Source organism: Nocardiopsis terrae (assembly GCF_014651695.1).
GTDB lineage: Bacteria > Actinomycetota > Actinomycetes > Streptosporangiales > Streptosporangiaceae > Nocardiopsis > Nocardiopsis terrae.
Window position 1 is genome coordinate 230,687 of sequence record NZ_BMXJ01000008.1, and the last position, 90,082, is coordinate 320,768.

The 90,082-nt window shown below is 69.8% G+C and carries 69 protein-coding genes, 1 tRNA gene, 3 pseudogenes and 1 riboswitch (1 of these 74 only partly in view); of the genes and pseudogenes, 28 read left to right on the forward strand and 45 right to left on the reverse strand.

The window, feature by feature from the left end; all coding sequences use genetic code 11:
• Positions 1–633 carry the 3' portion of an ABC transporter ATP-binding protein gene (locus IE195_RS22905; protein ID WP_191275088.1) on the forward strand. It extends 120 nt beyond the left edge of the window, so the window shows 633 of its 753 coding nt (coding positions 121–753); its start codon lies off the left edge, out of view; it ends in the stop codon at positions 631–633.
• Positions 627–3,068, forward strand: a complete 2,442-nt coding sequence (locus IE195_RS22910; protein ID WP_191275090.1) for an FtsX-like permease family protein — start codon at positions 627–629, stop codon at positions 3,066–3,068. Before IE195_RS22905 ends, IE195_RS22910 begins: the two co-directional genes overlap by 7 nt.
• Before the next feature lie 128 nt (positions 3,069–3,196).
• Here IE195_RS22910 and IE195_RS22915 read toward each other — a convergent pair whose 3' ends face one another.
• The 4 genes from IE195_RS22915 to IE195_RS22930 form a co-directional block, all read right to left on the reverse strand.
• Positions 3,197–3,868: a response regulator gene (locus tag IE195_RS22915; protein WP_191275093.1), complete on the reverse strand. Its 672-nt coding sequence runs from the start codon at positions 3,866–3,868 to the stop codon at positions 3,197–3,199.
• Between the two features lie 13 nt (positions 3,869–3,881).
• Positions 3,882–5,327: a sensor histidine kinase gene (locus tag IE195_RS22920; RefSeq protein WP_191275094.1), complete on the reverse strand. Its 1,446-nt coding sequence runs from the start codon at positions 5,325–5,327 to the stop codon at positions 3,882–3,884.
• 10 nt (positions 5,328–5,337) lie between these two features.
• Complete coding sequence (locus tag IE195_RS22925) at positions 5,338–8,418, reverse strand: NB-ARC domain-containing protein (protein ID WP_229826400.1); 3,081 nt, start codon at positions 8,416–8,418, stop codon at positions 5,338–5,340.
• A gap of 214 nt (positions 8,419–8,632) precedes the next feature.
• Positions 8,633–9,715, reverse strand: coding sequence for a serine hydrolase domain-containing protein (locus IE195_RS22930; RefSeq protein ID WP_191275098.1), 1,083 nt, complete (start codon positions 9,713–9,715; stop codon positions 8,633–8,635).
• Between the two features lie 100 nt (positions 9,716–9,815).
• Between IE195_RS22930 and IE195_RS22935 the strand changes: the two genes are divergently transcribed.
• Both IE195_RS22935 and IE195_RS22940 read left to right on the forward strand, forming a co-directional pair.
• Complete coding sequence (locus IE195_RS22935; RefSeq protein ID WP_191275100.1) at positions 9,816–10,391, forward strand: PadR family transcriptional regulator; 576 nt, start codon at positions 9,816–9,818, stop codon at positions 10,389–10,391.
• Between the two features lie 34 nt (positions 10,392–10,425).
• Entirely contained in the window at positions 10,426–10,725 is a 300-nt protein-coding gene (locus IE195_RS22940; protein WP_191275102.1) for a putative quinol monooxygenase, read from the forward strand.
• Between the two features lie 39 nt (positions 10,726–10,764).
• Here IE195_RS22940 and IE195_RS22945 read toward each other — a convergent pair whose 3' ends face one another.
• Together IE195_RS22945 and IE195_RS22950 are read right to left on the reverse strand one after the other, a co-directional pair.
• Positions 10,765–11,181: a MerR family transcriptional regulator gene (locus IE195_RS22945; RefSeq protein ID WP_229826402.1), complete on the reverse strand. Its 417-nt coding sequence runs from the start codon at positions 11,179–11,181 to the stop codon at positions 10,765–10,767.
• A gap of 241 nt (positions 11,182–11,422) precedes the next feature.
• Positions 11,423–12,778, reverse strand: a complete 1,356-nt coding sequence (locus IE195_RS22950) for a choice-of-anchor A family protein (RefSeq protein ID WP_191275106.1) — start codon at positions 12,776–12,778, stop codon at positions 11,423–11,425.
• Between the two features lie 1,040 nt (positions 12,779–13,818).
• Here IE195_RS22950 and IE195_RS22955 point away from each other — a divergent pair.
• Positions 13,819–14,925, forward strand: coding sequence for a DNRLRE domain-containing protein (locus IE195_RS22955; protein ID WP_191275108.1), 1,107 nt, complete (start codon positions 13,819–13,821; stop codon positions 14,923–14,925).
• Between the two features lie 548 nt (positions 14,926–15,473).
• On the opposite strand, the gene IE195_RS22960 is transcribed toward IE195_RS22955, so the two are convergent.
• The 5 genes and pseudogenes from IE195_RS22960 to IE195_RS22975 all read right to left on the reverse strand — a co-directional run bounded on the left by IE195_RS22960 (position 15,474) and on the right by IE195_RS22975 (position 20,141).
• On the reverse strand, positions 15,474–17,453 hold the full coding sequence (locus tag IE195_RS22960) for a hypothetical protein (protein WP_191275110.1): 1,980 nt from the start codon (positions 17,451–17,453) through the stop codon (positions 15,474–15,476).
• Complete coding sequence (locus IE195_RS26340; RefSeq protein WP_229826409.1) at positions 17,450–17,737, reverse strand: hypothetical protein; 288 nt, start codon at positions 17,735–17,737, stop codon at positions 17,450–17,452. The genes IE195_RS22960 and IE195_RS26340 overlap by 4 nt, the downstream gene beginning before the upstream one ends.
• Before the next feature lie 196 nt (positions 17,738–17,933).
• Positions 17,934–18,596: pseudogene (locus IE195_RS26345) on the reverse strand (5'-methylthioadenosine/S-adenosylhomocysteine nucleosidase family protein); the annotation flags it as partial.
• Complete coding sequence (locus tag IE195_RS22970) at positions 18,593–19,336, reverse strand: NUDIX hydrolase (protein ID WP_191275112.1); 744 nt, start codon at positions 19,334–19,336, stop codon at positions 18,593–18,595. The pseudogene IE195_RS26345 and the gene IE195_RS22970, both read right to left, overlap by 4 nt.
• Before the next feature lie 157 nt (positions 19,337–19,493).
• Positions 19,494–20,141: a mycothiol-dependent nitroreductase Rv2466c family protein gene (locus tag IE195_RS22975; protein ID WP_191275114.1), complete on the reverse strand. Its 648-nt coding sequence runs from the start codon at positions 20,139–20,141 to the stop codon at positions 19,494–19,496.
• 186 nt (positions 20,142–20,327) lie between these two features.
• Here IE195_RS22975 and IE195_RS22980 point away from each other — a divergent pair, with 186 nt between their 5' ends.
• On the forward strand, positions 20,328–20,996 hold the full coding sequence (locus IE195_RS22980; RefSeq protein WP_191275117.1) for a YdcF family protein: 669 nt from the start codon (positions 20,328–20,330) through the stop codon (positions 20,994–20,996).
• Between the two features lie 331 nt (positions 20,997–21,327).
• Here the strand turns inward: IE195_RS22980 and IE195_RS22985 are convergent, their stop codons facing one another.
• From IE195_RS22985 to IE195_RS23035, 12 genes and pseudogenes are all read right to left on the reverse strand, one after another.
• Positions 21,328–21,798, reverse strand: a complete 471-nt coding sequence (locus IE195_RS22985) for a hypothetical protein (RefSeq protein WP_225942509.1) — start codon at positions 21,796–21,798, stop codon at positions 21,328–21,330.
• A 394-nt stretch (positions 21,799–22,192) separates the two neighbouring features.
• Positions 22,193–22,588, reverse strand: a pseudogene (locus IE195_RS26350) (site-specific integrase); the annotation flags it as partial.
• Positions 22,589–22,620: 32 nt separating this feature from the next.
• Positions 22,621–23,310: a hypothetical protein gene (locus IE195_RS26355; RefSeq protein ID WP_225942508.1), complete on the reverse strand. Its 690-nt coding sequence runs from the start codon at positions 23,308–23,310 to the stop codon at positions 22,621–22,623.
• Between the two features lie 162 nt (positions 23,311–23,472).
• Positions 23,473–24,360 carry a nucleotidyl transferase AbiEii/AbiGii toxin family protein gene (locus IE195_RS22995; RefSeq protein ID WP_191275121.1) on the reverse strand — a complete coding sequence of 296 codons (888 nt, stop codon included), beginning with the start codon at positions 24,358–24,360 and terminating at the stop codon, positions 23,473–23,475.
• A complete protein-coding gene (locus tag IE195_RS23000) occupies positions 24,357–24,905 on the reverse strand; it encodes a type IV toxin-antitoxin system AbiEi family antitoxin domain-containing protein (RefSeq protein ID WP_268249193.1) in 549 nt (182 codons plus the stop codon). The genes IE195_RS22995 and IE195_RS23000 overlap by 4 nt, the downstream gene beginning before the upstream one ends.
• A gap of 654 nt (positions 24,906–25,559) precedes the next feature.
• Entirely contained in the window at positions 25,560–26,282 is a 723-nt protein-coding gene (locus IE195_RS23005) for a M48 family metallopeptidase (RefSeq protein ID WP_191275123.1), read from the reverse strand.
• A complete protein-coding gene (locus IE195_RS23010; RefSeq protein WP_191275125.1) occupies positions 26,269–29,355 on the reverse strand; it encodes a type I restriction endonuclease subunit R in 3,087 nt (1,028 codons plus the stop codon). The genes IE195_RS23005 and IE195_RS23010 overlap by 14 nt, the downstream gene beginning before the upstream one ends.
• Positions 29,352–30,566, reverse strand: a complete 1,215-nt coding sequence (locus IE195_RS23015) for a restriction endonuclease subunit S (protein ID WP_191275127.1) — start codon at positions 30,564–30,566, stop codon at positions 29,352–29,354. Before IE195_RS23015 ends, IE195_RS23010 begins: the two co-directional genes overlap by 4 nt.
• Positions 30,567–30,568: 2 nt before the next feature.
• Positions 30,569–33,001: a type I restriction-modification system subunit M gene (locus IE195_RS23020; RefSeq protein WP_191275129.1), complete on the reverse strand. Its 2,433-nt coding sequence runs from the start codon at positions 32,999–33,001 to the stop codon at positions 30,569–30,571.
• Positions 33,002–33,259: 258 nt separating this feature from the next.
• Positions 33,260–33,838 (reverse strand): hypothetical protein, encoded by a 579-nt coding sequence (locus tag IE195_RS23025; protein ID WP_191275131.1) that lies wholly within the window; start codon positions 33,836–33,838, stop codon positions 33,260–33,262.
• Positions 33,839–33,948: 110 nt separating this feature from the next.
• A complete protein-coding gene (locus IE195_RS23030; RefSeq protein WP_191275133.1) occupies positions 33,949–34,413 on the reverse strand; it encodes a hypothetical protein in 465 nt (154 codons plus the stop codon).
• Positions 34,410–34,826 (reverse strand): NUDIX hydrolase, encoded by a 417-nt coding sequence (locus tag IE195_RS23035; protein WP_191275136.1) that lies wholly within the window; start codon positions 34,824–34,826, stop codon positions 34,410–34,412. Before IE195_RS23035 ends, IE195_RS23030 begins: the two co-directional genes overlap by 4 nt.
• Before the next feature lie 167 nt (positions 34,827–34,993).
• On the opposite strand from IE195_RS23035, the gene gltX reads away from it, so the two are divergent.
• Entirely contained in the window at positions 34,994–36,409 is a 1,416-nt protein-coding gene (gene gltX, locus IE195_RS23040) for a glutamate--tRNA ligase (RefSeq protein ID WP_191275137.1), read from the forward strand.
• 1,270 nt (positions 36,410–37,679) lie between these two features.
• Here gltX and IE195_RS23045 read toward each other — a convergent pair.
• Complete coding sequence (locus tag IE195_RS23045) at positions 37,680–38,582, reverse strand: sulfatase-like hydrolase/transferase (RefSeq protein ID WP_191275139.1); 903 nt, start codon at positions 38,580–38,582, stop codon at positions 37,680–37,682.
• Positions 38,583–38,586: 4 nt separating this feature from the next.
• Complete coding sequence (locus tag IE195_RS23050) at positions 38,587–39,813, reverse strand: methionine adenosyltransferase (RefSeq protein ID WP_229826406.1); 1,227 nt, start codon at positions 39,811–39,813, stop codon at positions 38,587–38,589.
• A 183-nt stretch (positions 39,814–39,996) separates the two neighbouring features.
• On the opposite strand from IE195_RS23050, the gene IE195_RS23055 reads away from it, so the two are divergent.
• Both IE195_RS23055 and IE195_RS23060 read left to right on the forward strand, forming a co-directional pair.
• Positions 39,997–41,226, forward strand: a complete 1,230-nt coding sequence (locus tag IE195_RS23055) for a helix-turn-helix domain-containing protein (RefSeq protein ID WP_191275143.1) — start codon at positions 39,997–39,999, stop codon at positions 41,224–41,226.
• A 24-nt stretch (positions 41,227–41,250) separates the two neighbouring features.
• Positions 41,251–41,721 (forward strand): NUDIX domain-containing protein, encoded by a 471-nt coding sequence (locus IE195_RS23060; protein WP_191275145.1) that lies wholly within the window; start codon positions 41,251–41,253, stop codon positions 41,719–41,721.
• Between the two features lie 3 nt (positions 41,722–41,724).
• Here the strand turns inward: IE195_RS23060 and IE195_RS23065 are convergent, their stop codons facing one another.
• Together IE195_RS23065 and IE195_RS23070 are read right to left on the reverse strand one after the other, a co-directional pair.
• A complete protein-coding gene (locus IE195_RS23065; protein ID WP_191275147.1) occupies positions 41,725–41,901 on the reverse strand; it encodes a DUF397 domain-containing protein in 177 nt (58 codons plus the stop codon).
• Positions 41,894–42,721 (reverse strand): helix-turn-helix domain-containing protein, encoded by an 828-nt coding sequence (locus IE195_RS23070; RefSeq protein WP_191275150.1) that lies wholly within the window; start codon positions 42,719–42,721, stop codon positions 41,894–41,896. The genes IE195_RS23065 and IE195_RS23070 overlap by 8 nt, the downstream gene beginning before the upstream one ends.
• Before the next feature lie 167 nt (positions 42,722–42,888).
• Between IE195_RS23070 and IE195_RS23075 the strand changes: the two genes are divergently transcribed.
• Both IE195_RS23075 and IE195_RS23080 read left to right on the forward strand, forming a co-directional pair.
• A complete protein-coding gene (locus tag IE195_RS23075) occupies positions 42,889–43,395 on the forward strand; it encodes an ATP-binding protein (RefSeq protein ID WP_191275152.1) in 507 nt (168 codons plus the stop codon).
• Positions 43,396–43,681: 286 nt separating this feature from the next.
• Positions 43,682–44,167, forward strand: a complete 486-nt coding sequence (locus IE195_RS23080) for a hypothetical protein (protein WP_191275252.1) — start codon at positions 43,682–43,684, stop codon at positions 44,165–44,167.
• A gap of 66 nt (positions 44,168–44,233) precedes the next feature.
• Here IE195_RS23080 and IE195_RS23085 read toward each other — a convergent pair.
• From IE195_RS23085 to IE195_RS23110, 6 genes are all read right to left on the reverse strand, one after another.
• Positions 44,234–44,309 (reverse strand) — tRNA-His (locus tag IE195_RS23085).
• A 67-nt stretch (positions 44,310–44,376) separates the two neighbouring features.
• Positions 44,377–45,027: an oligoribonuclease gene (gene orn / locus IE195_RS23090; RefSeq protein WP_191275154.1), complete on the reverse strand. Its 651-nt coding sequence runs from the start codon at positions 45,025–45,027 to the stop codon at positions 44,377–44,379.
• Between the two features lie 95 nt (positions 45,028–45,122).
• Positions 45,123–46,958, reverse strand: a complete 1,836-nt coding sequence (locus IE195_RS26360; RefSeq protein WP_225942505.1) for a DUF2510 domain-containing protein — start codon at positions 46,956–46,958, stop codon at positions 45,123–45,125.
• 99 nt (positions 46,959–47,057) lie between these two features.
• Complete coding sequence (locus tag IE195_RS23100) at positions 47,058–47,708, reverse strand: hypothetical protein (RefSeq protein WP_191275156.1); 651 nt, start codon at positions 47,706–47,708, stop codon at positions 47,058–47,060.
• 349 nt (positions 47,709–48,057) lie between these two features.
• Positions 48,058–49,821, reverse strand: a complete 1,764-nt coding sequence (locus tag IE195_RS23105) for a substrate-binding and VWA domain-containing protein (RefSeq protein ID WP_191275158.1) — start codon at positions 49,819–49,821, stop codon at positions 48,058–48,060.
• A gap of 365 nt (positions 49,822–50,186) precedes the next feature.
• A complete protein-coding gene (locus tag IE195_RS23110; RefSeq protein WP_191275161.1) occupies positions 50,187–51,920 on the reverse strand; it encodes a substrate-binding domain-containing protein in 1,734 nt (577 codons plus the stop codon).
• Between the two features lie 434 nt (positions 51,921–52,354).
• Here IE195_RS23110 and IE195_RS23115 point away from each other — a divergent pair, with 434 nt between their 5' ends.
• From IE195_RS23115 to IE195_RS23135, 5 genes are all read left to right on the forward strand, one after another.
• Positions 52,355–52,939 carry a hypothetical protein gene (locus IE195_RS23115; protein ID WP_191275163.1) on the forward strand — a complete coding sequence of 195 codons (585 nt, stop codon included), beginning with the start codon at positions 52,355–52,357 and terminating at the stop codon, positions 52,937–52,939.
• A 96-nt stretch (positions 52,940–53,035) separates the two neighbouring features.
• Positions 53,036–53,851: a TrmH family RNA methyltransferase gene (locus tag IE195_RS23120; RefSeq protein ID WP_191275165.1), complete on the forward strand. Its 816-nt coding sequence runs from the start codon at positions 53,036–53,038 to the stop codon at positions 53,849–53,851.
• 94 nt (positions 53,852–53,945) lie between these two features.
• On the forward strand, positions 53,946–54,866 hold the full coding sequence (locus tag IE195_RS23125) for a 2-hydroxyacid dehydrogenase (RefSeq protein WP_191275168.1): 921 nt from the start codon (positions 53,946–53,948) through the stop codon (positions 54,864–54,866).
• Between the two features lie 118 nt (positions 54,867–54,984).
• Complete coding sequence (locus tag IE195_RS23130) at positions 54,985–56,670, forward strand: bifunctional 3'-5' exonuclease/DNA polymerase (RefSeq protein ID WP_191275170.1); 1,686 nt, start codon at positions 54,985–54,987, stop codon at positions 56,668–56,670.
• 207 nt (positions 56,671–56,877) lie between these two features.
• Positions 56,878–58,071 carry a C40 family peptidase gene (locus IE195_RS23135; RefSeq protein ID WP_191275172.1) on the forward strand — a complete coding sequence of 398 codons (1,194 nt, stop codon included), beginning with the start codon at positions 56,878–56,880 and terminating at the stop codon, positions 58,069–58,071.
• Positions 58,072–58,429: 358 nt separating this feature from the next.
• Here the strand turns inward: IE195_RS23135 and IE195_RS23140 are convergent, their stop codons facing one another.
• Both IE195_RS23140 and IE195_RS23145 read right to left on the reverse strand, forming a co-directional pair.
• Positions 58,430–60,232, reverse strand: coding sequence for a gamma-glutamyltransferase family protein (locus tag IE195_RS23140; RefSeq protein ID WP_191275174.1), 1,803 nt, complete (start codon positions 60,230–60,232; stop codon positions 58,430–58,432).
• Between the two features lie 298 nt (positions 60,233–60,530).
• On the reverse strand, positions 60,531–62,111 hold the full coding sequence (locus IE195_RS23145) for a hypothetical protein (protein WP_191275176.1): 1,581 nt from the start codon (positions 62,109–62,111) through the stop codon (positions 60,531–60,533).
• 251 nt (positions 62,112–62,362) lie between these two features.
• On the opposite strand from IE195_RS23145, the gene IE195_RS23150 reads away from it, so the two are divergent.
• Together IE195_RS23150 and IE195_RS23155 are read left to right on the forward strand one after the other, a co-directional pair.
• Complete coding sequence (locus IE195_RS23150; RefSeq protein WP_191275177.1) at positions 62,363–63,364, forward strand: glycerophosphodiester phosphodiesterase; 1,002 nt, start codon at positions 62,363–62,365, stop codon at positions 63,362–63,364.
• 141 nt (positions 63,365–63,505) lie between these two features.
• The gene (locus IE195_RS23155) at positions 63,506–64,744 is read left to right on the forward strand and encodes an alanine racemase (RefSeq protein ID WP_191275179.1); all 1,239 of its coding nucleotides are present in this window, start codon (positions 63,506–63,508) and stop codon (positions 64,742–64,744) included.
• Between the two features lie 1,051 nt (positions 64,745–65,795).
• Here IE195_RS23155 and IE195_RS23160 read toward each other — a convergent pair.
• Entirely contained in the window at positions 65,796–67,565 is a 1,770-nt protein-coding gene (locus tag IE195_RS23160; protein ID WP_191275181.1) for a beta-N-acetylhexosaminidase, read from the reverse strand.
• Positions 67,566–67,717: 152 nt separating this feature from the next.
• Between IE195_RS23160 and IE195_RS23165 the strand changes: the two are divergent.
• A pseudogene (locus IE195_RS23165) lies at positions 67,718–68,207 on the forward strand (glycosyltransferase); the annotation flags it as partial.
• A gap of 228 nt (positions 68,208–68,435) precedes the next feature.
• Positions 68,436–68,765, forward strand: coding sequence for a hypothetical protein (locus IE195_RS23170; RefSeq protein WP_191275183.1), 330 nt, complete (start codon positions 68,436–68,438; stop codon positions 68,763–68,765).
• A 207-nt stretch (positions 68,766–68,972) separates the two neighbouring features.
• On the opposite strand, the gene IE195_RS23175 is transcribed toward IE195_RS23170, so the two are convergent.
• On the reverse strand, positions 68,973–69,926 hold the full coding sequence (locus IE195_RS23175) for a LysR family transcriptional regulator (protein WP_191275185.1): 954 nt from the start codon (positions 69,924–69,926) through the stop codon (positions 68,973–68,975).
• A 146-nt stretch (positions 69,927–70,072) separates the two neighbouring features.
• Between IE195_RS23175 and IE195_RS23180 the strand changes: the two genes are divergently transcribed.
• On the forward strand, positions 70,073–71,398 hold the full coding sequence (locus IE195_RS23180; RefSeq protein ID WP_191275188.1) for a pyridoxal phosphate-dependent aminotransferase: 1,326 nt from the start codon (positions 70,073–70,075) through the stop codon (positions 71,396–71,398).
• Between the two features lie 212 nt (positions 71,399–71,610).
• Here the strand turns inward: IE195_RS23180 and IE195_RS23185 are convergent, their stop codons facing one another.
• A complete protein-coding gene (locus tag IE195_RS23185; RefSeq protein ID WP_191275190.1) occupies positions 71,611–72,792 on the reverse strand; it encodes a glycosyltransferase family 4 protein in 1,182 nt (393 codons plus the stop codon).
• A gap of 213 nt (positions 72,793–73,005) precedes the next feature.
• Between IE195_RS23185 and IE195_RS23190 the strand changes: the two genes are divergently transcribed.
• Positions 73,006–73,269 carry a DUF6457 domain-containing protein gene (locus IE195_RS23190; RefSeq protein ID WP_191275192.1) on the forward strand — a complete coding sequence of 88 codons (264 nt, stop codon included), beginning with the start codon at positions 73,006–73,008 and terminating at the stop codon, positions 73,267–73,269.
• Positions 73,270–73,473: 204 nt separating this feature from the next.
• On the forward strand, positions 73,474–74,892 hold the full coding sequence (locus IE195_RS23195) for an alanine/glycine:cation symporter family protein (RefSeq protein WP_191275194.1): 1,419 nt from the start codon (positions 73,474–73,476) through the stop codon (positions 74,890–74,892).
• Positions 74,893–75,088: 196 nt separating this feature from the next.
• Here IE195_RS23195 and thiD read toward each other — a convergent pair whose 3' ends face one another.
• The 3 genes from thiD to IE195_RS23210 all read right to left on the reverse strand — a co-directional run bounded on the left by thiD (position 75,089) and on the right by IE195_RS23210 (position 79,132).
• Complete coding sequence (gene thiD, locus IE195_RS23200) at positions 75,089–75,892, reverse strand: bifunctional hydroxymethylpyrimidine kinase/phosphomethylpyrimidine kinase (protein ID WP_191275196.1); 804 nt, start codon at positions 75,890–75,892, stop codon at positions 75,089–75,091.
• A riboswitch (TPP riboswitch) is annotated at positions 75,881–75,981 on the reverse strand. (Overlaps the previous gene by 12 nt.)
• Positions 75,982–76,083: 102 nt before the next feature.
• Complete coding sequence (locus IE195_RS23205) at positions 76,084–77,013, reverse strand: DUF368 domain-containing protein (RefSeq protein WP_191275199.1); 930 nt, start codon at positions 77,011–77,013, stop codon at positions 76,084–76,086.
• A gap of 421 nt (positions 77,014–77,434) precedes the next feature.
• A complete protein-coding gene (locus IE195_RS23210; protein ID WP_191275201.1) occupies positions 77,435–79,132 on the reverse strand; it encodes an acyl-CoA synthetase in 1,698 nt (565 codons plus the stop codon).
• Between the two features lie 372 nt (positions 79,133–79,504).
• Here IE195_RS23210 and rocD point away from each other — a divergent pair, with 372 nt between their 5' ends.
• Positions 79,505–80,779 (forward strand): ornithine--oxo-acid transaminase, encoded by a 1,275-nt coding sequence (gene rocD, locus IE195_RS23215; protein WP_191275203.1) that lies wholly within the window; start codon positions 79,505–79,507, stop codon positions 80,777–80,779.
• A 103-nt stretch (positions 80,780–80,882) separates the two neighbouring features.
• Here the strand turns inward: rocD and IE195_RS23220 are convergent, their stop codons facing one another.
• The 3 genes from IE195_RS23220 to IE195_RS23230 form a co-directional block, all read right to left on the reverse strand.
• Positions 80,883–81,527, reverse strand: coding sequence for a dihydrofolate reductase family protein (locus IE195_RS23220; protein ID WP_191275205.1), 645 nt, complete (start codon positions 81,525–81,527; stop codon positions 80,883–80,885).
• 84 nt (positions 81,528–81,611) lie between these two features.
• On the reverse strand, positions 81,612–82,913 hold the full coding sequence (locus IE195_RS23225) for an SGNH/GDSL hydrolase family protein (RefSeq protein WP_191275207.1): 1,302 nt from the start codon (positions 82,911–82,913) through the stop codon (positions 81,612–81,614).
• Between the two features lie 68 nt (positions 82,914–82,981).
• Positions 82,982–84,208 (reverse strand): 8-amino-7-oxononanoate synthase, encoded by a 1,227-nt coding sequence (locus IE195_RS23230; RefSeq protein ID WP_191275209.1) that lies wholly within the window; start codon positions 84,206–84,208, stop codon positions 82,982–82,984.
• A 245-nt stretch (positions 84,209–84,453) separates the two neighbouring features.
• Here IE195_RS23230 and IE195_RS23235 point away from each other — a divergent pair, with 245 nt between their 5' ends.
• From IE195_RS23235 to fabI, 3 genes are all read left to right on the forward strand, one after another.
• Entirely contained in the window at positions 84,454–85,800 is a 1,347-nt protein-coding gene (locus tag IE195_RS23235; protein WP_191275211.1) for an adenosylmethionine--8-amino-7-oxononanoate transaminase, read from the forward strand.
• Positions 85,797–86,516 carry a dethiobiotin synthase gene (gene bioD, locus IE195_RS23240; protein WP_191275213.1) on the forward strand — a complete coding sequence of 240 codons (720 nt, stop codon included), beginning with the start codon at positions 85,797–85,799 and terminating at the stop codon, positions 86,514–86,516. The genes IE195_RS23235 and bioD overlap by 4 nt, the downstream gene beginning before the upstream one ends.
• A 136-nt stretch (positions 86,517–86,652) precedes the next feature.
• Positions 86,653–87,456, forward strand: coding sequence for an enoyl-ACP reductase FabI (gene fabI / locus IE195_RS23245; protein WP_191275215.1), 804 nt, complete (start codon positions 86,653–86,655; stop codon positions 87,454–87,456).
• Positions 87,457–87,856: 400 nt separating this feature from the next.
• Here the strand turns inward: fabI and IE195_RS23250 are convergent, their stop codons facing one another.
• Positions 87,857–88,345: a DUF3291 domain-containing protein gene (locus IE195_RS23250; RefSeq protein ID WP_191275217.1), complete on the reverse strand. Its 489-nt coding sequence runs from the start codon at positions 88,343–88,345 to the stop codon at positions 87,857–87,859.
• A gap of 120 nt (positions 88,346–88,465) precedes the next feature.
• Between IE195_RS23250 and IE195_RS23255 the strand changes: the two genes are divergently transcribed.
• Positions 88,466–89,941 (forward strand): aminotransferase-like domain-containing protein, encoded by a 1,476-nt coding sequence (locus IE195_RS23255; protein ID WP_191275219.1) that lies wholly within the window; start codon positions 88,466–88,468, stop codon positions 89,939–89,941.
• The last annotated feature ends 141 nt before the right edge of the window (positions 89,942–90,082 follow it).

The following is a 90,082-nucleotide window of genomic DNA, read 5'->3' on the forward strand; positions in this document are numbered from 1 at the left end:
GCGCAGTTCACCGCGATCATGGGTCCCTCCGGCTCCGGCAAGTCCACGCTCATGAACCTGCTGGCCGGGCTGGACACCCCCACCTCGGGGAGCGTGCTGGTCGAGGGGCAGGACCTGGCCCGGCTCGACGACCGGGGACTGACCCGGCTCAGGCGCGAGCGGATCGGTTTCGTCTTCCAGGCCTTCAACCTGCTGCCCGCCCTCACCGCGGAACAGAACATCCTGCTCCCGCTCAGGCTCGCCGGACAGCGCCCGGACCGCGACCGCCTCGACGAGGTCGTGCGCTCCCTGAGGCTCGGCGACCGGCTGGGGCACCGGCCCACGGAACTGTCCGGCGGCCAGCAGCAGCGCGTCGCGCTCGCCCGGGCCCTGCTCACCCGGCCCGCGGTGCTCCTCGCCGACGAACCCACCGGGGCCCTCGACGTCACCAACGGCCGTGAACTGCTCGAACGCCTGCGTACGGCCAGCAGCGAACTCGGTCGGACCATCGTCATGGTCACCCACGACCCGGTCGCCGCGACCTACGCCGACCGCGTCCTGCTGATGTCCGACGGCGCCCTGCACGGCACCCTCGAACACCCCACGGCCGAGCAGGTCCTGGCGGCCGTGGCCCGGGCGGAGAGCCGATGCTGAGCCTCGCCTGGGCACAGACCCGCGCCCACCCCGCCCGGCTGGCCGCCGTACTGCTGGCCATCGTCCTGGGCACGCTCTTCCTGGCCGCGACCGCCGTGTTCTCCGCGACCTCCGACGCCGGGATGCGCGCCGTGGCCGCGGCACCGCTGGCCGCCGCCGACGTGGTCGTCGACCGCGACCCCGAGTCGACCGACCCCGGTCCGGACTGGACCGACATGGTCGCCGACCACCCCGACATCGGCGCCGTCACCGCCTACCACGCACGTACCGTCCGACTCGCCACCGGGGAACGGCGGGGCGAGGCCAACGTCTACAGCTTCGCCGACGAGCCCGAACTGCGCTGGTTCGACCTGGCGGAGGGCGTCTGGCCCACCGCCCCCGACGAGGTCGTCGCCGACACCGCGACCCTGGACGCCCTGGGGCTCTCGGTGGGCGACACCGTGCGGATCCTGCCCCGGGAGGGGGAGGGCACCCGGGCCACCGTGGTGGGCGCGACGGCCCCGGGCTTCCAGCCGCTGACCGGGGTCCAGTACACGCTCTACGCCACCGAGGCGCACTTCGAGGGCGACAGCGCGTTCAGCGTCCTGGCCGACACGGCCGACGGCGTTTCCGCACCGGAGGCCGTCGCGAACCTCGGGGCCGCCCTGCCCGAGATCCTTCACCCGGTGACCGCGGAGGAACAGGCCCGGCTCGCCGCAGACCGGTTCGCGGGAGGCTCACAGCAGCTCGGCATGATTCTGCTGGTCTTCGCGCTCATCGCCCTGCTCGCGGCCTCCGCGGTCATCGCCAACACCTTCACGATCCTGCTCTCCCAGCGCCGCCGCGACACCGCCCTGCTGCGCCTGGTGGGTGCGGACCGGGCCCGGGTACGGAACCTGGTCGTCGCCGAGGCGCTGATCGTCGGTACCGTCGGCTCCCTGATCGGCGTGTGCGCGGGCGTGGGCGTCGGCTACGCGGGAGCCTCCCTGGCCGGGCTGGACGGCGGCGGCCCCGAGGTCCGGTTGGCCGCCCTGTTCGGAGCCTTCCTGGTGGGTGTGGTCACCACCGTGGGCGCCGCCTGGTTCCCCGCGCGGCGGGCGGCGGTGACCGCCCCGGTCGAGGCCCTGCGCTCGGTCCCCCTCCAGGGCGGGGTGCGCCTGCGCCCGGTGCACGTCCTCGGTACCGCGGCCGCGCTGCTCGGGGCGGCCGCCATGGCCGCCGGGGTCGCGGAGCAGACCCTGCCCCTGGCGGTCGGCGGCGGTTCCGTCGGCGCGCTCGGCCTGCTCCTGACCCTGCGCTACCTGATCGCCCGTCTCCTCGGGGCGGTCGAACCCCTGTTGCGCCGGATGGGCGGCGCCCCCGAGCTGGCCGGGGCCAACCTGCGGCGGGACCCGGGCCGGGCGGCCACGGCCACGCTCGCCCTCGTCCTGGGGCTCGGCCTGATCTGTGCGCTCACCACGGCCGCCGCGACCGGCCGCGCCACCATCGACAGCGACCTGCGCGACCGCTACCCGGTGGAGGTCAGCGCACGCGTGGACGAGGGTTCGGTGGCACCGGAGACCGTTGCCGCGGTTCGCGCCGTCAACGGGCTCGAACTGGTCGAGGTGCCCCGCACCGAACGGGTGACCGTGGCCGGACTGGACGAGGTCACCCTGGTCGGGGTCTCCGCCGAGCTGGTCGCCGCGACGGGTGCCGGAGAGCTGGCGGAGGCGGTGAACACCCCGGTCATGCTGGTCTCCGGTGCACAGTTGAAGGAGCTCGGGGCCGAGGCGGGGGAGACCGTCGAACTCACCGTGGACGGCTCCCGGCGGTCCTTCACCGTGTACCCGTCCCACCTGGCCACCGCCTCCGGCACCCCGGCCCCGGTGGTGCGCGCCGACGTCCTGGACACCGTGGCCGAGGGCGGGGAGCACGGCATGGTGTGGGGGGTGGCCGCCCCGGAGGCCGACACCGACGACCTCGCCGCCCAGATGAGCCTGGTCGCCGGGGCCGACCCGGACATCGCTCTCAGTGGGGCCCTCAGTGAACGCGCCGACATCACCGAGGTCCTCGACGTCATGGTCGACCTGGCCCTGATGATGCTGCTCGTCACCGTGGTCATCTCCAGCGTCGGGGTCGCGAACACGTTGGGCCTGTCGGTCCTGGAACGGACCAGGGAGTTGGCGCTGCTGCGGGCGCTGGGCCTGACCAGGGGCGGGCTCCGGGGCACGCTGGCGGTCGAGGCGGTGGTGATCGCCCTGCTCGGCGCCGTCCTGGGGGTCCTGGTCGGGGTGCCCTACGGGGTGGTCGGGGTGGACGCGATCGTCGGCGGGACGGCACCCCTGGTGGTGGCGGTGCCGTGGGGACGGTTGGGGCTGGTGCTGGTCGCGGCCCTGGTGATCGGGGCGGTCGCCACCCTGCTCCCCGCCCGCCGCGCCGCCCGGATCGCTCCGGCGGAAGGGCTCAGCGGTGACTGACCGCGGCCGGCTCTGACCCGCGGTGATCTTGCTACCAGGGGCGATTTCGGCGCCGAAGTTGCCCCTGGTAGCAAGATCACCGGGGAGGGGACCCCTGGCGCACACCGGCGGTGTATCCGGTCAGCCCCTCAGGCGTCCCGCCCCCGCCCCTCGCCGACCAGGCCCGCCTCGTACGCCAGGACGGCGGCCTCCACCCGGTTGCGCACCCCCAGGCGTTTGAGGATCGTGCTGACGTGGCCCTTCACCGTGCCCTCCACGAGGAAGAGCCGCGCGCCGATCTCCTGGTTGGACAGGCCCGAACCCAGCAGGGCCAGTACCTCGCGCTCGCGGTCGGTCAGCCCGGCCAACCGCTCCCGGGCGTCCAGACGGCCGGTCGAACGGGCGTGGTCGAGGCTGTTGAGGACACGCCGGGCCACCCTGGGGGAGAGGAACGCGCCGCCCTCCGCCACCGCCCGCACGCCCAGCAGCAGCTCCCTGGGGTCACCGGTCTTGAGGAGGAACCCGTCGGCGCCCCCGTCGAGGGCGCGGACCACGTACTCCTCCTCGCCGAAGGTGGTCAGGATGACCACGGCGGTCCCGGGGGCCGACCGACGCATCTCGGCGGCCGCGTCCAGACCGTTCATCCCGGGCATCCGGATGTCGACGAGGGCCACGTCGGGGCGGTGGGACCCGGCCAGCCGGACGCCCTCCCGGCCGCCGGAGGCCTCGGCGACGACCTCGATCTCCGGTTCGTTGGCCAGGATCGCCCGCACACCCGCACGGACCATCGCCTCGTCGTCCACCAGCAGAACCCTGATCACGCCCGGTCTCCCGTCACCTCACCAGCACCTCGGCCGAAACCAGTCTCTCCGGGCCGAAGCACAGACGGTACCGGTCGTGCCCGCCCGCGAAGACGTCGGCGCTGGACCGGTAGTAGCGGCACTCCAGCCCCTCCCGGGCTTTGGGAGGGGCGCCCTCCCCGGCGGGCTCCAGGTAGAGCTCCCCCTCGGGGAGCAACGCCTCCGCCCCGGCCCGGTCCTGCCCCGGCCGCAACCGCTCGAAGACATCAGGGGCGAGGGTGGCGGTGGCCGCCTGGTGTGCCGTGAGCATCAGCATCAGCACGTACCCCGACACCGCAGCCAGGGCCGGGACCCCCACGACCACACCGATCGCCCACAGGGCCCGGCGGCGGGCCCGGCGGTAGCCGAGCAGGCGCGCGTGGACCGGGGGAGCCCCCTCGGCCCGGCGCGTTCCGGGATCCTCCCGATGGTCCTGCCCGGTGAACGTTCGGGAACCGGGTCCGCGCACCGGCATTCGGGCCGAGACCACCCACAGGCCGCCCTCCGGTCCGGCGGACAGCTCACCGCCCACCAGGCGCACCCGTTCACGCAGACCCACGAGCCCGCTCCCGGTGCCGGGAGCACGGTCCGGGGGCCGGGAGACCGCCGCCACGGTGTTGGCCACCCGCACGGAGACCGCGCCCGACGACCCCGTCAGCACCACCCGCGGCGCCGACCCCGGCGCGTGCTTCGCGGCGTTGGTCAGGGCCTCCTGGACCACCCGGTGGAGAGCCCGGTCCACCAGCACGGGGAGTTCGCGGAACTCGCCCTCCCGCTCCAGGGACACGTCCATGCCGGCTTCGACCGAACGCCGCACCAGCGCGGCGACACCGTCGCCCGCCGGGTCGAGCGGGGCGGCCCCAGCGTCGGCGCGCAGGACCCCGACCGCGTCCATGAGCTGATCGGCCGCCCGTCCGGCGACCTCCCGGAGCCGACCGGCCTGGGACCGGCGCTCCCCGGGGAGGTTCTCCGCCATCTCCAGGGCACCCGCGCCCAGGGCGAGCAGGCTCAGCTCGTGCCCCACGGCGTCGTGCAGGTCCTGGGCGATGCGCGAGCGCTCCCGCATCCGGGCCCGTTCGGCCATGAGCTCACTCTCGCGCTCCAGGATCCGGGCCTGCTCCCACCCCGCCCGCTCCAGCGCGGAGGTGCTGCGCAGGTACAACCCCACCAGCCACGGCAACAGCACGGTGAACACCGCCAGGATCCCGGCGGTGACCCACATGCCCACGGGCTGACCGCCGAGGGCCAGGGCCGCCGCCCCCACGGCGGCCGCCGCCAGCCAGGTCCACCCCGCCGTCCGCGGGTCCCCGGACAGGCGACCGGTGAGCAGGGCGGGCAGGGGTACGACCAGGAGCAGCGGCGGCCAGGACACGGCCGGGGCCAGCAGGACGAGCACGGCGGCCGGGGCGAGGCGGCCCCACGGGACGCGGAAAGGACGCATACCCCGGAAACTAACCCGGCCGGCCCCGCCGCGTCGCCCGTCGAAAGTCAGGGGGTGCCTCAAGGGCCCTTCCCCACCGCCCCGTCGAGCTCGCGCCCAGCGCCGAGTCGGAGCCGTGCTCGACGACCCGGAGCATGTCCTTCACCTCCACGAGCAGCGACTCCGGCACGATCCCCAGCCGGACGCCCTCCCGCGCCAGCTCCTCGGCCCGGTTGAGGATCCGCCACGCCTCCAACAGGTCGCGGCGGGCCACGATCCCGGCCAGCAGCCGCATCGCACGCAGCTGGCCCGAGCGGTGCTGCAACCCGCGGTACCCCTCGATCGCCACCCGCGCCAGCTCCTCGGCCTCGGTCAGCCGACCCGCCCGCTGCAACGACTCGGCCGCCATCCGGTGGGCCCTGGCGTGCCACCACTTGTCACCCAGCTCCCGGAACCCCCGGGCGGCCCGCAGGAACTCCTCCTTGCCCCGGCTGCGGTCGTGCGCCAGCAACACCTGACCCAGCACCAGACAGGTACGCCACCGCCCCCATTCATCACCGATCTCCTCGAACGCCTGCTCCGCCTCCCGCAGCCGTTCGAGCTGCCGTTCGCCCTGCCATGCGTCCCTGAGCGCCCTCCGGCCGCGCAGCGGTCCCCGCCCCGGCCCCGGTTCGGCACACCGCTGCGCGTACTCGGCGGAACCGTCGACGAACAGCCCGGCCACCCTGGCGCGCTGCCGCTCCGGCCATCCCGGGTCCCGGGCGGTCAGCCGACGGCGGTCCCGTTCCCGCCCGGGGCTCAGCAACAGCTCACACGCCCAGGCCTCCCGGTTGAGCTCGTTGGTGGACAGCTGGCCCAGCGAACGCAGGTAGCGCGCCCGGTACCAGTTCTCCTTCGGGGCCTGGGAGAGCTGCTCCAGGCCGTCGGCGAGCACGAACCAGGCGTTCAGCGTGTACCCGCGCAACCGCAGCACCTCGCCCCGCTGCAGTTGGACCCTCGCCCGCTGCTCGGGCACGTCCCGGGAGCCCACGAGCAGCTCCTCGGCCCGGGAGAGCAGGGAGTAGGCGCGCTCCAGGTGCCCCTGGAACCGGTCGACCTCGGCCAGGTTGCACAGTGTCCGCGCCCACCACCAGCGGTCCTCGTGCTCCTCGAAGATCCGCGCCGCCCGCTCGATCTCGGCCCGGCCGTCGTCCAGGTCACCGCGGCGGTACAGGTTCACCCCGATGGCCCGGTGCGCCCGCGCCGACCAGCGCGGGTCCACCGCGGGGTCCAGTTGCTCCAGCACGTACAGGGCGGTCAGGGCGCGCTCGTAGCCGGTGTCGTGGTCGCCGTGGCCGCTGGCCACCTCGGCCCGGTCGAGCAGGGCCACCCCGTAGGCGAACGGGTCCGCCATCTCCAGGGCCAGACCGGTGGCCTGACGGGTGGCTCCGCGCACGGCGTCCCAGTGCGTGCGCCCGGTCCGACACAGGACCGCGAAGGCCCGCCGCAACCGCCATCCGTGCGCGGGCAACCGCAGACCGTCCCCGCCGGGGGCGGTCCACCGGAAACAGACCTCGAAACCCCGGCGCTCGGACTCCAACCAGGCGAGGGGGTCCGCGGGGCCGGGCACGGACGCCGAAGGCGCCACGCGCTCCCCGCCCCGGCCGGGCACCGGGGCGCCGAAGTTCCACTCGTGCGGGGCCGCACGGCGGGCGGCCGCCTCACCGATGAGTTCGAAGGCGCCGAGCAGCCGCTCCACCGCCGGAGCGAGCGCCTCCGCGGACCAGTCCGCCCGCTCCTCCTCCGGGACGCCCAGGACGTGCGGGCCCGCGGTCAGCAGGGTGTCCCGGACCCGGTCGTGCAGCTGGAAGCGGTCGAACCCGCCCGTCCTGTACAGGTACGTCACCAGGTAGCGGTGGCTCATCCGCAACAGCATCCCCCTGGCCTCGTCCTCGGAGGTGTCCAGCAGGGCGGCGGCCGCCCATGCGGCGAAGGTGGTCAGCCCGGTGGCGGCCAGCCTGTTCAGGAGCAGCCGCTCCGCTGGTTCGCACTGCTGCAGGCTGAAGGCGAGCGATCGTGCGACGGCCCGGGGGCCGGGGACGTCCAGTCCCTTCATGTGGTCCAGCAGGTCCGCGGCGCCCGGTCCGTCCTGCCTGGTGATCTGGGTCCCCGCCAGGCACAGGGCCAGAGGCAGCCCGTGGCAGGCCCCGACCAGTTCGGGCAGGGCGTCCCGGTCCGCGGCGGCCAGTTTCCGCCCCGATGCCTCGACCAGCCGGTTGACCAGTTCCAGGCTCTCCCGGGGGGACAGCGGGGCGAGTCCGCGCTGCAGCATGGGCTGTTCGGCGTCGGGGAAACCGTTGCGGCCGGTGATCAGCACGGCGCATCCCCGACCGCTGGGGAGCAGCGGCTCCACCTGCGTGTAGTCCTTGGCGTTGTCGAGGACGACGAGCAGCCTGCGGTCCTGTGTGGCGGTCTTCCACAGTCCGGAGAGTTCGTCCAGGGAAGCGCCGTCCGGTGGCCGCCCGCCGAGTTCGGCGACCATCTGCGCGAGTACGTCCTCGGGCCTGCGCGGCTCCCGACGCCCCGAGGAGCCCCGGTCCGCGCCGCCGTAGAGCTCGAACTCGATCTTGCCGTCGGGGAAGCGGTCGGCGACCCGGTCCACGACCTGGGCTGTCAGCTGGCTCTTCCCGGTGCCGCCCTCCCCGGTGACCGCGATGACCAGCGGACCGCGGGAGCGGTGCCCCGGAACCCGCCGGAACGGGCGGTGCAGGAGGCCGCGCGCGCCGGCGCGGGGGAAGCGCTCGAACTGTTCCAGCAGCTCCGCGATGAGTGCATCGTGCCCGGTGAAGTGGTCCACCGGCGGGGGCAGGCGGCGCCTCAGCGCCGGGGCGTCATCGGAGCCGGGCGCCCGGTCGAGGCGTTCCAGGAGCAGTTGGGCGGTGACCGCGGTCCCGGTGCCGAGCAGGCCGACCGCCGCGAGCAGCAGCCCGCCGTCCCCGGGTAACAGCTCGGGTACCCCCTGGGCCGCCGTGCCCAGGCCGACCAGTGTCGCCAGCCCGCCGAACAGTCCGGTGTGGACCGGTCGCCACTGCCGACGCGGGGGAGCGCCCGAACCGTCGGACCGTCGGTTCACCGTCACCCTCCCGCATGCCTGGATTCTCCTTGTGTGCCGGGCTTGTGGGCTTTCGGTGGTCCGGCAGGGAACCGATCCTGCTGCGGCCGGGCCGCCGGTGTCCACACGTGCGGGGGCCGACCGTGGGACGTTCACCCGATCGGCGGCCCTCGGACACCCGCGGTGCACCCCGGGGACAGGAGAGCGGGGGCGGTCCGGCCCCAGCCGGGACCGGTCAGTGGTCGAGTCCGGTCAGCAGCCGGGCGATGCGGGCGTGCGCCATGAAGCTCGGGTTCACCTGGCGGGTGGAGTGGAAGTTGAGCACCACGTGGGCGTCCTGCTCCGGGTAGTGGTACAGGTGCGTGGCCCAGACACCGTTGTGTCCCACCGGCTCGGGGAGGCCGCGCATCAGCGGGGGGAGGAACTCGCCGAACCTCAGTGTCATGGCGCCGGCGCCGTAGCGGATGCCGCGGCGGAACCGGCGGCGGGGCCGGAGGAGGTGTTCCAGGCTCTCCCGGGAGACGAGCCGTCCCCCGTGCAGGGCCCGCTGGAAGCGCAGGAAGTCCTCGGCGGTACCGACGACGCCGCCGCAGGCCCAGTCGATGCTCACGGAACGGGCGCGGCTGAGCTCGTGGCCGTCGAGCCAGAACGGCGCGACGTCGAGTTCGGCGAGGTCCTCGGGGGCGTCGTCGGGGTCGTAGGGCGTTGAGGCGCCCGCCATGCCGCAGGGGTCGAGGACCCGTTCGCGCAGGAGGTCGGAGAACCGTCCGCCGGCGGCCTCCTCGGCGATCCTCCCGAGCAGGACGTAGCCGGTGTCCGCGTAGTGGAAGCGCTCTCCGGGACGTCCGGCGGCGGGGAGGCCCCGGACCTGGTCGAGCAGGTCCGCGGGGCGCCAGCGGCGGTCGCGGTCGGCGGCGACCGCGCTGCTCGACGCGGCGGTCCGAACGCGGCCCGGGGGTTCGAAGTAGTCGGGGATCCCGCTGGTGTGCGTCAACAGGTGATCGACCGTCACGTCCGCGGCGACCTCCGCGCCGGGGGCTGCGGGCAGGCCGGTGAGGTCGCCCGGGGGCAGTAACGCGCCGAGGGGTGTCGTGAAGTCGAAACGGCCCTCCTCGGTGAGCTGGGCGATGAGCACGGCCGTCATGAGCTTGCCGACGCTGGCGGCGTGGAAGGGCGTGGACAGGTCGCCGAAGTCGAACCCGAACCCGGGTGCCCGGACCAGTACCTGGGGTTCGGGCATGCCGTGGCGGCGGCGGGCGGTCCGTTCGAGCCAGGTCCGCAGGCGGTCCGCTGCGTGGCTGGTCGTGGTCGGGGGCATGGCAGGACACCTCATCTGGGGGAGTGGTCGGAGGGGGTCGTTCTGCTCTCTGTATGTCTAATAGACATGTCTATGAGAGTCAACGGTTTAGACTCGGGACATGTCCCATGTGATCCTCGGTCTGCTCCTGATCTCCCCGATGAGCCTCTACGACCTCGTCAAGGCGTTCGAGGCGGGGGTCTCGCTCTTCTACAGCGCCAGTTCCGGCAGCATCAAACGCGCCCTGGACAACCTGCTCAGGCAGGGGCTCATCGAGGTCGCCAGCGTCGACCCCGGGGCGCGAGGGAGAAAGGTGTACCGCGTCACCGAAGCCGGCCACCAGGAGTTCCGCGCCTGGATGACGGGGGAACCGGCCGGGCAGGACCTGGAGACCGTGGCGCTGCCCCGGCTCTACTTCCTCGGGCTGTTGGAGCCGGACGAGCGCGCACCGGTGCTCCACCGCATCACCGCGCGCATCGAGGCGGACCTGGCCCGGCTCACCGGACTCAGCGAACACCTCGACGGCCGGGACATCCCCGAGGGGCTCCGCGACGTCGCCCGGCACCAGTTCGCGACACTCGACTACGGCATCGCCACGCACCGCTTCGCGCTCGACTGGTTCCGCCGACACGCCGAACGCCAGGAGGACGCCGGCCCGGGGGAGGCAGAACCCGCCCCGCGTCCGGAACCGGATTGACTTCGAGCGCGCTCGAAGTCCTAACGTTCCCGGCATGAAGCAGACCACCGCCTCGCCCTACGAGGTCACCGCCCGTATCCGCTGCACCGACCCCGACCGCGTCGAACCGGCGCGCACCGCCCTGGGCGCCCTGGCGGAACAGACCCGTTCCGAGCCCGGCTGCCTGGCGTTCTCGGTACACGAGGAGACCGAAGCGCCCGGTTCGTTCGTGCTGTGGGAGGTCTTCGCCGACGAGGAGGCGTTCCGGCGGCACTTCGAGTACCAGCACACGCGCTCGTACCTGGAGCGCGAGTTCACCGAGGTGGTCGAGCACCGGGTCATGCGGCCCGTATGAGACGGCCGGTGTGATGCAGCCCGGGTGAGGGGGCCGGGCTCACCCGGCCCCCTCACCCGCCTCGCTCCCCTCGTGGTCGTCGATGAGCGTCTCGTAGGCCGCGACCTTGGCCTCCAGGGCCCTCTCGTGGCCCAACAGGAGCGAGATCCGCTCGCGGAGGTCTTCGTGGTGTTCGGCCAGCATCTTCATCCGGGCGCGCAGGGTGCCCGCGCCCTGTTCGCGGAGTTCGGCGTAGCGGCGCATCCGGGCGATCGGCATCCCGGTCTCCCGGAGCCGGAGCAGGAACCGCAACCACTCGATGTCCTCGGCCCGGTAGCGGCGGTGGTTCCCGGCCGAACGCCCGACCGGCCGGAGCAGGCCGACCCTCTCGTAGTAGCGGAGCGTGTGGCCGGAGACCCCGGTCCGCTCGGCCATCTGCGCGACGGTGAGACCTTCGGTGCCGTGTTCGTCAGTCACGACCCGCAACCTACAACGGGGCCCGGATCGGCGTACGGCCGCTCCGCTGCGAACAGAGCGCTCGGCCGTCATGCGACGGACCAAGGGTCCCAAGGGGAACGCGGACCCCTTCCACGGTCGGGACCGCCAGGGGGACGGTAGAGGCGCCCGCCGCCGACCACACGTCGGCGGCGGGCGCCTCCAGCACGGCCGGGACCGCTCCCACCCTCCGGATCCGGCCGAGGGGGGAGCGGTGGCCGGCTCAGGCCCTCCTGCGTCGGCCCACGACGAAGGCGGCGATCCCGCCCGCGATCGCGGCCACGGCCGCGGTCACCAGCAGAGCCAGGTTCGCGCCGGTCACCGGCAGCGTGTCCGCACCGGCCCGCTCATCGGCCGGTGCTTCGGTACCGGGTTCCTCGGAGTCCGGAACCTCCTGCCCGGGGTCCTCCTCCGTGCCGGGCTCCTCGGTCGGCTCCCCGGGTTCCTCGGCGGGCGGTGTGGGCTCGGGGCTCTCCGGCGTCTCCGGGTCCCCGCCGCCCGAGCAGAGCGGCAGTTCACCCTCGAAGGCACCGTTGTGCAGCTCACCGTTGCCGGTGACGCCCTCGGCGAGGGAACCGTGCTCGAAGGAGGCGGCGACCACCGCGCCCTCGATGTTGGACGGGGACAGCCACCGCACGCGTGCGTCCGGGGCGAAGACCGTGCCCTCCAGGGTGCGGCTGTCGGGGGTGAAGGTGACCCCGGTGGCGTCGCCGAAGTTGAACAGGACGTACCGCGACTCCGCCAGACCGACACCGGCCATGTTGGGTGTGTGCCACTCGAACTCACCGTCGACGTCTGAGGTGTCGACGTTGACCAGCAACGGGGTGTCGGCCGAGGGCTTGTCCTCGAAGGTGATGACCTCCAGGTCCGCCAGGTCCGCGGCGTCCACGTTCCAGACGTTGGGCCCGGAGGCCAGGGGGAGGGTCACGTTGGCCCCGGAGCCGAAGGGAGGGGTCGCCTCCTCTCCGTCGCCGGTCCGCACCGGGGTCAGGTTGCCCTGGCAGGCCGCCATGCCGGCGGCGCGCTGTCGGTACTCGGGGAACAGGGCGGCCACGTCGAACGCCTCCGCGGTGACCGACTCCTCGGGCTGCCCGGTCGTGAGGGAGACACGCGGCGTCGACTCGCGCCCGCCGGGGGCCGAGACGACGGTGGAGACCTGTGCCCCGTTGGCGTCGGTGGTGCTGATCTCGGCCCCGGAGGGGTCGCCGACCTTGACATGGCCGTCCTGCAGGACCTTGAGGTGGCCTTCGCTGCCGTCGAGGTCCACCCCGCCGTTGACGACGAGCGCGGAGGGCTGTTCGTCACCGTCGCCCACGTAGGTGCCCGGGGTGTGGGCGGCGACGTTGTAGGAACCGAAGGCGAGGTCGCCACCGACGGCGACGGGGCCCTCGGATTCGTTGCCGGCCAACTCGGCCCGGCCCTCGACGAGTACGAGGAAGCCGTTGCCGCCCGCCAGGGGGCTGACGGTGGTGTCTGCGGCGGCGGTGCCCGGAGCGGCCAGGGCGAAGGCGAGCAGGGCGGCCCCGCTCAGGTGGGTGCCCCTCCGGACAGCGGAGGAGTGGGATGGGGATTCCGGCATCAGGGGTTCCCTAGTCAGCGTGGGAGATGTGGAGGAAGGACCCCGTCGCGGCCGCCGGGTTCGGCAGGCGCCTTCCGGCGGTGACGGGTCCGGAATCATCCAAGTCCACAAATCGGGCATATCAAAACCACTGGCGGCCCTCCGCGCCTCCAGGGCACGGAGGCCGGGCCTCGGTGAACTCTCCGGCGAACAGGCTGTTCACGGGGGCGGGCATCGTTGGCGGCCAGGCCCTTGCGGACAACACCTCTCCCTTGGCGCCCTCCGGTTCACATGGCAACTCTCACAACTTCTCGGCCGGTTCTCGGCCGGGCCGGTACGAGCTGCCTCCCTGCCGTGCCGCCGTGTCCTTCGGTGAGGGTTCGCCGCCCCCGGGCTCAGGACCCTCGCGCCCTCGGCGCGGGCGGTGTCCGGAAGGGGTGGGCCCGGGGGTGATGGGCGGGCCCGGTTTCCGTCGGGGCGGAAAAGGGTCCCACGGAAATTGGTGCTCGTGTGTACGCATTTTTCGGCGCGCTGAAACAAGACGAAGGGCTTCTGCTGTCACTGCTTCCTCGTGGGATCTCCGGAATCGGTGTCCGGGCGGATCGGAGATGTTTCTCCCGTCGCGCTTTCCGGCCTGGCCTCCTTCTGGGTCCGGGTGTCTTCGGGAAAGCGGACGGGCCACCGCCGTGCTCGGCAGCCGGGTCGTCCGTCCGCAGGGGAGGAACGGGCCGAAACAGCTTCGGCGTGGGTGCCGTTCTGGTGTGAGGGCGTAGCTGACGCGGGGGTTCGTCGGTCCTTCGAGGGTGCTGGTTTTTGGTCTGAAGTGAACTGGTATTCGGTGTTTGCCGAATGAAGAACGCCGTGACTTCGGGTGGTTGCGACGTGGTGTTTGGCGTCCATGTTTCTGTTGTCATTAACCTTGGTTTTTGGTCTGCTTTTATGTCCCCGCTGTTTGTGGGGTGCTGTGGGTGTTTGGTAAATTCCTTGTGGTTGGAGTGGGGTGCACAGGCCCCATCCGAATTCTTTTCAGTCATATGTGGAATGTGTAGGCACTACCCGTAATGCGTCGTTCCCTGGCCCGCGCGACGGCAGTTGGTGCGGCTTGCGCCCTGGCCCTTGTGCTGGGGGGACCCGCGCCCGGCACAGTCGGCGAGGAGGCCCCCGCCACCCCCGACGACACGGCTGCCTCCGGAGACCGGAGCGGCGCACAGGACAGGACCGCGCCGACCGACGAGGTCCCCGCGGAGCCGGCCGGATCCGACGGCGCCTCCGCAGACGGGTCGCGCGTCCCAGGAAGCTCCGGCGGTGGCCGAACCGAGGTCGGGAACTCCCTGTGGACCTACGTGGACCGTGCCTTTCCCGACCGCCCCCACAGCGGCACCGGGACCGACACCGTGGGTACGGGGCGCCTCGCATGGGACCGCGTCTACACCCGCAGGGCCCTGTTCCGGTTCCCGGTGGCCCTCGACTCCGAGACCGTCGTGGACTCCGCCGTGCTCCGCGCGGAGGTGGCGTGGTCCTATGACTGCGGCAGCGACTCCTTCGTGCAGTTGCACCGAGTCGACCCCTTCCACACCGGAACCACCTGGAACGACCAGCCGACGGCTCGTGCTCTGCTCGACACCCGAAACGTCAGGGGCGGGCACACCGCCTGCCCCGCGACCGGCGGTGTGGAGTTCGACGTGACCGAGGCCTACCAGTGGGCCGTGGACAACGGAGAAGCCCACATCCACCTGCGGCTCGGTGAACGGGACGAGTCCGGGAGCGCGGCCTGGCGCCGCTTCGACGTCCGTGACAACCCTCCGGTGGTGGTCGTCGACCACGGCCCGCCGCGGACCCCGGTCCCGCCCCCTGACCCGGGCGAGTCACCGGAAGCCGTGTCCCCCGGCGGTCACGCCACCGTCCACGGAGAGGGCACCTCAGTCCCCGCGCCGCACCAGGCGGCGGAGGGCGGGGACCACTCCGTCGACGCCGTCCCCAGGTCCGGGGGAGCGGACGGCGTCCGTGTCCGGGAGCCGGACTCCGGCGCTCGGCTCCCGGCCGGTGGTGAGCCGGACCGTGCCCTGTGCGGGGAGCGCATCGGCCGTCCGCCCCCTCCGGACGACCGCCGGCGACAGGCCGGGGACACGGTCCCCAGGGCCCGCGGACCTCCGGTCACCACGCCGTAGGGAAGACACCCCCTCCGGTTCACCGACCTCAGGAAACCGGCTGACAGGCGACACCCCCTCTCCCGGTGCGGATCCGGTCGGGCGCGGACCGCATCGGTGGCAACCCGAGGAAGTCGGGCGGGCCGTTCCCCGGGCCCCACGGTGGGCGGGGCCCGGGACGGTCGAGGAGTCGTGCCACAGCCGCACCGGCCACAGGGCGCAGTGGCCGTCCGCGGTGACGGGACGATTCCGCGCAGCCGACAGGGATGTCCGTCTCACCGGACGCACCCACGCCTGGAGCCGGGTAGGGCTTCTGGCCGGGGAGCCGCGGTGGTCCGGAACCACCTGTGTGCGTGGGCACCACACAGGAGGATTCCGGGCCGCCACCGGCGTCCGTACGGGGTTCGGCGGCCCCGGGTGGACACCCGCGGTACCCGTCCCCTCGTGCCGTGGCGCACGCGAACCGCCCCCGCGGTGCACCCTCGCGGGGCACCCCAGGGGCTGCCGTTCGCAGACGGGAACCATGAGGAAGATTCCACTCGGGAATACCGAGCCTTCCGGTCTGGGCTTCAGGCGGCCGCAGGCGGATCGGACGGGTCGGCGGAAGGTGGTTCCACGGCACGCCCGAACCACGGTTTGCCCTCGGCCGCGATGCCTTCGAGGACTCGGAGCGTGTGGGAGAACCCGGCGGTTTCGAGGTTGATATCGGGAGCTTCGGACTGCGACTCCTCGTCCACCACCGCGTCGAGGTTGGGGGCCTCGGACACCACGATGCTCTCCGACGGCCCGTTGTTCAGGGTGATGTTCAGGGTGTAGCGGCGTGTGCTCGCTATCTCCACCTGCACCGAGGAGACCGCGTCGAACCTGTAGTTCTTCCGTGACGTGGTCCGCCACCGGGACCGCGAGAAATCGAGGACGGCTGTGGCCTCCCGGACGCCTTCCTCGGTGACCAGGAAGACCCTGATCTCGTACCTCGAATAGCGCCAGGGGCCCTTGCTCACGTGCGCTGACCTGCAGGGCCGTTTCGGAGTCGGCAGAAAGGCGTGGGCGACGATCTCGTGCCAGACCAGACGGTGGCTCATCAGGGTTTCTTCGAGGATCAGGGTCTTGTCCGCGCTCAGCCAGGCCTCCATCTCGTCCTCATGGGGACGCAGGCGGCCGAGCTTGTTCCTCCACCTCTCGTACTCCGCCTTGCGGGCGGCGTCGACGGCTTTGCGCTCCTGGGACTCCTCACCGAAACGTCGGCGTTCACTGTGGATCCTCAGCCACAAGGGGACAGCGAACCTGGCGGCGATCACGGTGAACAGCAGGCAGCCCGCGGTGGAGACCGGTGCCTGCTGGAGCGCGATGCCCACTACCGCCGTCGTCGCCGCGGCCGTGAACAGGCACAGGACCGCGCACCGGAGCTTGAGCGCCGAATCCACACGGTGGATCTCCTCCGGCTCCACTGGCTGTCCTGTGCGCAGGCGCTTCCGCACGTCCCGCACCAGGAACCGGATCAGCCATTTCACCTGATCGGCCTCGACTCCGGTCTCCCGGTAGATCCGGACCACCTCGTCACGCAGGCAGCGGCGCACGCCCTTCGTCCGCTCCGACCAGGCGTTCCTGGTGAGCGGGTCGGGGGCGTACTTGGCGAAGTAGTGGTCGAACTCGCGTTCCACCTGTTCAGCGAAACCGCCCTTGGGAGGAGGCGAGGGGGAGCGTCCGTAACCGTATGCGTGCGCCAGGGCGAGCCTGCGTCGGTGCCGGTGGTGCCAGGAGGCGACGTGCCATCCCGCGACCGGACCGAAGACGAGCATGGTGAGGCAGGCGAGCAGCGCTGTCAGACTTCCCTGCGACAGGGCGGAACCGGTCATGATCGCGACGGGGAACAGGGACGCCGCCGCGAGGAGTAGCCCGCCGAAGAAGTCCCGGCCACTGATCGAGTACGGCTTGGGATGCTCTGTCCGGGGCCCCGCGGGTTCGGCTTCGAAATAGGCCCAGACACGGTTCACCCGGTCGTTGGAGAACCGCGCTTCCTTGGCGTTCTCCCTGACCCGGTGCCACACGGACTGTTTCATGCCGCCGGTGAGAACCAGGTCGAGGTGGCGCAGGATCAGGTCGCGCTGTGTGGCGGGCAGAGCTTCCAGCTCGGCCACCGCGGCGCCGGTGTCGCCGTTGGAGCCGTCCACGCAGGACAGCAGTGTGAAGACGACCCCGAGGCCTCGCCTCCATCCGTCGCGGGAGACCGATACTCCGCGAACTGACAGGTTCGCCAGAACCGCCTTGTCCTCCTTCGTGAGGTCCCGGTAGGAGCGTTTGCTGAGGAGGGCCAGTGCCTGGTGAAAGAGGACCTCCGGACCCTCGAAACCGCGTGCGCGGGCCCGTTCCAGATGCTCCCTCGCCTTGCTCGGGACCCCGTCGGCGAGGTAGTGGCATCCGACCTCGTATTCGCGCTCGGGCGGTTCGTCGGGGCCCACGACATAGATCTGGGAGTTGTGCATCTGTCCGACCTGGGCTCCGACCGTGGAACCGGGTTCGGCGGTGTTGAAGGTGTCGGATCCGTTCATGAGAGCCCCTTCACCGCGGTGATCAGCGTGCCGACCTTGGTGGCCAGCGACGCCAGATCACCCAGGAGCCCCATGAGTCGCTTCAGGGCCAGCAGCGAGGTCTTCCTGCCCTGAGGCGTGGCCTCCTCGATTCCCTTGCTCGCGATGTCGAGTTCGTTCGAGGCCGCCTCGTGGGTCTCCTCGTCGATGCGGCCCGCGGAGCGCTCCCGGGACACTTCCTCCCGCAGCGCAGCGAGCTGGTCGGGAAGATCGACGGGGGCGGGCCCGGCGGAGTTGAGCGCCACGTGGAACGTGCCGCCGCTGACGTGACCGGCCTGGACCCCGACGCTGCCATGGGCGGTGTTGGTGACACTGCCGGAGTCGCGGGGGGGTGCTGTTCTCGCGCATGCTGGGTGGCTCCGCTTCGATGAGTTCGGTGGCGAGTTCGAGGGCGAAGGCGGCGGCGTTCGCGGCGGCGATCGGCTGCCACTTCCGATCCGCCTCGGTGGCCTTGGCGCCGTCCGCGCGATCACTGATTCCGCGCACGACCGCGACCGGTGTCGCGCTCAGGTGCCCTGCCTGGGCGATCCCCGCCCCCTCCATCTCCACCGCCAGGGCGTCGTTGAAGGTCTGCCTGATCCATTCGGCCTCGTGGGAGACACGGGAGTTCTGCACGACCTCCCCGGCGGCGATGGGGCCGAAGTGCACCCGTGGCCGGGGCCGCTCCGCGGGGGTGAACCGGTCCCAGGAACCGGTCCTGGCCAGGTGCGCGGCCGTCTGGCTGATCTCGTGCGGTGACTCCCACGCACGGGGCCGGGCCTTGAGCCCGTCGTCCTCGCTGGTCCCGCCGTGGTAGGCGTACACGTGCGTGCCGACGACCACGTCACCGAGCGGTGTGTCCCACAGGGCTCCGGCCACTCCGACGAAGAGCAGGGCGGCGGGTGAGAATTCCTGGATGGCCCTTTCCGTCAGAACGGCGGAGGACTGGTTGCCCTTGCCGGTCAGACCGAGGACGACGCGTCCGCGGCCGCCGGGCAGGGAGCCGACTTCGAACCGGGTGCCCCGGGGGTGCCGGTACAGCTCGGGGGAGGCGAGGCGCTCGCGTACGGCTTCGTATTCCAGGTTCAGGGCGGTCAGGACCACCACAAGGTCGTTGCTCGTCATTTCGTCTCGCTCTGGGTCGGGGGGTTCTGGTCCGGGGGCAGGGGACGCATCATCGGGGGGCGCAGCAGGTGCTCGGGGCCGGCTTGGAACAGGCGGGCGGGGCGTCCTCTGGTGGTGCGTCTGTCCGAGCCGACGGGGGTGAGGAAGCCGGGTACCGCTTGGACCTTGCGGTAGAAGTTGCGCGGGTCGAGTTCGAAGCCCCACACCGCCTCGTACACGCGTTGCAGGTCGGTGATGGTGAAGGTTTCGTCGCAGAAAGCCGTGGCCAGCGAGGTGTGTTCGATCTTCGTGCGGGCGCGTTCCAGGCCGTCGTCCAGGATCTGGTGGTGGTCGAAGGCGAGGGATCTTCGACCCGAGGTGAATTCTTCGACGGGGCACCAGGAGGCCGCCGAGGCGTCGGTGCCCGCTTCCGGTTCCGGCAGCCCCGGCGCGATGGCGAGGTGGGCGACGGAGACGATGCGCCCGCGCGGGTCCCTGTCGGGGCGGCCGTAGGTGCCCAACTGCTCCAGATGCAGCGAGGTCGCGTCGAGGTCGGCCTCTTCGCGGAGTTCCCTTCGTGCCGCGTCGACGATGTCCTCGCCCGCGTCCGAGATGAACCCTCCGGGAAGGGCCCAGTGGCCCTTGTAGGGGGCGATGCCCCTCTCGATGACCAGGACGTGGAGGGTCGATGACCGCAGGGTCAGGATCACCAGGTCGACGGTCAGCAGTACGGGGGGTGGTTGCCACGTTTCGTTCGGCATGCCGCGAGCCTAGCTTCTTGTCAGTTCAACAAAAAGCAGTTTCCGGAAATTGGTGCCCGTGGTCGCTCTTTGGCTGGTGTGCCGATCATCAGCCCATGTGGCTGATGTTTCTGGTGGTTTCCAAGTGCTCGCTGTCATGCGCCCGCCACGGACCCCGTTACGCCGGATCGGCGTCCCAGCCGCCGACGTCGGGGTTCGGGTCGGCGGGCGTACCCCTGAGCTCGTGGAAGCCCGGAACGCCCGCCATCAGCAGCGCCCCGTCCCACAGACGGCCCGCCTCCTCGCCCCGGGGAACCCGGGAGATGACAGGACCATTGAACGCGACCGGTGCTCCAGCCCCATCTTCCGGCGCTGAGACAGCGACGATCGGGGTGCCGGTGCGTTCGCCGAGCAGGGCGACGCCCTCGGAGTGCGAGGCGCGCACCGCATCGTCATGGGCGTCCGACGCCCCGGCCTCGGCCAGCTCCGCGGGCAGCCCCGCATCGACCAGCGCGGTAGCGGGATCGTTGAGCCACTGCTTCCCGTCGCCGCCGCGGTCCGCCCAGAGCGCTGCGTAGAAATCGCCGAGTGCCGCCTGACCGTGCTCGCGCAGCACCGCCGCGCAGATGCGCACGGGTATCCAGAGGTAGCCCTCGGGGTCGCCTTCCGGGTCGTCGTCGCGGTCCTCGTTGAGCACCGACAGGCTCATGATGCGCCAGCGCACCTCCAGGGGCCGGACCTTCGCCGCCTCCAGGAGCCACCGCGAGGTGAGCCAGGTGTAGGGGCAGGCCGGGTCGAACCAGAAGTCCACGGTCCGTGTCGTCATGGTCTTTCCTTCGGAACAGGGTCTGCTGTTTCTCGGGGTGGACTGCCAGTGTGAACGACAGCGCCCCGGCCCCGACGCCGAACACCGGCAGCAGCCCGGCCAGCGTGCCGAGGTGTGGTGGAGACGGAAACCGGTGGGCGGCAGGGTCGAGCAGGAGACCTGGTCCGATGACCAGAGGAGGAACACGTGGTGGACGACGCACGGACCATCACCCGGGAGCAGTGGCGGCACGCGGAATCGGTCTGGGAGTACCACCGCATGCGCCACCGGACGCGGCCGTGTGACGTGGCGATTGCTCTGGGCTGCAACGACATCGGCGTCGCGGAGTACGCCGCCGAGCTGTACCACGCCGGGCTCTTCCCGGCTCTGGTGTTCACCGGAGGGAACAGCCCCTCGACCGCGAAGGTGTTTCCGGCGGGGGAGGCGGTGCACTTCCGCGAGCGGGCCCTGGAACTCGGTGTCCCCGACTCCGTGATCCTGGTGGAGTCGGAGGCGTCGAACACCGGCCAGAACATCACCTTCTCCCGCCGGGCCCTGGCGGCGAACGGCATCGTCCCCGCCACCGTGCTCCTGGTCTGCATGCCCTACATGGAACGGCGCGCCTTCGCCACCGCCCGGAAGCTGTGGCCCGAGGTCGAGGTGGCGTGCGCCTCCGCACCGCTGGGCCTGGGCGACTACGTCAGGGAGGTCGGGGACGCCGGGCTCGTCATCGACATGATGGTCGGTGACCTGCAGCGGGTGATGGAGTATCCCAAGCTCGGGTTCGCCATCGGGCAGGACGTCCCCCGGACGGTGCGTGAGGCCTACGGGGCCCTCGTGGCATCAGGGTTCGACAGCCGCCTGATCCAGAGCTGACCTCGGTCGGAGGAACTGGGATCACTTCGCCCGCCGGGTACGGGTTCCACGAGGCGGCCTCGCTCGCAACAGCGACGGCCTCCGGCTCGCGCTCAGGGGTGTTCAGGGGAAACGCGCATGCCGGGAGGGGACAACGCTCTACCTGGAACACGGGGAGGTCGTGGGACGGGCGGTCTCGGTGAAGGCGCTCCATTCCGTTCGGCCGCAGGGCGGGGCACGGGGTCGCGGGCTTCTTCCACTGAGAGTGGTCCAGCCAGTCCTGGCAGCGCCCACGGGACCACGACAGCACCTGACCGGTTCTCCGCCGTGGTCGGTGCGCGCACCGACCACGTTACTGCTGGTGGGGGTTCTGGTTCCAGGGGCCGTACTGCGGGGGCTGCTGGCCGTAACCCTGCGGCGGGTACTGCTGCTGTGGGTAGTAGTGCACCGCGTGCTGGCGCAGGTACTCCTGGTTGGCCGCCGGGTTGTGGACCGCGAAGAACCACTTGGACAGGGGGTGGTGCAGCTTGACCAGCGCGATAATGGCCATCGGGAGCAGGAGCAGCGCCCAGAAGAAACCGGTTCCGCCGAGCATGGAGAGCGACTGCAGGACGATCTGGATGATCAGGACGACCTTGGTCATGGTCCGCGCCCAGGAATAGCCGCGGATGAGGGGGACCGCGGTCACACCCAGGAGCGCGGCGATCACGAGGTAGTGCAGCGAGGCGCCGAACGCGTAGCCGGGCTCCACGCCGGCCATGGGCGCGGTGGCCATGTTGATGGTGAGAACGATCAGCGCGACGGTCACGGTGAGCCAGAGCATCACGGCCACGATGTTTACCGGGCCGGGAGCGGGGGCCTGCTCCAAGGAAGGGGTCGGACCGGGGTGCGGAGGCTGGGGGTACATGGGGGCCTTCGTGGTGAGGATGAGGGGAAGCCCCGCCGCGGTCGGCTCGTGCCGTGGCCCGCGGGACGGAACCGCTGAAGTAGGTGCAAAGCGTAGTGTAGTTGTCATTCGAACACGCTTCGTGTCGGGGGGCGGGCACAGAGATTTCAGGATCTGGGCTTGGACTCTGGACACAAGGGGCTGCAAGCCAGGGGCCTCGTCTGCTGCCAGCTGCGTGTGGTGCAATCGCAGCACCGTCCTTGAACACGTGCACGTCCTTCTCGATCAGCCATGCCACGTGGGTGTGGCGCAGGTCGTGGATGCGCGGCTTCTTGCCCAGCCCGCGCCGTTGGGCCTCCTTGACGCCGGGTGTCCAGCGGCGGCCGTAGAAGGAGGAGTGCCGCCACCAGGACCCCTGGTCGGTGGTGAAGACGAACTCCTCGGGCTTCTTTCCCTCCAGCCTGGGGCGTAGCAGGTCGATGGTGCGCGGTGAGAGCGGCAGGCGCCGCCGGGAGCTGCGGGTCTTGGGCGCCCCCAGGTGGAAGGTGTTGTTCGGTCCGCGCTTCCAGGCCCGGCGCACGTCCAGGTGCCCGCGCACCTGCTGCTGTCCGTCGTGGTCGATGGTCGGGGTGAAGCTGACGTCGCGGACCTGCAGGGCGACCAGTTCGCTGTAGCGCATGCCGGTGCGCACGAACACCTCGACCATGTCGCGTACGTCCGGGTGCATCGAGTCCCGGAGCAGGGTGAACTCCTCACGGGTCAAAAGCACATCTCGGTGTCGGCCTCGTGGTCGGCGCGGGGCAGCCGGGTGCGGGCGGCGGGGTTGGAGGGCCGGATGGGCGGGTCCTCGCGTACGGCGGCCTCGCAGATGGAGAAGAGCAGCCCGTGCAGGTTGTGGATGAACTTGGTCGCCAGGGGTTTGCGCAGCCACCCCGGTTCCTTCTTGCGGCCCCGGCTGGGGTTGGGGGTGCGGTAGGAGGCCTTGGGATCGGGGGTGCCGGTGCGTAGCTGGTTGACCCAGGCGCGGACGTCCTTGGGTTTGAGCTGGGCGGCATCGCGCAGGTTCACCTTCCCGAAGCGGGGGATCAGGTGGAGTTCGAGTTCGCGGTGGTAGTCGGCGCGGGTGCGTTCGGCGATGCCGGTCATGGAGTCGATGAGCTCGCGGGCGAAGTCGGCGAACAGCACCGGTTCGGCCTCGGGCTCGTCCTCTTCCTCGACCTTGATCCATCCGTGGCCGGGGACCCATCCCTCGGCCCAGCCCCGGCGGGGTATCCAGTTCTCGGGCCACTGGTGGCCGGCGGCTTCGACGTGGAGTTTGAAGGTGTGGGCGTCGGCGCGGGTGTCGAAGGGTTCGGACTGGGGTGCCCCGGTGCGGGTGCCGCCGAGCCGCCATTTGACCCAGTAGCGGGTGCGCCCGTCGGCTAGTTTGCGCTGGTTGATGGTTGCCATGCGTGGACCATCGCTTGGTTGTGGGCGGAAGCGAAGGGAATCGGCGAAGGCTCTTGACAATCTTTTCGCAGGCCAGCAGGAGTGTCCGACTCATCCGCATGTCGCCGCTGATGTCAGGGATGACTGGTTTGCTGGATTTCGTAGCCGTGTACCAGGCTCTGGCTAGATGCCGGTGGTCGACGCCTTCGTGGTGGCGGTGCCCGGACCATGCGAGAACACGGGATCGATCACTTCCGCGACCTTCGCCATCTGGTCGTCGAGGCTGGCTTCGCTGATGTCCTCAAGGCCTTCCTTGCGCCGCCACGCCGCCCACTTGGTCTGCCCGATGGCGCCGTACCCCTCTATCACGGGTGAGATCGGCCCGAGTTCGACTTTGCGGTAGCGGGCGACGGCTCGCGCGGACTCCAGCAGTTGGTCCTCGTCGATGTCGTGCTGCGCTGCCAACTGGACGATGTCGACGAAGTCGCGCCAGCGGGTGCTGGTGATGCCGCGTTCCAGGATCGTCACGCCCTTCTCGGCCACCGTGGTCTCGGGGGCGTAACCGAGCATCTCGATCTCGCCCCCGAGGATGCGGGGTACTTTGACCGGCTTCGGCGACGGGACGATCGGGTCTCCGGTCGAGATGTCCCAGGCGACGACGGTCTTCTGGGAGCCGATATAGGTGGTGACCCGCATGCGCAGACCCGGGTAGTCCGCCTGGTCGCGGATCTCCTGCACGCGCATCGTCTCGAGATCGAAGACCAGGCCGTCGGGAACTCGGACTTCGGCCACGTCACGGATGACCTGCGTTATGACCTCAGGTGTGACCGTGGTCCTGATCGCCTCCGCGTCGACGTCCTTGGTCGGACGACGGACTCCGTAGACAGCGAGGAGGATGCCGCCCTTCAACACGAAGTCGTCCTTGTGCGCCGTTCGGGTCAGCCGGTCGAGGAAGGATTCGAGCGCGTGCCTGGTGAGGTACTCGGCTGTCGGTGCGGGTCTGCCTTCTGTGGCCGAGGCCGCCCTGGCCTTCTTCTGGATCTGCCGGAACACCTCATCGCCACTGGTCACGTGAGCACCTCCAGTGCTTGCAGGACCGGGCCCTTCGCCCGGGGAAGGCGGGCGGCGACCGACATGAGGCGGGCCGGCTTGCCGCCACGGCGGAGCCATTCGCGCAGGGCGTCCCTTCCCAGTTCGTACCCGAGGTCGCCCCGGAGCCGGAACGCGTCCGCGATGCTGCGCTCGGGCGAATAGATGCCGATGTGCAGTTCCGACCCTGGAATGGGGATCTCAGAGCGTCCGAGGCTGAAGGTCTGCTTCGCGAGCAGGTGCCACTTGATCGCGGCTCGGGTTGCCGGAATGCGGGTGCCGCGCGGGATCGCGATGTCCACGGCGTCCGGGATGGAGTCGGTCAGGTCGTGGTAGGCCAGCGCGGAGGTGAGACAGATCGTTGCCTCGGGTCGGCGGGTCGCTGCTTCGATCCAATCCCAGTCCGCAGCCGGTGCGTCGGCGGAGCGGTAGATGCCTCGTGCGATGCGCTCGTACTTTCCCTCGTGGGCGGCGCGGTACAGGGTGCTCTTGGACATGCCGAGGTCGGGCGTCTGCTTGGGTCGCACGATCTCCAAGGCGCTCACCTCCGTGATCCGTTCCGTATACAGGTAACATTATCTGTATACGTTTTGTTTCACAAGGCAAGTGTCTGGTCCAGGGGATCCACGGACCCGCTCGGATGCTCGTGGAGAAGGGGCGGGTGGAGGTTCTCGACAATCTTTCCACAGGCCAGGACGGGTGTCCGGTCGATCCGCAAGTGCCTACTGGTGGCGGGTATGGGCCGTTTCGGGACGGGTTCGGGTCGGGGGTGCACGGGCGTGAACCCTCGCCGCATCGGTGAGTGACGGGATGGGCGGTACACACTCACCCGCCCGGGTTGTGGGTCCCGTGCACCCTCCGGTGCACCCCCGACAACGCAAAAGCCCCTGACCCTTGCGCGTTTGCGCTGGTCAGGGGCTTGAGCCTCTGGGGTGAGTGACGGGACTTGAATGCTGGTGGGGGAGTGGTATGACCTGCGGTGATGCGAGAACTCGCAGGTAGGGGCGGAGGTGGGTGCTCGGTTGTGCCGCGTTGCTCTGGGTTCCGCTGGGAGGGGTGCACCCTCCGGGTGCACACCTTCGGCCCGTTTGGTGCACCCTCACGGGTGCACCAGTGGGTCGGTGGAGAACGATGGTGCTCCGCGAGATTTTCGTCTGTAGCTTGGAAGGCTTCTGTCCGAGTCATGCCCACTGCTCCTGTGCGAGTGGCGCATTATTTAGCTGGTCGCGGAGGCTCCGCCAATTCGGCATGAACTTATCCATGAGTCTAGTGAAGCGAGCGCCGTGGTTGCGTTCGAGGTGATGCATCATCTCGTGGACAACGACGTACTCCAGGCAGTATGGGTTCTTCTTGGCGAGCTCAACATTGAACCAGATATGTCCGGTCTCGCGATTGCATGATCCCCACTTGGTCTTCATGCGCCTGATGCTCCACCGTGGCACTGACACGTCCAGCACCCGCTCCCACTTGGCGATGAGATCCGGGACGACCCGCCGCAACTGCCCCCGGTACCACTGGTCCAGCAACTCACGCCGCCGTTCGGCCGAGGTGCCATCTGGCGCGTACAACACGAGCCGATCGCCGTCCACCTCGAAATGGGCCCGCCCGGGGCGCTCCACCACCTTGAGGCGGCGGCGAGCGCCCCACACATAGTGCGTCTCACCCGGCACCATCTCCCGTGTCGTCTGGCGATCGGCTGAGCGAAGCTGTTCGCGCTGACGCTTGATCCATGGAAGCCGTTGGATCACCGCTAGTCGGACACGCTCATCGTCAAAGTGAAGGGGGGCGGCCACCCGCACTCGGCCCAAAGGCGGGTAGACGCCGATATGCAGATTCTTGATGTCCTTGTATACGACATCGATGTTGATGCCGATAATCGTCAGGCGAGTACTAACGATACTCATTGCGTGATTTGATCAGATTCATCAGTTCGTCGATCCGGTCGAAGTCTTCGGGGAGCTCTCGGACGATGGCTCGCTTGACCTTCTTTTCCTTGATCTTATTTCCGACCCAGGAGTCCGGCTTGGTATGCCTGACGGTCACGTCGACCTTGATGGCAATGTCGATAAATGGGTGGAAGAAGTCCACCAAGGCTCTTCGCGCGCTGTTGTCGGCCCACTCAGGGTACCTGGTATCCGACTCCCCCTTGCCGAGGTTGGCCGCGTGTTCCACCAGTGCCGTGAGATACTCCTCGTACTCCAAGGCCCCCTGGCGTCTCTCCTCCAGGATGCCGTCGAGCAGCGCGGACATCTTGTCGTAGTACTTCGGGTTCATCGCGCGCTCGTCGATGATGAGCTTGCGCATATTGTTGGTGATCGTCTCCGCCACCGCTTCGGGGTTGCGCTTGATGCCGTCGGGAAGCTTGTTGAGCGCACCGGCCCCCATCTCGACAATCAACCCGATGAGCCCGGTTTCCTGGAGGTCCGAGACCACCTGGGAGGGCTGGGCGCTGATGTAGCTGTTGAGCAGGTGACGCATGCCGGCCTCGTACTGCTTGAAGTCGACATTCTCGCCAGCGCCGAGCTTGACCTCGGCCCGGACGTTGGCATAGTGCTCGATCTCGCCCCTGATCTCGGCGGCCTCACTATCGCTATAGCCAGCGGCTGACATCTCATTGGCGAGGTTGCCGTACGCTCGGGTCAGAGCCGAGACCGCCTTGTAGAGCTCGACCCGCTTGGGCTCGTTGGCCTTGAGCTGTTCGGCGTTTCCCTGCTCAACGGCACAGAAGTACCGCTGGTACTGAAGGGTTCCCTTGGGGGGTTTGACCGGCTCACACAGGGCCCGTACCTTCTCCAGGGACTCATCGAGGGCCTCCCGGGCCTGGGTGATCCGGTCGGACAGCAGCCCCTCGATGTCCTTCTTCTCGTAGCCCTCCAGAGCACCGCCAGTGTAGTTGGTGATCGCCGACTCCAACGAGTTGAACAGGTCGCGGTAGTCGACGATGTACCCGTAGTCCTTGTCATCACCGTCGAGGCGGTTGACCCGGCAGATCGCCTGGAACAGGCCGTGGTCACGCATCTTCTTGTCGATGTAGAGGTAGGTCGCGCTCGGAGCGTCGAAGCCGGTCAGAAGCTTGTCGACGACGATGAGCAGACGCATCTGCCCGGGATCATCGAGGAAACGCTTCTTGACCTCCTCCTCGAACCGCGCGACCTTGTGCATCGCCACGTCGGCCGGTTCGTCGAAGTGGTCGGCGAGCATCTGCCGATAGATCTGGTATTGGCGCAGGCGCTCGGTGGCGCCGTGACCGGAGTCCTCCTTGGAGATGTCGCCCGCCTGCGGGGCATAGGAGGTGACGACCGCGCACTTGCCCTTGAACCCGGCCTGAGAGAACAGCTCGTAGAACTTGCACGCCTGGTAGATGCTCGAACAGACGAGCATCGCGTTGCCGCGGCCATCGGACAGACGTGGCTTGGTTTCCATGTCGAGCAGGATGTCGCTGACGATCTGCCGGATACGTGGCTCGGAGCTGGCCACCTTCTGCATGGTGCCCCAGCGCTTCTTGAGCTCGGCGCGAGACAGGTCCGTCATGCCCTTGGTTTTGGCCTCGAACCATCTGTCCACATGCTCATGCGAGGTCAGCTCCTGATCGATGTTGCGCGCCTCGTAACGCAGGTCCAGCACAACACCGTCGGCCACGGCCTCGTTGAACTTGTAGATGTGGATGAAGCTGCCGAAGCGCTCCATCGTGGTGCTCTTGTCCGCCTTGAGTAGCGGTGTGCCAGTGAAGCCGACGAACATCGCGCCTGGCAGAAGATCCTTCATCGCGTCGTGCATCTTGCCGGACTGGGTCCGGTGGGCCTCGTCAACGAAGACGAAGATGTTGCCCTTGGCATGGAAGTCCTTGGGGACGGTCGTGCTCAGCTCACGGAGGAAGGCATCCTCATCCTGGCCGGAGGCGGTCCCGTTCTCGCCCTCCCGGAACTTGTGCACCAGCGAGCAGATCAGCCACTTCTCGTTGGAGTTGAGGGTGGCCAGCATGTCGGCGGCGCTTTTGGTGCGGTAGATCGACTCGCTGACCCCTCGGAAGACCTTCTCGATCTGGTCGTCGAGCTCGGTGCGGTCGGTGATGATCAGCACGCGGGCGTCCTGCTGATTCTCACGAATCCACTTAGCCAGCCACACCATGGTCAAGGACTTGCCAGAACCCTGGGTGTGCCAGATGATGCCGCCCTCGCGTTTGGCGATGCGCGCCTGTGCGGCCTTGACCCCGAAGTACTGGTTGTGACGGCAGGTCTTCTTCTGCCCCGCATCGAAGACCATGAAGTCATGCATCAGCTCCAGCAGGCGCTCCTTCGAGCACAACTGGGTCAAGGCGCGGTCAAGCGGGTTGTCGATGTCAGAGGTCTCACGCCAGGCCAGCCAGTACTTCTCCGGCGTGTCGATGGCGCTGTAGCGCAGCCCCTCCACGTCGTTTCCTGCCATGACGAACTGCACCGTGCTGAAGAACGACCGGATGAAGTCGGGGCTCTGGTTCCCGTAGCTTTGCCGGATACCTTCGGAGACACCGACCTTCGAACGCTTCAGCTCAATCGTGCCCAGGGCGATGCCGTTGACGTAGAGGACGATGTCCGGACGCTTGGTGTTGTGGCCGCGCACCGTGACTTCCTCGGCCAGCGCGAAGTCGTTGGCCTCCGGACGCTCCCAGTCGATGAGCCACACCGTTTCCGTCCGCTCGCCCACGCTGGGCTTGACCTTCACCCCATAGCGCAGGAGCCCGTAGACGTCGCGGTTAGCCTCGTACAGGTCACGGCCGCCACCGAGGGCGGCGTCTTTCCTGAGCTTGTCGATCGCCTTGTTGATGAGGTTGTCGTCATAACCCCGGGAGCGGAGGTTACGAGAGAGGAACTCGACCTCGATGTTGGAGCTGTCATTCCGGTACTCCCAGTTGCCGAGGTAGTCGTAGCCCAACGACTCCTGGAACAACCTGATGACACGGTCCTGCGTCTTGCGTTCGACCTGGCCGACGTCGCTCATACTGTGTTCTCCTTTACGGGTAGGCGTGTGCGGCCAGTCAGAAGCTCTTGCAGCATGCCCTGTTTGATCGCTTGCATCTTGCAAAGCAAACGATCAAGAGCCTCAATCTGGCGATCAGTTGAGTCAACAGCCGTGACAATCTTGCGTTGGGTAGCCTCATCTGGAAGCCAAATGGGAAGTCGCTTTAGTAGTTGTGTATTTAGTACACCAGTTCCACTTCCAGCCGATGACACCAGATCGAGCACTTGGGTACTTCGCGCCTGAATCGCGTACAAGAGGTATTCGGGTAGGATGCCAGCCTTGGGGATCAGCGCCTTAACATCTTGGTTGAAACTGACCGGGCGAGTCGCCATCCCGATGCGGGCCTCACGATGCAAAGCCATTCCACGTACGAGGACAAGAGTTGCGCCAGTCGGAGCGAGTTTGCTGCCAGCGTGTAGTCCAGCCTCCGTGAGATTCTTATCGGATTCGTGCACGCGTGAATTCTTAAGAGTTGCTGCACTTATCCACGGGATCGTCCCACCCCAGTAGGTCGGATTATTGCGGTCCGGCGTCCCGCCTGACAGCCAGTTCGTAATCACCCCAAGGGTAGCTTCGCTCCCAGGGATCGGTGAACTCGTGAAGGTGATCTTTCCGGTCAGGAGTTGCTGCAGCATGCCCTGCTTGATCGCTTGCTTCTTGGCGATCATCCGTTCGATGGCAGCGATCAGATCGTCGACATCTGCCATTGTTTCGGCGATCGCATCCTGTGTAGCGATGTCCGGCAGAGGAATCGGAAGCTGTGCGTACTCACGCCCATTGATGCCCGGTTGACCGCTCCGAACCGATGTCCGAGTGACCCAGTCCCAATATTCCTTACTCTGCGTAAAGAGTGCTAGGTATTTCGGATTGAGTAAATTAGGGTCCGGCGCGACGTTGATCAAGAATCCGGCATAGACGAGTTCGCCGTCACGCGAATCATACAGATAGGATTTGCCAACACTGGCGCCGGTCCGCGCAAAGACCAGCTCCCCCGGGGTCAACCGGTAATTCTCTGCGCTCGCGTGAACGACCCCAACCTTGGGGTTAGGCGTGAAGCGACCTGAATCATCGATGTCGGTAATCCGGACATACGTAGGAATATCTGGGGCCAGTGGGACGGCCGCTGCGTTGACGCCATAGCGAGGTGGGCGCCGGAGCAGCTGGCCAAGTGCCTTGCGTTCCGTAGCCACGATCAGACGACCCCCATATCTGCCAAGTGTCCGGCTATCTTGGATTCCAGTTTCTCTAGTTCGGCATCGAGGGTTTCGACTGTCTCGGCGTAGCGCTCGCCAAGCTCCTGGATCCGTGCGACAAGATCGAGCGTCAGTGCGTTGGCTTCGCTAGTGATGCGATCGCGGAGCGTGGCCGCCCACTTGTCGTCGAGTACGAGTTGCTTGATATCGGGCAGGTTGAGGTCGCCGTACTTCTTCAGGATCGCCAGGTCGAGGGCGGCCTGGGCCTCCTTCGCGGTCTTCTTGGCCTGGGCTTCCTCGTTGTACAGCTTGACCACATGCTGGAGCGCCTCGATCTCCTCGGGGTCGGCCTTCTCGTGCCGTGCCACCTTGAGCTGGGCCGTAGCCAGGGCCTTGGAGATCTTGCCATCATCCATCGCCTCGGCGAGAAGCCCGTCCTCGACTACGTGCTCCTCGGTATACTCCTCGACGGCGCGGCTGGCTTCCTCAACCACCGTGTTCAACCTGTTCACTTCAGCCTGCTCGTCGGTGAAGTACCGGGCGATGACGAGCGCGGGGGGGATGAGGTCCATCTTGTACTTGACGGCCTTGCGCCCCGAACCAACAACCAGGTCTGGTGACTCGGATAGCTTGCGCTCCTTGTCCTCGATGGCCTGGCGGGGCATGGCAGCATCCCGCCATCCCTCGTTCATGACGAGGAAGACGTCATCGTGCATGACGCCATGCCAGTACGTCATGAGTTGCTCGTACACGTCGTACTCGTCGAGCAGAGGGGTGTCCTTGAACCGGGCCAGCAGGTCCTCGCTGATGTGGGAGATCAGGTTCTTGGGGACGGTGTCGGCGTTCAGCGCCTGAAGGATCGGCCGGTGGTCGGCGAACCAGCTCGCCACTTGCCCGCGCACCTCGGCGGCGAACTTCTGGAACTCGTCGAAGTCCAGAATGGTCTGTTGCACCTCGCCCACATCGACCGCCAGGTCGCTGTAGCCGGGGCGGTTCGGCTTGAAGAGCGTGCCGCGAAGGCTCGGAAACGCCCCCCAATACCTGTTGAGCGCGTCCAGGTCGCGGTTCGGGATGCCGCCGCGCAGGTGGGCGCCGAGGTCCTGGATGTCCTCCGGCTCGGAGGAATCGATGTAACGCGGGATGTTGAGATTGTAGTCATTCTTTGGATCGGCGATCTCGTGGAGCGGCACCATGCGCGAGTAGCGCTCGACCTCGGTCCGCTTGTTGAAAACGTCGACGACCTTGTGGATGTCCTGGTTGCGGAGGCGGTTCTTGTTGCCGTCCTTGATGAACCCCTTGGAGGCGTCGATCATGAACACGCCAGTCCGCGCCTGGGCATTCTCCTTGTCGAGGACCACGATGCAGGCTGGGATGCCGGTGCCATAGAAGAGGTTGGCCGGCAGGCCGATGATGCCCTTGATGTAGCCGCGACGCAGGAGCTCCTTGCGGATGACGGCTTCGGCGTTAGCGCGGAAGAGCACGCCGTGCGGAAGGATGACCGCCGCCTTGCCGTTGCTCTTGAGGGACTTGAGAATGTGTAGGAGGAAGGCGTAATCGCCGTTCTTCTCCGGCGGGCGACCGAACTCGAACCGGCCGTAGTCGTTCTCCAGGCCGTTGCTCCACGACTTGATAGAGAACGGCGGGTTGGCGACGGCGAAGTCGAAGGTATCTAGCCGGTCACCGTTAGTGAAGTGAGGGCTGGTGATCGTGTCACCCTTGTAGATCCCCGCGTCCTCGTTGCTGTGGAGGATCATGTTCATCTTGGCCAACGCCCAGGTGGCGTTGTCCTTCTCCTGGCCGTAGATGCTGATGCCTCGCGGCGCCTCCTCGGCCACTTTGAGTAGCAGCGATCCTGAGCCGCAGGTGGGGTCATAGACCGTATCGTCCTGCGCGGTGTCCGGCCCGATGCCGACGATCTTGGCCAGGACGCGCGAGACCTCGGCCGGGGTGTAGAACTGGCCCTTGGACTTGCCGGACTCGGTGGCGAAGTGCCGCATCAGGTACTCGTAGGCGTCCCCGAGCAGGTCGTCTCCCCCAGCGCGGCTGCCCCGGAAGTCCAGGTCAGCGAAGATCGCCACGAGTTTGGAGAGGCGGTCCTGCATCTCCTGGCCCTTGCCGAGCTTCTCCTCGTCGTTGAAGTTGGCGGCGTCGAAGACCGTCACCAGCTGGTTGGCCTCGGCGAGCCTGGCGATGATCTTGTTGATCTTGTCGCCGATCTCCTTGTCGCCCTTGAGCGCGACGATGTCGTCGAAGGAGCCGCGCGGGGGCACCTCGATCAGGGCGTCTGGCTCGGCCTTGGCCTTGTCCGTCACGTACTTCACGAACAGCAGTGTCAGGATGTAGTCCTTGTACTGGCTGGCGTCCATGCCGCCGCGAAGCTCGTCACAGCTCTTCCAGAGCGAGCTGTAGAGATCCGACTTCTTGAGGGCCACTGGTTTCCTTCTATCTGTCGCGCGTCGACTCCCGGCATATGTCTGCGCCGACGTTGCTACTGTCTCGAACGTGTGAACGGGGATGGGCTCGGGGAGCCCATATCCTCCAACAGAAGCATGCCATCAAGCGACGACCCTCGTCCCCGCTCTGAGGACGCCTGCTCTGAGCCAGGTGTGAGAGGGCTCTGGTGTGGCCGTCAGCCAGCCGCGATTTCTGTTCGCTGTGGGGGCAACGCTGCTTGAACCCTCCGTTCCATGTCAGATGGTGAGGGAATCAGCAGGTGTGCGGTGTTGCCCAAGATCACGAAGGCGCGCTATGGCTTCGGCTTGGATCTCCTCGAGCCCGACCGTTCCCGCGCTTCTTACGACGCGTTGAACCTGGTGCGGCAGCCTGTGGCGCACGGCGAGCGACAGCGCTTTGTCGTACAGAGCGTGTGCGCTGCAGAGGTCCCCCGCAGCCGACAAGGTGTCGGCCGAGGTGACCGCCTCGATGGCCGCCCACTGAGGTGCCGGAGCTTCCCCCGATCCTGGACGTGACTGAGCCAGTCCCGCTGCCATGGCCGCGCGTCCGATTCCCATCAGGCCCCTCATATGTACCTCTCGCAGGGAGAAGGGGGCGAAGAGGATCCCGCTGGGCCCCGCCGTGTCCATCAATCGCTCGGCGGCGGTTACGGAGTCGTCAAGCAGGACCGCGTTTCCTTGTTCTCCCGCCGCGCGGGCGAGGAGGATCAGGGTCTGGCCGCGTTCCTGGCCGTTGCGGGAGAGCTCGGCTGCCTCGGTCAGCCGCGCGATGGCGGCCCCGCCGCGACCCGCCTTCCTTAGTTCGTTGCCGTGCATCCGCAGCACGTGTCCGAGGAAGGCACCGTCGTCCAGATGCCGCGCGAGCCGAGTGGCCCGGCCTGTCCAGGACGCAGCGAGGTACAGCCGTTCCTCCGCCAGCGCATGCCCTAACGAAGTGCTGAGGGTCGCTCGCGCACGGGCCTGCCGTAGTCGACCCGCTCCTCCCTCAGACGGGCCTCCAGCCGGGCCACCAGTGGCCACAGCTCCTCGACTGCCTTAACAGCGCGTCCGGCCTGCCGTGCGATTGCTGCGAGTCGCTCGGTCGACTCCCCGAACTGGAGCGCGGCGAGGAAGTCGGCGTCCTCCTCGGCCGTGATTTCCAGGGCGTGCGGTGGGATGGCCAGGGCCCGGCTGGCGGGCGACAGCCCTTGACGGTCGTTGATGGTGCGCTGTCGCCGCTCCAGCAGGGAGACGTAGGAGGGGTTGTATCCCAGGAGCTCGCCCATTGCCGATTGGGACAAACCGGTCAGCTTTCGGTAGCAGCGGAGGATCACCGCCAGCTCCCGCGCCTCCAGGACCTGGCGTGCCTCGGGCAGTAGCCAGAGCCAACGGACGGCGGGCGCGGTGTTCAAGCCCGGGATCGGGAGAACCAGGCCAGGGCCGACCGCTTGTAGCCTTCCGGCATCGGCAGGTCGGGGACCTGGGCTTCGGTGAATAGCCCGGCCTCCTTGTGTTCGCTGGAGACCACAACCGGGGCGTGGGAGTCGACGCGGCACCCGTAGGTGACGATGAAGACGTGCCGGTCCACCTGCGTGATGTGGTAAATCCACGAGTCGAGGATCTCGACCACCCGCACCGGCCAGCCCGTCTCCTCCTCGACCTCCCGGGCCAGGCACCCCTCGGGGGTCTCGCCGATCTCGATCTTGCCGCCGGGCAGCTCCCACTCATTGCGCTCGTTGCGCAACAGCAGCACTCTGTTGTCACGGATGACGACGCCCTTGACCGAGACGGGGTACGTGCGCGGGATGTAAGGGGTGTCGGACACGGAAGGGCTCGCTTTCGAAGGCGTGTGGGTTTGGTACCCGTGAAGTAAACAGGGGAACTGAGCTGTACGGGGTCGTGTCCGGCGAACTCACTGATCGCGACTTCGGATGCTTCGGACCATCGTTATCCTGCCCCGGTACAGCAGTGGATCGCGCTAGGCTCTGTGGGGTGACTGACACCTCGATTCGCACCAGGTTCGCACCGTCCCCGACCGGCATGTTCCACGTGGGCAACGCCCGGTCCCTGCTGCTGAACTGGGTGGTCGCACAACAATCCGGCGGCACCATGGTGCTGCGGATCGAGGACACCGACGCCGCCCGCTCCCGCCCCGAGTGGACCGAGGGCATCCTGGCCGCGATGGCCTGGCTGGGCGTGGACTCCACCCAGTACGAGGGCCCCTACTCCCAGACCGAGCACGCCGACCAGCACACCGAGGCCGCCCAGCGCCTGTTGAAGGAAGGGCTGGCCTACTACTGCGACTGCAAACGCGAGCAGGTCCAGGCCCGCCGGGACAACCCCAACCTGGGATACGACGGATTCTGCCGGGACCGCGGCCTGGAAGCCGGGCCGGGGCGGGCTCTGCGCTTCCGCATCCCCGAGGGTGGTCCGACCGTGGTCGAGGACCAGATCCGGGGCCGGGTGGAGTTTCCGCATGAGGCCTTGGAGGACTTCGTCATCGCCCGAGGTGACGGCACGGCCTTGTTCGTCCTGGCCAACGTGGTGGACGATGTCGAGATGGGCATCACGCACGTCATTCGGGGCGAGGAGCACCTGTCCAACACCCCCAAGCAGCAGTTGCTGTGGCAGGCGCTGGGGCACACCCCGCCGGTGTGGGCGCACGCCCCCGTGCTGGTGAACGACAAGCGCCAGAAGCTGTCCAAGCGGCGTGACAAGGTCGCGATGGAGTCCTACCAGGCCGAGGGCTTCCTGCCAGAGACCATGGTCAACTACCTGATGCTGCTGGGCTGGGCACCGGGTGAGGATCGGGAGATCATGCCGATCGAGGAGATGATCCCGCTCTTCGATCTGGCCGACGTCAACTCCTCGCCGGCGTTCTTCGACGAGAAGAAGCTGCGGGCCTTCAACGGCGACTACATCCGCGCCCTGGAGGTGGACGAGTTCGTCAAGCGCTGCGCCCCCTACCTGGAGGGCGAGGGGGTTCCGTGGCGGCCGGAGGACTTCGACGCGGATGTGTTCGCGCGGATCGCTCCGCTGGCGCAGAGCCGGGTGGCGGTGCTCAGTGAGGTCGTGCCCAACGTCGACTTCCTGTTCCTGGACTCGCCCGTCTTCGACGACAAGAGCTGGGCCAAGGCCATGAAGCCCGGTATCGGCGCGGAGATGCTCACCGCTGCGATCGCCACCTACTCGGACGAGTCCTTGGACTGGGAACCCGAGTCTCTCAAGGGAGCCCTTGAACAGGCCGGGGCCGCCCAAGGGCTCAAGCTCGGCAAGGCTCAGGCGCCGGTTCGGGTAGCGGTGACCGGCCGCACGGTCGGGCTGCCGCTCTTCGAGTCGCTGGAACTGCTGGGCAGGGAGCGCACGCTGGAGCGCCTGCGTGCGGCGTTGGAGCGGCTCAACGCCTGACGAGCCGCACCCAGGCGCGCGGCTACCAAGCGAGAAGGAAGGACTTTCAGGAGTTCTGAGGCTCGGGGCCCGCTCCGCTGTCCGGTGAGTACCCAGCGAACCGGATGTGGAACCGGGCCCTTCGCGCTGCCACGAGACCAGGCTTCCAGCCACCGCGCAGCCTCTTCGGCCTGTTTCGGGGGCTCTTCGTAGTCGATAGCCGTGTCGGTGAGTGCCCGGCATAGTCGGCTCTGCTGGAGCAGCGGCCTCGGGTAGTGGCGGGTGACCCAGGCGATGACGTGCGCGGGGGCGCCCGGGTGGTAGGCGCGTAGCTCTTGCTGGGATTCCTTCGGGTCGAGAGCTGCCGAGATTCTTCGGTCCAGGGAGTGTAGGTGCCCTTCGTCCAGAAAGGCGTCGCCGAGCAACGGAAGAGCTGAACACAGCTGATCCACCAAGGCGGAGAAACCTGTTCTTCCCATGGGCTTCGTTGAGTTGACCAGGTACGGCTGAGCCAGGAAGCACCGCAGAGCCGAAGGGCGAACACCTCGTCTGAGGAGGCCGACGACCCGTGGTGCCGAAGGTCCCGGCTCCAGCAGCTTGGGCAGGAACAGGTGGGACGGAGGAGTCCGCCCGCCGCTGAGAGCCCAGTACAAGCGGACCTGGATGGGTGTGGCGTCCCGCTTGTCAGCTCCCCGGACGACGAGGTTAGTCCGGTTGTCGATGTCGTCCACCACCGTGGCCAGGTGCCACAGGGCACGGCCGTCACCGCGCATGAGGGGCACCATGTTCTGGGCGGGAGCGCGGGGGACGGGGGCGTTCATGGACGTGTAGGCGGTCAGGGACTCGGGGCAGACCCCTTCTGCCTTCATGGACCGATCGACAGCGGCCACGTCCAGGCAGGGGAGTCCCCGCTCCGTCACCAGGAGCCGTAGTGCTTCCAACTTCCGCAGGGCCTCGCCGTAACGGTCACCACGCTGGCTCTGCCGTAAGGCGTTCTTCTCATCCTGGATCGGTATTTGCGCGACCTGAGTGAGCTCGTTGAGCAGGTGCTGCCGGTGTTCGTTTCGGCTGCGTCGGCTGTCGCTGTCGTCCCAGCGGATGGCCACGTGTGCCTGAAAGCCGAGGTGTCGTGCGGCGTTGTGCGCGAACAGGGCAGTGAGCAGGTGGGTGCGCAGCACCCCGGCGCGGAACGAAGTGTGGTTGGGAGAAATGCCCAGGCGTGTGCGGATTTCCTTTGAGGCCGCATGGGCTATCGCTGGATGTGTGAACCACGGGTCGAAGGCCACGTCGGTCACCCTTCGCCCAGCAGGCCGCACCACAGGGGCACGGTGGAGACCATCGGGTGCGGATGACCGTGCCCGAACCTGCCGCCTTCCCCGAACTCCTCGCCGTGATCGGCGCACACCACGACCAAGGGGCGCCGTGCACCCAGCCGTGAGAACAGGTCACCCAGACGGGAATCAGCCCACTCCAGAGCATGCCTCTGCATCTGCAGTAGCGCCTGGACGTCCCGGTCCTCCAAGGCGTCCTCTCCTGAGCCGATCGCTCGGCCGTCATGCAACAGGTAGAGGCGTCGGAGGAGTTCCCTGCTGCGGTCAGTGAGGGGGCTCCACGGCGTCGTGTAAGGGATGTGCGTGCTGGGGCAGTTGACGAAGAGGAAGAACCGTTCGGCCTCCAGACACAGCTCCGCGAGCTTGCGGGTGTGGGCCAGCGGCAGTTGCTCCTCGCGATCGGTGATTCGGGTTTCCGCAGTGGCAGCCGATCGTGCGGGACGGCCGAAGTAGAGGAACTCCGGGAACAGGCCCGGCAGACTGTTCGCGGGCTCGGAGGCGTCGAAGAAGGTCACACCGCCCGCCCCGAGCACCCTGTAACCCCTCTCGGCGTAGTGAGCCATCAAGGTGGGGCCACCGAAAGGGATAGCGGAGGACCGTTTGGAGGGCCGGGCCGCCGCTGAACGCCAGATCGCGTCCACGCCGCGCCCACCGAGAGGGAAGGGGCCCGAGGCCGGCCGGGGCAGGTAGCCGTTGAACAGTGCGGCGTGGGTGGGGAGCGTGTAGGTCCCCGGGCTCTCAGCTCGCAGTAGCGGACCGAGCTTTGCCAGGTTCGGGGTGTGCGCGCTCGCCGCGACGTCGTACCGGCAGGAATCCAGGGTGACGAGGACGACGCTGCGGTCGGCTAGATCGGAGTTCGTCATCGCCTCACACCTCCAGTACCAGGGACGGGTCTCGGAAACGGTCGATCGGGGACAGGGCGAGTAGGCGCTCGGAGAGCAGGGGAAGTTCGGCCAGGGTCTGGGCGGTCAACTCCTCGACGGCGCTGCGGTCGAGGCGGTTACCTCGCCGTGCGAGCCGGACACCGACGAACGACGGCTGGTCCAGGCGGTCACCGTTGCGCGACACCAGCACGACCTCGTTGGGCAGGCCGAGCTTGGCGTGGATACGGTCTGCCAGGCGCGCGGAGGCGAGCGTGTACAGCTTTCCGGTGTGGTGCACCGGGTTCTTGCCGGCCAGGGCCTCGACCCCCGCGCCGCCACTGGCGGAGATCACTCCGTTGGCCTTGTTGCCGCGTCCGACGAGTCCGCAGTCGCCCTTGCCCAAGGAGGTGCCGAACGGCGCAAGATAGGCGCCGCTGCCGTGGTCCTTGGTGTTGACGCTCAGCCGCGTGAGCCACGGACGCTGTCGCACGGCCGGGTGTTCGTTGACGAAGCTGTCAAGGCGCTCGTACGCTTCGGCGATCAGGGCCGTGTACTCACGGTGCGAGCCGACCGCACGGGGATACACCGGCAAGCAGACCGTCGCCTCCAGGACGTCCGCCGCCCTGGTCAACATCACTTTGACGTCGGAACCCAGGCCGCTGAGCGCATTCCTGAAGGAAGGACTGTTGACGTGGTTCTCCACGTCGATCGCCAAGACGTCCAGAGGATCAGCCGGCGAGTAGGCGCTACAGAAGGCTGTGTCATTGGCCAGAGCGCCCACCGAAGCGATACGGCACCCGCTACCAGCCGAGGGGCGGTAGAAGGAAGCGGGGTGGTCTACTCCGACACCCGCGGTGTTCTCCACGAAGCTGCGCACGGAGCCGATGATCTGGTCGCAACCGGTCGCTTCCACCAGCACGCTTTCGACCGTTGCTCTGAAGAGGTCCTCGATGGGGAGGGCCTCGGTGCCCACCGCTCGCGTCACTTTGCCGAACAGGTAGGCGCTGATGGGCTTGTGGATCGTGTAGCCGCCGAAGGCGACCTCTGCTTCAGCGCCGATCAGAGCAACCTTGTCCACCCAGTGGTTCGGGACCGCGCCGAAGCGGTCAAGTCCGTGAAGCGAGTAGCGGCGAGAGAACTCCTCCGCGATGAGGTCGGCGAGCGAGTCCGGGTGGCCGACGCCCTTGCGTTCGACCACGTTGAAGCTGGTGCTCCCTACGGGAAAAAGCATCTCTTCATGGCAAGTGATGCGCATGGGCTGGCTCCTTTTTGATCATGATCGTGAACAAGCTCAAGGAAGGCCGGAAATGGAGTTGCCTCGACCTTTCTCGCGGGAAGGCTGGTCTTAGGAAGTTAAGGTCAGATCCTCCTCATGACCCGGAGAAAAAATCCGGGGTGTCCAGGAAGAGTCCCCATGCCTCCGTGTTCCCCTCAGCTCAGCCCTGGTCAGCGGGTCGCCTGGCACCGGCTTCGGCGTGGCCTCTCACAGGAGGTGCTAGCCGGCTTGGTCGGGCGAACGGCCGACTGGTTGGGCAAGGTCGAGAACGACCGTGCACCTTTGGATCGGCTTTCGGTGATCCGGTCACTGGCTGATGCTCTCGATGTCCCGGTTTCCGTGCTGGTCGGAGAACATCCGAACCAGGGCCATCATGAAAATCAGCATGCACATGTCGCGAATATTCGATCGACACTGATGGACTACCGGCAGCTCATGCCGGGGTTTCCATTCGCGGCGAACAAGGAAGGGCAGCCAGATCTACGCTTCCTTCGCAACCAAGTGGAAACTGTTATGAATGCCTACCAGGCATCCGACTACGACCGCGTGCTGCGTAGGCTTCCCGACCTTCTCTCCCAGGCCCAGACTGCGGTACGTGCCTACGAGGGAGGACAGAGACGGCGCGCCGGAGCTCTACTCGCGGTGGCATGCCAAGCGTGCGCGATGATCCTCACCAAGGTTGGAGAACCTGACCTGGCTTGGATCGCGACAGACAGAGGGATGAAGGCAGCCTTCGACTGCGACGACTTGGCTCTGCAGGGTTCCCTGATGCGTTCGGGGGTGCACTCCCTCCACTCACGAGGTCAACACGAGACGGCCGTCGCGCTGACAGGGGAAGCCGCCTCTTACCTGCGGCGACAACAGGGTGGTCGTCTCAGTACCGCGCGCCTGTTGTCCGTCTACGGCACCCTGTTGTTGCCGGGAGCCGTGGCGGCGGCACGCAACGGGGATCGCGCCAGTGCAGCCGAATATCTGGACGAGGCCGAGCGCATTGCCTTTCAGCTAGGGCGAGACGCGAACCACCTGTGGACGGCGTTCGGTCCGACCAACGTGGCCCTGCACAGAGTGACCGTTGCTGCCAGCCTGGGAGATCCTCGTGCTGCCCTCGAGCTGGGGGTCGGTGTCAATACCGTGGCATTGCCACGGGAGAGGCGGGTACGTCACCTCTTCGACATGGCAGGGGCGTTCACTGACGTCAACGAGATTCCGTCAGCCGTCGAGCACATGCTGGAGGCGGAAAGGTTGGCCGCCTCCCAAGTCCACCAGCACGTGATGAGCCATCAGATCGTGGGACGCATGATGCGGACCAAGTCTGGTAGGCGGGACCGGAGACTGGCGGATTTGGCGCAGCGAGTGGGGATTTTCTGATTCCGAGGCCGTTAGTGTCGGAGCATGGCCTCAGATCCCACGGAATCCTTCGCCCGCCCCCGAGTCGCTGCTGGTGCCTTGTTCTTCGATGAACAGGGACAAGTGATGATGGTGGTCCCCACTTACAAGGACTACCTGGACATCCCCGGCGGCTATATCGAGCACGGGGAGACACCGACCCAAGCCGCGGCGCGTGAGGTGAAGGAAGAACTGGGGATCACCCCGCCGATCGGTCGACTTCTGGTCGTGGACTGGGCGCCCAACCCCTCTGAAGGAGACAAACAGCTGTTTGTCTTCGATGGAGGGGTGCTCGGCCGGCAGTGGCTGGACCAGGTTGTTCTCGACCCGGCCGAACTGGCCGGGTATGAGTTTCACGGTGTGTCCTCAGCAGAGACGGTGACGATTCCCCGGCTTGCTCGAAGGATCGCTCAAGGGGACCGTGCACGTCGTGAGGGGACCACGCTCTATCTGGAGAGCGGCGAGGTCGTCGCGTAAGGATTACCGGTGGCTGTGGAGAGTGGTCTCGACGAAGGCGTTCCACTCCGCGCGGGTGAAGGAGAGGTAGCCCAACTCTCTGTTCTGGGTGTCGCGCACGTCGGCTCCGGTCTCGTGCTCCCGGGCTTCGACGCACTCGTTGGTTCCACCGCTGTAGCTGCTCTTGTGCCAGTCACTCATTGTCAATCGCCTTCATCTCGTCGTAGATGGCCTGCAGTGTTTCCTGTGGGTCCCTGGCGGCTCCCTGTAGAGCAGTGAACACCATACGGCTCCGGTTGATGTCCGCTGAGCCGGAGATGATGCGACCCTCCTCAGCGGATTCCATGTACACCACCTCGGGTTCGTCCGCCGTGGTGATGATCCGCCTCGGCCCCGACGTCCCCGCGTGCCGTTGTGCCCGGATCGGAAGCATCTGCACGGTGACCCGTTCACGCTCGATCTGATGGGCTACATACGCCAACTGCTCTTTTTGTACCTGCGGGGAGCCGTAGCGTCGCCAGAGCACGCTTTGGTCGATGATCAGCCAGATCACCGGAGCCGTAGCCTCTGCCATGCGCTTCGCCCGGTCGTTCCTCTCCTTGGCGAGGGCAAGGACCTGCTCCTGGGAAAGCCACGGTGCCCCATATCGGATGAGTGCGTACGAGTACTCCTGCGTTTGGAGATAACCAGGGAACACCAGAGGCTGGTACTCGAACAGGGCGTCGGCAGCGTGGGTTCGTTTGGTGACCTCGTGCAGCCACACCTGGCGACCGGAGCCCGTGAGCTCCTCCCAGAGCTTGTCCAGCCTCCCATCGCTCTCCAAGACCTCGTCCAGGAACTTCCTCAACCAGGGCCGCGCCATGGCTCGGCCGTTCTCGACGTCGGACAGGTGTGAATCGCTGATGGTCGTGCCGCGCTGGCTGATCCTTCGTGCCAGGGCCTGCTGGGTCAGCTCTGCTTCCACGCGCAACCTGCGCAGTTCCCGCCCGAATGCCTTCAGATCCCGTTCGTCTGTGTGCATGTAGCCATAGGAACACAGCGGGCGACGGCCCGTGGGGGGTTCCAGAGAATTCCAGACGTCCTTGGAAGATTCGTGAGCTCTCCGAGCAGCCTTCACACGCCATCGCCCCAGGCCACATCCTTTCTGTCGCGGGCCCGCAGCCATCAGCGCGACGATGAAAGGAACCGGTGGATTCCATGACTGCCACTCGGCCGCCCCTCGACCTGCCCCGGCGGATTCGCTGCACGGATCCGGCCCGGGGTTCTCTGGAGTGCGGGCATCAGCTCTGGCATCTCAAGGCTGCCCGTAGCTGGGCCACCCACGTGTCCCGCACCACCCCCGCCTGCGCGGACCCGCTACTGGTCTCGCTCTCGGAACTGCACACCAACGCGTTGAAGCACACCGCTTCGGGGCTGCCCGGTGGGCGGGTGCGTATCGAGATCGAGCGACGCCGACGCCTGTTCCTGCTCCGAGTGACTGACGGCGGACCTCGCCCCGGCGCGGAGGCGACCGTGCCTGAGGTCTGCCCGGTGCCGGGGGAGTGCGGGGCTGATGGGTTGCTCGTCGAGGGCGGGTACGGCCTGGCCCTGGTGGACGCGATGGCCCTGTACTGGGACTTCACCCGCGAGCCCGACGGCGGGTTGATGGTTCGTGCTGCTTTCGACCGATCCGGGCGAACCCGGATGGCCGCCTGAAAACCCGCGATCGGGTTGTGGCCGACAGGGGTTGAAGCACCTTGCTCACCCAAGCGAACATCGACCACCCCTCGCGGGAACGGCGTGTCCAGCGGGGATCCAGGGCCGTATGCCCTGCGTGGTGCGGGCGGGAAGCGCAGTCTCGGGCGGTGTGCAACCTCAGGGCCAGAGACACCCGCCCCTGCCGAGCAATGAAGCAGGACCCAGAAGTGGAGGCGCCCCGACACGGTGCGGCAAACACCGGGCCGGGGCTGAAATCCCCACCTGAATGAGCAGGAGGAGATCCGTGGAGAAGCCTACTGGCAGGCACCGCAAACCCGTGCGGGGCTGGGGACAGCGCGTGCGGTGGCTGTTCGGCGCGGTCCTGGCCGCTGTGCTGTGCAGCCCGCTCGAAGTCGCACCGCGCCGTAACATCGACCGTCCCAGGGACGAAGGCTGGTTGGTGCTGGAGCGCCGCGCGACCCCCAGGGCCATCCCCGGCTCCTCGCACGAGGCGCGGTGTAGGAGGCCGGACGTTCTCGGGGCCGTTGGAAACGAGCCCAAGCCTGGTCCCGGGCCGGTGCCGGTTCCGCGACCCCGACGGCCGCACCCCTCGGAGCAGCAGGGGTGGTGCGTGGACAACGATGGCGTGCGCGGGGTGCGCCCGTACCTGTTCCACGGTCCGGAGCGGGTTGACGCCGTCAGTGCACACACCACGGTTGCGGAAGCACCGGGGGAGTTCGATGACCTGGCCGCTGCGGTGCGCACCTGGCTGAGCCTGCCGACCACTTGATCCTTGGACCCGACGGGTCCGAACACGCGGAAGGCCCCGATCCGCTGGATCGGGGCCTTCCGGCTCTGGGGTGAGTGACGGGACTTGAACCCGCGACTTCTTGGACCACAACCAAGTGCTCTACCGGCTGAGCTACACCCACCACGTCCGCCTGGCCTCTCGGCCCTGCGTACGTATGAAAGCTTAGCGGACTCCGAGGAGTGCTTCGATCAGTTTTCCGGGTCTGTCTTGGCGAGAGCCGCGTCACGTGCGGTCAGACCGGTGCCCCCGTCGACCACCTCGGCGGCGATGGCGCGGGCCGTGGCCGAGCTCGGTCCGGGTTCGGGGACGAACGCCGCGGCGCGGAAGTACCGCAGCTCACGGATGCTCTCGGTGATGTCGGCGAGGGCGCGGTGACCGCCCTTCTTCTCCGGGCTGGCGTAGTAGACACGCGGGTGCCAGCGGCGCAGGAGCTCCTTGATCGAGGAGACGTCCACCATCCGGTAGTGCAGGAAATCGTCGATCCGGCGCATGTCGCGTGCCAGGAAGGTGCGGTCCGTGGCGATGGAGTTGCCGCACAGGGGCGCCTTGCGCGGTTCGGTCACGTACTGGCGGATGTGTTCGAGGACGCGGTCCTCGGCCTCCTCCAGGGTCACGCCCTTGTCCAGCTCCTCCAGGAGCCCCGAGGTGGTGTGCATGTCCCGGACGAAGTCGCCCATCCGGTCCAGGGCCTCCTGCGGCGGCTTGATCACGACGTCCACACCCTCGTCGAGGATGTTCAGGTCCCCGTCGGTGATCAGACAGGCCACCTCGATAAGTGCGTCGTTCTCGAAGTCGAGGCCTGTCATCTCGCAGTCGATCCACACCAAACTGTCATTCATACCGGTCAGCTTAGAGGCTGGGCGGACCGGCCCGGAGACGCGAAGGGGGCGGCGGGCCCTCGGCCCGCCGCCCCTCATCGTTGCTCGCTACCGGGTCAGTCCCAGACGTAGGGGTCTGACACGCCCTGCGGCTCACCGACGTCGAAGATGTCGTACATCCAGTCCCACACGTCCCAGAACTGGAGGTAGGCCAGCGCCAGCAGAACCAGAATGATCAGCACCAGGAAGAAGCAGCCGCAGCCGCAACCGCGCTTCTTCTTGGGCGGTTTGGGCGGCTGCTGGGGCGGCGGCCCGTACGGGTTCTGCCCGGGACCGCCGTGCGGGCCCCACTGGGGGGCGCCGGGGTGCGGTCCGCCGGGAGGGCCGCCCATGGGGCCCTGCGGCGGACGGCCGGGGCCGCCGGGCGGAGGACCTCCGGGAGGGCCGCCCATGTGCGGCTGGCCGGGACGCGGTCCGGGACCGCCGGGCGGGCCCCACTGACCGGGCGGCGGACCCTGCGGGGGCATCGGGGGCCGGTGGCCCATCTGCTGCTGCGGCGGGAAGCCGCCGGGCGGCGGTCCGAACTGCTGGTGCGGCTGTCCGGGCGGCGGGTAACCCTGCTGGTAGCCGTACTGGGCACCGGAGGGCGGCTGGTTCGGTCCCGACGGCGGGTGCTGTGCTCCGGACGGCGGCTGCTGGCCCGGGAAACCTCCCTGGGCCGGGCCGCCCGGGGGTACGGCGGGGCCGTGGCCGGGCTGTGCGCCCGACGGAGCCTGGTTGGCACCCGACGGGGGCTGGTTCGGGCCGGACGGGGGCTGGGGCTGGCCCGGGTTCTGCGGGGTCCACCCGGCGGGCGGGACACCCGCGGACTGCGGGGTGTCGGCCTGGGGCTGCTCGGGGGCGGCGGGGGCGTTCTGCTGGGCCTCCTCAGCCCGCTTGCGCTCCTCCTCGGCTCGCCGCTGGGCCTCTTCAGCCTGCTGCTTGGCCTCGGCCTCCCGGCGGCCCTGCTCCTCCTCGCGCTTCTGGGCGGCCTCCGCCTCGGCCTGACGGCGCTGTTCCTTGCGCTCCTCGGACAGGTCCGACCAACCCTCTTTGAGGTTGCCGAGGAACTTGTTGAACTTGCCGCCCTTGCCGTCGTCCTCGCCCGCACCGCCCGAGAACGCCGGGTCGTTGGGGTCGAAGACGGCGGTGCCGCCGGGCCCGCCGGGCTGGTCGTCGCCGGGGTTGAACACGGCGGTACGCGGGGTGTCACCGATGCTGCCGGGATCGAAGACGGCGGTGCGGGGTGTGTCGCCGATGCCCTCGTCGGCCAGGTTGGCCGTGGGGACCTCGTCGTCGGTATCGGGCGTGTCGTCGCCCGCACCGGGCAGGTCGGAGGGGCTGACCCGCATCGTGGCGCCGGGGCCGCCGCCCAGGTCCGCGGTCTCCTCGTCGTCGCTGAGGTCGGCGGTCGGCTCCTCGTCGCCCGGGTCCTGGCGCCAGGACGGGCTGATCCGCATGGTGCTGGGCCCGTCGTCGACCGGTGCCGCGGGGGGACCGGCCGCGTTGTCCGGCTCCGAGGCCTGCCGGGCCCAGGACGGGTCGATCCGCATGGTGCTGGGCTCGTCGTCGCCGGGGGTGGGGGTGGAGGACGAGGGCTGCGAGGGGGCGGAGGTCTGCTCCCCGGAGGGGCTGATCCGCATGGTGCTGGGTTCGTCGTCGATGGGTGCTGACGGCGAGGAGGAGCCCAGGCGGACCGTCTCTTCCTCGTCATCGTCGGGAGGCGGGGAGCCGTCCCTGTTCTGGTCGCCCAGGTCGGTGGTGGCGGCTTCCTCGTCGGAGCCGTCGGCGCCGCCCTGGAGTTCGCTCAGCGAACGGGTATGCCTCGTCCACTCGTCACCGTTCCACCATCTGAGCGTCTGCGCGTCGCCCTGCGGGTCGGCGTACCAACCCGGCTCGATAGATCCACCCATGGGCGACAGACTAAGGGGTTTTGGAGCTGTACTTAACCAGTGGTATCCGATTCTTCGTGATGGTGGGGTTTTGGTGCTTTTCTCCCTCTGCTTGGGTGCTTATGTGGTTACGGAGGGTTGGTGACCGGGGTGTTTCCGTGATAACTGAGGGGGTCTCGCGGCCGGAACCGTCCCGTGCAGACCGGCGGCCAGCACCCGCTCCGGTGCCACCCGGCCGGGCGCGGTCGACAGGGAACCCGGAACCTGGCCGTGGCCGAAGTGGCCGCCCCGGGACCACACCCTGACCGTTTCCTCCGGGGAGGGGGAACGCTCGTCCCGAACACCGGGCGGTCCGGCCGGCCAGTTCCTGGACACACCCCACGACTCCAGCCAGTCCACGATCGGGGCCAGCCCGACGAGGGGGCCGCCGGTGAACGGTTCCTCCTCGGTGGCGACCACGGCGACCACCAGGCAGACCCGGCCCTCGTCACCGTGCTCCAGGCACAGGCCGTGCCGGGAGGTGCTGCCCAGGGCGAGTCCGCTCCGCCGGGTGGCCGCCAGGGTCTGCGCCACGGCACCGGTCAGCGGGTTCCACACCAGGTGGACGCTTTCCCCCTTGTGGACCAGCCGGTGCGCCTCCTCCCGCGCCGACCACGTGTTCGGGTCCGACCCGGTCACCGTCCAGACGGCGCGCGGGGCGCCGCCCCCGGTGGCTGTTCGGACGGCCCCTCCTTCGATCCTCTCGGCACCGGGCATCCACGCCTTCGCCATGGCACTCCCCAATCCGGCCGCACCGGGTCTCGGTCCTGTGGATCCGGGGCGGGAAAGGCGTCTGGGGCCCGGATCCAGGTCCTTCCCGTGGTACGCCACCCCGGTGGAGAAGTCCATAGCCCCGCGGGCGGCGGATAGGTTCATGTCACCTTCCGTTCCGACCCGCCCGTTCGACGGAGGGGGCCGAGCGGAAAGCTTCGAGGAGGGCACCGCACCGGACCGCTGCGGAGCGCCCGGGCCGCAACGAGGACGACCGGGACGCGGCGCGCTGCCGCGTCCCGGTCGGTCCGCCTCCGCCGGGGCCCGGACCCCGGCGCGGGCGGACCCCGGTGCGGGGCCCGCCGTGTGCCTACTCCTCCTCGGTCCCGTCGTCGGCGATGCGCAGCGAGAACGCCTGGAGGAAGATGTCCCCGATCTCGGTCGGGTCCTCGGTCATGTACGCCGCGCCCCCGGTGGCCGCCGCGATCTCCTGGAGCGGCTCCAGGTTCTGCACGTCGGGGCCGAAGGCGATCGTGATGATCGGAATGGGACGGGACGGGCTGGCGAGGGAGTCGATCTGGGACATCAGATCCTCGAACTCCAGCCCGCCGGGGTTGTCGTTGTCCCCGTCGGTGAGCATCAGGACCACGTTGGTGCGGTCGGGCCGGTAGGTGCGCGACATCTCCTGGTAGGCGGCCAGGTAGGTCTCGTACAGCGCGGTGTCGCCCTGCGGGAGCGGCTCCAGGCCCTGCAGCGCGGTGCCGATCACGTCGCGGTGCGCGTTCCCGGCGTCGTCGGTGGCCTGCAGCTCCCTTATCGGGGCGATCTCCTGGTAGTGCAGGTCGTTGTTGACGTTGGTGGAGAACTTCCACAGGCCCAGCTCGGAGCTGTCGGAGAACATCTGGAGGCCCTCCGCGGAGGCGGCGCCGGCCACCTGCATCCGGGTCAGCCCGGTGCCGGGCACCTCGGCCAGCATCGACCCGGAGACGTCGACGATGGTCAGTACCCGGGAGTCCATCTTCAGCTGGTTCCAGGAGCGGGTCAGCTCGGTGATCGAACCCTCGGAGGGAGCGGGCAGCTCGGCGGGTTCGTCCGTGCGGAACCCGGTCTCCTCGGTCAGCACGGAGCCGTTGACCTCGCCGTCGGGGCCGCGGAAGCCCTCGTCGACGAAGCGCTGGACGGCCTCGTCGGTGCGCACCGCGGTCCGGAACACCTCGGCGGCGCGGGTGATGTCGCTGTCCTCGCTGCGCACGATGTACGGGTAGTCGAGGAAGTAGGTGCCGTCGCTGAGGTAGCTGGGCTGGGCCTCGGCGTCGGCGTGGGCCGCGTTGTAGCGCCACACCGCCTGCTCCGACATCACCATCACGGGCGGAGCCTCGGCACCGCCGCCGCTCAGTGCCAGGAAGGCGGCGTCCTCGTCGGCGGAGGCGCCCTGGTGCAGGGACTGCAGCGCGGCGGTCATGTGCGCGTTGAAGGTGTCGGCGTCGGGGCTTGCCTCCTCCAGCGCGCCGTGCAGCAGGTAGAGGGTGCCGAGCCCGCTGGAGCTGCGGGCCGGGTCGACCACGCGGACGGTGCGGTCGCTCTCCTCGCCGGGGGCGGCGGTGGGGACCACGTCCATCCAGGTGGTCTCGCCGTCGTCGGCCTCGGCGAACTCGGCCAGTTCGGCCAGGACCAGCGGGCTGCGGGCCAGGGAGGTGCCGGTCTCGGTGATGACGGCGTCCCCGGACTGGCTCTGGACCAGCCGCGGCCACACGGAGGAGTCCGGGATCCACACGTCGGATTCGGTGTCGCCCATGGTGGCACCGGACCCGGTGATCTTGTAGGCGACGTTGGCCGAGTCGACCTGGCGCACGTTGGCGCGCACGCAGTCGTTGTCGACCTTGTGTTCCTCGGCGTTGAAGTCGCTGGCGACGTCGGCCAGCGCGGGGCCCAGCTCGGGGCTGACCGCGACGTCCAGCTCGATGTCGGAGCCGCCGCAGCCGTCCCCCTGTCCGAACATGTACACGCCCGCCACGGCGAGTCCGACCACGATCACCATCGCGGCGGCCAGCGCGGCGAAGGCGCCGCCACGGCCGCGGCGGCGTCTGCTCCGGCCGGAGGGTTCTTCTGCGTATCTTCCGCGGTGACGTCCCACAGCTTTCCTCACGGGGTGGTGTACGGACGAGGTGTCGTACAGGGGGATGAGTCGGTACAGGGGTGTGCGGTACGGGTGGTCCCGTACGCGCCGGTTCGGCCTCCGGATCGGTGCCGGAGTGAGGCGAACACGGGTGGGTTACTGGTGGGAACGGTACTCAACACCCCAAGCTTCGTGAATGGGACCCGGGGTGCCGGGATGTGCGGCGGCGATCGGGCCAGGTGTGTCCGGATCATCCGCGGAGTGCCGTCCACCCTGGGAAATCCGACTTGTCCGGTTCGGAATGAATCCCGGTGAAACGGTCGGTCCGAAAAACCATTCCGATATCGAATCGAGACCCTTCGGGGATCGGGTCGGCCGCCGGGTCAGTTGTCGCAGTTGGGTACGCACAGGCGCCGCGAGATCGAGCTGAGGAAGAAGTCCCCGATCTCCGCCGGGTCCTCGGCCACGAAGGAGGAACCGCTGGTGGCCCGCGCGATCTGCGCCAGTTCGCGCTCGTCGGCCCCCTCGCCGAAACCGATGACGAACATCGTGACCGGCCGCCGCGGGTCGAAGCGGTCCTGCAGGGCCGCGATCAGCTCCTCGTGGGAGATGTCGCTGGACCCCTCGTCCTGTCCGGCGGTCAACAGGATGACGCTGTTGATCTTGTCCTCGTGGAAGTTGTCCTGCACCTGGTCGTAGGCGGCCAGGACGTTGTCGTACAGGCGTGAGCCCCCGCCCGCGACCTCCAGCCCCTCGGCCACCTCGATCATCTCCTGGCGCCGGGTGACGTCACCGTCGTCCGCCGCGCCGAGCGGGTGCATGTCGGCGGACTCCTCGCGGCCGTTCTCACCGAGCTCCTCCGACATCAGCCACAGGCCCATGTCGGTCTCGTCCGGGAACATCGCCAACCCCATGAGCGCCGCCTGCTTGGCGACCTCGATCTGCTCGGTCCCGCCGTCGAGGCTCTCCGACATGTTCTCCGAGGCGTCTGCCAGCACCAGAGTGCGGCTGGGCATGGACAGCCGGTTCCAGTCGGTGACCGACGCCAGCAGGGCGTCGCCGGTCAGGTCCTCGTGTGTGGCGGGCGGTTCCGCGATGATCCCGGACCGGCCGGCCAGCACCGGCGACGCCTCCCCGTCCGGGTCGCGGAAGCCCAGCTCGCGCATGCGTTCCCGGTAGGTGTCGCCCCGGACGACCTCGTACAGGTCGGCGGCGGCCGACCGGAGCACGGAGTCGTCGGTGGTGGTCACGTACGGGTAGTCCAGGTTGACGGTGCCCTCGCTGACGTAGTGGGCCCGGAGCCGGGGCGCGGAGTCCGCACGGCGGTCGTTGTAGGACACCACCGCCTGCTCGGGTACGGCGATGACCGGGTCCACCCGTTGGTTCGCGGCGGCCGAACCGGTGAAGACGCTGGTCAGGTCGATCTCGCCGAACGCGCTGTCCAACTGCACGTCGCGGACGAAGTCGGTCATCGCGGTGTCCGCCTCGTCCCCGGTTCCCAGGTGCTCGCGGATCGCGTGCATGACCGTCATGCCGTCGGCGCCCCGGTTGGGGTCGACCATCACCACGGGGCGGTCGGGGTCGCGTTCACCGGGGAGCAGCAGGCTCCAGCTGGCGTCGTCCTGGTCGGGCATCCCCTCGGTGTCCGGCGGAGCGGCGAGCACGACGGGGGAGCTGGCCAGGGAGGGCGGGTCGGTTTCGATGCCGTGCGCGCCGCCGTCGGAGACCCGGGCCAGCTCGACCCAGGCGGAGGACTCCGGCACCCACACGTGCGGGGCGATGGTGGAGTCACCGGGGCGGCTGCCGGTCAGGGCGTTCAGGATGCGGTGCGGCGGGATCTCGTCGACCTGCGCGTACACGCACTCGCCGCCGTAGCTGTGCTCGGCGGAGTTGAACTCCGACGCCGCCTCGCGCATGACGGTGGCCGTGCTCTGGGTGGCGGACACCCGCAGGTAGCGGGTGTCGCCGCAGCCGAGGGCGTTCATGGTGACCGGGACGGCGATCGCTGTGAGGGCGATCAGGGCGACGACGATCGCGGTGATCCCCAGCGGCGACCCCGCCACCCTGCGGGTGGTGGCGGCGGTCGGCGAGGAAAGGCGGTGGCGTCCACTGGGCACGGGCACTCCGGGGGTGTGGCTGTCTCCGGCCTCTGGGCGAAGCCTCCCGGGGGCCGGTCTTCAGGGGCGGCGCGGGGGCTGCGCCGGGCGCCCCGCGGTGGGAAGTTCGGTGAACCATCGTGCGGCCAACGGCGTCACACACTGCGAATGCGAACGAGCGGACGTAGCACACGAACGATTCCTCACCAGGACCTTACTCGCTGGTAATGCGCGAGCGAAAGGGGCGGAGTGTTCCGGCTCACAGGCGGTTCGCCTAAGGGGTCGGTGATCTCTTTGTTACGGTGCACGTCCAGTACCACTACTCACTCCCGGCTACCATTGCCCCGGTATTCGCTTGACCGATACATGACGTCCGCTTGGCGGGCGCCCCACGAAGAAGGGCGCCGCACGCCGCGGACGGCCCCTGTGAGCAATCGACCCCCGAGGGTTATGGCATGTCCCATTCGCACAGTGATCGACGGAGCCGAGGCAGCCTCGGCACCGTGCTGCTCGCCGGAGCCTGCTGCGCCGGCGCTGCGGCCTACGCCGTGCTGGTCGGGCCGTCGATGCTGCCGCCGCCGGACGTCGAGACCACGAACGCGGCCAGCCCGGAGGTGCTCGGGAGCGTCGTCGAGCAGCCGGAGGAGGCCGACGGCACAGGCCCGGTCGGCCAGCTGCGCATCCACGTCAGCGACCGGGACCGCGCCTGGGTCCAGACCCTGAACTGCACCGGGAACCTCGCGGAGGACCCCGAGCCCTGCGCGGTGATGGCCGAGGCCGCGCAGGAGCTCGCCGAGGACCCGACCGCCGACGAGGCCGGGAGCGGCGACGGCGAGGACGGGGCCGGCACCCCCGGGAGCCTGCTGTTCACCGAGGTCCGCGAGGGCACGGTCTGCACCGACAAGGTGTACGGCCCCCAGGAGGCCGCGATCGAGGGCACCTGGGAGGGCGAGGAGATCGATACCACGCTCTCCCGCAAGGGCTCCTGCGAGGAGGCCCGCTGGCAGCGCCTGCGCGCCGTCACCGAACAGCTCGGCTGAACCGGCCCCGCCCGAGAGGGCCCGGAGCGGGTCCCCGACCCGTCCCGGCACCACCCCTGTTCCTGCACCACACCGGGCACGGGATAATCGCTGACCATGGATGCCATCAGGGTCAGTGACCCCACCGACCCGCGTCTGGCCGACTACACCCGGCTCCGCGACGTCAACCTGCGCCGCCACCTGGAGGCCGAACACGGCCTGTTCATGGCCGAGGGCGACAAGGTGATCCGCCGGGCGGCCACCGCGGGCTTCAGCCCCCGCAGCTTCCTGCTCACCGAACGCCGCGCTGAGGCCCTGGACGACGTGGTCGCCGCCTCCGGTGCGCCGCTGTACGTGGTGAGCGAGGAGACCGCACGGAGCCTGGTCGGTTTCGACCTGCACCGGGGCGCCCTAGCCGCCTACCACCGCAGGCCGCTCCCCGGACTCGACGAGACCCTCGCCGGCGCCCGCAGCATCGTCGTGCTGGAGGACCTGGTCGACCACACCAACGTCGGCGCGATCTTCCGCAGCGCCGCCGGGCTGGGCGTGGACGCCGTGGTCCTGGCCCCGCGTTGCGCGGACCCGCTCTACCGCAGGTCGGTGAAGGTGTCGATGGGGGCTGTCTTCACCCTCCCCTACACCCGCCTCGACGACTGGTACGGCGGCCTGGACACGCTGCGCGACGCCGGGTTCGACCTCATGGCGCTCACCCCGGGCGAGGGTTCGCTACCGATGCGCGAGGCCATGGACCGCCTCGGAGCCGACGCCAGAGTGGGCCTGCTGCTGGGTACCGAGGGCGACGGCCTGTCCTCCCGCTGGCTGGAGCGGGCCACCTCCCGGGTGCACATCCCGATGGCCGACCGCGACGTGGACTCCCTCAACGTCACCGCCGCCGCGGCCGTGGCCTGCTACGAACTCGGACGCACCCGGTGAACACACCCCGCCGCGCGTCGCCGTCGGGGCCCCGGGCCGCCCGGGCCCGTAGTGTGGCGCCTGACGCAGGCAGAGCAGAGGGAGGACGTACGACATGGGCGGCCGAGCACTGGTGCAGTGGGAGCAGAACAGGGACAACGCCCCCGAAGCGCTCCACGTCGACCTCTACGCGGGAGGACCGGCCCCCGGCGCGGGCCTGGAGGACGTCACCTTCTACCAGGTGCCCTACGCGCCCTCCACCCAGGGCGTGGACGAACGGCTCGACATCATCGACCGGATGCCGGAACTGAGGGTCCTCCAGTTGGTCTCGGCCGGGTACGAACAGGTCCTCGGGCTCCTCCCGGACCACGTCACCCTGTGCAACGGCCGGGGACTGCACGACGCCAGCACCGCCGAGCACGCGCTCGCACTCATCCTCGCCGCCCAGCGCGACCTGCCCCGGTGGGCGATCGACCAGCGCGAGCACCGTTGGGGTTCGGTCCCGCAGCGCTCCCTGGCCGACTCGCGGGTGGTGATCGTCGGCTACGGGAGCATCGGCCGGGCGATCGAGCGGCGCCTGCTGCCCTTCGAGACCGACGTGCTCCGGGTGGCGAGCCGGGCCCGCCCGGAAGAGGGGGTGCACGGCGTCGGCGAGTTGCCCGCACTGCTGCCGGACGCGGACGTCGTCGTGCTGGTCACGCCGCTCACCGAGGACACGCGGGGCCTGTTCGGCGCGCCCGAGTTCGCGCTGCTGCGCGACGACGCCCTCGTGGTCAACGTCGGCCGGGGACCGGTCATGGACACCGGCGCCCTGCTCGCCCAGAACGGCCGGGTCCGTGCCGCCCTGGACGTCACCGACCCCGAACCGCTGCCCGTCGACCACCCGCTGTGGGACGCGCCGGGCGTGTACCTGACCCCGCACGTGGCGGGTGGTTCCGCTGCCTTCTACCCGCGCGCCCGAGCCTTCATGGACGCCCAGCTCGCCCGCTGGGCCGCCGGTGAGCCGCTCGCCAACGTCGTCCGGCCCGGAAGGTAGCGCGGACCCCGGCACCCCGGACCCCGGCACGGTCCGTACGCGTCGGCCCGGGACCCGACCGCCCCGACGCGCACCCCGGCGCCGCCCGTCTGTCGGTGCCTGGGGGGAGACTGGGGGCATGCGGATCGCGGTGGTCTCCGACGGGGACGGCGGAGGATGGCTGCGGGAGCTCGGTGACGGGACCCCGCCCGCTCCGGTGCGCCGGGTGGGCGACCTCGCGGCGGCGGTACGCGAAGCCGAACACTCCGGTGGCCAACCCCCGCGCTGGGTCTGGGCGGACACCGAGGACCTCTACCCCGACCTGGTACGGGCCGGAGTGCGTGTATCGCGGTGCCACGACGCCTCCCTCACCGAGGCGCTCCTGCTGGGATACCGGGCACGGCACACCGAACCCCACTCGCTGGGGGCGGCCTGGGCCCGCCTGCACGACCTGCCGGTCCCCGACGACCCCGTGCGCCCGCTCGGAGAGGGCACCGCCGCCCAGCCCGCGCTCTTCGAAGCCGACCGATCCACCCTGCCGCCGGGGACCGATCGGCTCGACGCACTGGTGGAAGTCCACGCCGACCAGCGCGGACGGATCTCCGGACTCCCCTCGCCCGACCGCATGGCGCTCCTCGTGGCGGTCGAGTCGGCCGGGGCCCTGGCCGCCGTGGAGATGAGCCACGACGGGCTGCCCTGGCGTCCCGAGGTCCACGACCGGGTGCTCACCGAGATCCTCGGGCCCCGCCCGCGCTCCGGCCAGAGACCGCCGGTCCTGGCCGACCTCGCGGCGCAGATCAGCGAGGTCGTCGGCCACGAGGTCAACCCGGACTCCCCCGCCCAGGTGCTCAGGGCGATGGCGTGGGTCGGCCACCCCGTGGCGTCCACCCGGTCCTGGGTACTGGAGGGCGTCGACCACCCGTTGGTGCCGCTGCTGCTCCGCTACAAGGAACTCGCCCGCCTGTACTCGGCCAACGGCTGGGCCTGGCTGGAGACCTGGGTGCGGGAGCTGCCCGGCGGCGGAACGGGGGACGGGCCGAGGCTGGGGCGGTTCCGACCCGACTACGTGGTGGGCGGGGTGGTCTCCGGGCGCTGGGCCACCAGGGGCGGCGGCGCCCTCCAGATTCCCAGGTCGGTACGGAGCGCCGTGCGCGCCGACCCCGGTTGGGTCCTGGTCCGGGCCGACGCCGGCCAGCTCGAACCACGGGTGCTGGCCGCCGTCTCCGGTGACGGCGCCCTCGCGGCCGCCGCCGCGGAGGAGGACCTGTACGCGCGGCTGGCCGCGCACGTGGGCGACGACCGCGAACGCGCGAAGATCGGCCTGCTCGCCGCCATGTACGGCCAGACCTCGGGTGACGCGGCGCCCCTCCTGGCGACCATGCGCCGCCTCTACCCCCACGCCCTGGAGTACGTGGACGCCGCCGCCCGCACCGGGGAGGGCGGCGGGATCGTCCGGTCCTGGCTGGGCCGCACCTCGCCCGCTCCCGGGGACTGGGCGGCCACCGTCGCGGCCGCGGACGGGGACCGCAGACGCCGCGCGCACGGCCGGTTCACCCGCAACTTCGTCGTCCAGGCCACCGCCGCAGAATGGGCACTCGTCCTGCTCGCCGCGCTCCGGCAGGAACTCCCCGAGACCCCGGAGGGCGGCGGGATCGTCTTCTTCGTGCACGACGAGGTCGTCCTGCACGTCCCCGCGGACCTCGCCGAGGAGGCGGTCCGGGCGATCGACAGGGCGCAGACCCGGACCCGGAGGATCCTCTTCGGGGACACCCCGGTGCGGTTCCCCCTCGCGGTGTCGGTGACGGACTGTTACGCCGACCTCTGACCCGTGGACCGGCAACGCGATCACGCACCGTGAGTCCGGGGGAAACGGACGAGTGGCTGCCCGGTGGACTTCGGATATCGGACGGCCCGGGCTTCTTGCAAACTCCTCCGCGTACGCCCATTCTTAAACGCGGACCATGTCATCGAAGGCCGTGCGCCGCAGCGCTTCCCCCGCCCGTCGCGGCCACAGAGAGGATGATCGACCCCCGTGCGGAACCGTCTCAGAACATGTGCGGGAACCACGGCCGCCTTCGCGGTCGCCTTCACGGCCTTCGGGGCCACCCCCGCGACAGCAGCCCCCGTCGTCGAGGACCGCCCGCCCCTGGCCGAACAGGTCTCGCCCGGAGCCGCCGCACCCAGCGGCTCCGCGTCCCGGACCACGGGCCCCGAAACCGAAACCACCGCCACCGAAACCCCCGACACCGCGGACGTCGCGAAACTCGAACGGGACGCCTACGTCGCGCCCTTCCGCGAGGCGCGCTCCGTCGAGTACTTCGCGGTGGCCCCCCGGACCCTGCCCCGGGAGGCCGTCGACGCGGTCCGCGAGATCAACGGGGTCGAGCGGGTCCTCACCGTCGACGCCGCCCGTGTGGAGGTCGACGGGGAACCGACGTCGGTGCTCGGCGTCAACCCGTCCAGCTTCCGGAACCACGCCCCCGAGCCCTCCGCCGAGTCCGACGAGATCTGGCAGGGCGTCGCCGCGGGCCACGTCGCACTCTCCAAGGACGCGGGCACCGAACGCGAACTGGAGATCGGCGAGGACGTCACCGTCGCGGGAGGCCGCGGCGAGGTACCCCTGGAGGTGTGGACCCACGCGACCTCCGGCATCGCCGGGATCGACGCCCTCGTCTCCCGTGGGACCGCCCGGGAACTGGGCATGCCCGAGGGCAACGCGATCGTCGTCTCCGCGCCCGACGCGGACCTGATGGAGCTGTACGAGGAGCTCGGGGAGGTGCTGGGGGAGGACGCCTCGCTCCAGCTCGTCGCCGACGCCCCCGAACCCATGACCGACGGGGACACCGTGTCCTCGCCGGTGGTCGAGCAGGTCATCGCCAACGCCGAGACCCAGTTGGGTGTGCCCTACGTGTGGGGCGGCACCACCCCCGACGTCGGCTTCGACTGCTCCGGCCTGCTCCAGTGGGCCTTCCGCGAGGCGGGCGTGGACATCCCGCGCGTCACGCACGACCAGTGGAACGCGGGCGAACGGGTGGAGTGGGACGAACTGCAGCGCGGCGACCTGCTGTTCTGGCGTTCGGACCCGACCGCCCCCGACTACATCTCACACGTGGCCATCTACCTCGGCGACGACCAGATGCTGGAGGCGCCGCGGACCGGTCTGGACGTGCGCGTCACCCCGGTGCGGACCGCCAACTACGCGGGTGCGGTGCGCGTGCACACCTGACCCGGGACCCGAGGACGAAGAAGGGCCGTGGCGCCACCGGGGAGGTGGAACCACGGCCCTTCTTTCTCCTTGTCCGAAAAACCGCCGGGAGGGGAAGGCAGGCCTCGGTTAGGAGGGGGGACAGGGCCGCCGCTGAGGGAGGGGGAGACAGCGGTGGTCGACCCTTCGGAGGTATCGAGTTGTGACGGTCAGTGCACGGCCTTCGGGCCGCGTGTCCCGTCGCACAGGTCTACATAAGCAGTGACCGGCCGATTTGGCAAGAGGTCCGTCCAAGCCATGCAAGCAACCACAGCCCGCCACAAAGCCCCCTCCTGTCGAACGGGAGGGGGCTTGTATGCGCTTTCCGTCTTCCTTCGGGTCAGCGGCCGGACGCGTAGTTCTGGTTTCCCCGAGCATCCGCGGCCGAGCGCAGTTCACCGCTCTCCGGGTCGCGGGCGACGGCGGCCAGGCGCCCCAGGGACCAGTCCTGGGCGACCTGCACCCGGTGGCCGCGCCGGGAGAGCTCGGCGATGACGTCCCGACCCACACGCGGCTCGACGACCAGGTCGCCCGGCACGGTCTCCCGGGGGTGGAAGGAGCTGGGGAAGGCGTTGGTGTGGAACATCGGGGTGTCCAGGGCCTCCTGGAGGTTGTCGACCCCGTTGAGGACGCGCAGCAGGGCCGTGGTGGTCCACTGGTCCTGCTGGTCGCCGCCGGGGGTGCCGATCGCGAGGACGGCCTCACCGTCCTCGCGGCACACCAGGGTGGGCGAGAGGGTGGTGCGGGGGCGGCGGCGCGGTGAGAGGGCGTTCGGGGACGCGGGGTCGAGCCAGAACATCTGTGCCCGCGTGCCCAGCGGGAAACCGAGCTCGGGGATGACCGGGGAGCTGCTGAGCCAGCCCCCGCTGGGGGTCGCCGACACCATGTTGCCGTCGGCGTCCACCACGTCCAGGTGGCAGGTGTCGCCTCGGAGGTCGGCCTGACCCGACCCGGCGGCGTTGCGGACGGTCGGCTCGCCGGTGGTGCGGTCGCCGGGGGCGTCCCCGGGCAGGTACGACGGCGGTTCGAAGGGAGCGCGGCCGCCGGGGGAGCCGGGGCGCAGGTCGAGGCAGGCGCGGGCGTCGTCGACCAGGCGGGAGCGCTCGGCGGCGTAGCGGGCGCTGAGCAGCTCCTTGAGCGGGACGTCGGTGAAGTCGGGGTCCCCGTACCAGGCCTCGCGGTCGGCGAAGGCGAGTTTGGCGGCCTCGGTCACCCGGTGCACGAAGTCCGCACTGACGCCCTCCCGGACGTCCGATCCGATCCCGAGGACCTCGGCCGTGCGGAGTTGCTGGAGCATGGCGGGGCCCTGCCCCCAGGGGCCGGTCTTGTGCACGGTGTGGGCGCCGTGCGTGACGCTGACGGGATCCTCGTAGGTGGCGCTCCAGTCGGCCATGTCCTGGGCGGTCAGCAGGGCCTGCTGGGGTTCGCCGAGGCCGTTGGGAACGGGCGAGGAGAGGAAGGCGCCGACTGCTTCGGCGACGAACCCCTGGGACCAGGAGCGGCGGGCGGCCTCGATCTGGGTTTCACGGTCGCTGCCGACGGTTTCGGCCTCGGAGACGATCCTGCGGTAGGTGGCGGCGAGGGCCGGGTTGCGCAGCCGGGAGCCTGCGGCGGGAGCGGTCCCGTGGGGTAGGTAGAGGGCGGCGGACCCGGCCCAGTGCCGGGAGAACACGGGGGCGAGGGCTTCGACCGCGGCGGCGATCCGGTCCAGGACGGGGTAGCCGCGTTCGGCCAGGCCGATGGCGTGGTCGAGGACCTGGCGGACGGTCATGGTGCCGTGGTCGCGCAGGAGCAGCATCCAGGCGTCGAAGGACCCGGGGACGGTGGCGGCGAGGACGCCGCTGCCGGGGATGCGGTCCATGCCGGAGAAGGCCCCGATGGTGGCGGCGGCGGGGGAGACCCCCTGCCCGCAGAGGACGCGCGGGGCGCCGCCGCGGGCCTGGAAGAGGACCGGGACCTCGCCGCCGGGGCCGTTGAGGTGGGGTTCGACGACCTGGAGGGTGAAGCCCGCGGCGACGGCGGCGTCGAAGGCGTTGCCGCCGCGCTCCAGGACGGACATGCCGGTGGCGCTGGCCAGCCAGTGGGTGGAGGCGACCATGCCGAAGTCGCCGCGCAGTTCGGGTCGGGTGGTGAAGCCGGGCATGGGGGCTGGTCCTCCTGCGAGTGGGGGAAGGGCGGGCCGCCACCGGTCCGGGGGTGTCGCGCCGGGGCGGACGTGTGTCGGCGGCTGGTGCCGGTGGGCACCGGCCGAACGAGGGTGACGGTACAGCATGGCTTGGTCTGGATGTTGATTTTTCGGGTGATTCGGGCCGTTGGTCACTGTTTCCGGGGGGAGGACCCGCCGGGTCCTGCCCCTGCCGGGGTGAGCACCGGAAAGCCCGGTCGCAGCCGCTGTTCGGCCACGACCGGGCTCCGGTCACGCGATCCGGGGAGCTCTCAGGCTAGGGAGTCTCGACGGGGAAGCTCCACGGCAGGGAGTCCCACAGCTCGCCCCACTCCTCGGCGTCAACCGGGTCGGTGACGGCCTCGGTGGGCGCTTCCGCCTCGTCGGCCGCCTTCTCGGCCCCGTCCACGGCGTTGGCCATGCTCTCGTTGGCGTCCTGGACCACCTGTGCGATGAGGTCGGCGATCTCGGCGATCACGTCCTCGACCTCGCTGCGCTCCATGTCGAACCGCTGGGCGCAGGCGTCGGTGGCGGCCACCTTGTCGTCCTCGTGGCCGTAGTACCAGACGGTGGCCAGCAGGCGGTCGCGCTCGGCGTCGTCGAGGTCGTTCGCGGACAGAGCCCTCTCGACGAACTCTCCGCTGGTCGCGGTCATCTCCGCCGCGTCAAGGCCGGTCTCTCCGGAGCTGAAGTCAACGAAGTGCTCGGTCAGGCAGGTCTTGACCTCACGCGAGGAAGCGTTGGCGGGGAGGTCGGCCTCCGCAGGGGGAGCGGCCTCCTCCTCGGTGTCTCCGACCGGGGTCGCCTCGTCACCGTCGACGGCTTCCTCTTCCGCGGGCGCTTCCTCCGCGGGTGCTTCCTCGACCGGAGTCTCCTCTGCGGGGGCCTCCTCTTCCGCAGGAGCTTCTTCCGCAGGTGCCTCCTCTACGGGGGCTTCCCCTTCGACCGGAGCTTCCCCTTCGGCCGGGGTCTCCTCGACCGGGGCTTCCCCTTCGGCCGGGGTCTCCTCCGCGGGGGCCTCCTCTGCGGGGGCTTCCTCCTCCGCGGGCGCTTCCTCGACCGGGGCTTCCCCTTCGGCCGGAGCTTCCCCTTCGGCCGGGGTCTCCTCGACCGGAGCTTCCCCTTCCGCAGGTGCCTCCTCTGCGGGGGCCTCCTCGGCCGGGGCCTCGTCGACGACCTCCTCAACAGGGAGCTCCTCGGCGGGCGCCTCCTCGGGCTCTTCGGTCTCCTCCGCCTCAGCAGCCTCGGTTTCCTCGGTCTCTGTCTCCGCCTCCTCCGCCGCGGTCTCGCTCTCCCCGGTTTCCGGGGCCTCCTCCACTGAGACGGCCTCGGCGAGTTTTACCAGTTCGGAGCTTTCCCAGCGGTCCGGCTGGAGATGGGTGGTCAGCGCCACGCCGGGGCTGTCCAGCCAGAACAGGTCACCGGTCTCCTGGGACAGGTAGGCGCCGTGCTCGAAGGACTCGCTGGGCTCCAGCTCCTCCAGAGAGCTCTCCGACAGGTGGCTGTACCGGCTCTCGCGCAGGGAGTCCAGGTCCTGGAGGCGCTCCGAGCGCAGTACGGTCACCCTGCCGTACAGCTGGTCGGGTCCCTGCGTCCACGAGAGCTGGGACCGGCTGTTCCCCTGGCGGTCCGTCGTGGACGCGGCGTTGATGCCGTACCGCTCCAGGCCTGCGGGCAGGTAGGTGATCTCGTAGCCGTCGACGCTGTACGTGGACACCCCCTGCCGGACCACCGGCCAGCTGAACGTCCGCGTTTCCTTGTCGTCCGCGGCAGCGGGCCCGGCGACGCCGACCAGCCCCGCTGTGGAGATGGTGGCGGCACTGCAGAGCGCGACCCACCTCGTGTGGTGCTTGCGCATACGGGCTCCTTCCCATCGACTACTACTTGTGATGCTTCCAGGACTCTCGGTAATTATCGAGGGTCATCCAGTCAAAAATCGGACATGAAGTAATCAATGGCATGCATAGGGTGAGTTTGATCGGTGGGTTCTAGGCCACCAGAAGATGGGCGGCGGATCACCGGCTGCTCCGCGCACGGTCACCATGTGGTCACCAAACGCGCTCACCCTGAGGTAGCAGTCGGCCAGTCCACGCGTACTTGGGAGGCCCGGTGCACCATCGCATCGGATTCGTAGTCGGAGCCGTATCACTGTCGTTGGCCGTCGTCGCGAGCCCCGCGCTCGCGGCCCCGACCTTCGGGGCCACCGTCCCCGAGAAGGCGGGCCAGAACTCAGCCAGGGTGAGCCTCCGGGCGAGCACCCCTCTGCCCCAGCAGCCGCCGCCGTCCCGCCCCCTCCTCGCCGTCGCCCACCGCGGCGCCTCCGGGTACGCCCCGGAGAACACCCTCGCCGCCATCGACGAAGCCCATCGCCTCGGTGCCCGGACCGTGGAGGTGGACGTCCAGCTCACCTCGGACGACCACCTAGTTCTGATGCACGACACCAGTCTCGACCGCACCACCGACGTCGCCGAGGTCTTTCCGGGCCGGGCCCCGTACGAGGTCGCCGACTTCACCCTGGCGGAGATCCGCCGACTCGACGCCGGATCCTTCTTCGGCGACGAGTTCGAAGGCGAGCCCGTCCCGCTCCTCGCTGAGGCGCTGGACCGCCTCCACGTGCTCGACATGAACCTCCTCCTGGAGGTCAAGGAACCCGAGCTCTACCCGGGCATCGAGCATCAGATAGCCGTCGAACTCGCCAGGCGCCCGCACTGGCTGGTCCCCAACACACCCGGGGAATCCCACCGTCTCGTCGTGCAGAGCTTCGACTGGGAGTCCGTCGAACTCTCCAAGGGCCTTCTGCCGTCCGTCCCGCACGCTCTGCTCGGGCGCGTCCCGCAGGACCGGATCGACGAGTTCGACTGGGCGCACATGATCAACCCGAACCACACCACCATCGACGCCGGGTACGTCGACAGCGTCCACGCCGCGGGTCTGGAGATCATGCCGTACACGATCAACGACCCCGAGGTCATGGCCCGGGTGCTCGACATGGGGGTCGACGGCTTCATCACCGACCTCCCGGACGTCGGCCAGCGGGTCATCGACGAGTTCCTCGGAGCCAGGGCCCCGGAGGCGGCCCGCGCGCACGGTCGGGAGCCGGTCTCCCACTGAGCCCTCTCCCCTCGGGCCGCCCGAAGGGGTGTTTTCGGGGCCACCCAATGGGAGGATCAGTGGCGAACCACCCCGAAACGCACCCGGTTTCGGGTGGCCTACGGGCCGCCTGTACCGGTTCGGACAGGAAGCAGAGGCCACGTGAACGACCGGCTGTCCATCCCCACCGAACTCGTTGACTGGCGGACCAAGGGCCTGTGGTGGCCGGGGGACCCCGTCACCCTGGACGAGTTCGCCGCCCGTGGGGACCACCTTTTCACCGGACCGTTCACCTGGCCGCTCATGGTCCTGCACGCCTCCGCGCTGGACCGCAACCTCGCGGCGCTGGCCGACTTCACCGAACGCCACCGGCTCCTGTTCGCCCCGCACGGCAAGACCGCCATGTCCCCGGTGCTCACCCAGCGCCAGCTCGACGCGGGCGCCTGGGGCATCACCGCCGCCACCGCCAACCAGGTCCTCGACTTTCGCCGGTTCGGTGTGAACCGCATCCTGCTGGCCAACGAACTCCTCGACCCGAAGGTCCTGCGCTGGGTGGCGGCCGAAATCGACGCCGACCCCGGTTTCGACTTCCTGTTCTACGTCGATTCGCCCGAGGGGGTCGCAGTCGCCTCCCAGGCCGTCGAACGCGACGGCGGCCGCCCGCTCCGGGTGGTGGTGGAGCGCGGCGTCCCGGGCGGTCGCACCGGGTGCCGTACCAGGGAAGCGCTCCTGGACGTGGCCCGGGAGGTCGTGCGGGCCCCGGGTCTGGAACTGGCCGGTGTGGCGGGCTACGAGGGGCCGCTGCGCGACGCGGAGGGGGTTCGCGGCTTCCTGGGCGACCTCCTGGGTGACGCCGCCGCGCTCACCGCCGAACACGAACTGGAGCGCCCGGTGCTGTCGGTGGGCGGCAGCGCCTGGTTCGACGTGGTCGCGGAGGTGATCGGTGGTCGCTCTGACGTACTCCCGGTTCTGCGTAGCGGCGCCTATGTCGCCCACGACGACGGCCTGTACCGGCGGACCACCCCCTACAACCGGATGCCGGAGGGAGGGGACGCGCTGGCCGGTGCCCTGGAACTGTGGGCGCAGGTCACCTCCACCCCGGAGGAGGGGTTGGCGATCGCCGGGATGGGCCGACGCGAGGCCAACCACGACCAGGGATTCCCCGTCCCGAGGGCTCTGCGCAGGTCCGACGGCACCTCCGTTCCGGCGGACGGGGTGGAGGTCACCAACCTCAACGACCACCACGCCTACCTGAACATCCCCGAGGGGCTCCACGTACGCCCCGGCGACCTGCTGTCCTTCGGGATCTCCCACCCGTGCACGGCCTTCGACCGCTGGCAGGTCATCCCGGTCGTGGACGACGGGTACCGCGTGGTCGAGGCGATCGCGACGTACTTCTGACAGCACCCCAGGGGGTGTCCTGATCCCCACCACAGACGTTTGAAGGCGCCACTCCGGTAGATCCCTGCACCACAGCGGGTCTTGAACCCCGACCACAACCCGCCCGAATCCGCCCCCATGAATCTGCTTCGGTAGACACCTGTGAGCTGGGGTTGATCACTGGTCTGGGGGTCTGACAGGTGTGGGGGCGTCCCCGTTTCCTGCCGCGTGATGGTGGCCGTCTTTCGCTTCGCGCGTCGAGGTCGTACGTCCTCGCTTCGCTCCGGGCGCTCCACCTTGACCCGCTTCGCTACGACGGCGGATCGTCGGTTGTCAGGAAACGGGGGCGTGTGGTCGGGGCGGTCAGGGATCACTCCCTTCCCGGGGCCTGACGGCCTCCGGGCCGCGTCCGGTAAAACACGGCCTTTCGTGTTTAGGCCTCAGTCCGCCCGTGATCAGCGCCCGGCACTCGGGTCCAGCCGTGGCCTGTGCTTAGCCCCGCCCCCCTTTTCGCGGTGATCTTGCTACCAGGGGCGATATCGGCGCCGATATCGCCCCTGGTAGCAAGATCACCGCGGTTCAGCGGTTTTCGGAAGCAGCGGACACCCGACTGGCGGGGTTTCGGGCGCCGCGGGCTTCGCAGCTGGCCCCCAGCGGCCGCTCGCCACTCGCCTCTGCTGCCGTGGCGCAGCAGGCAAGGACCGGCCGCGGCACGGTCAGGCGTTGTGCGCAGAACTGGGGAGAGGAACCGGCCGAAGACCCAGAGCGGTGGGGGCAGGGGGAGTTCCGGTGAGCCCGTTCGGCCGCGGGGGCCGACCTGTTTCAGCTCATCCCTCTTCCGGGCATGCGGATTCCGGGCATGCGGAGACGGGCTGGAAACGAAGCCCCCCAAATACAAGGAGACACCAGGCCCCGCCCGTGTGGCCACTCCGGACGGGCGGGGCTGTGGACAACCACCTCCGGTGTACTTCTGGGTTAGCCGGGCCAGTCCGCAGTGCCCCCTGTCCGGGGTGCGGCTAACCACCAGAGCCCCGGTTCGGCGTTCGACCAGGGCCTGTTCGGGAAGTCGGAGCTAGCCTGCGGCCCGGTCCTGGCCAGGACCTTCTCCGTCCGACCCGTCCGATCCGTCTGCCCCGGCCGACCCCTCCGACCCGTCCGGGTAGTAACCCCACCCGTACACACCCGGCCTGGTGTGCCAGGGCCGGGGACCGTCCAGCGGCCGGTACTCCACACCCACGGCGTCCAGGCGCTCCAGGTGGGTGCGCAGCCGCGGCTCGAACTCCGTGTGGTCGCGTTCGCCTTCGGACCAGACCTTCTCCGCGAAGGCCGACAGGCGCGGGAAGACCATGTAGTCCAGCTTGCGCTGGCTGTCGATGTGTTCGCTCCACAGGTTGACCTGTGCGCCCAGGACGTGCCGGGCCTCCTCCTCGGTGAGGCCGACGGGGACGGGTTCACTCGCGTACACGTCCTCCCAGCGCAGCAGTGTGCCGACCGGGACCGGCTCGTCCGGGCTGTCGGACTGCTTGTAGTCCAGGTAGGAGGTGGCGGTTGGGGCCATGACCACGTCGTGTCCGGCACGGGCGGCCGCGATGCCGCCCTCCTCGCCGCGCCAGGACATCACCGTGGCGCCCGGGGCCAGACCTGCCCGACGCCCGACCCTGCCCTCGGCCGCGTCACCCCCATCCCGTGCCTCCTGCCCCTCCTGCTCTCCTTGCCCCTCCAGGAGCCACCCCTCCAGGATCTCGTCCCAGCCGACCAGGCGACGGCCGCGCTTGGTGAGGTGGTCGTCCAGTTGGCGGATGAACCAGCTCTGCAGCTCGTCCTCGTCGGCCAGCCCCTCCTCCCTGATGCGCTGCTGGGCCGAGGCGCTGTTCCGCCACTGGGTCTTGGGGCACTCGTCGCCGCCCACGTGCACGTACGTGCTGGGGAACAGTTCGAGGATCTCGTCGAGGACGTTCCGGTAGAACTCCAGGACGTTGTCGGTGACCGCGAGGACTTCGTCGAAGACGCCCCACTGGGTGCCGACCGGGATCCCACCGGCCTCGCCGAGTTCGGGGTAGGCGTGGATGGCCGCCTGGGAGTGTCCGGGGACGTCGATCTCCGGGACCACCGTGACGTGCCTGGCGTCGGCGTAGGCGACGATCTCGCGGATGTCGTCCTGGGTGAGGTAGCCGCCGTGCGGGCGGTTGTCGAACACGGGCGGTTCGGAGATCCCCAGCTGGCTCTGGGCGCGCCAGGATGCTGCCTCGGTCAGCTTGGGGTAGCGGCGGATCTCGACCCGCCAGCCCTGGTCGTCGGTCAGGTGCAGGTGCAGCACGTTGAGTTTGTGCAGCGCCAGCAGGTCGATGAAACGCAGGATTTCGCGCTTGGGCTGGAAGTGGCGGGCGATGTCGAGCATGGCGCCGCGCCAGCGGAAGCGGGGTGCGTCGGTGATGCTGATCGCGGGCAGCCGCCACTCGGCCTTGCCGAGGGGTGCCGTGCGGTAGGCGTCGGGGGGCAGCAGTTGGCGGAGCGTCTGCGCCCCGTAGAACACGCCGGCGGGTTCGTTGCCGACCACGATCGCGCCCTCGGAGTCGATGATGAGGCGGTAGCCCTCCCGGCCGAGTCCGGCGCTGGGGTCGACGCTCAGACGGATCTGGGCGTTCTCCTCGTCACCGGTGGCCAGGGGGAGGCCGGTGGCGGTGCCCAGTTCGCGCTGGAGCCAGGTGAGTGTGCCCCGTGCCGCGCGGTCGGCTGAGACGCGGGTGGCCGCGGTGAGGGTGAGGCCGTCGGACCCGGATGCCTCCACCTTCTGGGGGCGCGGCAGCAGGGAGGGTGTGTCGGGGTGGGGAGAGTCAGGCACGGGTTACTGCTCCTGTCCGGTCTAGACCAATTACGGACATAGTGCCACGTTAGGGGGCGAGGGCACAGGCCGCCCGTCAATCGGCCCCGAGCGCTCTCTCATTCTGAGCCGCCCGATACCCGGTTCCCGGCTGAAGGCGGGGCAGTGCCGACGAGCAGGACGTGCAGTTGGTGCTGGCCGGCGCCGGGCAGCGGGCGGGGGAACCGCGCGCGCTCGCCGCTGAGCTGGGGGTTGCGGAGCGGGTCTTCTTCCTGGGTTTCGTGTCCGACGAGGACATGCCGCTGGTGTACGCAGCGGCCGACGTCTTCGCGATCGCGGGCGTCGCCGAACTCCGGAGCATCGCGACGCTGGAGGCGATGTCGACGGGGCTCCCGGTGGTCGCCGCCGACGCGATGGCCCTGCCGCACCTGGTCGGGGAAGGCTGTGACGGTTTCCTGTTCCCGGCGGGGGAGCCGGTGCGCCTGGCCGGCCGCCGACTGGCGGTGCTCGGTCCGGAGCGGTACCGGAACGTGTCGGGCCGAGGGCGGGGAGCTCGCTCCGGAGCACGATCACCGCCGTTCACCGGCGCGCTTCGAGGGGGCCTACCACCGGCTCCGGGGCGGTGGCGCGGCCCGCTCGGAGGCCGAACGCGCCATGGTCAGCACACCTGGTGTGCCTGGCTCGCCTGGTGCGCGTAGGTCGCCTACTCCGCATGGGCGGGACCGCCGGTGTCGTCGGCGGACGGGGCCGTCGCGGCTCCCGGGGTCCGGTCCGCGGGGGAGCGTTTGGAGGAAGGCAAGCGAATCATAGCCAAAAGTCCTTTTTGCCACTTTCCGTATTCTTTGCGTAGCCATCGGTGATGATGGGCTGTTTCCGGAAAGACCAGAGACTGTGTGGTTCGAAGGCATCAGCGGACAAGCCGGCGTCAGCCGGATCGCCCGGGGCGGAAACGTCGCCGAGGGCCTCACGGATCGGTTGGTCAGCGCCGAACGTGAGGCGGGGTTCCACGAGCGTGACATGTCGTCGTTCGAACGCGAGCGGATCGACCTGGAGCACCGGGTGAACCGGATGGAGGCCGAGCTTGAGTCCCTGCGCAAAAGAAGACTGGAAGCCTACGCGCGCTGGTGGAACGCCCGCGACGACCGCGACCGAGCTCGCCACGTCTGTCGTAAGCTCCGCCGCAGGATCGACAAGGCGCGTCGGAAGGGTAACGAAACGTGACCGGTGCTGACCCTGGAAACCGGCACAAAAGAGACAGAACACGGCCCGTCCCCGTCGGGGGCGGGCCGATTTCCGTCTCCAGTCGCTCCGTCACTCCTGGCGGTCCTGGGCCCCGCCCCCGGCTGCCCCGCCCCCGGCTGCCGCGTCCCGGCATCCGCGACCTCCCGGCCGCCCCCGAACCCGGCGCCGGCCTCGGGAACGGCCGCGCTACCTCGGCGGGCCCTGAACCCGGGGGGAGACCGGACTCAGTTCCTCCTCCACACTGCGGGCGGCGTCGCGCAGGGCGGCCAGGGTGACCTGGACTGCCGGGCGCCGCAACGAGGCCGGACGCAGGACCGCGTACACATGCCGCTCCGGCGGAGAGGGCAGCTGCCGGTAGACCAGCCCGGCGGGGGCGCCCACCATGGCCAGCGCCGGAACCGCCGCGATCCCGATGCCCCGGGAGACCAGGCTCAGGATCGTGCCCAGCCCCTCGAACTCCCATGTTGCCGCGGGCAACCCGCCGGCCTCGGCGAACAGCTTCTCGGTCCCGTAACGCGAACGCTCGCCCTCCGGTGCCACGATCCACGACTCGCCCAGCATCTGGTCCAGGACCAGCGGTACCTCCGTGTCGGCCAGCCTGTGGTCCTCCGGGACCGCCAGCACCATGGGATCCCGCAACAGGTGCACGTGCCGCAGGCCGCTGTCCGGCCCCCGCCCGGGGTGTTGGCCGGTCCAGTCATCGACCAGCGCGATGTCGACCTCGCGGGAGCGCACCTTCTGGGTGCCGGTCGCCAGCAGTGTCTGCCGCAGCACCAGTTGCATCCCCTCATGGCTGCGCAGGGGAGGGGCCAGCAGCGGGGCGAAGGCCACCGCGGCGGTCGGGAAGGCCGTGACGGTCACCACGCCCAGGGCGATGTCCGACTGTTCGGCGAGTACTGACTCGGTCGCCTCCACCAGGGCAAGGATCTCCTCGGACTGGTTCACCAGGAGCTGGCCGGCGTCGGTCAGCTCGGCCCCTCGCGGGGACCGGTCCAGGAGCGCCACCCCCGTCTCCCGTTCGAGGGTGGCGAGCTGTTGGGACACGGCCGAAGGCGTGTAACCGAGGGCGCTCGCGGTCGCGGCGATGGTGCCGCGGGCGCTGAACTCGCGGAGGAGCTGGAGGCGTCGAAGATCGAGCATAAGAACAGCTTACGCTCAGCATCGAAAAGACTCGCTTGTGCTGATGACAGATCATGGGCAGGCTTGTGATCGAAGGCCACCAGCTGGACGGAGTCACAGCTCAACCGGTGGCCGGTGCCTAACGACAAGCCGGAGATGAGTCATCCATGACCGTCACTGTGTCCGCGACCCTCGCCGTGAACGAAGCTCTCAACGACAAGCGCCGCCAGGGGGTGCGCGTGCTTCCGCTCGGGTTCGGTGAGGCGGGTCTGCCGGTGCACCCGGTCATGCGGGAGCAGCTCTCGGCGAGCAACGGCGCCAACGCCTACGGGCCCGTCGCCGGTTCCGCCGCACTGCGCGAGGCGGCCGCCGGGTACTGGGCCCGCCGCGGTCTGCCCACCGACCCCGACACGGTCATCGCGGGCCCCGGCAGCAAGCCCCTGCTGTACAGCCTTCTTCTGGAGATCGGCGGCGACACCGCCATCGCCGCCCCCAGCTGGGTGAGTTACGCCGCGCAGAGCCGCCTCGTCGGCCAGCGCCCCATCATGGTGCCGACCGCCACCGGCCAGGGCGGCGTACCCCAGCCCGACCTTCTGCACGCCGCGGTCACCGATGCCCGGGAACAGGGGCGCACCGTCAACGCGGTGGTCGTCACGGTCCCGGACAACCCGACCGGGACCGTCGCCGACGCCGAGACGGTACGGCGCCTGTCCGAGGTCGCCCGGGAACTCGACCTGGTCATCATCTCCGACGAGATCTACCGCGACCTGGTCCACCCGGGGGAGGGGGAGCGGGAGGGCGCCGTCGTGCACAGCCCCGCCGAGTACGCGCCCGAGCGCACGGTCATCTCGACCGGCCTGAGCAAGAACCTGGCCCTGGGCGGTTGGCGGATCGGTGTGCTGCGCCTGCCCGACTCCGAGATCGGCCGACGCCTGCGCGGCGGGTTGCTCGGTGTGGCCAGCGAGATCTGGTCGAGTCCGGCGGCACCGGTCCAGCAGGCGGCAGCCCACGCCTTCACCGAGCCCGCCGAGCTCCGGGACCACATCGACCGCAGCCGCCGCCTGCACGGCATCGTGGCCCGCGCCGTCGCCGATGTCTTCACCAGGGCCGGAGCCGCGGTCGCCGCCCCGAGCGCGGCCTTCTACCTCTACCCGGACTTCGAGCCGGTCCGCGAACGGCTGGCCGCGCTGCACGGTGTGGCCACCGGACCAGAACTGACCGGGCTCCTCCTGGAGCGTTACGGCATGGGCGTCCTGCCCGCCGTCGAGTTCGGTGAGAGCTCTGCAGCCCTGCGTATGCGGGTGGCCACCAGCCTCCTGTACGGGGACTCCGAGGACCGGCGCTACGCGGCCCTGGCGGCGGGGGACCCGCTGGCCCTGCCGTGGATCCGCGCCCACCTGGACCGGTTGACGGAAGTCCTGGGGTCGCTGTTGTCCGAAGTCCCCAACACGGTCATCCCGGCCCCGCAGGCGGTCGCCCAGCCGGTGCACTGACCCGGCGACCGACCCCCGAAGCCGTGTCCGCCACGTGAAGGGGGCGAGGCGGGCACAGACGACGGGACCCTCCCTATCTCTCCCAGGGAGGGTCCCGTTACCTTCTCCGGTCCGTGCTTCTCCGGCCCCGTGTTCCGCACGGCCTCCGGACCCGGCCCGTGCCCGGGCCCGATCTGTGCCCGGGCCCGATCTGTGCTCGGGCCTGCCCCGGATCAGGGCGTGTGCGCCTCGTGCGCCCGGCGGGCGGCCAGCTCGTGGCTGGGCGCGATCACCGCCCGGTAGTGGTCCACCAGCTCCGTGTTGACCGACGCCCAGGTCCGATGCGCCACCGACGGCCGGGCACCGGCGGCCATCCGCGCCCGCACCCGGCGGTTGTGCACCAGGCGGCCCACCGCCACCCGCAGCTCCCGGACCGAGTCCGGTGCGTACAGCAACCCGTTGCGCTCCGGTAGGACCAGGTCCAGCGGACCGCCGGCGGCCGGGGCCACCACCGGCACACCGGAGGCCAGCGCCTCCTGGACGGTCTGGCAGAAGGTCTCGTCCGCTCCCGTGTGCGCGAACACGTCCATGGCCGCGTACAGCCGCGACAGGTCCCGCCCGGTGCGCTGGCCGGTGAAAACGGCGTCGGGCAGCAGGCGGCGCAGCCGGGCCCGTTCGGGTCCGTCCCCGACCACCACCAGGCGGACGCCGCGGAGCCTGGCCAGGTGGGCCAGCAGGTCCACGCGCTTGTCCCGGGACAGGCGGCCGACGTAGCCCACGATCGCCTCCCCGTTCGGCGCCAGGCGTCGGCGCAGCTCCTCGGAGCGGTGGTCGGGGGAGAAACGCACGGTGTCCACACCGCGCCGCCACAGGTTCAACCGGGGGAACCCCCGGGCCGAGAGGGCCTCCATCGTGGCGGAGGAGGGGACCAGGGTGCGGTCCACGGCGGAGTGCGTCCGGCGCAGCAGGGACCACAGGGCATCGGAGCCGGGCAGGCCGTAACGGTCGGCGAACCCGGGCAGGTCGGTCTGGAACGCCGCCACGGTCGGCAGCGCCCACCTTCGGGCCACGTCCACGGCGGTCGCACCGAACAGCGCGGGTGAGGCCAGGTGGAGCACGTCCGGTGCGAAGGCCCGGATCGCGGCGGTCATCGTCCTGCGGGAGGGCAGGCCGACCGGGAAGTCACGGTAGACGGGCAGGGGGAGGGCGGGCATCCGCAGGACGGGGAATCCCGCGTACGAGGCGGGCCCGTGTCCGGGGGCCAGCACGAGGGCCTGGTGCCCTTCGGCGGCGAGGTGTTCGGCGATCCGGCACACGGAGTTGGTGACTCCGTTGACCTGTGGCAGGAAGGACTCGGCCACGATCGCCACGCGTAGCGGCGGACGGTGGACGGTGGGCAGGGGTGTGGGGGACATGCGGGGGCTCCCAACGCCGAGGTGTCGCTTCTTTCGACGCTAGGGTCGGAGGGTGAACCGGGACCGCCGGGCGGGAGAACCGCGCCCGAAGGCCCGACACGGGTTGGTGGATCAGCCGGTGACGCCGTCCGCACGGCCAACTGACCGGCTGGTGACCTGGAACTCGATATGATCACTAAAAGTAACAAGATGAGTGCACTAAGGAGTCGTGCGGTGACCCTCGTGGAATGGTCCGAGCTGGTCCGAGCTGAGCTGGACCTCACCGGGACCGACCCCCTCCAGAAGACCGACGTCGACCGCGTTCTCGACCTCGCGCGCGACGCGGCCCACTCCGTGGCCCGGCCCGCGGCACCGCTCACGACCTACCTGCTCGGGGTGGCCGTGGGCCAGGGGGCGGACCCGGAGGCCGCTGCCGCCGCGCTCAGCAGGCTCGCACTCGCCCAGGGCGAGGAGCAGGGCGAAGAACGGGAGAACTGACCGAACCAGGGCATACCGAAACAGCCGCTGTGGCGACGCAACGCGCATGTGGACCACGCGTGATTCGTTCGTTACGCGTCGGTGCCATTCTTTGCCGATATCGCCGCAGCGCACACCGGTGCCAGCGCGATCCCGAGGGCGCTGGTCCCCCGTTCCACCTCTGGCCTCCTCGGCCCCACACACTCACCGAAAGGGAGATCCCCCGTGGACCAACTCCTTGAGATGGCTGACATCGTCAGCGGCATCATCTGGGGACCCTTCGTCCTCATTCCGCTGCTGCTGGGCGTCGGCGTCTACCTCACCATCCGTCTGCGCCTCCTCCAGCTGTTCAAGCTGCCACACGCGCTCTGGCTGGCCCTGGTCCGGCGCAAGGAGGACGCCTCCGTCGAGGGCGACATCTCGCACTACCAGGCGCTGAGCACCGCTCTCGCCGCCACCGTCGGCGTCGGCAACATCGCCGGCGCGGCTCTGGCCATCGGCATCGGCGGTCCGGGCGCGCTGTTCTGGATGTGGATCATCGGCATCTTCGGGATGGCCACCAAGTACAGCGAAGCCCTCCTGGGGGTGAAGTTCCGCCGCACCGACGCCAAGGGCGAACAGAGCGGTGGACCGATGTACTACCTCAAGCACGGCATCAAGGGCGGTCTCGGGACCTTCCTCGGCGTCGCCTTCGCGGTCTTCGGCGCCATCGCCGCCTTCGGTATCGGCAACGGCACCCAGGCCAACACCGTCGCCCAGCAGGTGAACAGCGTCACCGGTGTGGAGCCGTGGATCATCGGCCTGGTCCTGATGCTGCTCGCCGGAGCCGTCATCCTCGGCGGGATCAAGAGCATCGGGCGCGTCACCTCCGCGCTGGTGCCGATCATGATCGTCGGCTACGTCGGCATCTGCCTCCTCGTGCTCATCGTCAACTGGGCCGCGATCCTGCCCGCGCTCCAGCTGGTCGTCGTGAGCGCCTTCACCGGGACCTCCGCCACCGGCGGCTTCGTCGGGGCCGGTGTCATGCTCGCCATCCAGATGGGCTTCGCCCGCGGCATCTTCTCCAACGAGTCCGGCCTGGGCACCGGTGGCATCGCGGCCGCCGCGGCCAAGACCACCCAACCGGTCCGCCAGGCCATGGTCTCCATGACCCAGACCTTCATCGACACCATCATCGTGGTCAGCATGACCTGCCTGGTCATCATCACCACCGGTGTCTGGGAGGTGGAGAACCCCGAGGACGGTTCCCTGCTCACCTCGCAGGCGCTGACCGAGGGCCTGGGGGCCATCAGCCCGGCGTTCGGCTCCGCGGGCGCCTACGTCGTGGCGATCGCGGTGGCGGTGTTCGCCTTCAGCACCCTGCTCGGTTGGGCCTACTACGGAGAGCGCTGCGTGGAGTTCCTGGGCGGCCGCGGGCTCGTCCTGCCCTACCGCCTGGTGTTCATCGTGGTCATCTTCGTCGGGTCTGTGGCCACCCTCGACTCGGTCTGGCTGTTCAGCGACATCGCCAACGGCCTGATGGCCCTGCCCAACCTGGTCGGCCTGCTGCTCCTGTCGCCGGTCATCGTCGCGGAGACCAAGAAGTTCTTCGGACACCCCGACTGGCGTGACCCGGACGCCGTCATGGACGACGTGCGCGGCTAGGGTCCGTTCGCGCGTCACGGAGAAGCGCACCCGAGCCCGTGTAACCGGCGGGCTGACAGGAGGGGGACCGGCCGTTGCGGCCGGTCCCCCTTCGTGTCTCCCCGGCCAGGAGCGGCTGTGCTTCCTGGCGCCAGCGGTGGCTCTTGCTACCACCAGGTGTGGCTGTGCCTGCTACCACCAGGGGTGGCTGTGTTTGCTACCACCAGAGGTGGAAGTGGTGCACGGGGCCCTGGCCGCCGCCGGCGTCGATCTCCCCGGCACGGACCAGGGCCCGGGTCAGGTACTCCTTGGCGTCGGCCACGGCGGTCACCGTGTCCGGGCGCTGCGGGAGGAGAGCGGCGATCGAGGACGACAGGGTGCAGCCGGTGCCGTGGGTGTTGCGGGTGTCCACCCGCCCGGCGCGGAACTCCACCGGCTCCGTCACCCCGTCGACCAGCAGGTCCACGCTCTCCTCCCCCGGAAGGTGCCCGCCCTTGATCAGGACGCGGCGCGGGCCCAGCTCCAGCAGGCGCTCGGCCTGGTCGCGCATCTGCTTGAGATCGGTGGCCTCGGCCTCGCCGAGCAGGTCGGCGGCCTCGGGCAGGTTCGGGGTGATCAGGTCGGCGCGCGGCAGCAGCTCGGTGCGCAGCGCCTCGATCGCCGAGCTCTCCAACAGCCGGTCACCGCTCTTGGCCACCATCACCGGATCCACCACCAGGTTCGGCAGTTCGTACCGGTCCACGGCCGCCGCGACCGCCTCGGTGACCTCGGAGGTCGACAGCATCCCCACTTTGACCGCGTGCACGGTCGCGTCGGAGAACAGGGTGTCCATCTGGTCGGTGACGAACGACGCGGGGACCCCGTGCACTCCGGTGACCCCGCGTGTGGACTGGGCGGTCAACGCCGTCACCACGGTCATCCCGAAGACCCCGTGGGCGGAGAACGACTTCAGGTCGGCCTGGATGCCGGCGCCCCCGCTGGGGTCGCTTCCGGCGATGGACACGACGTTGTACGCGCTCATGGGCGTTCCTTCGCTAGTGCTAACTAGGGCAGGTTCGACGGGTGTGCTCTCAGCCGGCAGGTCTGTCCCCGGCACCCCGCGCCGCCGGGGCCTCGCGTCCCCGGCATCCGTATGTGTTTGTGGTGGTTTCGACTCTAACCGAGGTCCCGGGAGGCGTTGGCGTGCCTCGGCCCCCGGGTCGGCGGCTCCGGTCAGTGGACGGTGACGTCCGGTCGGTGCTGGGCGGCCTCCAACCGCTCCCGCTTGCGGCGTTCCCAGACGATGGCTCCGACGATGACGGCGAAGCCGATCACCATGAGGGTGACCGTCACCGGGACGTCGGTGGCGGGCAGGATCTCCCGCTCCTCGCTCTGCCAGGGCCACAGGGCGCGCAGGGAACCCGCCATCAGACCGGTCAGGACCACCAGGGTCATGTGGTGGAAGTTCTCCAGGAGGTACTGGAGGACCTTCACGAAGACCGCCAGACCCGTCACCATGCCCAGGGTGAAGGTGCCCAGGTAGACGAAGTCGAGGTTCCCCACCGCGTCCTTGGTCGGCCCGTACAGGCCGACGGTCAGCAGGATGAAGGAGCCGGACAGGCCCGGCAGGACCAGCGCGCAGATCGCGACCGAGGCGACGAGGAAGACCACCACCGGGTGTGTGGGCAGGTTGGCGCCCGGAAGGCCGGTCAGGAAGAAGGTGAGTGCGGCGAAGGCCAGGGCGATCAGGTAGTGGCCCACCCGCCAGCTACGGCCGGCACCGGTGTAGGGGATCCACAGGCAGGCCAGCACGAGCCCGAAGAAGATGGCGTAGGCGTACTGGGTGTACTCCTCGACCAGCGGGGCGATGAGCAGCAGCGCCAGCACCAGGGCCACCGCCATCCCGATCAGCGCGGGAACCAGAACGGACCATTCCACCTGGCGGAACTGCGCCATGGCTCGGTCCTTGCCGCGACCGCGCGGTACGTCGGTGAGGTAGCGCTTGATCCCGCTGACCATGTGGCCGGCGCCGCCGATCAGCTGGTCGTAGAGGCCGACGATCAGGGCGACCGTGCCGCCGCTGATACCGGGCAGCGCCTCTGAGGTGCCCACGGCCCCGCCGCGCACCGCGTTGAAGATGTAGGAGCCTACTGACTTGGCCATGTTGTCGGGCGCCTGCCCGGGGACTCCCGGGAGGGGCGCCGTCCTCCGTCCTGATGGGGCCGCCGGTCCCGTATCCACGGTAGACCGGCGAGGGTCAAAGGGGTGCTGGTCCGCGCGGACCCGTGTGGTGACCGCTTCTGGGCCCGATGCCCGGATCCGCGCCGAGTTTTGGTGGCCCGGGCCGCGTGATGGGGGGAGGGGAGCCGTCGGGCCCAGGGCCGGGCAGCGCCAAGTCTAGCGGTGACCGGAGGAGGAACAGGCGCTCGTGCACCCAGAAGATCGAGGTTTCGGCTGGGGTTGTATGCGTCGGATCCGAGGCCGAAAAGCGGAGCCCGTCAGGGAAGAGAGGAGACGGGCTCCGCGGGTGGGGACACCGGAGCACGGGGTGAGGGCGCCGGAACGCAGGGCGGGTGCCGCGGGATCACGGGGTGAGCGCCGCGGTCCCCTCACCAGCTACCGACGCTGCCCACCGGTAGTCCTGCTTGCCCACGGCGGTGCGTCGCACCCGGTCCACGAAGTGCACGGTCCGGGGCACCTTGAACCCGGCCAGCCGGACCCGGCAGTGCGCGCGGAGAGCGTCTTCGTGCAGGGAGGCCCCGGGAGCCAGCGACACCAGCGCCGTCACCCGCTGGCCGAGTGTCTCGTCCGGTGAGGGCACCACGATCACGTCGTCCACCGAGGGGTGCGCCTTCAGCACGGCCTCCACCTCCTCGGGGTAGACCTTCTCCCCCGCGGTGTTGATGACGACGCTGCCCCGCCCCAGCAGCACGATCGAACCGTCCGCGGCCCGGGTGCCGTAGTCGCCCGACAGAGCCCAGCGCCGCCCCTCCTCGTCCTTGGGGAAGGTGCGTGCGGTGGCGATCGGATCGTTGTAGTAGCCCAGCGGGATCCGCCCGGTCCGCGCGATTCGGCCGACCTCGGCCGAACCCGGGGCCAGCGGACGCAGCGACCCGTCGAGCACCGCGATACTGCCGCCCATGGTGAAACTGCGCCGGTCCGGGGAGGAGGCGACGGTCTCCTCCCCGTCGGGTGCGGTCGCCGAACCGCACACACCCGTCTCCGACCCCCCGTAGGCGTCGGCCAGGGCGACATCCTCGCGCCACGCCCGCCACAGTCCGCGCACCGCGGGCGTCAGCGGAGTGCCGCCGGAACGCACCGAGGTGAGGTCGGGGCACAGGGAGGGTTCGGTCAGCAGGTGCCTGGCCAGCGGCCGGGCCATCGCGTCACCCACCAGCTGCACGGTGTGCACACCCTCCCGGTGGGCCAGCTCCAGCACCCGGTCCGGGCGGAAGCTGCGGTCCGTGGACAGCACCACGCGCTTGCCGCACAGCAGCATGCTCAACGCGTTCCACTGACCGGCCGCGTGCATCAGCGGGCCCAGCACCAGCATCCGCTGCGGGAAGCAGCGGGCGGCGTGGTCGGCCACGTCCTTCGGGGTCCGGGCACGCGGGGTGCCCGGGGAGCGCCGCTCCACGGCGGCACGGAAGATGTCCGCCTGGCGCCACAGCACCCCCTTGGGGTAACCGGTGGTGCCGCCGGTGTAAAGCAGGTAGTGGTCCTCGCCGCTGGTCGCGGGCAGCGGCGCCGTGCCCGGACCGCAGGTGCCGTCGGTGTCGCCCGTGCCGCCGGTGGAGCTCTCCTGGGCGGCGAGCGCCTCCTCGTAGTCCACGCCCGCCAAGGACGCGTCACGCACCGAACCGTCCTCCAACAGCAGCACGTGCCGGAGCCGGGGGAGGTCGGGCAGGATCGCCCTCACCGTCGCGGCCAGGGAGTCCTCCGCGATCAGGGCGACCGCGTGCGAGTCCGAGAGCACGTGCCGCAGTTCGCCCGCCACGTACCGGTAGTTCACGTTCACCGGAACCGCGCCCGCGCGCAGCACACCCAGGAACGACTCGACCCACTCCGCCCGGTTGAAGGACAGGATCGCCACGTTCTCACCGGGGCGCACCCCGGTCGCGACCAGGTGCCGCGCCAGGCGTGTGGAACGCTCGTCCAGGGCTCGGTAGGTAAGCCGCCGGGGCCCGGCGACCAGGGCGATCCGGTCCGGCACGGCGTCGGCCACCGCGGCCATGAGGCCGGAGAGGGAGAAGGGGCTGTCCGGGGACGCGTGATGGGGCACGTCTGGTGACCTCCCTGACGATCGCGGGGCCGTCCCCGGTGAGGACACTCGAGGCGGCTGTGACTGGTAGGAGCGAACGTACCCCTCGGCGGACGGCCCGATCGCGGTGGGGGCTGTGGACCGCGTCACCTGCGTAACCGTCCTCCGTCACCCCTTCCGGGGGCAGGGCCGGGCAGCCCCCGCTCAGGGCGGGTGCGGCCCCGGAACGCGCGCAGGTTTCGGGCCCGACCGCGGAACGGTGAGATGCGCCACCCCTTGTGTGCTCACCGGATCATCTGCTCAACTCTTGGGGATCCCGCCGCCGGGGCTCTACCGGGCTCCACGGTGGGTATCTACTGTCTGACATCGGTCAATGGTGATCGGAGCGGCTAGATGACCACCCAGAACCTGGGACAGCAGGACTCCGTCGGAAACCCCGGCGGACAGGGACTCTCCAGCGCGGACCACATCGAACTCGCCCAGGCGAGGTCCGCACACAACTACTCACCCCTGCCCGTCGTGATCGCCGAAGGCCGTGGCGCCTGGGTGACCGACGTGGAGGGAAAGCGGTACCTCGACTGCCTGGCCGGGTACTCGGCCATGAACTTCGGCCACCACAACCCCGACCTCCTGGCGACCGCGCACGCCCAGCTCGACCGGGTGACGCTGACCAGCCGGGCCTTCTACAACGACCGGTTCGGCCCCTGGGTGAGCGCCCTCGCCGACATGGTCGACAAGCAGAAGGTCCTGCCGATGAACACCGGTGCCGAGGCGGTGGAGACCGGCATCAAGGTGGCCCGTAAATGGGGCTACGAGGTCAAGGGCGTTCCGGAGAACCAGGCGACCATCGTCGTGGCGGGCGCCAACTTCCACGGGCGCACCACCACGATCATCTCCTTCTCCTCGGACCCCGAGGCGAAGACCGGTTTCGGTCCCTACACTCCGGGATTCCGCTCGGTGGCCTACGGGGACGCGAAGGCCATCGAGGAGGCCGTCGACCACACCACGGTGGCGGTGCTCATCGAACCGGTGCAGGGCGAGGCCGGCGTGATCGTGCCGCCCGAGGACTACCTGCCCCGGGTCCGGGAGATCTGCGACGACAACCAGGTGCTGTTCATCGCCGACGAGGTGCAGTCGGGCCTGGGCCGCACGGGCACCATCCGGGCCTGCGAGCACACCGGTGTCGTCCCGGACGCCTACCTGTTCGGCAAGGCGCTGGGCGGCGGCATCCTTCCGGTGTCGGCGATGGTGGCCGACGAGGACGTCCTCGGTGTCATCCAGCCCGGCCAGCACGGCAGTACCTTCGGCGGCAACCCGCTCGCCGGGGCGGTGGGCAGCACGGTCGTCCGGATGCTGACCGAGGGCCCCTACCTGGAGAACGCCCGGAAACTGGGTGAGGTGCTCCGCCGCAGGTTGGACGGGTTCGTCGGTGACGGAGTGGTGTCGGCACGCAGTATCGGCCTGTGGGCCGGCGTGGACGTCGACCCCGAACTGGCCTCGGGCAAGGAGCTGTGCAGGCGCCTCGCCGAGCACGGGGTCCTGGTCAAGGACACCCACGGTTCGACCGTGCGGATGTCCCCGCCGCTGGTCGTCAGTGAGGAGGACCTCAACTGGGGGCTGGACCGCTTCGCCGAGGTCATCGCCGAACTGAAGGCCGAGAAGCGGTAGCGCGTACCACCGTACGAAGGGAACGTACGGGACGCAGGGGATAGCTGGGACTGCGGGGCCCGCCCGGATCCGATCCGGGCGGGCCCCGTGCCGACCCCGCGTGTCACCTCCGCCAGAAGAGGTGGTGCGCCACACCGCTCGGGCTGGGCACGACCTCCAGGTGGAAGCGGTCGAGCAGTTCGTCGGGTGACTCCCAGAGCCGCAGACCGGATCCGAGCTTCACCGGCGAGACCGCCACGTGCAGGGTGTCGACGAGGTCGGCGTCGAGGAACTGCCGGATGGTGGTGACCCCGCCGCCGAGCCGGACGTCCTTGCCCCGCGCCGTATCCCGTGCCTGCTCGAGGACGGCGGCCGGGTCGCCGCCGACGAAGTGGAACGTGGTGTCGGAGAGCGTGAACGACGGGCGCTCGTGGTGGGTCATGACGAAGACAGGGGTGTGGAACGGGGGCTCGTCACCCCACCAGCCGAGCCACTCGTGGTCCTTCCAGGGGCCGCGCTGGGGGCCGAACTTGTTGCGGCCCATGATCTCGGCACCGACGTTGTGTGTGAAGTCCCGTGTGAAGTAGTCGTCGAGGCCCCGGCTGCCTCCCGGGTCGGTGCGGCCCGGCCAGCTCGCCGTGGCCCCCGCCCAGGAGAACAACCTCCCCGGATCGACGTGGCCGAACGGTCTTTCGCGGCTCTGCTCCTCGCCGGCGCCGATCCCGTCGCTGGAGACGGTGAAGTTCTGGACCCTCAGCATCTGAGTCACGTGTTCCTCCTGTGCACTGGGCGATGGCATGTAGGTATGACTCGCCGGGGCCGGAGAACTCATCGCCGCGGCGGGGCGTGTGTCCTAGGAGTCGGCGTCGGCAGCGCCCTCGGTGGCTTCGGCGTCCTCCTCGGGTTCGCCGTTGACGGGGTCCAGCGGTCCGCCGAGTTCGCTGCTGAGCACCTCGGAGTCGGCTCCCTCCAGGGTTTCCCGGGACGTGTACAGCACGCGTTCGGGACCCTCCTCGACCTGCAGGCGCACGCGCTCGGCGATGGAGCGCTGGCCCTGGGCGGTGGGGTGGAAGCTCGCCCGGTCCACACGCAGCCCCTCACCCACCTGGCCGAGGACGATGCCGTTCAGCCAGGAGTCGTCCTCGCTGACCTCGTAGCCCTTCAGGGCGGTGAAGACGTTGACGAACTCCGCGCTGCCGACCTGGCGGGAACCGTACACGTCGCCGTCCACCTGGTAGACGGTGTCCCTGATCCGGTCGTTGAACCGCTCGGCGACCGAGTTCAACCACAGCTGGTCGCTCACCGAGAGCGTGTAGTACATCCCTGGCGGCTCCTCGGGGAACAGCCGCGGGTAGCCGAGAACCAGCACGCGGGCGTCCGGAGCACGGTCACGGATCTCCGTGAGCACCTCGGTGAGGGTCTCGTCGAAGGACTCCATCTTCTCGGTGATCTCGTCCTCCTGGTCCGTGCAGCCGGTCCGCTCCAGGAGCGGCATCCGCACGATGCAGGTACGCAGGACGGGGATGAACCCGAGGTCGTTGCCGCCGATGCCGACGGTCACCAGCGAGGTGTGTTCGGTGACGCGCTCGATCTGGGACTCGGGGGTACCGATCTGGCTGAGCATGTCCGAACCCTTGTGGCTGCTGCAGGCGTAGAAGCCCAGGTCGCCCTCGAAGGAGAACTCACGCTCGACGACCTTGGGGTAGGCGTGCTCCGAACGCCAGCACTCGCCCGGCTCCGCGGTGCCCTCCTCGTACTCCCCGGCGCCGTCACCCGAGGAGTAGGAGTCGCCCAGGGCCACGTAGTTACCCCACAGGGCGGCCTCCTCCGGCTCCATCCGGACCCGCCAGTCCTCTTCCTCGTCCTCGGTGATCGGGGGCAGCGGCTCACCGGGGCACACACCGCCGGTGACGTCGCACCACAGGTCGACCAGACCGTTGCGGGTGGCGGGCACGGCCAGGACGGCCACCATGGTCAGGACGAGGATCGATGCGACGGCCAGGGTGATCCTGGCCCGACGGCGCCGCCTGGGGGAACCCTTGCCCGTCGCCTCGGCTCCGCCTTCGCGGTCCTCGGGGGCGTCCGGGGTCTCCTCGGGCTGGTGGGGCTCCTGAGGGTCCTGCGGCTCCTGGGGGTCACCATCACGCGCTGACACGGTCTCCTACCGCCTCCCGGGTCTGCGGGCGTGCGGGCGCGTACACACGCCCAGATCCATCCGCCAGACTACCCGGGGCGGTTTGTCGTGATGACGTCGAGAACACGGCGGATATCGGTGTTGTCCAGGGTGGCGCTGGCTGTCAGTCGCAGCCGGGAACGGCCGTCCGGGACCGACGGCGGGCGGAAACAACCCACCCGGACCCCGTCCGCCAGGCAGGCCGCACGCCAGTCCACCGCAGCCTCCGGGGAGGGGGCCAGTACCGACACCACCGCGGCGTCCGGGGCGCTGGCCGACAACCCCCGGGCACGGAGACCCTCGGACAGTTCGCGGGCGCGGGAACGCACCGCCTCGGCCCGCTCCGGTTCGGCGCGCAGGACACGCAGTGCCGCCAGCGCCGCCCCCGCGGCCGCCGGAGCCAACCCGGTGTCGAACACGAACGTGCGCGCCGTCTCCACCAGGTGCCGGATCACCCGGCGGGAGCCCAGGACCGCACCGCCCTGGGCGCCCAACGACTTGGACAGGGTCACCGACACCACCACGTCGTCGGCCCCGCCCAGATCCGCACCCGCGGCACCGCGCCCGCCCGGTCCCACCACCCCGAGCCCGTGGGCGTCGTCCAACAGCAGCGCCGCCCGGTGGGTGCGCGCGACCTCAGCCAGGGAGGAGACGTCGGTGAGGTCGCCGTCGACCGAGAACACGGTGTCGCTGAGCAGCAGGCGCCGACCGGCACCCCCGGACAGCAGTCCGGCCGCCCGGTCGGCGTCGCCGTGCGGGAACACCGTGACCCGGGAGCCGGCCGCCTTGGCCAGCCGGGTGGCGTCGATGAGGGAGGCGTGGTTGTACTGGTCGCACACCACCAGGGGAGGTTCCGCCTCGTCGGCGGTCGGGGCGGCCAGCGCGGTCACCATCGCCAGATTGGCGGTGTACCCCGAGGAGAACACCAGGGCGGCCTCCGAGCCGTGGAACGCGGCCAGCTCGCGCTCCAGCTCACCGTGCAGTTCCGTGTCGCCGGTGACCAGCCGCGAACCTCCGGAGCCCGCGCCCCAGGTGCGGGCGGCCTCAGCGGCGGCCTCCACCACCCGGGGGTGGCGCATGAGCCCCAGGTAGTCGTTGCCCGCCAGGTCCAGCAGGCCCTCGGAGGGCGGCCTGGGGACGGTGCGGCGGGTCAGCCCGGCCCGGGACCGGCGTTCGGCGGCCCCGTCCAACCACGCCAGGGGATGGTCGGCCGGTAGCGGTCCCGTCCGTGCCGCGCGCAGCGGCCAGGGGCGGGGAACGGTGTCGAGGTGTTCCATGCGGGTGAGAGCTCCTCGGGGCTCGACGGTGCGGGTCCAGTCCTGCGGGGAGGTCCCTGGCGGGTCGACCCAGCGGCGGCCAAGCCCGCTGGGGCGACCCGTCCCTTGAGTGCCAGGGAGGCGTATACGACTCTGCCGTTCGGCGGGCCCCCAGTCACCAGTGGAAGCCCACAAAGAATCGGCGGGGATTCCTGGCTCCCTCGTACGGGGCGCCAGTCCCCGCGCACGGGGAACAATGGGGCACCATGTCCCGAATCAGCACAGCGACGGCCGGCCCCGACCGTGTCCGGGCCGCCGACAGCGCGCACCTGTGGCACCCCTACACGACCGTTCCCGCAGCTGAGACCCCCTACGTGGTCACCGGTGCGGAGGGCGTCCACCTGACCCTGTGGGCGGACGGTGAACACCACCGGGTGGTCGACGGCATGGCCTCGTGGTGGTCCGCGATCCACGGCTACCGCCACCCCGAACTCGACGCCGCCGTGCACGCCCAGGTGGACCGGTTCAGCCACGTGATGTTCGGCGGGCTGACCCACGCACCCGCCGCCGAGCTGGCCCGGGCCCTGGTCGGTATCACCCCCGACGGGTTGGAACACGTCTTCCTCGCCGACTCCGGCTCGGTGTCGGTGGAGGTCGCCATGAAGATGTGCCTCCAGTACCACCGGTCCACCGGCAACGCCGAACGCCGCCGGTTCCTCACCTGGCGGGGCGGCTACCACGGCGACACCTTCCACGCCATGAGCGTGTGCGACCCCGACGGCGGCATGCACTCGCTGTGGGGGGACGTCCTGCCCGGCCAGGTGTACGCGCCCGCACCGCCCGCCGGGTTCGGTACCGGCCCCGACCCCGACTACCTGGCGGAGTTCGAGGCACTGGCCCGGGAGCACGCCGCGGAGTTGGCCGCGATCATCGTCGAGCCCGTCGTCCAGGGCGCGGGCGGGATGCGCTTCCACCACCCCGGCTACCTCGGGGAGCTGCGCAGGATCGCGGACGCGTACGGGCTGCTGCTGGTCTTCGACGAGATCGCCACCGGGTTCGGCCGGACCGGGGAGATGTTCGCCGCCGACCACGCCGGGGTCGTCCCCGACGTCCTGTGCGTGGGCAAGGCGCTGACCGGCGGCTACATGACGTTGGCCGCCACCCTGTGCACCCCCCGGGTGGCACGGGGGATCGCCGGGGGAGAGGTTCCGGTGCTCGCGCACGGGCCCACGTTCATGGGCAACCCGCTGGCCTGCGCGACAGCCCTGGCGTCGGTGGAGCTGCTCACCGGGGGCGACTGGCGGGGCGACGTGGCCCGGATCGAGTCGGGGCTGCGCAGGGGCCTGGCCCCCGCGGAGCGCCTGCCGGGCGTGCGGGAGGTGCGCGTGCTCGGCGCGATCGGGGTGATCGAGCTGGACCGGCCGGTGCGTATGCGCGAGGCAACCCGGGCGGCGGTGGCGGCCGGGGTGTGGCTGCGGCCGTTCCGCGAGCACGTGTACGCGATGCCGCCCTACGTGTGCTCCGAGCAGCAGGTCGCGACCATCGCTGAGGGGATGGTCGCCGCGGCCGCTGCCACGCTGGCGGCCGACGAGGACGCGGAGGGGCAGCAGTGACCCGTGTGCTCGTGGTGACCGGGACCGGCACCGAGGTGGGCAAGACCGTGGCCACGGCCGCCGTCGCCGCGCTGGCCGCGGCCCAGGGGCGGCGGGTGGCGGTGCTCAAGGCCGCCCAGACCGGGGTGGGGCCGGGGGAGGAGGGCGACGCGCAGACCGTGGCGCGCCTGGTCCCGGGGGTGACCACCGCCGAGACCGCCCGCTACCCCGAGCCGCTCGCCCCGGCCCGGGCCGCCGCCCGGGTCGGCCTGGACGGACCAGAAGCGCGGGAGGTCGCGGACCTCGCACGCGACCTGGCCGGCGAACACGACCTGGTGCTGGTGGAGGGCGCCGGCGGACTGCTGGTCCGGTTGAACGCGGCGGGGGAGACCCTGGCCGACGCGGCCGTCCTGTTGGCCGCTCCGGTGCTGGTGGTCGCCGACCCCCGGCTGGGCACCCTCAATGCCACCGCCCTGACCGCGGAGGCGCTGCGTTCGCGCGGCCTCGACCCGGCCGGGGTCCTGGTCGGGTCCTGGCCGGGGGCCCCGGAGCAGCCGGACCTGGCGATGCGCTGCAACCTCACCGACCTGCCCGGCATGGGCGCGGGGCCGCTCGTGGGGGTACTGCCCGAGGGCATGGGCGCCCTGCCTCCGGCGGGGTTCACCGCCGCGGCGCGCCAAGGGCTGGGAGCCGTGTTCGGCGGGACGTGGCCGGGTCCGGGACGGGAGGCGGTCTGAACACCCACGGCCCGCCCACTGGCGGACCCCTTCAAAGCCCGAGCCCGATTCTTTGTGCCGTTCCACGGCAGACGTGCCCCACCACACGCCGATACGTTGCCACTGCCAGCCACAACACCGCCTTCCAGGGGACCCCTTGAACCTGCTCATCACCGGCATCACCACGCAGTCCTCCATCGCCTACGCGATCGCGGAGGAAGCCATGCTCCAGGGACACGAGGTGATCCTGACCAACCCGCCCGGCCGTGCCTTCTCCATCTGCGAGCGCATCGCCAAGCGGCTGCCCAAGGAGCCCGTGGCCGTCCTGCCCATGGACGTCACCGACCCCGAGCAGATCACCGCCACCGCCGAGGCGGTCGGCGAGCACTGGGACCACGTGGACGGCCTGCTGCACGCCATCGCCTACGCGCCCGAGTCCGCCCTGGGCGGCAACTTCCTCAACACCGACTGGGAGGACGTGGCCAAGGCGATCCACATCTCCGGCTACTCGCTGGCCGCCCTGGCCGTCGGTATGCGCGACCTGCTCGCCAAGGCCCCCGAGGGCGCCGGTGTGGTCTCGCTGACCTTCGACGCCAGCGTCGCCTGGCCGGTCTACGACTGGATGGGCTCGGCCAAGGCCGTCCTGGAGAACTCCGCCCGCTACCTCGCCCGTGACCTGGGCCCGCAGGGCATCCGGGTGAACACGATCTCCGCCGGCCCGATCAAGTCCCTCGCGGGCGGCTCCATCCCGGGCTTCTCGCAGATCGCCGACTCCTGGGCGGACAACTCCCCGCTGGGCTGGGACACCAAGGACACCACGGTCGTGGCGGGCCCCGCCCTGTTCCTGATGTCGCCCGCCGCCCGAGCCATCACGGGCACGGTCATGCACGTGGACGGCGGCTACCACGCCATGGGCGCCCCTCTCGCCCCCGCCGCACCGGAGGACGCCGCCCAGGCCTGACCCCGGCGCCGGGGTGTCCTCCGGCCCCTCCGGGGCAGGCACTGCGCCCGGGCGGTGTGTACGGGGGGTCGGAAGCGTCGGGCACGGTCAGGATCACCCTGGACGACGCGCGCACGCTCAGACTCTCCGGGACCCCCTGCGAGGCCCTGCGGCATGCGGTGGGCGCCAGACCGGCACTCGTGCCCTGGACACCGCCTTGGCCGTCCTGGGCGGGGTCCCCCGGGGACAGAGCCCTCCGACCCTCCCGGAACCGCTCCCTGAGCGCGCTGACCGGGGCCCGGGAACCGGCCCCGGAGATCGTCGCGCCGTCCGAGGACGCTGACTCCTGCTGGACGAATCCGTCCCCTGGGACGGTCCGCGACCACCGGGACGAGGCTTCGGCCGCACGGGCCCCGGGTCCTCAGGCGGGGGCGGGGACCGGAGAACCCAGGGTGAAGGCCCGCGGCCCCGGGCCGCGGGCCCGCAGCTGTCCGGCGCGCTCCTCGGCCTCCGCCGCGGTGACCGCGGTCCCCGCCGTGGACCACCACAGTGCCCGCTCCACGGTGGGGAAACCGCCGACAGCCGCACGGTAGGCGAGGACCTCCCGATGGGTCTCCTCCACGAAGGAGCGCAGGTCAGCGGGGGAGCGCCACAGGTTCACCACGCGCATGCGGTCCCCCTGGTCGAAGAAGTGGACTTCTCCCAGCTGTCCCGAACGGTCCTTGGCCTGTTCCCGCAGCGCGCCGACGAGGGCTTGAAGATGATGGCGCTCGCCGGTGACCGTGCGGGCCTCCACCAGGACCGCCCGGTGCGCGGGGAGGGTCGGCTCCGCCGGGGAGAAAAGGATCCTGGCCGCCTTCGTGCGTGCGCTGGGGTGATCGGCGGCGGGCTGGACGGGCAGGGAACGCATTGGAACTCCCGGTTCAAGTGGACCTTGATAAAGAGTCCACTTTGGCTCTGGTGGTCTCTGTTGGTCTGATGCCAGTATCAGGAGTCAGGGTGAGTGCGAATAGAGCCAATGGAGCCGAAAATGGACCTTGTTCGACGTACCGACGAGCTCGTGGACCTTCTCGGGAACTGGTCCGCCGGGACCGGCGCCCTCTACCGGAGGTTGGCCGCGTCCCTGCGCGGCCTGGTCGAGCAGGGCTCCCTGGTCCCGGGAGAGCGCCTGCCCTCCGAGCGGAACCTGGCCGCAGCACTGCGGATCAGCCGCACCACCGTCGTCTCCGCCTACGACCACCTGCGTGACGAGGACGTCCTGGAGAGCCGCCAGGGCAGCGGCACCCGGGTGTGCAGCACCAGGGCCCCGGTGCGCGCCGACGGTTGGGCCGCCGCCGGCAACGGCAACCCCATGTACAGCAACCTCCTGCGCGCCGACGAGAACGTCATCCCCGTGTCGTGCCTGCGTACCCCCGCCCTCGCCGGGGTCGAGCAGGCCATCCGCGAGGTCGTGGCCGAGGACCTGCCCGCCCTCATGGCCGAGGGCACCTACTACCCGCGCGGGCTGCCCGCCCTGCGCGAGGCGATCTCACGCCACCACGAACGCCAGGGCCTGCCCACCCATCCCGACCAGATCGTGGTCACCACCGGCGCCCACCAGGCCGTCGCCCTGGTCGCCCAGCTCTACCTGCGCAAGGGCTCCCCCGTGGTGTCGGAGGACCCGAGCTTCGCCGGATGCCTGGACCTCATGCGCGACCGGGGAGCCCAGATCCACCCGGTCCCCATGGACGCCCAGGGGATCGACGCCAACGGGGTGCGCCGGGCCTTCGCCGGGTACGCGCCCCACCTGCTCTACGTGATGCCCTCGTACCACAACCCGACCGGCACCCTGATGTCCGCGGCCCGCCGCCGGGAGCTGGGGGAGCTGTCGGCCCGGCACGGGGTGCCGATCCTGGAGGACAGCGCCTACACCGGGATCCGGGCCGCCGACGAGCCCGCCCCGCTGGCCGCCTATGCTCCGCGCGGAGCCGAGGTCATCAGCGTCGACTCGCTGTCCAAGGTGGGGTGGGCGGGGCTCCGCGTCGGCTGGTTGCGCGCCCCCGCCGAGATGGCGCTCCGGCTCAGCCGCCGCAAGGTCCTCGCCGACCTGGCCAGCCCCCTGCTGGACCAGGCGGTCGCCGTGCGCCTGCTCGACCGCTACGGCCAGCTCGCCCACCAGCGTTCGGAGGAGCTCCGCGAGGCACTGGCGCACATGGGCTCCCTGCTGCGCCGGGATCTTCCCGACTGGCGGTGGGAGGCCCCCGACGGCGGCGCCGCCCTGTGGGTGCACCTGCCCGGGGTCAACGCCCGTACCTTCGCCCAGGTCGCGCTCTGCCACGACGTGGAACTGGTGCCCGGTCCCGTGATGTCCGCCTCCGAGGGCGGTCTCCACGACGAGTACTTCCGGCTGCCCTTCGCCTACGACCGCGAGACCCGTGAGGAGCTGGTGTGGCGGCTGGCCCGCGCCTGGCGCGAACTCGACCGGTACGGCCCGGTGGAGAGCCACCCGGACGCGCTGGTGGTCTGAACCGCGGTGATCTTGCTACCAGGGGCAACTTCGGCGCGGTGGTTTCTAGCATCTGTTGCAACGAACCTGATTCAGGGGGTAGTTGTGCCAGGTAAACGACTGTGTCGGGATGAGCGGGTCCAGATCCAGACTCTGTGGGAA

What these genes read in the sequence shown, in the direction of transcription:
- orn (WP_191275154.1), bottom strand. Translation starts at nt 45,027, where the DNA reads ATGAATGACAGTTTGGTGTGGATCGACTGCGAGATGACAGGCCTCGAC.
- IE195_RS22985 (WP_225942509.1), bottom strand. Translation starts at nt 21,798, where the DNA reads ATGCTCTGGCTCACCGTGACCGTCGCGCTGATCGTTCTCACCATCAAC.
- IE195_RS23235 (WP_191275211.1), top strand. Translation starts at nt 84,454, where the DNA reads ATGTCCCGAATCAGCACAGCGACGGCCGGCCCCGACCGTGTCCGGGCC.
- IE195_RS22975 (WP_191275114.1), bottom strand. Translation starts at nt 20,141, where the DNA reads ATGACGACACGGACCGTGGACTTCTGGTTCGACCCGGCCTGCCCCTAC.
- IE195_RS23005 (WP_191275123.1), bottom strand. Translation starts at nt 26,282, where the DNA reads ATGAGTATCGTTAGTACTCGCCTGACGATTATCGGCATCAACATCGAT.
- IE195_RS23130 (WP_191275170.1), top strand. Translation starts at nt 54,985, where the DNA reads ATGCGGATCGCGGTGGTCTCCGACGGGGACGGCGGAGGATGGCTGCGG.
- IE195_RS23055 (WP_191275143.1), top strand. Translation starts at nt 39,997, where the DNA reads ATGCCTCCGTGTTCCCCTCAGCTCAGCCCTGGTCAGCGGGTCGCCTGG.
- IE195_RS23120 (WP_191275165.1), top strand. Translation starts at nt 53,036, where the DNA reads ATGGATGCCATCAGGGTCAGTGACCCCACCGACCCGCGTCTGGCCGAC.
- IE195_RS23175 (WP_191275185.1), bottom strand. Translation starts at nt 69,926, where the DNA reads ATGCTCGATCTTCGACGCCTCCAGCTCCTCCGCGAGTTCAGCGCCCGC.
- IE195_RS23060 (WP_191275145.1), top strand. Translation starts at nt 41,251, where the DNA reads ATGGCCTCAGATCCCACGGAATCCTTCGCCCGCCCCCGAGTCGCTGCT.
- IE195_RS23255 (WP_191275219.1), top strand. Translation starts at nt 88,466, where the DNA reads ATGGACCTTGTTCGACGTACCGACGAGCTCGTGGACCTTCTCGGGAAC.
- thiD (WP_191275196.1), bottom strand. Translation starts at nt 75,892, where the DNA reads ATGAGCGCGTACAACGTCGTGTCCATCGCCGGAAGCGACCCCAGCGGG.
- IE195_RS23205 (WP_191275199.1), bottom strand. Translation starts at nt 77,013, where the DNA reads ATGGCCAAGTCAGTAGGCTCCTACATCTTCAACGCGGTGCGCGGCGGG.
- IE195_RS22935 (WP_191275100.1), top strand. Translation starts at nt 9,816, where the DNA reads ATGTCCCATGTGATCCTCGGTCTGCTCCTGATCTCCCCGATGAGCCTC.
- IE195_RS23180 (WP_191275188.1), top strand. Translation starts at nt 70,073, where the DNA reads ATGACCGTCACTGTGTCCGCGACCCTCGCCGTGAACGAAGCTCTCAAC.
- IE195_RS22950 (WP_191275106.1), bottom strand. Translation starts at nt 12,778, where the DNA reads ATGCCGGAATCCCCATCCCACTCCTCCGCTGTCCGGAGGGGCACCCAC.
- IE195_RS22955 (WP_191275108.1), top strand. Translation starts at nt 13,819, where the DNA reads ATGCGTCGTTCCCTGGCCCGCGCGACGGCAGTTGGTGCGGCTTGCGCC.
- IE195_RS22930 (WP_191275098.1), bottom strand. Translation starts at nt 9,715, where the DNA reads ATGCCCCCGACCACGACCAGCCACGCAGCGGACCGCCTGCGGACCTGG.
- IE195_RS23050 (WP_229826406.1), bottom strand. Translation starts at nt 39,813, where the DNA reads ATGCTTTTTCCCGTAGGGAGCACCAGCTTCAACGTGGTCGAACGCAAG.
- IE195_RS23065 (WP_191275147.1), bottom strand. Translation starts at nt 41,901, where the DNA reads ATGAGTGACTGGCACAAGAGCAGCTACAGCGGTGGAACCAACGAGTGC.
- IE195_RS23010 (WP_191275125.1), bottom strand. Translation starts at nt 29,355, where the DNA reads ATGAGCGACGTCGGCCAGGTCGAACGCAAGACGCAGGACCGTGTCATC.
- IE195_RS22920 (WP_191275094.1), bottom strand. Translation starts at nt 5,327, where the DNA reads ATGCGTCCTTTCCGCGTCCCGTGGGGCCGCCTCGCCCCGGCCGCCGTG.
- IE195_RS23070 (WP_191275150.1), bottom strand. Translation starts at nt 42,721, where the DNA reads ATGCACACAGACGAACGGGATCTGAAGGCATTCGGGCGGGAACTGCGC.
- IE195_RS23230 (WP_191275209.1), bottom strand. Translation starts at nt 84,208, where the DNA reads ATGGAACACCTCGACACCGTTCCCCGCCCCTGGCCGCTGCGCGCGGCA.
- IE195_RS22910 (WP_191275090.1), top strand. Translation starts at nt 627, where the DNA reads ATGCTGAGCCTCGCCTGGGCACAGACCCGCGCCCACCCCGCCCGGCTG.
- IE195_RS23145 (WP_191275176.1), bottom strand. Translation starts at nt 62,111, where the DNA reads ATGCGCAAGCACCACACGAGGTGGGTCGCGCTCTGCAGTGCCGCCACC.
- IE195_RS23100 (WP_191275156.1), bottom strand. Translation starts at nt 47,708, where the DNA reads ATGGCGAAGGCGTGGATGCCCGGTGCCGAGAGGATCGAAGGAGGGGCC.
- IE195_RS23115 (WP_191275163.1), top strand. Translation starts at nt 52,355, where the DNA reads ATGTCCCATTCGCACAGTGATCGACGGAGCCGAGGCAGCCTCGGCACC.
- IE195_RS26355 (WP_225942508.1), bottom strand. Translation starts at nt 23,310, where the DNA reads ATGGCAACCATCAACCAGCGCAAACTAGCCGACGGGCGCACCCGCTAC.
- IE195_RS23025 (WP_191275131.1), bottom strand. Translation starts at nt 33,838, where the DNA reads ATGCACGGCAACGAACTAAGGAAGGCGGGTCGCGGCGGGGCCGCCATC.
- IE195_RS26360 (WP_225942505.1), bottom strand. Translation starts at nt 46,958, where the DNA reads ATGGGTGGATCTATCGAGCCGGGTTGGTACGCCGACCCGCAGGGCGAC.
- IE195_RS22970 (WP_191275112.1), bottom strand. Translation starts at nt 19,336, where the DNA reads ATGCCGAACGAAACGTGGCAACCACCCCCCGTACTGCTGACCGTCGAC.
- IE195_RS23250 (WP_191275217.1), bottom strand. Translation starts at nt 88,345, where the DNA reads ATGCGTTCCCTGCCCGTCCAGCCCGCCGCCGATCACCCCAGCGCACGC.
- IE195_RS23045 (WP_191275139.1), bottom strand. Translation starts at nt 38,582, where the DNA reads ATGACGAACTCCGATCTAGCCGACCGCAGCGTCGTCCTCGTCACCCTG.
- IE195_RS23185 (WP_191275190.1), bottom strand. Translation starts at nt 72,792, where the DNA reads ATGTCCCCCACACCCCTGCCCACCGTCCACCGTCCGCCGCTACGCGTG.
- IE195_RS22940 (WP_191275102.1), top strand. Translation starts at nt 10,426, where the DNA reads ATGAAGCAGACCACCGCCTCGCCCTACGAGGTCACCGCCCGTATCCGC.
- rocD (WP_191275203.1), top strand. Translation starts at nt 79,505, where the DNA reads ATGACCACCCAGAACCTGGGACAGCAGGACTCCGTCGGAAACCCCGGC.
- IE195_RS23140 (WP_191275174.1), bottom strand. Translation starts at nt 60,232, where the DNA reads ATGCCCGGCTTCACCACCCGACCCGAACTGCGCGGCGACTTCGGCATG.
- IE195_RS22960 (WP_191275110.1), bottom strand. Translation starts at nt 17,453, where the DNA reads ATGAACGGATCCGACACCTTCAACACCGCCGAACCCGGTTCCACGGTC.
- IE195_RS23125 (WP_191275168.1), top strand. Translation starts at nt 53,946, where the DNA reads ATGGGCGGCCGAGCACTGGTGCAGTGGGAGCAGAACAGGGACAACGCC.